General features: G+C 60.6%; 97 protein-coding genes and 3 pseudogenes (2 of these 100 cut by a window edge). 59 read left to right on the top strand and 41 right to left on the bottom strand.

What is annotated here, in order from left to right:
• The 9 genes from IPM54_17300 to hemE all read right to left on the bottom strand — a co-directional run.
• Nucleotides 1-270: the 5' end (the start) of a hypothetical protein gene (locus tag IPM54_17300; protein MBK9261548.1), read on the bottom strand. It extends 393 nt beyond the left edge of the window; 270 of the gene's 663 nt are visible here — the first part of the coding sequence; its start codon is at nucleotides 268-270; its stop codon lies beyond the left edge, outside the window.
• A 233-nt stretch (nucleotides 271-503) separates the two neighbouring features.
• Nucleotides 504-1,931 (bottom strand): GAF domain-containing protein, encoded by a 1,428-nt coding sequence (locus IPM54_17295; GenBank protein MBK9261547.1) that lies wholly within the window; start codon nucleotides 1,929-1,931, stop codon nucleotides 504-506.
• 196 nt (nucleotides 1,932-2,127) lie between these two features.
• The gene (locus tag IPM54_17290) at nucleotides 2,128-3,216 is read right to left on the bottom strand and encodes a proline dehydrogenase (GenBank protein ID MBK9261546.1); all 1,089 of its coding nucleotides are present in this window, start codon (nucleotides 3,214-3,216) and stop codon (nucleotides 2,128-2,130) included.
• Nucleotides 3,213-4,349, bottom strand: a complete 1,137-nt coding sequence (locus IPM54_17285) for an acyl-protein synthetase (GenBank protein ID MBK9261545.1) — start codon at nucleotides 4,347-4,349, stop codon at nucleotides 3,213-3,215. Before IPM54_17285 ends, IPM54_17290 begins: the two co-directional genes overlap by 4 nt.
• A gap of 37 nt (nucleotides 4,350-4,386) precedes the next feature.
• A complete protein-coding gene (locus IPM54_17280; protein ID MBK9261544.1) occupies nucleotides 4,387-5,736 on the bottom strand; it encodes an aspartate aminotransferase family protein in 1,350 nt (449 codons plus the stop codon).
• 91 nt (nucleotides 5,737-5,827) lie between these two features.
• Nucleotides 5,828-6,733 (bottom strand): GGDEF domain-containing protein, encoded by a 906-nt coding sequence (locus tag IPM54_17275; GenBank protein MBK9261543.1) that lies wholly within the window; start codon nucleotides 6,731-6,733, stop codon nucleotides 5,828-5,830.
• Between the two features lie 229 nt (nucleotides 6,734-6,962).
• On the bottom strand, nucleotides 6,963-7,754 hold the full coding sequence (locus IPM54_17270; protein MBK9261542.1) for a class II glutamine amidotransferase: 792 nt from the start codon (nucleotides 7,752-7,754) through the stop codon (nucleotides 6,963-6,965).
• 69 nt (nucleotides 7,755-7,823) lie between these two features.
• A complete protein-coding gene (hemG, locus tag IPM54_17265; protein MBK9261541.1) occupies nucleotides 7,824-9,254 on the bottom strand; it encodes a protoporphyrinogen oxidase in 1,431 nt (476 codons plus the stop codon).
• Nucleotides 9,251-10,285 carry a uroporphyrinogen decarboxylase gene (gene hemE, locus IPM54_17260; protein ID MBK9261540.1) on the bottom strand — a complete coding sequence of 345 codons (1,035 nt, stop codon included), beginning with the start codon at nucleotides 10,283-10,285 and terminating at the stop codon, nucleotides 9,251-9,253. Before hemE ends, hemG begins: the two co-directional genes overlap by 4 nt.
• 129 nt (nucleotides 10,286-10,414) lie before the next feature.
• Between hemE and IPM54_17255 the strand changes: the two genes are divergently transcribed.
• Together IPM54_17255 and IPM54_17250 are read left to right on the top strand one after the other, a co-directional pair.
• Nucleotides 10,415-11,728 carry an AAA family ATPase gene (locus IPM54_17255; protein ID MBK9261539.1) on the top strand — a complete coding sequence of 438 codons (1,314 nt, stop codon included), beginning with the start codon at nucleotides 10,415-10,417 and terminating at the stop codon, nucleotides 11,726-11,728.
• Entirely contained in the window at nucleotides 11,725-12,561 is an 837-nt protein-coding gene (locus tag IPM54_17250) for a DUF4435 domain-containing protein (GenBank protein ID MBK9261538.1), read from the top strand. The genes IPM54_17255 and IPM54_17250 overlap by 4 nt, the downstream gene beginning before the upstream one ends.
• A gap of 36 nt (nucleotides 12,562-12,597) precedes the next feature.
• On the opposite strand, the gene IPM54_17245 is transcribed toward IPM54_17250, so the two are convergent.
• The 3 genes from IPM54_17245 to IPM54_17235 all read right to left on the bottom strand — a co-directional run bounded on the left by IPM54_17245 (nucleotide 12,598) and on the right by IPM54_17235 (nucleotide 14,196).
• A complete protein-coding gene (locus IPM54_17245; GenBank protein MBK9261537.1) occupies nucleotides 12,598-13,254 on the bottom strand; it encodes a nucleotidyltransferase domain-containing protein in 657 nt (218 codons plus the stop codon).
• Entirely contained in the window at nucleotides 13,251-13,961 is a 711-nt protein-coding gene (gene deoD, locus IPM54_17240) for a purine-nucleoside phosphorylase (GenBank protein ID MBK9261536.1), read from the bottom strand. Before deoD ends, IPM54_17245 begins: the two co-directional genes overlap by 4 nt.
• A 67-nt stretch (nucleotides 13,962-14,028) precedes the next feature.
• Nucleotides 14,029-14,196, bottom strand: coding sequence for a hypothetical protein (locus tag IPM54_17235; GenBank protein MBK9261535.1), 168 nt, complete (start codon nucleotides 14,194-14,196; stop codon nucleotides 14,029-14,031).
• A gap of 123 nt (nucleotides 14,197-14,319) precedes the next feature.
• On the opposite strand from IPM54_17235, the gene IPM54_17230 reads away from it, so the two are divergent.
• The gene (locus tag IPM54_17230; protein ID MBK9261534.1) at nucleotides 14,320-15,882 is read left to right on the top strand and encodes an FG-GAP repeat protein; all 1,563 of its coding nucleotides are present in this window, start codon (nucleotides 14,320-14,322) and stop codon (nucleotides 15,880-15,882) included.
• Between the two features lie 43 nt (nucleotides 15,883-15,925).
• On the opposite strand, the gene IPM54_17225 is transcribed toward IPM54_17230, so the two are convergent.
• Entirely contained in the window at nucleotides 15,926-16,735 is an 810-nt protein-coding gene (locus IPM54_17225) for an EI24 domain-containing protein (protein ID MBK9261533.1), read from the bottom strand.
• 40 nt (nucleotides 16,736-16,775) lie between these two features.
• Nucleotides 16,776-17,708, bottom strand: coding sequence for a TIGR02757 family protein (locus IPM54_17220; protein MBK9261532.1), 933 nt, complete (start codon nucleotides 17,706-17,708; stop codon nucleotides 16,776-16,778).
• A 125-nt stretch (nucleotides 17,709-17,833) separates the two neighbouring features.
• On the opposite strand from IPM54_17220, the gene IPM54_17215 reads away from it, so the two are divergent.
• The 4 genes and pseudogenes from IPM54_17215 to IPM54_17200 all read left to right on the top strand — a co-directional run bounded on the left by IPM54_17215 (nucleotide 17,834) and on the right by IPM54_17200 (nucleotide 21,270).
• A complete protein-coding gene (locus IPM54_17215) occupies nucleotides 17,834-18,601 on the top strand; it encodes a thioesterase (protein ID MBK9261531.1) in 768 nt (255 codons plus the stop codon).
• Between the two features lie 9 nt (nucleotides 18,602-18,610).
• Nucleotides 18,611-18,925 (top strand): divalent-cation tolerance protein CutA, encoded by a 315-nt coding sequence (locus IPM54_17210; protein ID MBK9261530.1) that lies wholly within the window; start codon nucleotides 18,611-18,613, stop codon nucleotides 18,923-18,925.
• A gap of 127 nt (nucleotides 18,926-19,052) precedes the next feature.
• Nucleotides 19,053-20,002, top strand: a pseudogene (locus IPM54_17205) (diacylglycerol kinase family lipid kinase).
• 50 nt (nucleotides 20,003-20,052) lie between these two features.
• Nucleotides 20,053-21,270 (top strand): 2-dehydropantoate 2-reductase, encoded by a 1,218-nt coding sequence (locus IPM54_17200; GenBank protein MBK9261529.1) that lies wholly within the window; start codon nucleotides 20,053-20,055, stop codon nucleotides 21,268-21,270.
• Nucleotides 21,271-21,302: 32 nt separating this feature from the next.
• On the opposite strand, the gene IPM54_17195 is transcribed toward IPM54_17200, so the two are convergent.
• A complete protein-coding gene (locus IPM54_17195; protein MBK9261528.1) occupies nucleotides 21,303-21,461 on the bottom strand; it encodes a hypothetical protein in 159 nt (52 codons plus the stop codon).
• A gap of 151 nt (nucleotides 21,462-21,612) precedes the next feature.
• Here IPM54_17195 and IPM54_17190 point away from each other — a divergent pair, with 151 nt between their 5' ends.
• The 12 genes and pseudogenes from IPM54_17190 to IPM54_17135 all read left to right on the top strand — a co-directional run bounded on the left by IPM54_17190 (nucleotide 21,613) and on the right by IPM54_17135 (nucleotide 40,246).
• Entirely contained in the window at nucleotides 21,613-23,526 is a 1,914-nt protein-coding gene (locus tag IPM54_17190) for a hypothetical protein (GenBank protein MBK9261527.1), read from the top strand.
• Between the two features lie 51 nt (nucleotides 23,527-23,577).
• Nucleotides 23,578-25,314 (top strand): carbon starvation protein A, encoded by a 1,737-nt coding sequence (locus tag IPM54_17185; protein ID MBK9261526.1) that lies wholly within the window; start codon nucleotides 23,578-23,580, stop codon nucleotides 25,312-25,314.
• Between the two features lie 283 nt (nucleotides 25,315-25,597).
• The gene (locus IPM54_17180; protein MBK9261525.1) at nucleotides 25,598-27,199 is read left to right on the top strand and encodes an AgmX/PglI C-terminal domain-containing protein; all 1,602 of its coding nucleotides are present in this window, start codon (nucleotides 25,598-25,600) and stop codon (nucleotides 27,197-27,199) included.
• 1,094 nt (nucleotides 27,200-28,293) lie between these two features.
• Nucleotides 28,294-28,620: pseudogene (locus IPM54_17175) on the top strand (AgmX/PglI C-terminal domain-containing protein).
• A 37-nt stretch (nucleotides 28,621-28,657) separates the two neighbouring features.
• Nucleotides 28,658-29,659 (top strand): asparaginase, encoded by a 1,002-nt coding sequence (locus IPM54_17170; GenBank protein MBK9261524.1) that lies wholly within the window; start codon nucleotides 28,658-28,660, stop codon nucleotides 29,657-29,659.
• Nucleotides 29,659-30,549 (top strand): DMT family transporter, encoded by an 891-nt coding sequence (locus IPM54_17165; protein MBK9261523.1) that lies wholly within the window; start codon nucleotides 29,659-29,661, stop codon nucleotides 30,547-30,549. The genes IPM54_17170 and IPM54_17165 overlap by 1 nt, the downstream gene beginning before the upstream one ends.
• A gap of 1,483 nt (nucleotides 30,550-32,032) precedes the next feature.
• Nucleotides 32,033-33,205: a glycosyltransferase gene (locus IPM54_17160; protein MBK9261522.1), complete on the top strand. Its 1,173-nt coding sequence runs from the start codon at nucleotides 32,033-32,035 to the stop codon at nucleotides 33,203-33,205.
• Nucleotides 33,206-33,289: 84 nt separating this feature from the next.
• The gene (locus IPM54_17155; protein ID MBK9261521.1) at nucleotides 33,290-33,985 is read left to right on the top strand and encodes a hypothetical protein; all 696 of its coding nucleotides are present in this window, start codon (nucleotides 33,290-33,292) and stop codon (nucleotides 33,983-33,985) included.
• 105 nt (nucleotides 33,986-34,090) lie between these two features.
• Nucleotides 34,091-35,215, top strand: coding sequence for a branched-chain amino acid ABC transporter permease (locus IPM54_17150; protein ID MBK9261520.1), 1,125 nt, complete (start codon nucleotides 34,091-34,093; stop codon nucleotides 35,213-35,215).
• On the top strand, nucleotides 35,212-36,021 hold the full coding sequence (locus tag IPM54_17145) for an ABC transporter ATP-binding protein (protein MBK9261519.1): 810 nt from the start codon (nucleotides 35,212-35,214) through the stop codon (nucleotides 36,019-36,021). The genes IPM54_17150 and IPM54_17145 overlap by 4 nt, the downstream gene beginning before the upstream one ends.
• Complete coding sequence (locus IPM54_17140; GenBank protein MBK9261518.1) at nucleotides 36,018-36,776, top strand: ABC transporter ATP-binding protein; 759 nt, start codon at nucleotides 36,018-36,020, stop codon at nucleotides 36,774-36,776. Before IPM54_17145 ends, IPM54_17140 begins: the two co-directional genes overlap by 4 nt.
• A gap of 212 nt (nucleotides 36,777-36,988) precedes the next feature.
• Nucleotides 36,989-40,246: a hypothetical protein gene (locus IPM54_17135; protein MBK9261517.1), complete on the top strand. Its 3,258-nt coding sequence runs from the start codon at nucleotides 36,989-36,991 to the stop codon at nucleotides 40,244-40,246.
• Nucleotides 40,247-40,293: 47 nt separating this feature from the next.
• Here IPM54_17135 and IPM54_17130 read toward each other — a convergent pair whose 3' ends face one another.
• Nucleotides 40,294-41,364, bottom strand: a complete 1,071-nt coding sequence (locus IPM54_17130; protein ID MBK9261516.1) for a hypothetical protein — start codon at nucleotides 41,362-41,364, stop codon at nucleotides 40,294-40,296.
• Nucleotides 41,365-41,661: 297 nt separating this feature from the next.
• Here IPM54_17130 and IPM54_17125 point away from each other — a divergent pair, with 297 nt between their 5' ends.
• The 4 genes from IPM54_17125 (at nucleotide 41,662) to IPM54_17110 (ending at nucleotide 44,693) form a co-directional block, all read left to right on the top strand.
• Nucleotides 41,662-43,194 carry a glycosyltransferase gene (locus tag IPM54_17125; GenBank protein ID MBK9261515.1) on the top strand — a complete coding sequence of 511 codons (1,533 nt, stop codon included), beginning with the start codon at nucleotides 41,662-41,664 and terminating at the stop codon, nucleotides 43,192-43,194.
• A 108-nt stretch (nucleotides 43,195-43,302) separates the two neighbouring features.
• Nucleotides 43,303-43,617: an integration host factor subunit alpha gene (locus tag IPM54_17120; GenBank protein ID MBK9261514.1), complete on the top strand. Its 315-nt coding sequence runs from the start codon at nucleotides 43,303-43,305 to the stop codon at nucleotides 43,615-43,617.
• Between the two features lie 6 nt (nucleotides 43,618-43,623).
• Nucleotides 43,624-44,013, top strand: coding sequence for a MerR family transcriptional regulator (locus IPM54_17115; protein MBK9261513.1), 390 nt, complete (start codon nucleotides 43,624-43,626; stop codon nucleotides 44,011-44,013).
• Between the two features lie 11 nt (nucleotides 44,014-44,024).
• Nucleotides 44,025-44,693 (top strand): hypothetical protein, encoded by a 669-nt coding sequence (locus tag IPM54_17110; protein MBK9261512.1) that lies wholly within the window; start codon nucleotides 44,025-44,027, stop codon nucleotides 44,691-44,693.
• Between the two features lie 14 nt (nucleotides 44,694-44,707).
• On the opposite strand, the gene IPM54_17105 is transcribed toward IPM54_17110, so the two are convergent.
• Nucleotides 44,708-45,289 carry a single-stranded DNA-binding protein gene (locus IPM54_17105; GenBank protein MBK9261511.1) on the bottom strand — a complete coding sequence of 194 codons (582 nt, stop codon included), beginning with the start codon at nucleotides 45,287-45,289 and terminating at the stop codon, nucleotides 44,708-44,710.
• Between the two features lie 161 nt (nucleotides 45,290-45,450).
• Entirely contained in the window at nucleotides 45,451-46,839 is a 1,389-nt protein-coding gene (gene mgtE / locus IPM54_17100; GenBank protein ID MBK9261510.1) for a magnesium transporter, read from the bottom strand.
• A 591-nt stretch (nucleotides 46,840-47,430) separates the two neighbouring features.
• Between mgtE and IPM54_17095 the strand changes: the two genes are divergently transcribed.
• Nucleotides 47,431-49,794 carry a hypothetical protein gene (locus IPM54_17095; protein ID MBK9261509.1) on the top strand — a complete coding sequence of 788 codons (2,364 nt, stop codon included), beginning with the start codon at nucleotides 47,431-47,433 and terminating at the stop codon, nucleotides 49,792-49,794.
• A 102-nt stretch (nucleotides 49,795-49,896) separates the two neighbouring features.
• Nucleotides 49,897-50,589, top strand: a complete 693-nt coding sequence (locus tag IPM54_17090; GenBank protein MBK9261508.1) for a response regulator transcription factor — start codon at nucleotides 49,897-49,899, stop codon at nucleotides 50,587-50,589.
• On the opposite strand, the gene IPM54_17085 is transcribed toward IPM54_17090, so the two are convergent.
• On the bottom strand, nucleotides 50,571-51,584 hold the full coding sequence (locus IPM54_17085) for a hypothetical protein (protein ID MBK9261507.1): 1,014 nt from the start codon (nucleotides 51,582-51,584) through the stop codon (nucleotides 50,571-50,573). The genes IPM54_17090 and IPM54_17085 overlap by 19 nt on opposite strands.
• On the opposite strand from IPM54_17085, the gene IPM54_17080 reads away from it, so the two are divergent.
• Both IPM54_17080 and IPM54_17075 read left to right on the top strand, forming a co-directional pair.
• Nucleotides 51,510-52,208, top strand: a complete 699-nt coding sequence (locus IPM54_17080; GenBank protein MBK9261506.1) for a hypothetical protein — start codon at nucleotides 51,510-51,512, stop codon at nucleotides 52,206-52,208. The two genes, IPM54_17085 and IPM54_17080, sit on opposite strands and share 75 nt — an antisense overlap.
• Nucleotides 52,205-53,032, top strand: a complete 828-nt coding sequence (locus IPM54_17075) for a class I SAM-dependent methyltransferase (protein MBK9261505.1) — start codon at nucleotides 52,205-52,207, stop codon at nucleotides 53,030-53,032. Before IPM54_17080 ends, IPM54_17075 begins: the two co-directional genes overlap by 4 nt.
• Before the next feature lie 12 nt (nucleotides 53,033-53,044).
• Here the strand turns inward: IPM54_17075 and IPM54_17070 are convergent, their stop codons facing one another.
• From IPM54_17070 to IPM54_17060, 3 genes are read right to left on the bottom strand one after another with little or no spacing between them, the layout of a single operon-like run.
• Nucleotides 53,045-53,653 carry a DUF4276 family protein gene (locus IPM54_17070; protein ID MBK9261504.1) on the bottom strand — a complete coding sequence of 203 codons (609 nt, stop codon included), beginning with the start codon at nucleotides 53,651-53,653 and terminating at the stop codon, nucleotides 53,045-53,047.
• Nucleotides 53,650-54,792, bottom strand: coding sequence for an AAA family ATPase (locus IPM54_17065; protein MBK9261503.1), 1,143 nt, complete (start codon nucleotides 54,790-54,792; stop codon nucleotides 53,650-53,652). Before IPM54_17065 ends, IPM54_17070 begins: the two co-directional genes overlap by 4 nt.
• A gap of 42 nt (nucleotides 54,793-54,834) precedes the next feature.
• A complete protein-coding gene (locus IPM54_17060) occupies nucleotides 54,835-57,348 on the bottom strand; it encodes a leucine--tRNA ligase (protein ID MBK9261502.1) in 2,514 nt (837 codons plus the stop codon).
• A 513-nt stretch (nucleotides 57,349-57,861) separates the two neighbouring features.
• Between IPM54_17060 and IPM54_17055 the strand changes: the two genes are divergently transcribed.
• Together IPM54_17055 and IPM54_17050 are read left to right on the top strand one after the other, a co-directional pair.
• Complete coding sequence (locus tag IPM54_17055) at nucleotides 57,862-58,869, top strand: Uma2 family endonuclease (GenBank protein MBK9261501.1); 1,008 nt, start codon at nucleotides 57,862-57,864, stop codon at nucleotides 58,867-58,869.
• Nucleotides 58,870-58,959: 90 nt separating this feature from the next.
• Nucleotides 58,960-59,868, top strand: a complete 909-nt coding sequence (locus IPM54_17050) for a DMT family transporter (GenBank protein MBK9261500.1) — start codon at nucleotides 58,960-58,962, stop codon at nucleotides 59,866-59,868.
• Nucleotides 59,869-59,879: 11 nt separating this feature from the next.
• On the opposite strand, the gene IPM54_17045 is transcribed toward IPM54_17050, so the two are convergent.
• Both IPM54_17045 and IPM54_17040 read right to left on the bottom strand, forming a co-directional pair.
• Nucleotides 59,880-60,530: a hypothetical protein gene (locus IPM54_17045; GenBank protein MBK9261499.1), complete on the bottom strand. Its 651-nt coding sequence runs from the start codon at nucleotides 60,528-60,530 to the stop codon at nucleotides 59,880-59,882.
• A gap of 15 nt (nucleotides 60,531-60,545) precedes the next feature.
• A complete protein-coding gene (locus tag IPM54_17040; GenBank protein MBK9261498.1) occupies nucleotides 60,546-60,875 on the bottom strand; it encodes a hypothetical protein in 330 nt (109 codons plus the stop codon).
• 150 nt (nucleotides 60,876-61,025) lie between these two features.
• Between IPM54_17040 and IPM54_17035 the strand changes: the two genes are divergently transcribed.
• The 7 genes from IPM54_17035 (at nucleotide 61,026) to IPM54_17005 (ending at nucleotide 66,782) form a co-directional block, all read left to right on the top strand.
• Nucleotides 61,026-61,694, top strand: coding sequence for a hypothetical protein (locus IPM54_17035; protein ID MBK9261497.1), 669 nt, complete (start codon nucleotides 61,026-61,028; stop codon nucleotides 61,692-61,694).
• Nucleotides 61,684-62,799, top strand: coding sequence for a glutamate 5-kinase (gene proB / locus IPM54_17030; protein MBK9261496.1), 1,116 nt, complete (start codon nucleotides 61,684-61,686; stop codon nucleotides 62,797-62,799). The genes IPM54_17035 and proB overlap by 11 nt, the downstream gene beginning before the upstream one ends.
• Nucleotides 62,800-62,878: 79 nt before the next feature.
• Nucleotides 62,879-63,421: a hypothetical protein gene (locus IPM54_17025; protein MBK9261495.1), complete on the top strand. Its 543-nt coding sequence runs from the start codon at nucleotides 62,879-62,881 to the stop codon at nucleotides 63,419-63,421.
• 95 nt (nucleotides 63,422-63,516) lie between these two features.
• On the top strand, nucleotides 63,517-64,470 hold the full coding sequence (locus IPM54_17020; protein MBK9261494.1) for a S1 family peptidase: 954 nt from the start codon (nucleotides 63,517-63,519) through the stop codon (nucleotides 64,468-64,470).
• A 92-nt stretch (nucleotides 64,471-64,562) separates the two neighbouring features.
• A complete protein-coding gene (gene lepB, locus IPM54_17015; GenBank protein ID MBK9261493.1) occupies nucleotides 64,563-65,201 on the top strand; it encodes a signal peptidase I in 639 nt (212 codons plus the stop codon).
• A 405-nt stretch (nucleotides 65,202-65,606) separates the two neighbouring features.
• On the top strand, nucleotides 65,607-66,389 hold the full coding sequence (locus IPM54_17010; protein MBK9261492.1) for an FHA domain-containing protein: 783 nt from the start codon (nucleotides 65,607-65,609) through the stop codon (nucleotides 66,387-66,389).
• A 9-nt stretch (nucleotides 66,390-66,398) separates the two neighbouring features.
• Nucleotides 66,399-66,782 (top strand): hypothetical protein, encoded by a 384-nt coding sequence (locus IPM54_17005; GenBank protein ID MBK9261491.1) that lies wholly within the window; start codon nucleotides 66,399-66,401, stop codon nucleotides 66,780-66,782.
• A gap of 183 nt (nucleotides 66,783-66,965) precedes the next feature.
• Here IPM54_17005 and IPM54_17000 read toward each other — a convergent pair.
• The 5 genes and pseudogenes from IPM54_17000 to IPM54_16980 form a co-directional block, all read right to left on the bottom strand.
• A pseudogene (locus IPM54_17000) lies at nucleotides 66,966-67,586 on the bottom strand (hypothetical protein).
• A gap of 63 nt (nucleotides 67,587-67,649) precedes the next feature.
• The gene (locus tag IPM54_16995; protein ID MBK9261490.1) at nucleotides 67,650-68,321 is read right to left on the bottom strand and encodes a TlpA family protein disulfide reductase; all 672 of its coding nucleotides are present in this window, start codon (nucleotides 68,319-68,321) and stop codon (nucleotides 67,650-67,652) included.
• Nucleotides 68,322-68,359: 38 nt separating this feature from the next.
• Complete coding sequence (locus IPM54_16990; GenBank protein MBK9261489.1) at nucleotides 68,360-68,626, bottom strand: glutaredoxin family protein; 267 nt, start codon at nucleotides 68,624-68,626, stop codon at nucleotides 68,360-68,362.
• On the bottom strand, nucleotides 68,623-70,107 hold the full coding sequence (locus IPM54_16985) for a radical SAM protein (GenBank protein ID MBK9261488.1): 1,485 nt from the start codon (nucleotides 70,105-70,107) through the stop codon (nucleotides 68,623-68,625). The genes IPM54_16990 and IPM54_16985 overlap by 4 nt, the downstream gene beginning before the upstream one ends.
• Before the next feature lie 74 nt (nucleotides 70,108-70,181).
• A complete protein-coding gene (locus tag IPM54_16980) occupies nucleotides 70,182-72,653 on the bottom strand; it encodes a DNA internalization-related competence protein ComEC/Rec2 (GenBank protein MBK9261487.1) in 2,472 nt (823 codons plus the stop codon).
• Nucleotides 72,654-72,867: 214 nt separating this feature from the next.
• Between IPM54_16980 and IPM54_16975 the strand changes: the two genes are divergently transcribed.
• From IPM54_16975 to IPM54_16945, 7 genes are all read left to right on the top strand, one after another.
• The gene (locus tag IPM54_16975) at nucleotides 72,868-74,076 is read left to right on the top strand and encodes a S1 family peptidase (GenBank protein MBK9261486.1); all 1,209 of its coding nucleotides are present in this window, start codon (nucleotides 72,868-72,870) and stop codon (nucleotides 74,074-74,076) included.
• Between the two features lie 18 nt (nucleotides 74,077-74,094).
• Nucleotides 74,095-74,955: an ABC transporter substrate-binding protein gene (locus tag IPM54_16970; protein ID MBK9261485.1), complete on the top strand. Its 861-nt coding sequence runs from the start codon at nucleotides 74,095-74,097 to the stop codon at nucleotides 74,953-74,955.
• Nucleotides 74,952-75,755 carry a TlyA family RNA methyltransferase gene (locus IPM54_16965; GenBank protein MBK9261484.1) on the top strand — a complete coding sequence of 268 codons (804 nt, stop codon included), beginning with the start codon at nucleotides 74,952-74,954 and terminating at the stop codon, nucleotides 75,753-75,755. Before IPM54_16970 ends, IPM54_16965 begins: the two co-directional genes overlap by 4 nt.
• Before the next feature lie 59 nt (nucleotides 75,756-75,814).
• Nucleotides 75,815-77,026 (top strand): ABC transporter substrate-binding protein, encoded by a 1,212-nt coding sequence (locus IPM54_16960; protein MBK9261483.1) that lies wholly within the window; start codon nucleotides 75,815-75,817, stop codon nucleotides 77,024-77,026.
• A gap of 134 nt (nucleotides 77,027-77,160) precedes the next feature.
• On the top strand, nucleotides 77,161-78,045 hold the full coding sequence (locus IPM54_16955) for a branched-chain amino acid ABC transporter permease (GenBank protein ID MBK9261482.1): 885 nt from the start codon (nucleotides 77,161-77,163) through the stop codon (nucleotides 78,043-78,045).
• A gap of 56 nt (nucleotides 78,046-78,101) precedes the next feature.
• The gene (locus tag IPM54_16950; protein ID MBK9261481.1) at nucleotides 78,102-78,680 is read left to right on the top strand and encodes a hypothetical protein; all 579 of its coding nucleotides are present in this window, start codon (nucleotides 78,102-78,104) and stop codon (nucleotides 78,678-78,680) included.
• Between the two features lie 359 nt (nucleotides 78,681-79,039).
• The gene (locus IPM54_16945) at nucleotides 79,040-79,300 is read left to right on the top strand and encodes a hypothetical protein (protein MBK9261480.1); all 261 of its coding nucleotides are present in this window, start codon (nucleotides 79,040-79,042) and stop codon (nucleotides 79,298-79,300) included.
• A 313-nt stretch (nucleotides 79,301-79,613) separates the two neighbouring features.
• Here IPM54_16945 and IPM54_16940 read toward each other — a convergent pair whose 3' ends face one another.
• The 5 genes from IPM54_16940 to IPM54_16920 form a co-directional block, all read right to left on the bottom strand.
• A complete protein-coding gene (locus IPM54_16940) occupies nucleotides 79,614-79,979 on the bottom strand; it encodes a DUF5615 family PIN-like protein (GenBank protein MBK9261479.1) in 366 nt (121 codons plus the stop codon).
• 71 nt (nucleotides 79,980-80,050) lie between these two features.
• Entirely contained in the window at nucleotides 80,051-80,287 is a 237-nt protein-coding gene (locus IPM54_16935; GenBank protein ID MBK9261478.1) for a DUF433 domain-containing protein, read from the bottom strand.
• A gap of 38 nt (nucleotides 80,288-80,325) precedes the next feature.
• A complete protein-coding gene (sdhB, locus tag IPM54_16930) occupies nucleotides 80,326-81,120 on the bottom strand; it encodes a succinate dehydrogenase iron-sulfur subunit (protein MBK9261477.1) in 795 nt (264 codons plus the stop codon).
• 2 nt (nucleotides 81,121-81,122) lie between these two features.
• Entirely contained in the window at nucleotides 81,123-83,123 is a 2,001-nt protein-coding gene (sdhA, locus tag IPM54_16925) for a succinate dehydrogenase flavoprotein subunit (protein MBK9261476.1), read from the bottom strand.
• 44 nt (nucleotides 83,124-83,167) lie between these two features.
• Nucleotides 83,168-83,956, bottom strand: a complete 789-nt coding sequence (locus tag IPM54_16920; GenBank protein MBK9261475.1) for a succinate dehydrogenase — start codon at nucleotides 83,954-83,956, stop codon at nucleotides 83,168-83,170.
• On the opposite strand from IPM54_16920, the gene IPM54_16915 reads away from it, so the two are divergent.
• The 8 genes from IPM54_16915 to IPM54_16880 all read left to right on the top strand — a co-directional run bounded on the left by IPM54_16915 (nucleotide 83,944) and on the right by IPM54_16880 (nucleotide 92,583).
• On the top strand, nucleotides 83,944-85,863 hold the full coding sequence (locus IPM54_16915; GenBank protein MBK9261474.1) for a hypothetical protein: 1,920 nt from the start codon (nucleotides 83,944-83,946) through the stop codon (nucleotides 85,861-85,863). The two genes, IPM54_16920 and IPM54_16915, sit on opposite strands and share 13 nt — an antisense overlap.
• Before the next feature lie 49 nt (nucleotides 85,864-85,912).
• Nucleotides 85,913-86,401, top strand: coding sequence for a tRNA (adenosine(37)-N6)-threonylcarbamoyltransferase complex ATPase subunit type 1 TsaE (tsaE, locus tag IPM54_16910; protein ID MBK9261473.1), 489 nt, complete (start codon nucleotides 85,913-85,915; stop codon nucleotides 86,399-86,401).
• A gap of 14 nt (nucleotides 86,402-86,415) precedes the next feature.
• Complete coding sequence (locus tag IPM54_16905; GenBank protein MBK9261472.1) at nucleotides 86,416-87,210, top strand: ABC transporter permease; 795 nt, start codon at nucleotides 86,416-86,418, stop codon at nucleotides 87,208-87,210.
• A 218-nt stretch (nucleotides 87,211-87,428) separates the two neighbouring features.
• On the top strand, nucleotides 87,429-88,724 hold the full coding sequence (locus tag IPM54_16900; protein MBK9261471.1) for a PAS domain S-box protein: 1,296 nt from the start codon (nucleotides 87,429-87,431) through the stop codon (nucleotides 88,722-88,724).
• A gap of 35 nt (nucleotides 88,725-88,759) precedes the next feature.
• Nucleotides 88,760-89,176, top strand: coding sequence for a response regulator (locus IPM54_16895; GenBank protein MBK9261470.1), 417 nt, complete (start codon nucleotides 88,760-88,762; stop codon nucleotides 89,174-89,176).
• Between the two features lie 162 nt (nucleotides 89,177-89,338).
• Nucleotides 89,339-90,994: a VWA domain-containing protein gene (locus IPM54_16890; protein ID MBK9261469.1), complete on the top strand. Its 1,656-nt coding sequence runs from the start codon at nucleotides 89,339-89,341 to the stop codon at nucleotides 90,992-90,994.
• Between the two features lie 81 nt (nucleotides 90,995-91,075).
• Nucleotides 91,076-91,594 (top strand): flavin reductase family protein, encoded by a 519-nt coding sequence (locus IPM54_16885; GenBank protein MBK9261468.1) that lies wholly within the window; start codon nucleotides 91,076-91,078, stop codon nucleotides 91,592-91,594.
• An 80-nt stretch (nucleotides 91,595-91,674) separates the two neighbouring features.
• Nucleotides 91,675-92,583, top strand: coding sequence for a universal stress protein (locus IPM54_16880; GenBank protein MBK9261467.1), 909 nt, complete (start codon nucleotides 91,675-91,677; stop codon nucleotides 92,581-92,583).
• 313 nt (nucleotides 92,584-92,896) lie between these two features.
• Here the strand turns inward: IPM54_16880 and IPM54_16875 are convergent, their stop codons facing one another.
• Together IPM54_16875 and IPM54_16870 are read right to left on the bottom strand one after the other, a co-directional pair.
• Entirely contained in the window at nucleotides 92,897-93,772 is an 876-nt protein-coding gene (locus tag IPM54_16875; protein ID MBK9261466.1) for a hypothetical protein, read from the bottom strand.
• A gap of 66 nt (nucleotides 93,773-93,838) precedes the next feature.
• A complete protein-coding gene (locus tag IPM54_16870; protein MBK9261465.1) occupies nucleotides 93,839-95,056 on the bottom strand; it encodes a hypothetical protein in 1,218 nt (405 codons plus the stop codon).
• Between the two features lie 175 nt (nucleotides 95,057-95,231).
• Between IPM54_16870 and IPM54_16865 the strand changes: the two genes are divergently transcribed.
• Both IPM54_16865 and IPM54_16860 read left to right on the top strand, forming a co-directional pair.
• Nucleotides 95,232-96,560: an S-layer homology domain-containing protein gene (locus tag IPM54_16865; GenBank protein MBK9261464.1), complete on the top strand. Its 1,329-nt coding sequence runs from the start codon at nucleotides 95,232-95,234 to the stop codon at nucleotides 96,558-96,560.
• Nucleotides 96,561-96,878: 318 nt separating this feature from the next.
• On the top strand, nucleotides 96,879-97,589 hold the full coding sequence (locus tag IPM54_16860; GenBank protein MBK9261463.1) for a hypothetical protein: 711 nt from the start codon (nucleotides 96,879-96,881) through the stop codon (nucleotides 97,587-97,589).
• A 109-nt stretch (nucleotides 97,590-97,698) separates the two neighbouring features.
• Here IPM54_16860 and IPM54_16855 read toward each other — a convergent pair whose 3' ends face one another.
• Nucleotides 97,699-102,240: a protein kinase gene (locus IPM54_16855; GenBank protein ID MBK9261462.1), complete on the bottom strand. Its 4,542-nt coding sequence runs from the start codon at nucleotides 102,238-102,240 to the stop codon at nucleotides 97,699-97,701.
• A gap of 268 nt (nucleotides 102,241-102,508) precedes the next feature.
• The gene (locus IPM54_16850) at nucleotides 102,509-103,489 is read right to left on the bottom strand and encodes an ArsA family ATPase (protein ID MBK9261461.1); all 981 of its coding nucleotides are present in this window, start codon (nucleotides 103,487-103,489) and stop codon (nucleotides 102,509-102,511) included.
• A 114-nt stretch (nucleotides 103,490-103,603) separates the two neighbouring features.
• On the opposite strand from IPM54_16850, the gene IPM54_16845 reads away from it, so the two are divergent.
• The gene (locus IPM54_16845) at nucleotides 103,604-104,389 is read left to right on the top strand and encodes a phosphoadenosine phosphosulfate reductase family protein (protein MBK9261460.1); all 786 of its coding nucleotides are present in this window, start codon (nucleotides 103,604-103,606) and stop codon (nucleotides 104,387-104,389) included.
• A 33-nt stretch (nucleotides 104,390-104,422) separates the two neighbouring features.
• Here IPM54_16845 and IPM54_16840 read toward each other — a convergent pair whose 3' ends face one another.
• From IPM54_16840 to IPM54_16830, 3 genes are read right to left on the bottom strand one after another with little or no spacing between them, the layout of a single operon-like run.
• A complete protein-coding gene (locus tag IPM54_16840) occupies nucleotides 104,423-104,929 on the bottom strand; it encodes a nucleotidyltransferase (protein MBK9261459.1) in 507 nt (168 codons plus the stop codon).
• Nucleotides 104,916-105,170, bottom strand: coding sequence for a hypothetical protein (locus tag IPM54_16835; GenBank protein MBK9261458.1), 255 nt, complete (start codon nucleotides 105,168-105,170; stop codon nucleotides 104,916-104,918). Before IPM54_16835 ends, IPM54_16840 begins: the two co-directional genes overlap by 14 nt.
• Before the next feature lie 42 nt (nucleotides 105,171-105,212).
• On the bottom strand, nucleotides 105,213-107,552 hold the full coding sequence (locus IPM54_16830; GenBank protein ID MBK9261457.1) for a radical SAM protein: 2,340 nt from the start codon (nucleotides 107,550-107,552) through the stop codon (nucleotides 105,213-105,215).
• Nucleotides 107,553-107,803: 251 nt separating this feature from the next.
• Here IPM54_16830 and IPM54_16825 point away from each other — a divergent pair, with 251 nt between their 5' ends.
• From IPM54_16825 to IPM54_16805, 5 genes are all read left to right on the top strand, one after another.
• The gene (locus tag IPM54_16825; GenBank protein MBK9261456.1) at nucleotides 107,804-108,736 is read left to right on the top strand and encodes a transposase; all 933 of its coding nucleotides are present in this window, start codon (nucleotides 107,804-107,806) and stop codon (nucleotides 108,734-108,736) included.
• 517 nt (nucleotides 108,737-109,253) lie between these two features.
• Nucleotides 109,254-111,509: a hypothetical protein gene (locus IPM54_16820; GenBank protein MBK9261455.1), complete on the top strand. Its 2,256-nt coding sequence runs from the start codon at nucleotides 109,254-109,256 to the stop codon at nucleotides 111,507-111,509.
• A gap of 362 nt (nucleotides 111,510-111,871) precedes the next feature.
• Nucleotides 111,872-113,578, top strand: coding sequence for an FAD-dependent oxidoreductase (locus IPM54_16815; GenBank protein MBK9261454.1), 1,707 nt, complete (start codon nucleotides 111,872-111,874; stop codon nucleotides 113,576-113,578).
• Between the two features lie 164 nt (nucleotides 113,579-113,742).
• On the top strand, nucleotides 113,743-114,285 hold the full coding sequence (locus IPM54_16810; GenBank protein MBK9261453.1) for a hypothetical protein: 543 nt from the start codon (nucleotides 113,743-113,745) through the stop codon (nucleotides 114,283-114,285).
• Nucleotides 114,286-114,554: 269 nt separating this feature from the next.
• Nucleotides 114,555-115,343: the 5' portion of a hypothetical protein gene (locus tag IPM54_16805; protein ID MBK9261452.1), read on the top strand. It continues 537 nt past the right edge of the window; only the first 789 of its 1,326 coding nucleotides appear in the window; its start codon is at nucleotides 114,555-114,557; its stop codon lies off the right edge, out of view.

Here is a 115,343-nt window from a genome sequence, read left to right as displayed (position 1 = left end):
ATCGCGATCGTTTTGTTTGGCACGCTCGGATACCGTGCGCAAAACATCCGCCCCTTCGCGCCCCCGAAGGTCGCGGTCGTCCTGCGCGTCGTCCTCGGCCTCGTTGGCCTTTTCCTTGTCGGACATGGTGCCAACGAGACGCGTGTAATGCGGTTCGATGTTCGCAATGAGAAAGTCGGCTCCCTTGACGGCTTTGCAAAGCCTCATGTGCCGCCGTACCGTGCCTTTGTGTTTATCTGAAGAATCGGAATCGCGAGGCATCTGCGCCATGATGTCCCTCCGGCATGAAGTTCGAGACGAATGCTGGAAAACAACGCGATAAACCGAATGTGTACCGGCGTCAACATCATCGTACGTGCCGCATGGACGCATCCCAGGCACCGTACAAAGCCGTCTCGGTGCGGCAGCGCCCGTCACCATTTACCGCTTGCCAAGTGTGGATGATCGTGCAAGCGCCGGTGGCCTCGCGTGGACGAAGAAAACCAGCGAACAGCTACGCCCGACTAGGCACCGTTCTCGCCTTCTCCAACATCGTTCGCGAGCGAGCTGGAAGGTGAGGTGCTCTTCTTCCGCTCAGCCCGAACCGTCGCCATCTCGGCGCGCGATGGGTTTATCATGAGAAACCCATGGTCCGCGTCGAGCAGCGCGACGTCACCCGGCGACGCCCACTGAAACAAGCCCTCCACCTGCGTAATCGCGGGAATTCCAAGGAGCTGCATGAGCACCCGCGTGCGAGGACCCGGAACGCGTTCGCTGAGCGCGACGCCCACCGGGTTTGCCCTCGCCGACACGAGCAAGTCGAACACGGTGAGCTTTTCGCCGATGAGCACAGCCTTCGACGGAAGCTCGGCACGCGCATCGGGAGACGCGAGCATGATGAGCGCATCGCAAAGATCCTCGATGTCGCGCGCGCGATCCTGCAAAAACGGATCACCCACGATGCCATTGGCCGCTCGAACGGCTTCACGCGCGATCGTACCGAGCGCCTCGGCAACACCTTGACCCTTGGAGATCAGCTCGAACGCGCGCTCGCGCATGCGTTCGTCACCCGCCATGAGCACGTAGCTCGACAAGAAACCCGCTTCACGCAGTAGGCCGAGGCGCTGCGCGCGCGTGAAGAGCCCGGACAAACCTTTTTCAACGGTGCTCCAGGCAGCTCGCAAGTTCTTCGCATCGTCCTCCGATGACTTGCGATGAGGTGACGTGGCAGGGCGCCTCAGCGCAGCCACGGCGCCGAGCGATCGACCATGCACGACGGGCACGCCGGGCAGCGTGAGCTTGCGGGTGCCGCCCCCCGTGCGGCGAAGTTTTTTCTCGCGCAGCTCGCGAAGAACCTCGGCGTGACGAATGGCCGATGCAATGGGCGCGGTGAGCGCGACGAGCAAGCGGATGTCGCTCGGCTTGAACGCACGCGTGCCCGAACGTTGCGCGACGATGGCACCGAGGACGCGATCGTGTCCGAGAATGGGTACGGCAAGAAAAACAGGAAAGCGCCCCTCGTCGATGTCGGGAAAGGCGAGCCATCGTCTGTCGCCGGGCGCATGAACGGCCGCGACAGGGCGCCTCGACGCGACGGCTGCACCAGTGAGGCCCTCGCCGACGGACATGCGAACGGTGCCGCGAACATTGACGGGGTACCCGACGTTGCCGCGAAGAACGAGGGCATCGCCGCTGCCTTCGAGCAAGAAGAGTGACACGACATCGGCTTGAACGATGGTCGAAATTCGCTTGGGGGCTTCGTCGAGAAGAACCGAAAGCGGGATCGACTTGGCGACGAACGAAACGAATTCGAGCACATGGTCGAGACGCGATTCGGTGCGCGACGGCGGCACGATACTCGGTCGAGACGAGGGCGCGGGGGCGTCGGTCGAAGTGGAAACCGGCGTGGCGGCATCGGTCACTTCTGCTTCATCGGCAGAGCGCAGGGACATGATCGGGGCGTAAGATATCAGGAGAGGGGAGGTAATCCAGCAATCGGCGAAGTGAACTGAAGCGCCTTACCCAGCAACGTCCCACTCGGGTCCAGCCTTGATTTTCGTTTTGACCTTCATGACATCCTCTTTCTTCGTGTAGTGGGTGTATTTGCGGCGAGCTGCCGCATCACCAGCGTAGCTCGAATGCCACGCGTCATCGAGCAACGTGCAATGACGTGCGCCGATCCACCGGCCCATCGAGAAGCGGCCTCTGCATGCATCCCAAACGGCTCACGCGAGCGTTCGGTACGAGCTTCAAAATCGCCGACGCAAGCTCGCCTTCGTCGTCCATGCCCGCAGCCGTCACGTAGCGAATCCACGGGGAAAGCAGCGCTTCGATATTTTGAACATTGGCCGGCACGACGTGCACGAAACGCGCGGCCGGAGGCAATACGAGCGCTCGTGGAGCTGGATCCAATCCCACGGCATGCGAGGAATGCGACCAATACGAACCGATTGCCTGCATCGTGGCTCGATATTGCGCCATTTCCGCTTGCAAGCCTGAATCCATTACACCTCGCGGATACCGCTCGGCCAAGCGCCCGAGTGCCTCGTGCAATGCTAGGGCAAACACTTCCGCACGGACGGCGTCACCCTCGACGAAGGCAAAACGCGGCGACAAACACCCTCGCTGATCGAATACGACGACGTCTCGCGCCAAGGCATTTGCGGCGCTGCCGATATCGACACTTGCCCCGATTACCGCAATACCAATCCCCGTTCCGTGCGCTCGAACGACGACCCCCGGCGGCAATCCTGCCGTAATGGATGCAATGCTTTCGTCCGATCCATACAAATGCAATTCATGGAGCGGCTCGGGCCGAATTGATTCCACGATTTCGACATGGCCGCCATGCAAAGCAAATTCCGGATCGTCCGCCAGCGCTTTGACGAGCAATTCCGTGACGACGGGATCGCGGCGCGACGGCCGCACGTACACTCGCTCGGATGTCGCGACCGCGAGCGCCAATGCGCGAAGAGGCGCCGTGAACACGTTGGCCGAAAGGACGACATGACAAACAGGGGCTTCGGTCGTCGACGCCAAAAGGGCGTCCAGTTCGGCTTCGGTCGGACGCGTTTCAAGATGCTCGCGTAACGCCAATTCAATGGATTCGGAAGACAAACTCGTCACGGAAGGAAGTCGCGCCCGCGCCTCTTGGCCGAGTACATCCGACGAATCCTGAATTCGCCGAGCCGCGCGAATGACGCACCAAACACGCGCTCGGGCTCGAACCGGGGTCACGGCTGACCCTTGACAAAAAGGTCTTCGACGGCGAGCGAACAGCCGCGCAGCATCGCTCCAGGCGCTCGCCCGAATAGCTCGACGCCCGCTTCCGTCACGCGCCCGAGATCCATGGTTTGAATGGCAACGGCCGAATCGACATTGGCCAAATCCACGAATCGCAAGATGCCCGTTTCTCCCTGAGGCAATGCCTCGAGCGTCACCGGATCGGCCGCATCGACCAATAGCCAGGGCGGAGCGACATACACGCCATGTTTTCCTTCGGCCCGAGCACCCAATGCAGCCGAAAGTGTGCCTTCGTAAAGCTGGCTCGACAATTCCGTCATGCCGTATTCGCCCACGATGTGCGTTTCGGGCAATTCAAAAATCGTGGAGAGCATGCGCCGCAAATCATCCGGACGAACTTCACGCGAACGACCTTTGAATCCACCGGTTTGCATGACGCGACTGCCCGGCGGAAGCCGAAGATTACGTCCGCCGCCACGATCAATCACATGCACGAACGCGAACGACGTGCCCAATACGAGCACCGGATGGCCGAGAAAAGAAGCATCTCCAATGGCACCTTGCAAACTATCGAGGTCGAGCGTCCCGGCATTCACCACATGGGCCGCCCAATGGCCGGAATATGCTCCCCGCTCGCCTACGGCTTCGACAAACTTTTCGATCATGAACGAAAGCGACGAATCGGGAGCATCGGCTGCACTCGGCGCCAACACGAGAACGTAGAAACGTAAACCATCGGGCCAAAGCATTCGCTCGGCCCACCGCAATGCAGCAAGCTCGTACGTCGCCGTCGTGCGCATGGGATGCTCGCCACGCGCCTCCTTTCCTTGCGACGTGCCACTCGTGCGAAAAACCCGCCGATCCTCTTCGGGAGAATGCACCGCAATGCGCGCCAATCGGAAAACATCGACGGGCAACGCCGGAATGGAGCGCGCGTGCTCGACGCACGAAAGGTCCACGCCGCGCGCCTGGCAATATCGAGCAAACGTAGGCACGTGCGCCGCTTGAAAACGCGCAATCTCGAGCGCGAGATCATCGAACGTTTCGGTCGCCGAACCATCGAGCGATGCTTCGATGAATAGGCGCACGCGCTGGTGCAGCGAATCGCTTGTTTGCCGCGGTGTCACGCGCGAGTCGTAGCAGGACCAAAAGAATGCGCACGCATCAAGCGAGCGCGACCTTCATGGCGTCGGCAGCCGCCGTGAGCTGCTCTTCGGCAATCGTGAGCGCCGGCGTCCACACGATGACTTCACCCTGAGGCCCACCAGTCGTCACGATGTACCCAAGCTCGAGCATTCGGTGCATGACGCGAAGCGCGAGAGCACCATTTTCGAACGCGACGCCGAGCATGAGACCCTGGCCTCGCACGTCGACGACACCAGGCGCTCCAGCAAGCACGCCCTGAAGATACGCTTTCGTTCGAGCTCCAACTTCCGCCGCGTTCGGTACGAGCCGCCGGAAACGCAGCGAATCGAGCACCGCGATCGCCACGGCACACGGCAAAGGCGCACCGGCATGCGTGGACGTGTGCACGACTTGACCACCTCGCGCCCATGCCTGCATGACCGCGTCGGGCGCGATGCATGCCGAAATCGAAAGCCCACCTCCAAGACCTTTTCCAACGACCACGACGTCCGCGGATGCTCCAGCGGCGCTCGAACGAAGCATCGCTCCCGTACGACCAAGACCCGTCCAGATTTCATCGGCAATGACGAGCGCGCCGTGGCGATGAGCAAGCTCGGACAAACCCGTCAAGAAGGCATTCGGAGGAACGACGACACCACCGCGACCAAGAATGGGCTCGACGAGAACAGCGCCGACGTCACCTCGCGCAAGAGACTTTTCAACGGCCGAAAGCGACGCGTCGAGGTCCGTCTCGGCTTTGGGATATGGAGCGAACGTGACGTGTGGATTGAGCTGAGCGGCAAAGGGCGCGCGGTAACTTTCACGAAGACCACACGCAGCAAGAGGGCCGTAACCAAGGCCGTGATAGCTGCCTTCGAACGCCACGACGCCAGGTTTGCCCGTCGCGAGCACGCAGGTCTTGAGCGCCGCAGAGACGGCATCGCTTCCGCTTTGGCACAAGAGAACGCGCGGTGATTGCCCTGGATGGATCGATGCGAGGCGTTCGAGCAGCGCAACTTTAATGTCCGCCGAATAGAGGTCACCAAGGGCTTGAAGCATGCGATCCGCTTGGGCTTCGAGCGCACGCGCGACCGATGGAGCGCCATGACCGAGGAGCACGGAACCGAAGCCTGCTGCGAGGTCGACGTACCTGTTGCCATCGACATCGAAGAGGTTCGCGCCTTTGCCCGACGTGAAAAAGACGGGGGTCATGTTCACGCCGCTGGCTTCTTCACGAGCTTCGCGACGATGTCCAAACGCGGGACATTCGACGCGTTCGAGACGATCGAATGCGCTGCGCGATGCTGGGCCAGGAGGAGTGATGCGAATGTCGGGAAGGTCGATTCCCGACGCCTCTTCCGCAGGTTGCGGAAACTCGCTGAGCGGCATGCATTCGTTCGTAGCACGATTGCGTGCTGAATTGATCAGCGGCGAGCGTTCGATCCCTGCGTCGAACGACCGACGAGCGTGCCTCGCTTGCTCAGGAGCACACGCGGTTACGGCCCGTGCGCTTGGCTTGGTACAGCTTTTCGTCGGCGCGTTTGATGAGATCGGATGCGGCGCGATCGCCGTCTTCCATGAGCGCCGCGCCGAGACTGATGGTGACCTTGATGCTGTCGGCCTGAAAGACGAAGGCGTGATCGGCGACTTTTTGGCGCAAGGTTTCGGCGAGCGCGACGGCTCCGCTGATGGGCGTTTCGGGCAAGATGATGGCGAACTCTTCACCGCCGTAACGAGCGAACACTTCATCGCGTCGAATGCGTGCTTGCACGACGCGCGCGACTTCCTTGAGCACGTAGTCGCCCGCCAGATGACCATGCACGTCGTTGATGCGCTTGAAGTGGTCGATGTCGAACATGAGCACGGACAGTTCACGTTCGTGCCTTCTGCCGCGGATGAGCTCGCGTTCGAGCGCTTCGTAGAGGTAGCGCTTGTTGTAGATCTGCGTGAGACCATCGATGATGGTCATCCGATAGATTTCTTCGTGGTACTGGGCTTCGACGTCCGCCCCGGAGAAGTACTTGAAGATCGTGGGGCCGACCTTGATGCGGTCGCCGTTTTTCAGGACAACCTCACGCGTGATCTGCTCGTCGTTGCAGTACGTTCCGTTGGTGCTCCCATCGTCGACGAGCACCCACGCATCGCCCTTCTGTTTGAACTGCGCGTGTCTGCGCGATACGCTGTCGCCGTCCAAAACGATCTGGTTGTCGCCACCTCGGCCAACACGCGTCGGGCTGTTGTCGAGCGTAAAGCGTTTGCCCAAGAGCGTAGGCTCTTTCGTGTAAATGACGACGAGGCAATCAGTCGCGGTCTTTGCCCCGACGCCACCGGCTGGCTGGGGCTGCACGACCTGCGTAACGCGAGTCTTTTCGTCGAAGTCGTTCACGCGTGTTCAGCCCGGTATGCGTGCGCCATGGGTCGAATCATCGAGCCATCGCAACTCACCCCTGAGGGGCCGATTCGCGAGGTACTACGCGTCGCGAATCGTCGGCTCACGAGGCGTATCCCTGATTCCGGATCAACCTCCAGATCCAAGCGTATCCATGCCAGCACACAGACGTCAAGCTGCATTGCATACCCTCGTCTCGAGCGTGGTGGGGATGCGCGCCGATTGCTCATGTCGCGCTCGATGAAGGCAACGTCGCAAGAAGGCGGCCATGATCGAAGACCCACATTTCCCCCGACTTGCCGTGCGTCCAAGTCTCGTTCGTGGTGAGCGGTGCAGTGGCGACGACTGCAACGCGATCGCGCGGTGTCGTCACGGAAGAAAAGTCGACGGCCACGTCGTCGTCCGCAAGATGCGCCGTACCAAACGGAGCCTTGCGGATGATGTAGCAAAGGCGCGTGTGGCATCGAGCGTAGAGATGACGACCATCGCCGAGCAAGAAGTTGAACGTCCCGTCTTGCCCAATGCGTCCCGCCACTTCGGCGACCGCTCGCCAGAGCTCTTTCGGTGCGCGCGGATAGGCGGGAAACCTGGCCCGCAAGTCTTCGAGCAACACGCAAAATGCGTGCTCGCTGTCGGTGTTGCCAATGGGCGTGAAGCGGCCGAGTTTGTGGCGACGAACCCGAGGCAACGTTCCGTTGTGCGCGAAAACCCAGTGACGTCCCCATAACTCACGCACGAACGGATGCGTGTTCGCCAAACTCGTGCGACCGCGCGTGCGCTTGCGGACGTGACCGATGGCGAGCTTCGTCTTGATGGGGTTTTGCGCGATGAACCGTGCGAGCGGGCTTTCCGCCGCGGGTTCGGGGTCGAGAAAAATGCGCGCGGCAAGGCCGTCGTAGAAGGACAAACCCCAGCCGTCTTTGTGCGGCCCGGTCTTCCCGCCGCGTTGACGAAGACCCGAGAACGAAAAAATGATGTCGGTTGGGACGTTGCACTCCATCCCGAGTAGCTCGCACATGCCTCACCCCCCGACCCCCTCTCCCTACGAGGGAGAGGGGGAGGAAGAGCCTCGTTGCAGAATAGGTAGTCAGATCTTACTTCGCAGAACGAGCTCCGCCGCATCGTTCGCTTGCCGAACACAATCCGGAATCCCCACGCCATCGAAGGCTGCGCCGGCAAACCACAAGCCCGGGTGCCGCTCGGCTCGCTGCCGGATGCGCTGCACGTGGTCGGCATGGCCCACGATAGGCTGCGCGTTCGCTTGGTCGTAGCGAAAAACACGCGTGAAAAGCGGCTCCGCTTGCACACCCAGCAACCGGCCGAGCTCTTCACGCGCAAGAGATGCGAGCTCGTCGTCGGTCGACGCAAGACGTGACGGATCCCTATGACCTCCAACGAATACGCGCAAGAGCACCGATCCCTCGGGAGCTCGCGCCTTCCACTTGCTCGAGATGAACGTGGCCGCGAGAATACGACGACGCTCGTCCTTCGGAATGATGATGCCCACGGCGTCGAGCGGATGAGGCACGGCGGATCGTGGATACGCAAGTGCAACGGTGGCCGTCGACAAGTACGGAATGCCGCGAAGCATGTCGCCAAGCTCCGCATCGAAAGGCTCGCACACGGACGCCGCGACATGCGCAGGCGTGGTCATCACGACACCGTCGACGATCAGCGATTCTTCCGCACCATCCGATGAGCGAAAACGCAGGGTCCATCGTCCCGACGATCGTTCGGATGGAGGTGCCATCGAAATGATTGGAGCACCAACGATGATGTTGCCACCCGCTTTGCGAATGCTCGCTTCGAGCGCATCGACGAGCTCGCCCATGCCGCCTTCGAGCGAATGGAAGGGGCTTGGAGGTGGAGCACCACGAACGGCTTTGCGGCGCTGCGCCAACGCTCCGCGAATCAAGCTGCCATGTTTGTCTTCGAGCTCGGCAAGCTGCGGAAACGTGCTGCGAATGCCGAGCTTTTCGATGTCTCCGGCGTAGATGCCGCCGAGAAGCGGATCGGCGAGAACGTCGACCGCTTCTTGTCCAAGCCTGCGCCTGACGAAGCTGCCGACCGATTCGTCGCCTTGCGTGTTCGGGCGCCTCGGTAGGGCGAGGTCGAGGCCCATGCGAGCTTTCCCTCGCCACGAAAAAATGGGGCTCGTGGCGAACGGCAAAAATCTCGTGGGGATGGTGAGTACGAGGCCCTCGGGGAGCGAGTGTAGTTTGTCGTGGCGCAACAGGTACACGCGCCGGTTTTTCTCGGTGGTGGTGATGAGGCGACTGCCGAGGCCAAGCTCTTTGCAGAGCGCGGTTGCCTGCGGTTTTGCTGCGACGAACGAATCGGGGCCGCCGTCGACGACGAACCCATCGCGACGTTCGGTGATGATGTTGCCGCCGAGGCGCGGCTTGGCTTCGATGAGCGTGACGGACAAACCTTCACGCTTGTCCGATGAAAGCAGGCGATACGCGACCGTGAGGCCCGTGATGCCTCCACCGAGGACCGCGATGTGACGGCTCGTCATGATGCGCTCTTCGGGCGGTATTCGTGGACGACGTCGATGAGAGCTTTGACGTTGTCGACGGGCGTTTGAGGGATGATGCCGTGGCCGAGGTTGAAGATGTGGCCGGGTCGTCCTGCGGCTTCATCGAGGATCGCGCGCGCTCGTTTGGCGGCAACATCGCGCGGAGCGCAAAGCAGCAGCGGATCGAGGTTGCCTTGGATGGCGTGATCGTAGCCGATGCGCTTCCAACCTTCGGCGAGCGGAGTGCGCCAATCGACGCCGATCACGGTGCCACCGGCATCACGTTGCGCTTCGAGGAGCGTGGCGGTGTTCGTGCCGAAGTGAATGACGGGCACGCCCATGGTCTCGACGTCGCGAAGGATGTGGCTGACGTGAGGCGCGACGTGCTCGCGGTAGTCAGCGGGAGAAAGTGCGCCGGCCCAGGAATCGAAGAGCTGCACGGCTTGCGCGCCCGCTTGGATTTGCGCGCGCAGGAAGCGGCGAACGACTTCGGAGATTTTGCTCATCAGGAGCGAAAAAAGCGCAGGGTCGCCCCACATCATTTGTTTGGCGTGAAAGTAATCGGACGAGCGACCGCCCTCGATGAGGTAGCTGGCGATGGTAAAGGGCGCGCCGGCAAATCCAATGAGTGGGGTTTTTCCTTCGAGCTCGCGGCGAATGAGCCGGATGGCTTCGAGCACGTAACCGAGGCCTTCTTCGGGTTCGATGATGCGCAGTTTTTCGATGGCTTCGCGCGTGCGTACGGGCTCGTGGATGACGGGGCCTTCGCCTTTGGCGAACGTGAACGGGGCGCCCATCGGTTCGAGCGGCAAGAGGATGTCGGCGAAGAGGATGGCGGCGTCCATGCCGAGGCGCAGCGGTTGAAGGGTGACTTCGAGTGCGAGCTCGGGCGTGCGGCACAATTCGAGGAGCGTGTGTTTTTCGCGAAGTGCGCGGTATTCGGCCATGTAACGGCCGGCCTGACGCATGAACCACACGGGGGTGACATCTGTTTCTTCGCGGCGACAAGCGCGCAAAAACCGATCGAACATGGGGGCAACACTGACTGCGATGCGGGATGGGAGCAATGGGGAATGAGATGAACCCTCGAGGCTGAGTGAAACGCCTGAGTTGTCGAGTTTTGTCTTGCGGTTCGGATGGTCTGCTATAAGTGGCTCGTCATGGGAGAGCGGCTCCAGCGGACGGCGACAACGAACGCCCCGGTCCTTCGCGTAAAACGCGTAAAGGTCGAGGGTCTTTTCGGCTTGTACAACCACGACATTCCGTTGAATTTGGACGATCGGGTAACGATTGTTCATGGGCCGAATGGTGTTGGGAAAACGGTATTGTTGAAGCTGATAGCGGCGGTATTTAGCGGCGAATATGAACAACTGGCCAAAGTGCCATTTAAACAGTTGTCAATTGAATTCTCTGGCGATGGGTTGTTGTCGCTAATCCCAGACAAATTTGGCGATGAACGTGACAACGACAATCAACCCATATTGGTATCATTAAAATCGGGAACCAAAACCCGCGATGGCACGATAACAATCGAGAAAGCGAAACCAGCAATTACGTCATTTGCTTGGGACGCCATCTGGGAGCCATTTGGGAGACACGGACAGAGTCCCTTTCAGGGAAAACCATCCGGTGCTACCGATGCGGCACGGCGAATTATGGGACCAAAATGGCTCACGGACTTACGCACCCGTGTTCAAGTGCATCTAATCGAAACTCAGCGCTTGTTACGAATGAATTTCGTAGATGAGCGCGGCGCTTTCATTCCAACTGTGCGCGAATACGCGCGTGATCTGCATGCACGCATCACCGAAGCGCTCGCAAGGTATGCTACGGAATCCCAATCACTCGATCAATCTTTTCCGCAACGATTGCTCAAGACGAGGGGACAAACTGGGTTGGTGTCTTCGGACCTCAAATCGCGCATGAGTGCTCTGAACGACAAGCGGGCACAATTGCAAAAAATCGGCCTGCTTGACGCGGCAACGTCCAGCCCCTTTGAAATCGAGAGTCTTGACGTACTCGATCCCGTACAAAGCAATGTGATGTCGCTTTACGTCGAAGACACGCAACGGAAACTTGAGGTCCTCGGTGATCTGTCCCGACGCATCACGCTGCTTCTAGACAACGTGAATGGGAAATTCCGCAACAAATCGATCCAGATCAGCCGACAAGAAGGGTTTGTCGTTCTGGGACATGATGGCGCGCCGATCGAGCCTGATTCGCTTTCCTCGGGGGAGCAACACGAGCTCGTGCAGCTTTACGATCTGCTCTTCCGCGTCAAACCCGGGACACTCGTGTTAATCGACGAACCCGAGTTATCATTGCACGTCTTATGGCAGAAGAAATATCTGCCGGAGCTGCTCGAAATCGCAAAGACAGCAGAGTTCGATGCAATTGTGGCAACGCATTCGCCGTTCATCGTTGGGGATCGTTCGGATCTCATGGTGCCACTCACGGCGGACATCGACACATGAGCTTGTCAGCACTCAAAGGTCCGGGAGAAGTCGAAACCGAAATCTTGTTTTCGCGCATTGGCGGCTATTCAGGCGCGTTCCTCGTTGTTGAGGGTGACGATGACAGCCGGTTTTTTCGCGGTCGTATCACGCGAAACGCTTGTGAAATCGTCATTGCGGGCGGGAAACCTGCCGTCGAGGGAGGCATTCAGCGCCTCGACGCAAAACAATTCCGCGGTGCCCTCGGCGTCTGCGATGACGATTGTGCTTCGTTGAATGGGTGCCGACTTCCATCGACGAATCTCATTTATACAGAGTCACGGGATCTTGATGCATCGCTGGTTCGCTCATCTGCATTGGAACGACTTCTTGCAGAATATGGGGATAGCCACGCAATCAAACGTTTTGAAGAAAAACACGGTGCCGTGCGTGACAACCTTCTACGAATCGCCTTGCCGTTTGGGCAGTTGCGGTGGTTGTCAGCACGAGATGGGATTGGAATCGGCTTCTCCAACCTTCGCCCATTCAGGTTCATAAAACCAAACTGGTCGTTCAACCCGGACGAACTCTTCGACGCTGCGGCAAACCAGGTGGCCATGGACATGGCAAAGCTAAAGGCGCTGGTCGATACATTGCCTACCGTCGACCCCTGGCTCGTGTGTCAAGGGCACGATCTAATCGATATTCTTGCTATCGGCCTGCGCCGCGGAACTCTGGGTAGTCGCAATCCGGGAAGCGAGCAGATCGCGGCCATTCTACGCGCATCGCTCGACAATGCCGATTGGCTGGCGAGCCAGTTGGCCAAGAATATCCGTCAATGGGAAGCCAACAATGCCCCGTTTCGTGTACTCTGATGTCCAAACGAGGAAGAGGAAGAGCAAGCGCTGCTCTCAGCTCGGCATCTCTAGCACCAGCCCCACGAGCATATCGATGTCCTGGATATTCGCCTCCGGAGCCAGCGCCGCCGCAAATGCCCACCAAGCCGCTTCGTCGTTTTCGAACAGCCATCGAAAACTTTCCTTGGACCCCAAATAGTGACGACCGCGAAGGACGAAATACAATTCCAAGAGCTCGACGAGCAACCAATGGCGGCGATAATGCGCTTCGACGTCGTCCGGCGTAGCGCGACGGATTCGTCCGAGCATCTTCGTGCACCACGTTCGACGCGCGTCGATTTCGGCGCGCGGAATTTCCGGAGGCGGTGATTCGAGCGCCAAGGCTATCTCTGACAATAGCCGCGCGCCAATTCCGTGAGGATCCAGAAGCGGAACGCCTCCGCGCACGTGCAAGAAAGCATGCGCCCGAGCTTCGATGGACTTTTCCGAACGAATGAAAGCATCCAGAAAAACGCCGTCCACGAAACGAGCATCACGGGTGTCTTCGCCATTTTGACGAATACCCAGCAAATCGTAATCGCTGTCGGCCGAATGCAGCCCAAGCGCTCGCGAGCCGTAAAGAATGACCGTGTGGCATTCGTGTTCGTGAACGAGCAGATTGACGAATCGATCGAGAATGGGATCGTCGTTTACCAAGGTGACCGAATTCATGCGCGCACTGCCGTTTCGAGCGCAAGGCGAATCATCGAATCGAAAGAGGTTTGCCGCTGTTCCGTGGTCATGTGCTCATTTCGTCGAAGGTGATCGCTCACGGTGAGCATACCGAGCGCCTTTGCGCCGTACTCCCAAGCCACGCCATAGAGGCCGGCGACTTCCATTTCGAGCGCCAGGATGCCCATTTTTTCTGCCACATCGAGCAGATTCGTCTGCGGGTGATAAAAAAAGTCCGTGGACATCACGTTGCCCACGTGCACCGGAATTTGTCGCTCCTTCGCCACGAGCCCAGCAGTCACGAGCAATTCGTAGTCCGCAATCGCCGCAAAGTCGTGATCCAAAAACCTCATGCGATTGACCTTGGAATCGGTCGACCCGGCCATGGCAAGAATGACGTCACCAAGCTTGGCCGCAGGCGCGAGAGCTCCACAACTGCCGATACGAATGAGCGCGCGAACTCGATATTCCCGCACGAGCTCGGTGGCATAAATGGAGCACGACGGAATACCCATCCCGTGACCCATGATCGATATGGGTTTGCCTTGGTACGTTCCGGTATAGCCGTACATATTTCGCACAGATGTTACGAGGCGGGCATCTTGGAGGTACGTCTTGGCGATGTGTTCGGCACGCAATGGATCGCCGGGCATGAGCACGACGTCGGCAAAGTCTCCTGGTTTCGCACTGATATGGGGAGTCGACATGATGCTCCTGGAATCATTCGCTTTTTCGAATGTTATGCTCGCCCTTGGTGCAGCAACGGACTCGCGGTCAGGGTTTGTCGGTGAGGATTCGGATCGTCCAAGGCCCGGAGGTGAGCCGTACGGATTGCTGCGGATAGCATGAATATGTGCCAATCACCAGAGCGACCTTGCCGAGATGCGCGCGTCGAACGATGTCGTCGGGCAACTCGACGAACATGCGATGCAACCGGCGCATGGCCAGCATGCTGGGTGGGGACAACAGCGTGCCCACGCAAGATCGGACTGGCTATTGAATCGCACGCATCGGTAGAATCGTGTTATCCTGCGTTCGTTGGCAAGGCACAGAAGGAACGATGTCATGATGATGCGAGACATGCGGAGCTTCGGAGTACGTTGTGGAATCGTGGCAGCCATGGCCCTCGCGACGGGTTGCGGCGGAGAGCCGATGGACGTCGGAGAGTCCGATGTCGACACGGCCCTTCGAGAGGACGTGACGCAGAGCGGAGCGCGGCCACCTTCGAAAAAACGATCGGCTTTCAGCGGAGCACCTTCCCTCGAGCCGCAGTCGAACGGCCCCGAAGTAAATGCTCTGCCTCAGAAAAAACTGCTCCCGTCGGACGGTGGCATATACGATTCATTTGGAGTGTCGGTGGGCATCTCCGGAACGACGGCGGTCGTGGGAGCCGTGTTCGATGACGACATGGGCGGAGATTCGGGCTCTGCATACATATTCGTCGACGACGGTGGCGTGTGGGCGCAAGAAGCCAAGCTCATAGCCAAAGATGGCAAGCCGGGTGATTACTACGGCATTTCGGTGGCAGTCTCCGGCGACCGGGCGCTCGTCGGTGCGTCCGAAGCTGCAGGCAGCAACGGGAAAACGGGGGCCGTGTACGTCTACGAGCGTGCGAACAAAGTATGGTCGCTCAAGGCCAAGTTGGTTCCGAGCACCGGGGCTGCCGGCGATCAATTCGGTTATGCGGTCGCGCTCGAAGGAAACGTCGCTGTCATCGGCGCCCCCAGTTCGGATTCGATCGGAACCGACGGCGGCGCCGCGTACGTTTTCAAATTCAACGGCACGAGCTGGACCGAGACGTCAAAACTGTTGCCAAGCGCGGGCGGCCCATTCGGTTACTTCGGTGGCGCCGTGGCTCTTTATGGCACGACGGCACTCATCGGAGCATGGGACGACGGATCGGGCTTGGATGCAGGCGCCGTCTTTGCGTATGGAGAAAACAACGGCATTTGGATCCAGCAAGCACACTTGACGGCAAGCGACGCCAATACCGGTGATACCTTCGGATATTCGGTCGCATTGTACGGAAACAAGGCTTTCATAGGCGCACCCTACAAGGATTCCAACTGCATAGATTCGGGCGCGGTTTATGTTTTCGGCCGGTATAGCGGGCAATGGTGCGAAGAAGCGATCATCATGCCAAAAGACAAGAATGCCGCCCAGACATTCGGTTCGTCCGTGGCCGTCTGGGGCGACATGGCCGCCATTGGATCCTTTTGGGATGACGACAATGGCGACTATTCCGGGTCCGCGTACGCGTACCAATTGATCGACGACGTGTGGACGGAGAAGTTCAAATACCTTCCCAACGACGGCTTGCCGGGTCAGCTCTTCGGCGTTGCGGCAAGCATGGACGGCGACCGCGTCATCGTCGGCGCCTACGGCGACGATGACAACGGAGTCGATTCGGGTTCGGCATACATGTTTTCGGTGCTCGAAGACCCCGATTCTCCGCCGCCGCAAGCCGTCCACGTTGACCCCCCGGACGCGATTGACGAAAATGTTGCCGGCGCCCAATGCAGCACGCGCCACCTGTCGCCCACGAATCAATCCCCGTGGATCATCGGCATCGGCCTCGCCGCTCTCGGCATGCGTCGTTTGTCACGTAAAACGATCGCTCGTTCGTAGCCTGATCGACTCACCCGAGCATCGCGCCATCTCGCCGGCTTCCTCATTGCGCGCTTGCACTCGACAATCGCTGCCGCTCACCCGCCTCCCACCGTTCCAGCACGACCGCGAGATGCGCGGCGCCAATGACACCCGCGGGTAGCACCACGAGAAGCGAGCACGGCAAAAGCAACAAAAGCCCAAGCCCCATGCCAAAACCCATGACGGCTCGCTTGTTTCTGCGGACAAACTCGATTCGATCGCTCACCGGCGTGCCGCGAATCGATAGCGGATAATCGCAAAAGTCCCATGCTGCACCCATGGCCGTCACGATGAATTGCAGCGGCGTCGTAATCACCGCCGCCGGCGGAACGATGATGCCAATGGCCACGAGCGGCACGAGAATGGGCGCTGTAAAGACGAGCGCCACGACGCTCGATTGGAGCGAACGAAAAATGTCTTGTGCAAGCGTCGGAGCCGGCCAAGCCGGCGCACCGAGCTCGGTCGAAACGCGGCGAACGATACGTTCGAGCACTGGACCGGAAAGGGGTTTTCCGAGGGCAAAAGCGAGAAAAAGGGCGACGGCAAGGGCCACGAGAACGGCAAGAATTTTGACGATCACCAATGCAATGGTGAAGTAGACGCTCGGCTCGTCACTCGTCATATACTTGGCAACGAGCCAAAGCGCACCTTGCACGGAACCCACGCCAAATACGACGGCGAGTATCAATGCGACGATGATCGGAACGATCGCAAGGGGCCAAATGTCCGGCGTTCGGAAGAGATACCGATATCCATCGAAAAGAGCCCGAATTCCAGCGCGAAAACCAGGGCGCTCGGAAATGACGAGGGAAACGTTTTGGGGAGGGTTCATGGCAACTCACATGCGGTTGATTCTAGCTTTACATCATGGTTCATCGCGACGCCCGCGCTTGCCAATGCCTGCATACGGGCTTCACGCCGCAACCTTCACAACGAACCGCGTCTTTTCGCGAAGGACAGGATTGCAGCATCCCGAGGTGACACAAGGAAAAATCGTATTTGGTGGGATCGCTCGGGTCGAGACGCGAGAGCGCCTCCGTGATTTCTTCGGCCGCACGATAATCAGCAGCCGTGCGCGAGGTCAAACCGAGATTACGAGACAACTTGTGAATGTGCGTGTCGAGCGGAATGACGAGACGAGACGCAGGAACATCCCATAACCCGAGGTCCACGCCATCGGCTGGACGCACCATCCATCGCAAAAAAAGCATCAAGCGTTTGACGGCACTACCTTTTGCGGGATCGGGCAAGAGATGATCCGCTCCTAAATTGTCGTCGGCACCGAATGCTGGAAATCCTCCCCGCTGTCGCAATTCGGTGACCCATAGGCCCAAGGCCTCGCGAAACGTTCGGCCATTTTCCAATTTATGGACGAACGAAGCCCCAAGCGTTCCATGCGCTCGTTGCATGCGCCGAGCTCCGACGACGAGCAACGCCAAGTCCTCACCGCGGTACAATCGATGTCGAAATCCTGAAAGCCGAGCGTGCACATCGGCTGCGTCATCTGCGCAGCGGGCAACGTGCGGACCCAGGCGTGCCAGAGCGTCTTCGATTTTTGCGCAAAGCGCCTTTACATTGCCGAATGCGAGCGCCGAAGCAATCAATGCGACGATCTCTTGGTCCTCACGACGATCGTAACGATGCACGAAATGCACCGGATCGGCTGCGCGACGCGTCTCGACGTCGCATCTCGCACGAACGTCATCGAGCGCCCGTCGGAGAGCCTCGTCCGAAGCCACGCGCCCACGTCGCACGGACGTTTTTGCACGCAGCGTCCTCCCTCGCACGGTGTTCATCCGGGGCATATACCACGCCGCGCGCGCTCGCTCCACATGCCAGCGGTGTCGTGGCAAGCCGCTTTGCCCGTCGAAGGGAGCGCGACCAAGCTCTGCACTTGACCTTCGAGCTTCGTCGTGGTGCTTATCGATGCGTGGAAAGTCGCCCTTTGCCGCCTGCCCCTGCGTGGGTCCATGTTCCGTCTTCCGTGGCGGCGCGTCTGCGTTTGTTTGTCTTTCCGCACTCGGGAAGTGGCGCGTACCCATATCGCGTGATGAGCACGTCGCTGCCGCCGTGGGTCGAATTGTCGATTTTGCAATTGCCTGGCCGCGAGACGCTTTTCAATGCGCCGATGTATTACGCGATGAAGCCTCTCGTGGATGCCACGGCGCGAGTCATTCTTCCAAAACTCGAATTGCCCTATGCGTTTTTCGGACACAGCCTCGGCGCGCACGTCGCCTTCGAGCTCGCGCGCGAATTGCGCCACAGAAATGCGGCATTACCTCGCGGGCTGATTGCTTCGGGCACGCGAGCGCCCCATTTGCCCATGCGTAGAATGCCTCTTCACGACTTGCCAACGCCACGATTCATCGAAGAATTACGTCGTTATGGCGGAACCCCCGAGGCCGTCTTGCAGAATCAAGAGCTGATGGATATTTTTTTACCGCCCCTTCGCGCAGATCTCACGATATTCGAGACGTTTACTCATTCGCCCGACGAGCCTTTCGATTTCCCGATCGCAGTATTCGGTGGGCGAAGCGATCATCGCCTGGATCCGGACGAGCTCGAAGCCTGGCGCGAGCATACCCGGGGGCGTTTTTCCGCGACGTTTTTCGACGGAGGACACTTTTATTTGCTCGAACGATCGCGGGCGGCTTTTTTGACTTCCCTTCGAGAAACCCTGGAAACGTTTGGTTCATGAGGACAAACCATGCGCATCGTATTCGTCACGTGCCCACCCGATCAAGCGGCGCCGCTCCTTCGCCAATTGGTCGAAGAATCACTCGTTGCAGGAGGAAACATCATCGCACCCGTTCGGTCGATTTATCGGTGGAAAGGCCAAATTTGCGATGAAAGCGAAACCGTGTTGCTCATGGAGACATCCGACGAGGCCGCCCCGGCGATGATGAAGCGCGTGCGTGAGCTGCATCCTTACGAAGTTCCAAAAATTTTGACATTCGAGCCGAAAGAGGGCCTTGCCGATTATTTGCAATGGGTCGAGCAAGAAACGGCGAAGCGAATTTGACGCAGCGGGTCCAAATCTTTCGACGGAGCGTGCTGGGCGCGAAAAACACTTCGCGCCACTGCGAAAAACTCGCGTAACGACGGATGGACTTGTCGTGGCGGGTCGTGTCGTGGCAAGGAATGAGTGAATGAAACCGCTTCTCATTGTGAACCCTCGATCGGGGCGAGGAAAAACCGGCATCGTTTTCGAGAAGATGCGCGGCCCGATCGAGCGGCATCTTGGTTCGGTGGATGTGAGTTTCACGGAGCGGCCGCGGCATGCAGTGGACATCGCGCGTGACGCGGCGCTCGCGGGGCGCGGGATCGTGGTCGCGGTGGGTGGGGATGGTTCGATCCACGAAGTTGCATGTGGGCTCATGCAAGCGCGCGAAGAGGGAGTGAAGCTGCCGCGCATGGGGATCATCGGAGCGGGTACGGGCGGCGATTATCGACGCACGCTCGGCTTCGAAGACCGGCTCGATCGCTATTGTGGCGCGATCACGGACGGGCAAACGCGCACGGTGGACATCGGACGTTTCTCGTACGTGGCGCACGACGGAGAAAAAAAGTCTGGGTACTTCATCAACATTCTTTCGGCGGGCATCGGGGGGCTGGTCGATCAATACGTCGCGCAATCGTCGCGATCGCTCGGGGAACGATGGCGTATTTGACGTCGTCGCTGAAGGGCCTGGCGCGCAGCGCCATCGGGCGGCTCAAAATCACGACGCGACGCGAAGACATGTCGCGTGAGGAGACCATCGAGACGCGGCTCATCGCCATTTGTAATGGCAGATTCTTCGGCAGCGGAATGCAAGCAGCTCCGATGGCGAGCCCCGATGATGGGCTCTTCGACATCATCGACCTCGGCGCCGCACCGCGACTGCGTTTTCTTGCCGTCAATACGCGCATGTACACCGGCACGCACATTCATTCGCTCGACGTGAAGCATTACCGCTGCGATCACATCGAGATTGACTTGCTCAACAAAGACGTGGCCGATCGCTTCTTGCTCGACGTCGACGGCGAGCCGCTCGGTCGACTACCGATTACCGTCGACATGGTTCCAAGCGCCATCGAAATTTTCGTGCCGAAGCAATGATGCATTGCGGCATGAAATAATGTGTCGCATGAGTCAGCTTTTCTTGTAGAATGAGTCGCCTCATGAATGGTGGCATTTCGAAAAGCGGCGGGCCGCGTTTTTTGGTCGTCGGTTGTGGCGGAATCGGAGGGCTCGTTGCTGCGCATCTTTTTGCGCATGGCCACGATGTGACCGTCTTGACGACGAATACACAAATCGCTTCGGCCATCAACTCGAATGGAATTCGCATCGTCGGTGATGACCGCGTGAATTCCGTCCGCGGAAAAGCCGAAACGGACCTCGGGCCGAGTACCGAAGCGTTCGATTACATTCTGCTCGCAACCCAACCGCCCCAGGTGGAAGAGGCTGCTCGAGGTGTGCTGCCATTTCTCGCGCCTCACGGGGCGATGGTGACATTTCAAAATGGGCTTTGCGAAGAACGCATTGCCAGCATTGCGGGGAAAGACAGGACCCTGGGCGGCGTCGTGGCGTGGGGTGCGTCGATGCTCGAGCCGGGCGTGTATGAACGAACGTCTCCGGGCGGTTTCGTGCTTGGTCGCATGGATGGCGCGTCGGACGAGCGTCTCGAGCCGCTCGCTTTGGCGCTCGGATCGATTGGTGAAACGACGATTTCACACAATTTGGCGGGGGCACGTTGGTCGAAATTGGCCATCAACTGCGCGATCACCTCGCTCGGTGCGCTCGGCGGCGAACGTCTCGGCGTGCTCATGCGTCATCGTTTCATTCGCCGCTTGGCGCTCGAAGTGATGACCGAAGTGGTCTTGACGTCGCGAGCTCTGGGCGTACGCCTCGAAAAAGTATCCGGCACGCTCGACCTCGATTGGATTGCGCTGACCGACGACGAACGACGCGCGGTCGGTTCCACGGGACTTTTCGTCAAGCACGCCATTTTGATCGCCGTGGGCACGCGTTTCCGCAAAATGCGCTCGTCCATGCTCGCTGCCATCGAACGCGGCAGGCCCCCGGCCGTCGATTTCTTGAACGGAGAAATCACTCGCCGAGGCCAAGCGAGTGGCGTTGCCACACCCATCAATTCGGCAATTCAAACGGAAGTGCACGCGGTCGCCGCAAAACGCACAACGCCTTCCCTGGACCTCTGTCGGGCCCTCTACGAAAACACGCGACATCTCGCGGTTGCCCCGATCTCCGTCCCTCCGCCGCCTGCCGAAGCGGATCCAGCGGCGCTCGATCCAGAACCGTTCACGCCGCCGCCCGCGCGTCATTCGGCGCGGCAATCGACATCGTCATCCATCGAGCTTGGTGGTTGACCAAGACAAACCTCGACAAGGCGCTCGGCGAACTACCGTCCGGAGTACGGATACGACGCGGTGCTCGCGTTTGGATCCGGCTGGCGAGCTGCGCAGCCACACGCATTGGGATCCACGGGGCGAGCTGGCGCGCGCATGCATCCGGCAGTCATTGCAATCGTGGCGATGGCTACTGCAAGAAAACGTCGCATGTGGTGATCGAAGCCAATGTGAGGAGAAAGGTCAAGCAGATGTGCTGCCTCCTTTCCTGGCGTTGTCTCCGAGGATAGCGTGTGCCGTGATGAATCGCGCGCATCCGTATGAGCATTTCGATGCAGATACTCGGGAAGAGGAGCACGGGTCATGAGTGCTGGACCCGCCGTACGCCGGATCGTGCTTTATAAACAAGGTATCGCCCACATCGAGCGCCGGGGCAGCGTTCAAGGCGGTTTCGACTTGCTCGTCGACCGCGCCGAGCTGGGCGAAGTTCTTCGTTCATTGACCGTGTGGGTCGAACGCGGTGGCGGGCACATGACGGCGCTCGCGTTCGATGCGCCGGAAGATCCAGACGCGGCGTTGGCTGGGCGCAAATTGCGATTCGAGCCGGGCGCAACGCTTCGCGGGATGCTCCACGCGACGCGTGGGCGGCGCGTGCGCATCGAAAGCAGCGAAGGCAGCGCGGAAGGAGAGCTGCTCGGATTCGAAGAGTCCACCAGTCCTCAGGGCGCTCGCCGTTGGCTTCTCTTGCGCACGGGACTTGGTCAAATCGCCGTTTTCGATCTTGCTGCGATCCGGACGCTCGACTTCGTCGACGCCGCCGTTCGCGGCAGTCTCGACATGCTCGTCGACCGCAGTCGCGCGTCTGCACGCGGTGATGGACGCAGCGTACACGTGGTCCTCGACGGCGCCGCGGACGACGTTCGCGTCCTCTACGTCGTGCCTTCGACGCCGTTCGTCATTTCGTACCGCCTCGCGTGCGGGCCGTCCGATGCACGCTTTTTTGCCTTCGCGCTCATCCACAACCCGCTCGAAGAAGACCTCGAACGAGTGGAGTTCGTGCTCTCGTCGAAAGCGCCGACGCAGGTTGGTTCGGCTCAAGGTCCCGCGGGTACGCGCGCAAATGAGCTCGTCAAACACGAGCGCACGCGGCGTCGTGCGTCCGGACAACCCAACACCGTTCGCGCGCCGGTGCCTCAACCCACCGTGAACGTCATCACGCCCGGAAAAACCCTTCCCCCGAAAACATCCGAGCGAACGAGCGAAAGCAACGAGTCGAATGCAAGCTCCATCGATCTGGAAACATCGTCCACGACGCAGCCCGAGGCGACCGAGTGGCGTGCAAGCGATCCGGTATCGCTTCGGCGCCGCAGTGCCGCGATGGTTCCGGTCTTCACCACCACCGTGTCGATCCGCAAAGAGCGCGTCTTTCGCGATGCAGCGGGTGTCCATCCAGATTTGCTGGTTTGTTTTGACAACCTCACGAGCTCGGTGCTCGAAGAAGGTCGTTGCGCCGTCTACGACCTTGGCCGTTATCTCGGAGAAGCGACCCTGCCGCAGACCGCGCCAGGCGCCTCCGCGAAGCTCTCCTTCGCCAAGGATCAGTCCGTTCGCCGCAGCCGCACCTCGCACAAGACATCCTTCGTGGCGAGCCTCGATTTCAAGCCCGAAGGCGTCGACGAACAAGAATCCTTCGAGGAGCGGCACTTCGTGACGATTCGCAGCGATCATCAAGTCGACATCGACGTCGTCGTCGACATCGCGCGTGTCGAAGGTCGAACCATCGTTGCCGAGGGGCACACGCCGATCGCGGAGACGGCAGCATCGCAGAGTTTTCGGCTTCAAGTGCCCGCTCTCGGTGAAGCGACGCTCAGCGTGTGCGAGTCATGGAAGCAGGCGCGACGCGTTCCGTACGACGGGCTCGAGTTGACGCAGGTCGAAGGATGGCGTCGCTCCGGACTACTCGACGAGGAGCAGCATGAAACGCTCATCGGCATGCTCCGCGCATGGGAGGACGCTCGAAGTGCCGATACGCAGTGGGCGCGTCTCGAGCGCGAAATGCTCGACCTATTCAGCCGCCAGTCGAAGATCACCGATCAGCTCGGAGTGCTTCATGAAGGGGGCCCCGAGGGCATGCTGCGTATGCGTTTCGTCAGCGAGCTCGACAGCGCGCAGCATCGGATATTGGCGATCGACGAGGAGATGCAGAAGCTTCGCGCTCGAGCTTCCACGCACCGACAATCGGCGCAGCAGGCGCTCACGAGTCTGTCTCGACCGTAGGGTCGTTCGTGCAGAAACGATCCTTTGGCGAGTACGGCGTATACTCGCCCCGTGCTTCCCCTGCTCGCACTCACGATCATTGCGGTTCTCACCCTCGGTTACTTCTCGTACGGGCGAGTCATCGCGAGGAACTACGCGCTCGACGATTCGGTCGACACGCCTGCGGTGCGTCGCGCAGACGGCAATGACTTCGTTCCAACGAAGCCTTTTTACCTGCTTGGGCAACACTTCAGCGCGATCGCGGCGGCCGGTCCCATCGCTGGGCCGATCCTTGCAGCTCAAATGTTCGGCTGGATGCCCTGCGTCCTTTGGATCGGCCTCGGCGTCGTTTTCATCGGCGCGGTGCACGACTTTTCTGCGCTCGTCGCGAGCGTTCGTCACGATGGAGAGAGCATTGCGGAAGTGGTCAGGCGGCAGCTTGGAAGGCGCGCGTGGCTGCTCATCCTGTCGTTCATTTGGCTCGCGCTCATCTACGTGATCGTGGCGTTTGCCGACATCACGGCGAGCACGTTCGTGGGCAAGACGGAAGAGTTCGAGGGCGGGACGTTTACGTTCAACCCGGGTGGTGCCGTGGCTGCAGCGAGCGTCATGTACCTGGGTTTGTCCGTGCTGATGGGCATCATCGACAAGCGATGGCAGCCGCCTCTTTGGCTCACGACGATCATTTTTGTCCCTGCAACGCTGGGCGTCGTGTGGCTTGGGACGAAGGTGTCGACATCGTTCGTGCTTGGCGTGGACAATCCGCAGAGAGCGTGGGGTCTCGGGATCCTTGTGTACTGCTTCATCGCGTCGCTTCTGCCGATGTGGCTCTTGCTCCAACCTCGAGGGTACCTGGGCGGGTTTGTCTTGTACCTAGCGCTCGGTGTCGGGACGATTGGTCTATTTTTTGGTGGGCTTCGTTATCCGGGTGAATTCGACATACGGATGCCGGCGTTCAAAACATTCGATGCAGGCGGTCCATTTGGAGCGCTCTTTCCGTTTCTCTTCGTGACCATTGCATGTGGCGCGTGTTCGGGTTTTCACGGGCTCGTTTGTTCGGGCACGACATCCAAACAAATATCCAAAGAATCGCACACGCATGCGGTGGGATATGGCGCCATGCTCCTCGAGGCATTCGTTGCGATCATTGCACTAACGACGGTCATTACGCTGGCACCGAGCGGTCCATTGCCGGGACCGGGCAAGATATATGGTGACGGCGTGGGGCGGTACATGACGGTCATCGTAGGCAAAGAGCATTATTTGTTTGCGGCGACTTTTGGAGCAATGGCGTTTTCGACGTTCGTTTTCGATACGCTGGACGTATCGACGCGGCTTGGTCGTTACGTGCTCCAGGAATTGTTCAATGCGCGGAAAGCTCCGTGGGTGGGTCCCGCGGCGACGGCATTGACGCTCGTGCCGCCGGCGTATTTCATTGCGACGGCGACGCCACCGGGGCCGGGCGTTCGTCCGGCATACATGAATTTTTGGACATTGTTTGGTACGAGCAATCAACTGCTCGCGTCGCTGACGCTCTTGGCGATTACGGTGTGGCTCTATCGAGAAAAGCGGCGCATTTGGTACACGGCGATTCCGACGGTATTCGTCATGGTCGTCACGGTGTGGGCCTTGGTTGCGCAGATTCGACATGCGTTCGGTTCGCTGAAGGACGGCGGATTCGTTCTGAACACGGCGACGATGAATGGCGTGGTTGGCATAGCGCTCGTGGGGCTGGCCGTGGCGCTGCTCGTGGAGGCGGCGCGGGTGATTTTGAAGCGAGGCGCTGCGGTCGCGGGGCAACCAAGCTGATCATCCGCGCGCGAGACGCGAGATCCGCCGGCACGCGATCGTAGCTCGGACGACATCGTCGTGGGCGGCATTGGAGCCGCTCGTGCCTGCTTTTCAGGCAATTTCCGCCCTCCCCGCCCGCCCCAAAAATTTCCGGAACCCTTTGCCCATCCCGCTGTCGGTTGCGGGGCGGAACGAAATGAGCAGCAGACGAGACGCCTAGAACGCGTCACCCCGTGCCTCATTCGCGCTGCCTTACCGATCAATTCCCCGCCACGCGCGGAGGACGAAGGAGTCGTTTGTCATGGAACGCAAGAACAATTCCGAGAACCAACCGTTCGCCAATGCCTCTGCCGTTCTTTTCGGACAAACCACGCCGTCTTTCGATCTGCGTAGCGCATTCGGAAAGCCCGAGACCGCATCGAATGAAGTTCCCGCCAATGCTCCGGAAGGCTCGTACACCTACGCGCTCGTGCAAAGCGGCCCGGCCGTCCCGGCGGACGAAATCGAGCAATCACAAGAGGCGATCGAAATCATGATTCTGTGGGGCACGTCCATTCTGCACGTCGCCCACTTGTCGCCTCCGCGGTCGTTTCATGTCGGCGAGGAAAATGCGGACTTCGTGCTGCCCGAAAATGCAATCGGCGCAAAACGGTTGCCCGTCGTGCTCGTGGGTGAAGACAAGGTCGCGCGCGTCGTCGTTTCGGCTTCGGCTCATGGCTCGATCGAAAACGACGGGAAATCGTCGGACATCGATGCCACGAACGCGGAGCCTTGCGCCGCGCTTGCCGGAGCTGCGCAAATTGCCGTCGGCCTGGGCGCAAAAGTGAAACTCGACCTCGGTGGCGTGACCATTCACGTCTCGCGGGTAAAAGCAGGCAAGAAGGTCAAGGGCGGAATCGTTTTGGACAAAAAGGGTTTGCCCTGGCATGGTTTGTCGTTCGCCCTGCACGCCGGTTTGCTCGCGGCAGCAGCGTTTTTCCTCCCGCCCATGGGCGCGGACGAAGAAAATTCAATTGAAGGCGACAAGCTTGCATTCATGCAGCAAGCGCTGAACGTGACGGCCGAACGTGAGCAAGACAAAAAGGAATCGCCCGAGGTCATCGAAAACCAAGACAAGAATGCGGGCGGAACCGAAGGTACGCGGTCGATTGGAAGCGAAGGCAAAATGGGGAGCACCACGAGCCGAAATAGCTCGGGCAAGTTCGCAATCTTCGGGCCGAAGGACAATACCGATCCGCAGGTTGCCCGGGCCGCCGCGCTCTCTGATGCGCAAACGTTCGGCATGATTGGCCTCGTCGCCACGCTATCCGGCGGTGATCCCAATGCCGTCACCGCACCGTGGGGCGGCGACATTTCAATGGGCAGCGACGCGCGCAGCGCCCTTGGAAACATGTGGGGCGCGTCGCTCGACGAGGCTGCTGGCGCCGGCGGACTTGGTTTGTCCGGGCTCGAACAAGGTGGCGGAGGCAAAGGCGAAGGCATTGGACTGAACCGCATCGGAACGATTGGCACGGACCTCAGCAATCAAGGAGGCTTCAGCCGAGGAATCACGCGGAACAGCCACCAAACGAAACCTCCGCGCGTGCGGCCCGAAGGCGCCACGACGGTCGGTCGATTGCCTGCCGAAGTCGTTCAGCGCATCGTGCGGCAGAATTTCGGTCGATATCGATTCTGCTACGAGCAGGGTTTGCGGCAGAATCCGAATTTGCAAGGCCGCGTGGCCGTGCGGTTCGTCATCGGCCGGGACGGCGGCGTATCGCAAGTTCAAAATGGCGGATCGGACATGCCCGACGCGAACGTGGTCTCGTGCGTCGTGCGGTCGTTCTACGGCCTCAGCTTCCCGGCGCCCGAACATGGCATCGTGACGGTCAATTACCCGATCATGTTCCAACCCGGTGGTTGATCTAGACAAACCCTCTCCCCTCGCCGGGAGCCTGCCTTTCGAGGCACGCTCCCGGTTCTTTTTTGATATCGTCTCGCATTGGTTCGGCTCGAAGGTGCTCATCGCACACGAGGCGGTCTTGCATGGCTCTTGCTGGGGAAGTTACCGCTACCGAAGGCGTCGCACCGGCTGAGTCGTTCGGTCGTTCCGCAGCACGCGTAGCGTCACGACCCGCCATCGACATCATCGTTCGTTGGGGTGACTGCGTCATCTACGCGCACGAGCTATCCCCGCCGCGATCGTTTGTCGTGGGTGAACATGACTGCGACGTGACACTTCCTGCCGAAGTCCTTGGAGCACCTCGCGTGCCCGCGCTTTTGGCGCGTTGGGACGGCGATGTGCGGCTCGTCGTGCCCAAAGGAGCGCGCTGCTTGCTTGGTGGTCAAAAGAAACGCATGTCGGCTGCTCGATGTATCGAACGTGGCATCGGACAAGCATCGTCCACCATGCGTGATGCCGCCGAAGTACCGCTTCTTCCCGGACAAACCGCCACGCTGTTCTTCCAATCGGTCGCGATCGACTTGTGCTTCAGCTCGGCAGCCCCTCGAATGGCCCGCCGGCCGCTCTTCGAGAAACGCGTTGCCCTGACGCAGCTCGCATCGTTTTTCGCGCATGCGGCAGTGATCGGAGTCTTGTTCTTCTTGGTTGGTCCGGCCGAACTCCACGAGGACTACGGCCTTTCCGCCGAACAGCTTTACGAGCTGCAAGAGCGCCTGTGGCGTCTCGAAGAAAAAGAGCGTGAGCTTCAACGAGAGCTCGATGGGTACGAGTGGCGAGCGCGGCGGAATCAGCGGCGTAACCAAGCTTCCATCGCGGCAAGCCAAGACGCATGGATGAGAGCGCTCGAAGAAGGCAGCAATCGTTGGAGCGCTCAGCTTGCAGCCGAAGCGCGTGATGAAGGTCCGAGCGACGAGGACCGCAGCCTCATCGGCGTGCTGTACGACTGGCCCGAGCCCCCTGCACCGCCGAAGCCCGCACCAGTTGCTCCTGTGCGTGAGGCGCGTCCGACGACCGTCACGATGCCTGCCGACACGCGACCGATTCGCGGCCGCGGACCGCAAGTGCGCATGGGCGCCGTATCGGTGAGCGGCCGTTTGCCGCCCGAGGTCATTCAGCGGATTGTCCGGCAAAACTTCGGCCGCTTTCGGCTGTGTTACGAAAACGGACTGCGCAACAACCCCAACTTGCAAGGACGCGTCGCCGTTCGGTTCGTCATCGGCCGCGATGGCGCCGTGTCGAACGTGAGCAACGGCGGATCCGACATGCCCGACGTTGGTGTCGTGCTGTGCGTCGTTCGTTCGTTTCACAGCTTGAGTTTTCCGCAGCCCGAGGGCGGAATCGTGTCGGTGGTCTACCCGGTCATGATGTCCCCGGGCGATTGAGTTTCCCAAGGCGCTCGTTTTGCTACGCTCGCGCCTGGTGCGGCTGCTCCTCATTCACACCGGCGGAACGCTCATGATGCGCGGCGAGCATCCAACGCCGCTCGCGCCCGACGTGTACACGCGAGATCTCGTCGCCGAGCTTCCCGTCTTGCGCAAGCTCGCAGAGATCGAAACGCGCATCCTGTACAACTTGGATTCGGCTGATTTTCAGCCTCATCACTGGATCGAGCTTGCACGCGTGATCCATGGATCGCTCGAGCGTTACGACGGGTTCGTCATCGTGCACGGCACCGACACGATGGCGTACACGGCCAGCGCGCTCGCGTTTTTGCTTCCGGGGCTCGATCGTCCCGTGATCCTCACAGGCGCGCAAAAGCCGCTCGTGGACGTGCGTACGGATGCTCGGACAAACCTCGTCGATGCATGTCATCTCGCCACGATGAAGGTCCCCGAAGTGGGCATCGCGTTTCACTCGGAGCTCTTGCGCGGATGTCGAGCGACGAAGCTCGATGCATGGGGCATGAAGGCATTTGGCTCGCCGGCGTGTGCGCCGCTTGCGGTGCTCGGGCTTGGAGCGAACATCGCGGCGCACGTGCTTGCTCCGCGCGCGGCGTCGGCGCTCGATGAACGCATCGAAACGAACGTGCTGGTGATTCGAGCGTTTCCGGGGCTCGATCCGCGCCTTTTGGATGCGACGTTGTCCGTAGGGTTGCGGGGGCTCGTGATCGAAGCGTTTGGCGCGGGAAACGTTCCGCGCCTCGAGAACTCGCTCATTCCGGTCATCGAAAAAGCGCACGCGCTCGACGTACCGGTCGTGATCGTGAGCCAGTCGCCGCGAGGAGCGGTGGACTTGAGTCGATATCAGGGCGGCGTTGCTGCAGCACGCGCGGGGGCCATTGGAGCGGGCGACATGACGTCGGAAGCGGCCTTGACGAAACTCATGATTGCTTTGGGCCGGTGTGCCGAGACAAACGGCGACCGAGCAGCGTCCGTGCGCGATGCATTTGCCGTTTCGTGGGCGGGTGAGATGAGCGTTTGATGGAGTTTGCCTCGGGACGTGGTCGAGCGATAATGTTCGTGGCTTTGGCGAGTACGGCATTTGCCGTGAGCTCGCCGATTGCACGATATGCGCGTCCGGCGCATCCGCTCTTCGTTGCATTTGGTCGCGTGGCGCTCGCATCGATCGTCTTGTTTGCGCTGGACGCCGCCGGCGTCATTCGTCATGCGCGAGCCATCCCTCTGGCGACGCGTTTGCGCATCGTCGTATGTGGCGCGCTTCTCGGAGCGCATTTCGCATTGTTTCAGGCGGGTCTCGATGCGACGTCGCTTCCGGCGGCCGTTTCGCTGGTATCGCTGGAACCGGTCGGCGTGGTCATTGCGGCTTTCATTTTTTTTCGTGAAGTGCCGACGAAGCGCGAGCAAATGGGCGTCGTGCTTGCCACGATGGGCGCGGCGGTCATTGCATTTGCGGCGGGCACGGGTGAACACAAGCTCGTGGGTGATTTGCTCGTGCTCGGGTCGGTCGCATTGTTCGGGTTTTACGTGGCCGCAGCTCGAGCCATTCGTCATGCATTGCCACCGCAGCATGCCGGGGCGATGATTTACGCCATCGCGGCGCTCGTCATTTTATTGGTTTTGCCGTATGCCGGTGCATTTACGAACGTGCCGGAATTACCATGGCGATCATTCGTCGCCATTGCCGCCATTGCGTTCATTCCGACGCTCATAGGGCACACGTCGGTGCAAGCGGCAGCGCGTACGCTTCCGCCGGCTATCGTATCGCTTGTTTCACCGGGAGAAACGCTCGGCGGTTTGTTGATAGCGGGCGCATTCATGCACGAAGTCCCGAAGCCTCAGGAATTGATTGGCGCTGGCATGATTCTGAGCGGCGTGCTCGTGGCGATATTCGGGCCTGCGCCGAAGTCATGAACCCTCGTACGTTCCAGCCGAAACGCTAACGCCCCATCCAAATTCATTCGCCTTGGACAAACCATTGCCGACGTAATTCGTGCCTTTCCTTGACTCGCGCGCTCCACGCGGAACGCTTTCTGCAATGTACGCGAGTCTCTTTCGGAACGTGCTCTATCCGGTTTACGAGTCGGGCCTTCGCGGCCGCGCCACGCTGCAAGCTTTGGGAGAGCTCGAACAATCCCAATGGCGCACGCCAGAAGCTCTGGCCGAACTGTCTTTCCGGCGAATGCTCGACGCCCTCCGCCACGCCGAGCGGCACGTTCCTTTTTACCGCAAACGATTCGCCGAATACGGCGTGCGCGTGAGTCAGGTGAAAGCGCCCGAAGATCTCGCGGCGCTGCCTATCGTGACCAAGAACGACATCCGCACGCATTGCCACGAGCTCGTCGCGGAAAACTTTCACGGAAAACTTCATCGAAGCGCCACGGGAGGTTCTACCGGCGCGTCCATGTACTTTTTCTACGATCACGCGACCTACGAGCGTCGCATTGCCGCCACGATCCGCGCAAACCGTTGGGCAGGCGCCGAAATTGGCGATCGGGAATTGCACGTGTGGGGACGACCTCCGGGCGAGCCCCAAGGCCTGCGCGCCATGAAGCGGTCGCTCGAGCAATTCTTGTGGCGGCAAAAGTACGTTTCGAGCTTTCACCTGCACGAGGACAAACTCGTGGACATGCTGCGCGAGATCGCGTCGTACGAGCCGCGCGTGATCATCGGCTACACGATGCCGCTCTATGTGCTGGCCCGAGCTGCCGTCGAAAAACGTTTCGTGTTGCCGCCGCTTCGAGGGGTCATCACAGCGGCCGAGCGTCTCTTCGAGCATCAACGAAACGTCATCGAACAGGGCTTCGGCGCTCCCGTCTTCGATCGTTACGGATGCCGTGAAGTCATGTTGATCGGCGCCGAATGCGAGCGGCATTCCGGCCTCCACATGACCGCGGAGAACGTGTTTGTCGAACTGTACCGCAACGGTCGTCCCGCGCCTGTCGGTACGCCCGGCGATGTGCTCATCAGCGACCTGCACAACCGCTCGATGCCGCTGCTCCGGTACCGAAACGAAGACATCGCGACGGCGAAAGCGGGCGCTTGTCCATGCGGTCGAGGACTCCCGCTGCTTGCATCGGTCGAAGGCCGAACGCTCGACATGATCGTCGGGACAAACGGTCGCATCGTCGCGGGCGAAGCGTTCCCGCACTTGCTCAAGGACTACCCCATCGATCGTTTTCAAGTGCACCAACGGGCAGATCGCACGACGACGTTGCTCATCATGCCCGGCCGCGGATTCCGCAAAGAATCCGCGACGGAGATCGACCAGCGTCTCCGTACGGTGCTGGGGCCCGATGCAGCCTTGCGCATCGAGCTCGTGAACGACATTCCGCTGACGACCAGCGGCAAGCATCGCGTCACGAAGTCCGACGTGCCCATCGACATTGGTGCGAGCGTGCCGCCGGACGTGCTGGTGCGTCCTCGCGTTGCTCCCAAGAGATCGTCCGGAAAAACGCGCGTGGCGCACATCGTGTTGTCGCTCCAGCCAGGAGGCCTCGAACGCGTGGTGCTTCAGCTCGTCGAGCGGATGGATCGATCGCGCTTCGATCCGATCGTCGTGGCACTGGAAGAACGGGGCGCGCTCGCGAACGAGCTCGATCGCCTGGGCGTGCCGATGCATGTGTTTGCTCGCAAGCGTGGCTTCGACGTGCAGGTCTTGTCGGATCTCGTCAACTTGTTCGAGGAGCAACGAATTGCGCTCGTACACACGCACAATCCGAGCCCGCACGTGTACGGATCGTTTGCCGCATCGATCGTCCGTAACCGCGGACTGCTACGTCCGAGCGTCATCCACACGAAGCACGGGCGCAACCATCCGGACGATGGCCGTCGCGTGATGGTGAATCGCGTTGCGGCTGCGTTTTCCGATCGCGTCGTCGCCGTGAGTGAGGACGCGCGAACGGTGGCGATCGAAGTCGAACGGATCGAACCTCATCGGTTGGTCGTGATTCGCAATGGTGTCGACACGACGAAGGTTTGTCCGGGCGATGGAGCTTTGGCGCGTCGAACGCTCGGCGTCGCGGACGATGCGTTTCACGTTGGATGCGTGGCCCGACTGTCTTTCGAAAAGGATCACGCGACGCTTCTGGAAGCGTTCTCGATCCTGCGGTCGCGTGTTCCACGCGCGCACTTGACGCTGGTGGGTGACGGAGCGTTGCGGCGCGAGCTCGAAGAATCGGCCGAGCGGCTTGGAGCACGTGATGCCGTGACGTTCGTGGGCTTCACGGACGATGTGGTGTCGCTCTTGCCGTCATTCGATGTTTTCGCGTTGGCATCGCGGACGGAGGGTACGAGCTTGACGCTGCTCGAGGCTGCGTCTGCTGGGTTGCCCATCGTGGCGACACGGGTTGGGGGCAACGCGGAGATCGTCGTGGATGGCGAAAGTGGGCTTTTGGTGCCGGTAGGAGAGCCACGAGCGTTTGCGGAAGCGCTGGAAGCGCTGGCGATGCGCGCTGATCGTCGGCAGATGGGCGCGCGGGGTCGCGCCGACGTCGTGGCGCGTTACGAGCTTGGCAAGATGGTGGCCGCATACGATACGCTCTACACCGAAGTTTTGCGGTCCGCGTGAGCGACCAGCGACCGACCGCCCTCGGGCGGTTGGTTCATTCCATGCTTGGCGCACTGCACGTTTGCGGGTTATCGGAGAAGCAAGATGTCCGACGGTCACCACAAGCTCCCGCCGAAAAAGGAGGTTGCGCTCGCGCTGCTGGAGGGACCCAGCATGTTCGTGCACCTCGATCCTCGGCGCCCCGGCGTGCTCATTCCGCCGCGGTTCCGCGACAAACCTCAGCTCGTCCTGCAGATCGGGCTCAACATGTTCGTCCCGATCCCCGACTTGAAGGTCGATGACGAGGGCATCACGTGCACCTTGTCGTTCGATCGTGCTCCGTTTTGGTGTCGGATGCCTTGGAGCGCGGTCTACGCGCTCGTGGGTGAAGACGGGCGCGGGATGATGTGGCCGAACGACATTCCGCCGGAAGTCGTGGCGCAGATGCAGAACCCTCCGCCGAAGGACACGCAGAGAGCAGCTCCGAGGCGCCCGCGACCGAAGTTGTCTGCGGTTGGCGCAGCGCCGCGCGATCGCGAGTCACGAGTCGAGGAGACGGAGGAGGCACCGCCGATATCCGCGCAAACGGACGTGCCTGGCAAGGCGGCGCGGGGGCCGGCAGAGAGCGCCCCGCGTTCGTCCGATGGCAACGCTGCGCGCGTGTCGGACGGCAATGCAGCCCGTTCGTCGGACGGCGACGATACGCCGCCCCCGCCCGAACCGGCACGCCGGTCTTCGGGATCGACGAGCGGACGCAAGCCCAAGCGCGAGCTTCCGCCCTATCTACGCGTGATCAAGTAGTCACGCTTGACCGTAAAGGCAGGACACGCGAGCTTTCCCCCGCCCATGCTCCCCTCGAAGATCGAGGGCTCCGCTCGGATGAACCGAGTTGTCCCTTCAAATGCTCTGCGCCGGATCCTCGTTCCATTGGCGCTCGTTGGCGCCGTGGTTGGACTCGAGTTTTCGTTCGAGTGGCTCATTGCCGACGCTGCATGGCGGCAGCTCGCGCTCTTCGCGATGGTCAACGTGATCGTCGCGTTGTCGCTCAACGTCATCAACGGCATGGCGGGACAGTTCTCGATCGGGCACGCCGGGTTTGTCGGCATCGGTGCGTACACCGCGGCGATCGTCGCAGGACACGTCCACAAAGCCCTTGGCACCGAAGACATCCTGTTCTCGAACTCGTTCATCGTGATGCCGCTCGCGCTGCTCGCGGCCGGTTGCGTCGCTGCTGTGTTCGGGTTTGTCGTGGGACTACCCAGCTTGCGGCTCCGGGGCGACTACCTTGCGATCGTCACGCTCGGGTTTGCCGAAATCTTCAGGCTCGTCATCGCCACGGCGCAAACTGGAGGCACGGTCGAAGGTCCCATCGCTCGATTTCTTGCCTATCTCGGCGGGCAAAACGGCTACGCAGGTCCAGACAAGAACGGAATTCCGCAATACGCAGGTCCGTTTTGGATCTTCGGCGCAGTCGTGCTGTGCGTGATCGTCGCGTGGCGTTTGAAGTTTTCAGGCTGGGGAAGAGCGCTTCGAGCGCTCCGCGAAGACGAGATCGCAACGGCGAGCGTCGGTGTCGACCCGACGCGTTACAAGGTGACGTCGTTCGTCATCGCAGCGACGGGTGCCGGAATTGCGGGAGGGCTTCTCGCATCGATGCGCGACGGCAATCCCACCGTGCAGCCGGATCAGTTCACGTTCGCGTATTCGTTCGATGCGATCACGATGGTGATCCTCGGTGGGTCGGGAAGTGTCTCCGGAGCGATCTTCGGTGGGGTCTTCGTCACGTTCACCGTGAAGATGATCGAGCAGCTTCAGGGCATGGATAGCGTGCAAGCGCTTCGTGCGACGTACCCGTCGCTGGATCTCAATGCGCTGCGCATGGTCATTTATGCATCGGTCCTGATCGGCCTCATGATCCTGCGCCCCGAAGGCTTGTTCGGCGAACGCGAGCTCGTGCGGCGCAAGCAGGCAGTGCGCCCTTCACCCATGCCGCCCGAACTGAAAAAGTCCGCGGAAGAGGCAGAGAAGTGAAGGCTCTCGATCTCCAGGGCGTAACGAAGAAGTTTGGGGGACTCCGCGCTGTCGGTGGCGTTTCGTTTTCGGTTCCGGACCGTTCGATCTTCGGCCTCATTGGTCCCAATGGAGCGGGGAAAACGACGGTCTTCAACCTCGTCACGGGTGTCTACAAACCGGATGTGGGTTCCATTCGTTTTCATGGCGAAGAGCTATCGACACTCGGTCCCGCAGAGATTGCTCGGCGCGGCGTTGCGCGCACGTTTCAAAACATCCGTCTCTTTGGACAACTCACGGTGCTCGAAAACGTGCTCGTAGCGTGTGAGAACCAGCGCAAGTCGGGGCTCTTGTCAGCGCTGCTCAGATCACCTGCGTTTTACCGCGACGAAGAAGAAATGACTCGGCGCGCGATCGAGCTGTTGTCGATCTTCGAGCTCGACAAGTTGGTGGACGAAACGTCCACGTCGCTCTCGTACGGCAACCAGCGTCGTCTCGAAATTGCGCGAGCGATGATGCTCGAACCCAAGATCCTGCTGCTCGACGAACCTGCTGCGGGCATGAACTACGGCGAGGCCGAAGGGCTGAAGAAACAGATCAGGTGGCTGCGCGACAAGTTCGATCTGACGGTGATTTTGGTCGAGCACAACATGCAGGTCGTGATGGGCGTGTGCGAAGAGATCCACGTGCTCGATCACGGTGAAACGATTGCGCATGGGACGCCGGAAGAGGTCCGGAAAAACCCCAAGGTGCTCGCTGCGTACCTTGGCGAGGTCGTCGACGAGGAAGCGCGCAGCAGCGCTTCTCGCAGGGAGGGCGCGTCGTGAGAACTGCGCATCCGACGCGTGCACTTCCGACGACGGCGAGCGGATCGCCGCTGCTCGTCGTGAAGGATCTGGCCGTTTCGTATGGTGGCATCAAAGCGCTGAAGGGGATCAGCCTCGAGGTTCGTCGCGGTGAAATCGTGGCGATGATCGGCGCCAATGGAGCTGGCAAGACGACGACGCTGAAGACGATCGTGAGGCTCTTGCCCATCGCTAAAGGCAAAGTCAGTTACGACGGCAAGGACCTCGGGTCCGTACCTGCGGAAGAAGTCGTTGGTCGCGGCATCTCGCTCGTGCCGGAAGGGCGAGCGATTTTTCCGAACTTGACGGTCAAGGAAAACCTCGAGCTTGGCGCATGGAATCACAAGAAGCGCGAAGCGATGGACGAGACGATCGAGGACGTGGTGAAGCTGTTTCCGCGTCTGGGCGAGCGCATGCAGCAAGAGGGCGGGACGTTGTCCGGCGGCGAGCAGCAGATGTTGGCCATTGGTCGAGCGCTCATGGCGCGGCCGGCGATGTTGCTTCTCGACGAACCATCGCTCGGCATCGCTCCGCGTCTCGTTGCCGACATTTTCGCGGCAATTGCGCGAATTGCCCAAGCAGGTACGACCATCTTGCTGGTCGAACAAAACACGCGTCTTGCGCTCGAGTACACAACGAGGGCGTACGTGCTGCGAACGGGCGAGATCGCGATGAGTGGTGCATCGAAAGATCTCGCGGCCAACGAAGAGGTTCGTGCCGCGTATCTTGGCGGCTGACCCACGAGCGTCGGTTCGATGCCTCCATCCGGTTTGCCGCACGCGCGGGTGCTCAAGGCACGCTTGCATCGCGCACGTGGAAGGGCAACCATCGGGCCTAATCCATGCAAGGGTCGGCTCGTCCGATCCTCGCGCGACGGATCGCGCTCGAACGTTGGCCGATCCGTCGCTCGAAAGGCTCTCCCACCTCCTCTTCGTCCTTTGGAGGACCGATGTCGAAGTTCAAGGCCTTCCTTGCGTTTCTTGCTGCCGTGTTCGTGGTCGTTTTCACGTCACGCGCCGAGGCGACGCATTTTCGTTACGGCAACATCAGGTACACGATTCCCGATCCGGTTTCGGCTCCGCTGACCGCGCGCTTCGAAGTCGTCACGGCATGGCGTGCTGCGTTCGTCGGCACCACGGTGCTCCAATTCGGCGACGGAGGGAGCAACGGCTCCGTGCAAGGCGTGATCATTGGAGCTGGCTTCGACACGGCTGGCGAGGAGTACAAGGTCGTTCGTTACACGGCGACGCACACCTATCCCGCGCCGGGAATTTACACGGCGAAATTCAACGATTGTTGCCGCATCTCGACGCTCGAAAACGGCTCGGATCAATCGTTCGAGGTCACGGCAAAAGTCGACATGACGCCGGGTAATACGGGCAATCCCGTGTCCGTCGTCCCGGCGATCGTGCAGATGCAAACGGGCGGCGTCCGCACGATTCAGATCCCGGCCGTCGATCCTGACGGCACGCCGATTAGCTGTCGTTTTGCGACGCCTGCCGAGACAGGCAGCACCAGCACCGCGATGCCTCCGGGGATCGTGGGCAGCAATGTCGTCCCAACGCTTGCCGTCAGCGCCAATCCTCCCGGTTGCACGCTCACGTGGAACACGACCACGGCCCTTTCGAACCAAAAATACACGATTCAGGTGTGGCTCGAGTCGACCAATGCATCGAACGGAAACGTCAGCGCTTCGGTGCTCGACTTCATCGTCGAGATGGTGCAATCGCCGCCGCCAACGTGCACGGGCAGCGCGTCGTTCACCGTCGACATGGGCCAGACGCTGAACACGAGTTTTGTCGGGACAAACGTCGGCGGCGGCAACCTCAAAATGACCTCGATCGGCTCGATCGGTCTTTTGAATCCGCCCTCTGGCGCGACGCAGGCAAGCCCGTTCATGACGAACTTCACGTGGACGCCGAGCCTCGGTGAAGACGGCACCGGTATCCTCGCGGTGCTCTACACCAACTCGCTCAACATCAGCGGTTTCTGCACGTTGACCGTGACGGTGCCGGACTGTCCGCAGTTCAATCAACCGTGTAGTGCAGGCATCGGCGCGTGCGAGAAACCAGGCAAGCTGCAGTGCGTCGGGCCAAACATCGAATGCACGGCTGTGGCAGGAATGCCGATGCCCGAAGTGTGCAACGGCATCGATGACGACTGCAACGGCACACTCGACGACAACAACCCCGAATCCGGAATGACTTGCTCGACGGGTCTACCTTCGATTTGCGGCACGGGTTTGACCACGTGCAACGCGGGGGTGCTCGACTGCGTTCCGGATATCGCGCCCGGAAGCGTGACGGAGACCTGCAACAGCGTCGACGACGACTGCAACGGCACGACCGATGATGGCTACAACATCGGCGGTCAATGCTTCGTAGGCATCGGCGGATGTTCGGAAGAGGGCACGTACGTTTGCGATGGCATGGGCGGCGCGACGTGCAGTGCCGTGCCCGACGGCCCCGAGCAGGAGAAGTGCGACGGCGCCGACAACGATTGCGACGGCGTCATCGACAACGGCCTGGGCCTCGGCATCATTTGTACGTCGGGCCTCGGCGAATGCGTCGCAAGTGGCATGACCGCGTGTGATGGCATGGGCGGTGTCGCCTGCAGCGCCGTTCCTGGCACACCGGTGTTCGAGATCTGCGGCGATAGCAAGGACAACGACTGCGACGGCACCGTCGATAACGGCTGTGGCGACTCTGACGGGGACGGCCTCTGGGACGGCCTCGAAGAGCAGATCGGATCGAATCCCAACGATGCCGACAGCGATGACGACGGGGCGCTCGACGGCGAAGAAGTCGCGTACGACACCGATTCCGATGGCGATGGCGTGATCAACGTCCTCGACACGGACAGCGACAACGACGGCTTGTTCGACGGTACGGAGATGGGCAAGAGCTGCGGGCACCCGGCAACGCAAGCGCAACTTGGCCACTGCCGACCCGACGCCGATGCAGGACAAACCACGACCGATCCGACGGATCGGGACACCGATGTCGATGGTGTGGGTGATGGTTCGGAAGACCCCAACCTGAACGGCAAAGTCGACGCAGACGAAGCGAATCCGAACGAACCCGGAGACGCGAATGCAACGAAGGACTTCGATGGCGACGGCCTCAGCGACGGGCTCGAAGCGTTCTTGAAATCGAACGAAAAGGACGCCGACAGCGATGACGACGGCCATCTCGACGGTGAAGAGCACAATCCGAGTGACGACACCGATGGCGACGGAACGCTCAACGTGCTCGACATCGACAGCGACGGCGACGCGCTCTTCGACGGCACGGAGGCGGGCAAAGCTTGCCAGCATCCGTCGACGAACCCCGCGGCTGGCCGCTGCAAGAAGGACGACGACTTGGGTGCGACGAAGACCTCGACGCTCCTTTGGGACACCGATCGTGGTGGCGTGAGCGACGGCTCGGAAGACGCGAACCTCGACGGCACCGTCGATGCCAACGAGCTCGATCCGAACGATGGCAGCGACGACTCGAACGTCGTCGACGAGGACGCGGATGGATTGAGCAACGACGTCGAAACGACGCTCGGCACGAGCCCCACGGATTCCGATTCGGACGACGATGGGCTTCTCGATGGCGAAGAACCCGATCCCAGCGCCGACTACGACGGCGATGGCGGCAAGAACGCTCTCGATGCCGACAGCGACAACGACGGTCTGTACGACGGCACCGAAGCCGGAAGCGCTTGCAACGATCCGGGCACCGATACGGCTGCCATGAAGTGCATCCCCGACGCGGACAACGGGCAAACCAAAACGCTCGTGCTGAACGCAGACACCGACGGAGGATCGAAGCTCGACGGCGATGAAGACACGAACAGGAATGGCATCGTCGATGGAAGCGAGACCGATCCGCTCTTCGCTGGTGACGACATCGCGATGCCCGAATGCACGAGCGACGAGGCATGCGGCAATGCCACGAGCGGGCGCGTGTGCGTGAACGAGAAGTGCGTCGATGGTTGTCGCGGAGCTGGTGGCAATGGTTGCCCGACGGGCCAGGAATGCACGCTCACCACGGACACGGTGGGCGTATGTGAAGCCATTCCGCCGCCTCCACCGCCGCCTCCCGTGGAGCCCGAGAGCTGCGCGTGCCGCACGGTGAGCTCGGGCAGCAGCTCGCCTCTTGGCTTCGGTTTGGGCCTCGCAGCAGCAGCGCTGCTTGCGGCTCGCCGCCGTCGCCGCTGAGGTCGTCTCACATGGGGGGCACTCCAAGCCCCCCCCAATCCCCCCGACTACTCCTTCATCTCCGCTTCATCCGAAGCCACGAGGCTGTCGTAAAACTCAGCCACGAGCCCCTCGAGCCACTGCTTCCCTGCTTGCGTGCCGAGCGCCGAAGCGAACGCGGGAAATGTCGCAGTAGCGACTGCTTCCACGAGCTCCTGCGGGGGTTTGTCCGGTAAGCCAAACGCCGCGAGCACACTGCGCACCTTGGTCTGCGCATGTGCATCGACAAACCCCTTCACGACTTGGCGGCGACGTTCGGCGAGCTTTTCGTCCGTGCACACGTGCACGACGACGTCCACCGCCGCCCGCGTGACCATGTCCGTATCGGCCTCGTCGAGAAGCACGTCGGCGAATCGTCGTTCGAGCAGAAAGGCCACGATCCGTTGGCGAAGCTCGATGAACGCCGGCGCATTCGATTGTGAAATGATCGAGGCGGCACTCTTGCGCAGCGCTTCTCGGGAGAACCCAGTCAGAAATTTCCGGATTTCCGGTTCGAGTCTTCGCTCGAATTCGGCGCGCATTCCATCGATGCTCTTGCTGACACCACCGAGCCCAAATGGCGCGAATCGTTTGAGCAGCGACGGCAATCCCCAATCGGCGACGAAGGGGTTGACTCGATCAGAAAACTGGGTGAGCGCGTCGTGAAGCACGTCGGTCATCACGATGCGCGCGGCTTCGTGTTGCGAGATCTCACGCACGAGCGGCTCCATGAGAGGGCTCGACCGCGATGCAAGATCGCGCAGGGCCTCGCGAGCGTTTGGCGGAACGAACGTCTCGATGCGCGCGCGCTCTGCCACGAGCATCGACCGCATCTCGCGCACGATGCTCGAGAGCACTGGCTGAAACGACGTATCGAGCACCGCTCGGGCTAGCAACGCATCGAGCACGCTCGTCAAGGCACTCGCTTCGACCACCTGCCCGAGCGGCAAATCGAGCAGCTCGTCGAAGATGCTCGCGATGTTCGCGCGCCATTCGGTACGCGCGGCTGGCGAAACGAGGCGTGCGTGGAGAAACGCCAATTGCTTTGACTTCAAATCTTCGAGCGCGGCGCGAGGGATGGACACGGGTTGTTGGTTCACGAGCTGCCTCCGAGCGGCATGACTTGCGATGGGTTCGACGTCGGTTCTAGCCCGCATGAGCGTGACTGCTGGGCCGGTTGATCGCGAGGGTGTGGTCGCCTGGCGCACCACGCTCGATGTCGCAAGACGTCGAGATTGTCATGACCCAGGGCCCATCCGAGCGCACGAAATGACGAGTCCGGACAAGGCCCGACAAACGGATGCAACGTTTTACAAGTCCATGACAACTGTGCGCAGCACCCTCTGCTACTTCCTCGACGTTCACTGTTCAACATGCGCCCGAGGGAGGCGCACACGATGCTCCACACGCTGCTCTGCATCCTGTACTTCGCCGTTCTGCTCGCACTCAGTGCCTATGGCGTTCACCGGCTGCATCTGGTGCTTCTGTGTATGAAGCATCGACGCAAAATCGAGCAAGCCAAGCTCGTTCCGCACGTGGCTGACGAAGAGCTGCCGAGGGTGACGATTCAGCTCCCGCTCTTCAACGAATCGACGGTCGCAGCGCGACTTCTCGAAGCGACGGCGCGGATGGACTACCCGGCCGACAAGCTCGAAATCCAGGTGCTCGACGACTCGACGGATGAAACGCAGGCCCTCGTACGAGCGCACGTCGATCGTTTGCGTGAACGCGGCGTCGACGCCGTGTATCTGCACCGGACAAACCGCGTAGGTTACAAGGCCGGCGCGCTCGAAGAAGGCCTCGAAGTTGCCAAGGGCGAGCTCGTCGCCGTCTTCGATGCCGACTTCATCCCCGAGCCGCAGTTCGTCCGCGAGATCGTCGGACATTTCCGCGACCCCAAAGTCGGCATGGTCCAGACGCGTTGGGGCCACTTGAATCGTGATGCGACGGTGCTGACGAAGGTTCAGGCCCTCATGCTCGACGGCCATCACCTGGTCGAAAATCGCGCTCGTTACGGCGCGGGCCTGCTCTTCAACTTCTCGGGCACCGGCGGAATGTGGCGTCGTGAAGCCATTCGGGAAGCCGGTGGCTGGCAACACGACACGCTCACCGAAGACCTCGATCTGTCCTACCGCGCGCAGCTCAAGGGCTGGAAGTTCGTCTATCGCGGCGACGTCGTTTCGCCTTCCGAGCTTCCAGAGAACGTCTCCGCCCTTCGCGCGCAGCAATTCCGTTGGGCCAAGGGCACCGTGCAAACCGCTCGCAAGCTCCTGAAGACCGTGCTCACGGCGGACATCAGCCTCTCCCAACGCATCGAAGCCTTCTTCCACCTCACGCCGCACTTTGCCTACCCGCTCTTGGTCACGTTGAGCGTGCTTTTGCTCCCCGCGCTCGTGCTCATGCCCGCGACCGATACGCTCACGATGATCATCGTGGACCTGCCGCTGTGTGTCGCGACAACCGGCTCACTCGCAGCGTTTTACATGCACGCCGAAGCCGCGCAGGGACGCAAGCGAACGAGCGCCATCGCGCGTTTGCCCATGCTCATCGCGCTCGGCACCGGGCTCGCTCCGCACTTGTCCAAGGCCGTGTTCGACGGTTTGCGTCACATGGCCGGTGAATTCGTTCGAACACCAAAGGATGGCGTGAACAAGGGCCGATATCGCGCTCGCACGGACTTGCCCTTCATCGAGACGGCGCTGTGCCTCATGTCGTTTGCCTCGACGATCGCGTCGATTCAGACGGGCCACTACTTCGCCACACCTTTCGCCATCCTCTTCACGATCGGATACGGCTACGTGTCGATGCTCGTGGCCCACGAGCAAGCCGCGCGTCGTCAAGCCACGACGCCGGTGCTTGCTGCATCGAGCGATCCTGCAAGTGATCGGGTTGGCACGACCGAAGCGCCCGTTGGCAAGCTCGCCGCCTGACTTCCTCCCTCTCTGAATTTCCTGCCACAGCCGCCCTTCTCGCGTTCGTCGCGCTGGACCTTCCAGCGCCAGGCACCTATCCTCGCGATACCTGCGGAAACGGTGCCCATGACCAAGTCCGAAATCGCGCAAGCCGTCTACGAACGGCTGGGGGGATTCTCGAAAAAGGAATCGGCGGACCTCGTCGATCTCATCTTCGAGACCATGAAAGAGACCCTTGGCCGAGGTGAGAAAATCAAGATCTCCGGCTTCGGGAACTTCGTTTTGCGTGACAAACGCGAAAGGCAGGGGCGCAACCCGCAGACGGGCGATCCCATCGTGATCGATGCGCGTCGCGTCTTGAGCTTCAAGCCGAGCCAGATCCTCAAGCAATCGCTCAACGCGCGCCCGAACAGCGGCAGCAGCGCAGCAGCCGAGGAGTGACGAGCCTTGTCCGGGCGCAGAGAGCTTCCCGCAAAGCTCTACTACCGCATCGGTGAAGTGGCTGGGATCGTCGGCGTCGAGACGCACGTCTTGCGGTATTGGGAGAGCGAATTTCGCTCCATCCGCCCGCAGAAGTCCGCCAAGGGGCAACGTGTCTATTCTCGGCGCGACGTCGAAACGCTTCTCAAAGTGAAGGATCTGCTCTACGCGCATCGCTTCACGATCGCGGGCGCTCGCAGAAAGCTGCGCGAAGGGGGCATCGAACCGCCCGGAGACGACGATCCCAGCGTCGAGGAGGCGCGAAAGATGCGCGCTGCACTGCTCGACATCCGCGAAGAAATCGACTCCATCCTGCGCTCGTTCGACGAGCCTCATGCCCCAACCGCCAAGACCTGACGCGTTCGACCATGAGCGCGCAGGCGACGAATGCACACGAAGTGGTGCTTGCCGGAGGCGCGACGCTTCGGTTCGTAACGCCCAACAGCGCCGCCGAAGCACACCCGGACAAACTTCCGCGATTCGAAGTCGCGGGGCTTCCGGGCGCACGCATCACCGTACGACGAGGGTTTCTGGATGACGCGGGGGTCACCCTGCACGTGGCATGCGTCGAAGCTCCTTCGGATAGGTGGGCCCCCGGAATCGAAGACGTCGTGCTCGGCGTGGCGAGCGGAGTTGCTCACCGCGCAATGAGCGAACGGATGGCGCTCGAGCCGTTGGAAGTAGGATCGATCGTTTCACTCGACCAACACTTTGAGCAGAAACTATCGAGTCGAGGAGCTCGGGAAGGTTCACCCGTGAAGCTTTTGGGCAAACACGTGCTCGGCTTCGAAGGGCCGCGGAGCGATGTCGTGCTTTGCACGGTGATGTGTGACGAACCGCGCGAGCATGCGGGATGCGCGGACGTCGTCGCTCGAGCGAACCTCGCGGGGCTCGTACCAGCACCGCCGCCGAGTCTGCTCGTGCGGACGGTCTTGTTTGCAGCCGAAAAACCGTGGGATGCCGGCGCGCTGGCCGGCGTGCTCGGTCTACTGCTCGTAGGGCTCGTCCTTGCAAAAAGGCCGCGCCCGAAGCCGTGAGGCGTGTAGGTTTGTCAGAACGGAATGTCGTCGCCGCCGCCGTCGTAGCCAAAGTCGTCAGCAGGCGGGCCGGGATCCTGTTGAGGTGCAGGGCGCTGCTGTCCGCCACCACGAGGGGCATATCCACCGCCACCGCGCGGAGCACCACCGCCATAATCTCCGCCGCCTCGTGCCGCTCCGTAGTCTCGGCTGCCTCCTCCGCCTCCTTGCGGCGGTGAGAAATCAGCGGGCGGGCCCGAATCTTCCGCTCCTGGCCCTCCGCGAGAGCGACCGGAGAGGATCACGTTGCTCGCGATGATCTCCGTCTTATAGCGCTTGTTGCCGTCACGATCGTCGTAACTCGAAGTCCGGAGCGACCCTTCGATGAACAGCGACGAACCTTTGCCGATGATTTTGGCGAGCGCTTCGCCGCGTTTGCCCCAGACGACGACGTTGTGCCAGTCGGTCCGCTCGCGACGAACTTTGTCTTTGTCGAGATACGATTCGGTCGTGGCTAGACGGAGGTTCAGCACGGCTTGGCCTCCTTGGGTGAAGCGAAGCTCGGGATCGGAACCGAGGTTCCCGAGCAACATCACGCGATTGAACCCTTCCGCCATGCGCTTCATCCTTCCTTGAAATTCGGCCGTGGGTGTCCCCCGAACCGACCGATGCGTCAAGCGTACGGAGGATCGGGCCACGCGGTAGCGGAATTTTCAGCGACCGGGCCCGAGAGCAGCGGGGCGAGTTTGTCCCAGCGACGAACCTTTCGAGGCTGTGCTCAATGTGCTCGACCAGCCGCTTCGGCGATCACTTCGGCGAGCAGGATCTTGGCCACGTTGAGGTAGATGAGGATCCCGAGCACGTCGATGAGCGTGGCGATGAAGGGCGTGGAGCTCGTGGCGGGATCGAGGCCGATGCGTCGGAGCAGGAGGGGCAACATGGAGCCCACGGTGCACCCGAGGATGACGATGCCCATGAGTGTGAAGCCCACGGTGAGCATGATGGCCACGCCGTCACCCCAGAACCAAATGCGCACCATGGCGATGATGGCGAGCATCACACCGAGCACGACGCCTTGACCGATTTCGCGAGTGAAGACGCGGACCCAATCCGTGGGCTTCACGTCGCCCACGGCAAGACCTCGGATGATCAGCGACGACGACTGCGAGCCGGTGTTGCCACCGGTCGAGATGAGCATGGGGACGTAGTAGGCGAGCTTGGAGACCGCCTCGATGAGGTGGTCGTAGTGCCTGAGAACGGTGCCGGTGAAGAACTCGCTGATGAGGAGTGCCGCGAGCCACGGGGCGCGCTTTTGGATGAAGGTCCAAAAGCTCGTCTGAAAGTAGCCTTCTTCGATGGGCTCGACGGCGGCCAAGCGCTGCACGTCTTCGGTTTGTTCTTGCGTGAGGACGTCCATGACGTCGTCGTACGTGATCACGCCGAGCAGGCGTTTTTCCGGGTCGATGACGGGCAAGGCCGCGAAGTCGTACTTGGCCATCGTCCGAGCGACCTCTTCTTGGTCGGTTTCGGGGCCGACGGCGAAGATGTTTTCGGTCATGACGTCGACGAGTTTGTCCGTGGGGCCTGCGAGCAAAAGATCGCGCAACGAGACGATGCCGAGCAGCCGCTGTTTGTCATCCAGAACGTAGACGTAATAAATCGTTTCGGCTTCGGACGACGAGTCGCGGATGAGCTGGATGGTTTCGGAGACGGTGAGTGTTGGCGGGGCGGAGACGTAGTCGGTGGTCATGAGACCGCCGGCGCTGTCCTCGGGCCACTTGGCGAGCTCTTCGACTTCCGCGGCGGCTTCCGGGTCGACCTTTTCGAGCGATTCGAAGAGGTCGTCGCCGACTTTTTCAGGCAGCGCCTCGATGAGATCGGTCCGCTCGTCGGCGGACATTTCCGACACGATCGCGGCGGCGCCTTCGATGCCTAGCTCTTCGACGAGGGCTTCCTGCCGGTCCTCGTCGAGCCGTTCGAAGATGGGGGCTGCATCTTCGGGTTTGAGCGTTTTGAGGATGAGGGCCGCCTCGTGCTCTTCGAGCAAGCCAAGGAGGTCGGCGAGGTCTTCGTCGTGAATCTCCTCGAGCAGGGCGCTGATTTGAGAAGGATCTTCGGCGAGGAGCTCGCGCACCTCGGGAAGCATCGCGACGGCAACCCGCATCATGATTGGGCACTGAGCACGAAGCTGCGGACGCTCGCAAGCGAGATGTCGCTGGACCGACGGGTGGTGGTGGACGGACGTGGGCCAAGGCGACGTGGTGTGCGGAAGAAAGTTGGCGAGTAGGGGCCCCTTCTGCCAACTAAGTTGACATATCCCAATAGTCTTCCTGCCGAGATCAGGGGACTGGATGCGGCATCGGGTTTGCTTGTGCAGCCGCTGATGATGGGGAGCTTGCCGCTCAACGACTCGATCCTACCGCCATCCGGAATTGACAGCCTTCGGGGGACATCCCTAGCATCGAGTGATCCTTTAGGAATGGGCCGTCGTACGGACCCGTTCGGCGCGGCAGCTCGGGTGGGTGGGACGAACCCATCGCGGCTGCATGCTCTTTCGAGTTCGAAACATTCTTGCGTGCGCGAGGCGCTCGTCACGCCCTGCGCCTCGTCGATGCAGTACAAAACCCACGGCCCACGGACTTCGCAGTGCACGTCACCCACGTGCACTTGCGGCGCCAAAAGCCACTTGCCGCGTGATGTCGGCTAAGGAGTCAGCATGAAAGACTTACAGCGTCCCAAACGCTTCTTCGCGAAGCACATGGCCCGCGCGACCCTCTCCGTGGTCGCGACCGCGGCGACGGTTGGAGCCGTGGGTTGTCTCGACAGACCCATCGACACCATCGAACCGCGCCTGACGGTCACGATCGTCGAAAAACTTCAGCAGAGCTCCGTCGACAAAATCGACCTCGTGCTCGGCATCGACAACTCGCGTTCGATGGCGGACAAGCAGCAAATCCTCGCGCTCGCCATCCCCGACCTCGTCAAGGGTCTCGTCAACCCGCGATGCCTCGACGACAACGGCGTTCCGGCGCAGATGCAGCCGGCCTATCCCACCGAGGCATGTCCTGCTGGCACCAAGCGCGAATTCGAACCCGTGCTCGACATTCACATCGGCGTGACGAGCTCCAGCATCGGCGGCCACGGCGCCGATTCGTGTCCCAACATCGACAACGGGGCGAAGGAATGCCAGCCAAACCCCAACACGACGAACAATGACAAGGGGCAGTTGCTCGCGCGCTTGGATCAGTGCGGCGGCCAAGAAGCACCCACCTACCAAAACAAGAAGTTCCTCGCTTGGGATCCGGGCTGCACGCTGAATCCGCCGGCATGCAAGCACAACCCCGGTGGTGAAACGGTCATCGACGACGGCATGGGCGGCGGCATCGTCCCCACGCTGCGCGACATGGTCGTCGGCACGGGCCAGATCGGCTGCGGTTACGAGTCTCAGCTCGAGTCCATCTACCGCTTCCTCGCCGACCCCGAGCCGTACGAGACGATCACGGCCGAGAACTTCAAGGCCGTTCCGCAGGGCACCGACATGGTTCTCTTGCAGCAGCGTGCCGAGTTCATGCGGCCCGATTCGTTGCTCGCCATCATCATGCTGACCGACGAGAACGACTGCTCCATCAAGGAGTTTGGCCAGTTCTATTACGTCGGACAGCTCCGCAACGGTGCAACCCCCGTGCGTCTGCCCCGCGCGCGTCAGGAATGCGCGAAGGATCCCAACGATCCGTGCTGCAAGTCCTGCGGTCAGCCTGCGGGAAGCTGCCCCGAAGATCCGACCTGCATCGATCCGAACACCGGCAAACCCCCCACGCTTTTGTCCGATGTCGAAGACAACATCAACCTGCGCTGCTGGGATCAGAAGCGTCGCTTCGGCATCGACTTCCTCTATCCCACCGACCGTTACGTGCAGGCGTTTTCCAGCGCGAAGATCCCCAATCGCGCAGGCGAGCTCGTCGACAATCCCATCTTCTCGGACCTCAATCCGCAAGACAACAACTCCAACATTCGCGATTCGGGCCTGGTCTTCTTCGCCGGCATCATCGGCGTGCCCTGGCAAGACATCGCGCGTGACAAGACGGATCTGAAGAAGGGCTTCAAAGACGCCAACGAGCTCAACGAACAGATCGACGCCAGCGGCATCACGACCTGGGACGTCATCCTCGGCAACCCCACCAAGAACGTGCAGCCGCTCGATCCGCTCATGGTCGAGGCGGTCCAGAAGCGTACCGGGACCAACCCCATCACGGGCGATGTGCTCGTCGACGCGAGCATGCCGAATGCGAACCCGATCAACGGCCACGAGTGGACGATTCCGAACGACGACTTGCAGTACGCATGCATCTTCCCGCTCTTGCCCGGCACCGACCGCGATTGCACGAACACGAACCTCACGGCGTGTGACTGCACGTTGAAGGACAACGACAACCCGCTGTGCCAAGCGGATCCGAACAACATGGGCCAGCCCACCCTGCAGGTGCGCGCGAAGGCTTATCCGGGCTTGCGTCCGCTCTCCGTTCTCCGCGACCTCGGTTCGCAAGGCATCGTCGCATCGGTTTGTCCGGCGCAACTCAGCAACCAGGACGAAAACGCGACCGACTTCGGTTACCGTCCCGCCATCGGCGCCATCATCGATCGTCTGAAGACCGCGCTCGGTGGCCAGTGCTTGCCCCGTACGCTCGTTCCCGATTCCGACGGCAACGTGCCGTGCCTGATCATCGAAGCCCGCAACTCGCAAGGTCAATGCGCGTGCGATCCCGGCAAGGCTCGCCTGGACATCCCCTCCGATTCCGAGAAGTACAAGGCCGTCGAAGTGGCCAAGCAAGACGCGCTCGCGGCCAAGGCCGGCTGGGATTGCTTCTGCGAAATCGCGCAAACCGAAGGCGGGCAACGCGACGCTTGCCAGAACACGAACACCAATCCTCTCACGGACGCGCAGGGCCAGCCGGTCAATGGTTGGTGCTACGTCGACGCCACGACCGAGCCGCCCACGGGTAACGCCGAAATCGTTGCCAAGTGCCCGGACAACGAGCGTCGCATCATCCGGTTCGTCGGCGAAGGCGAAGCGCAAACGGGCGCCACGCTCTTCATCACCTGCTCCGGTGACTCCGGCGGCTGATCCTTCACACACCTGACGGCATCACGAGCGATGCCGTCCACGCACAACGACGGGGCCCTCTTCGGGCCCCGTTCGTTTTTGTGGTAAGACCGCCCCGCTCAGGTGTCGTCGAAAAAGAAAATCCTCATCATCGAAGACGAACCACACATCGTCCTCGGCCTCACGGATGCACTCGAATTCGAGGGTTTTGCCGTCGTTTCCGCAGGAACCGGCAACGCAGGCGTTCAGCTCGCCAAGCAGGAAAAACCCGAAGCCGTCCTGCTCGACCTCATGCTTCCCGACACGAACGGCTTCAAAGTCTGCGAAGAGCTCCGGCGCCTCGATGCGTTCGTTCCCATCATCATCCTCACGGCGCGTGGCCAAGAGGTCGACAAGATCCGCGGCCTCGATGCAGGCGCCGATGACTACGTGACCAAGCCTTTCAGCGTCGGCGAGCTCATCGCGCGCATTCGCGCCATCTTCCGCCGTGCAACGCGCGTGTCCGAAACGACGCCCGAGGTCTTCGCCGTGGGCCAAGCAAAGGTCAACATGACCACGCACACGGTCTCGCGCGGGTCGAAGAGCCATCCGCTCTCTTTCTACGAAGTCGAACTACTCAGGCTCCTCTACGAACGCGTCGGGCAACCGGTTTCTCGCGACGAAATCCTGCAAAAAGTGTGGGGACTCGATGGGTCACCCACCAATCGCACCGTCGACAACTTCATCGTCAAGTTGCGCAAGAAAATCGAAAAGTCCCCGGACAAACCTCAGCACATCCTCACCGTCTACGGGCACGGCTACAAGCTCGCGCCGTGACGAAGGACGTTCCGCAAGTCGCACGCGACGCTCGTGCTGTCGTCGCGTAGCTTCGACGAATCGACGACGCCCAAATTCGTCCCTTCGCGCACCTGCCTCGCTTCGACGTACAGCGCATCTCGACCCCCGGACAAACTGCCCACCCAACCGATCACGTCCCCGTCCTCCACGGTCACGCCTTCGACAGCCCGTTCACTCGAGCTTGCCAACAGGCCATGCACGACGAGGATCTGCCTCAACCTGCCGCCTTCACGCACCATGTGCGCCGTGACGACCGTCGTTCCAACCAGTTCCCCGACAAACGCGACTTCTGCCGGGCCCTCCTGTCCCTCGAGTGTAACGGCGATCACCTCGTCACCGCTCGTCGCTTCGAGGAGTACTGCGGACGGCCCGATTTCGGCGTCAGGGACCGTACCTGGGGGCAGATCGAGCCCGCCGAGCACGATGGGCTTTGCGTCACCAGCAAGAGGATAGCGATACGCCGATGCATCGGCAGGGCGCTCGGGACGCCTCGGAATGACCTCGCCCCGTTGCCGAAGGGCCGCTTTCGGGGCGTCGGACCCATCGACGCGTGTGGTTTGACCCGTTCGAGGAAGGGGAATGCAGGCGTCACCTTCGGGCAACTGGAAAGGCCCGCATGAGGCTGCCATGGCGGGAGCAGGCACGCGTGCGGGCTCCGCGGGCGCTTCGGGCGCCTGGGGCGTTTTTTTCCGCGAAAAGCCGAACGCACCGACGGCTGCAACGAGGGCAGCGAAGACGGCGGCGCGAACGAGCGGCTGCATGAAAGGGCTATAGCCCATCGAAGCGCGTCGTTCGATGCGCCGGGGGTCTTTCCCGACAGCCGTCGGGTCGCACCCGTCCGACGATCTACCGGCGGCGCGGCTTGCGAAATCCGAGGCGTATTGATAGCTCCTGTCTTCGTGCAAGACCGCAGCTCGATCGACCAAACCCTGAACGCCCTCTTCGATGCCGAGCGCACCGTGCGCCGCCTTCACGACGACCTTGCTCGGCAGCCAGAAGCGACGCTGCTCGCGGCGCTCACCGATGCCATCGCCGCAGCGCTTCGCGAAAGCGACGACGATGAAGCAGGACTACGCCTCGTGCGCATCTCGTCGCTGCTCGGCGAGCTCGAGGGGCCAGGGGTCGTCGATGCGCTGATCGACGTGCTCACGTCGGAAAATCCCGAAGCACGAAGTCATGCAGGCGAAGTGCTCGAAGGGCTTGCGTTCGATCGCTTCAAAGAGGTTGCTCGTGGCGTCGAGCGAGCGCTGAAGCGCTTGCCTTCAGGCTCGCCCGCGCTGCCGGAGCTGCCCTACATCCTCGTCGAAATCCCCGAGCCTGGCGTGGTGAAGCTGCTTGCGCAGTTCTTGCGCCACGGCGATGCCGATGCCGTTGCAGCCGCGATCGAGGCGCTCGTGCAAGTGGGTGATCCATCGGCGGCACGCATGATCGAGCCGCTCGTCGATGACATGCGCACGGTGGAGCTCGACGAGGACGGCTCGGATGGCAGCACGGAGCTCACGCTTGGCGAGCTTGCCGAAGAGGCGCTCGAGATCCTCGAGGGTGGCGACGACGGTGGCGATGAAGAGCCGTCGAATGGTCAGGGCCGCGCGTCATGAACATCGGCGCACCGCTCACGGCGGCGGACGCGGCCGTATTCGACACGTCCGTGATCCCGCGATACCTCGCCAACTTCGGGGTTCCTGCGGTGGAAATGGCCATACCGTATGCACCGGCCACCATCGTCGACATCGGTTGCAGGACGGGGTTTGTCGAAGCGCTCCTGGCCGAGAAGTTCGGGGGGTCGAACATTTACGGATACGACCCTTCGCCCGCTGCGATCACGCTCGCGCGTGAAAAAGCGGCGGCACTTTCGAGCGTGAACATCGCGCTCGATGTGGTCACGCAGCTCCCTTTGCCGCTGAACGATTCGAGTTTCACGCACGGGCTCTTGATTCACCCCGACGTGAGCGCCGAGGTGCGGTACACGCTGCTTGCGGAATTGCGTCGGGTGCTCGTTCCGGGTGGTCAAGCGCTCGTGGCATTGCCCGTGCGCGGGTCATTTCCGGAAATTTACGACATGCTGCGCGAATATGCGCTTCGCCAGGACTTGGCGGATTTTGGCAAAGCGGTGGAGCTGTCGGCGGCGAGTCGACCGACGATTGAATCATTATCGGAAGAGCTCGAAAAGGTGGGTTTGGGCGAGGTCGACGTCGACGTGCAATTGATTGGCGTGTCGTTTCCGAGCGGGCGGGAATTCCTCGAGGATCCCATTGCGCAGCTCGTAGTTTTTCCGGACATGCGGGCATTGCTCGAAGCCGATGGACCGGCCATCGACGCGGCATTTCGTTACGTGCAGGATGCCATAACGAAATATTGGTCGGAGGGCGCATTCGAGCTGACGGTGAACGTCGGATGCGCGAGCGGCCGAAGGTGGGAGTGAGCGAGGTGTCCTTTAGGGAAGCTTTACGCCGCCCGAAAGGGTGATGATCGTATTCACGAGCGCTTTCAGCTCGGGACATGCCTCGACGGCAATGGACAAGTCGTTCTCTTTGAGAATACGCGATGCATCTCGTGGTTTGACGTAGCTATCTCGACACCCCCCGCGCTCGAAGATTTCCTTGATTCGCACGGCGGGTGGGCGATTGTGATTCACTTGCTCCGGCGCCCCGGATGGCGCTGCCATGTTGTGTCTTGCCAGCTTTTGGATGGTGTTCCAATAGGGCAGAAGCCACGCTTCGAAATCATGCATGGCCACGTGCGGAAAGAACTTTTCGTTCGGTCCCACCCACGCGCTCATTTTCGCTTTGGCGTCGCTGGCGTCCAGGAAGTCGGCCGTCCCGGTATAAACATCCGTTAATGCAATGACAGCGTCGGCAACGGGTCGCTTCGTCAACGCGTCGTTCACGACACGACGAAGTTTTTCCCCTTTGGGAATACGACCATCATATGGGCGTACCGTGAGTTGTGGCATACGCCCCGCCAATCGATTTTCCAAAAAATTCCGGAGTACGGGAAGGAACGCACGCTCAGTGTCGCCTTCCACGAGCATCACAATCTTCACGATGTTTCCCCGAGACGCCTCATTCGCCAAAGTTCGTCAAGGCTATAATCCGTCAACCATTCGTCAATTTCCATCTTGTTCGCCCAGGTAAACCTGGCCGCACCAGCGTCGCTTTCCACAACGAGCAACTCCTCGGGGCGCAAAAACCGCACGAGCCGATCAGAATGCGTGGCCACAATGATTTGGCTACGTTTTGACGCTTCACGCATGAGCTGAACCAATAGGCTCTGCAACGCCGGATGCAAACTGACTTCGGGTTCATCAAGCAAAACGATGCGTGGCAAGTCGCGACTGCCGAGAAGCGTTGCCAACCACAAAAAGCGCAGCGTACCTTCGGACAGTTGATGCATATACATAGGCTTCGAATAATTGCGGTCTTTCCACGTCATGGACAACATGCCAGCGGCAGCCGGCGGAAATGCGAGTCGCTCGAAATCCGCAAATGCGGCCACCAGCGTGTCCTCCAGGATCTCGAATCGATCCGGATCGCTTTCTCGCAGATAGTAAAGACAACTGACTAGGTCCTCACCTTGCGCGCCAGGCAGCGTTGCGGGGCGCATTTGCTGCGGCATTCGCACCGGTGATTTGGGCGCTACATTGAGCGACGCGTAAAACGTCGTGGCCGCAAGCATTCGCCGCAGTTCCTCGGGCTCGCGAAACATCTTCGGCACCTGCGCAAGTGCTGTTTCGAGCATATCCATGGGCCAATCGGGTCGCGTGAGCCGATACGCAATGGTGTCGAAGTACCTCACGTTCCCATGAATCGATTCGATGTGCTTGAACGGAATGGATTGTCCTCGATCCTGCGTCAAAAGCTCCGTCTGAATCCAGTACCCTTGCCCTTTCGGCTCGACGCGCAACTTGTACTCCAGAGGGGCATGCCCTTCCACGGGCATCGAAAGATCAAGCTCCAACGCGGTGGATCGATCTCGCGTCAGAACATCGGCAATGCCTCCCAGATCGGACAATCGATTGGCCAATTGTCCATTGCACGAAGCCGCCAGCAGCGACAAGACTTCGAGCAGGGACGTCTTTCCTGCACCATTGGCGCCAATGATGACGCTGAACGGCTTCATTTCAAGATCAACGTCCAGAAGCTTCCGGTAACCGCGAATTCGGAAATGCGCAATCGTGGTCATGAACGATCCTTTCGTGAAAGGATGACAGCGATACCGATCCTCTCAGCCCACCACCAAATTCACGATCTTCCCCGGCACGTAAATGAACTTCTTGATCGTCTTGCCGGTCGTGAACGGTGCCACGCCGTCCGCTGCAAGCGCTGCCTCGCGCGCTTCGTTCTCCGATGCTTTCACCGCAAGCGTCACGCGCCCGCGCACCTTGCCATTCACCTGAACCGCCATTTCAATCACGTCGTCCACGCATAACGCCGGATCGAATGTGGGCCACGCCTCGAGCGATATGCTCTTTTGATTGCCCCACAGATGCCAAATCTCTTCCGCCACGTGCGGCGCAAATGGCGACACGATGAGCGCGAGTCCGCGCGCAGCCTCCCGAGGCACTTCTTTGAACGACCCCAAGTGATTGAGCAGCACCATCATTGCCGAGATGGCCGTATTGAACGACAAACTCGCGATGTCGTCGCCCACTTTCTTGATCGTCCGGTGAAGCAATCTGCGCGTCGCGTCGTCGATCGAATCCGATAGTGGTCGCGTCAAAATCGAATAGAGCCTGTCGCGGAAACGCACCACGCCCTGAATTTGCGACGATTGCCAGGGTTTTACCGCTTCGAGCGGCCCCATGAACATTTCGTACAGACGCAAACTATCGGCACCGTAGGCTTTCACGATGTCGTCGGGATTCACTACGTTCCCCAGCGATTTCGACATTTTTTCGCCATTTTCGCCCAAAATGAGCCCCTGATGCACCAGCTTCTTGAACGGCTCGGGATCCGTCACGACGCCCATGTCGAAAAGCACCTTGTGCCAAAATCGCGCATACAAGAGGTGCAGCACCGCGTGCTCGGCCCCGCCCACGTACAAATCGACCGGCATCCAATCCGCATGAGCTTTTTTGCTGAATGCCTCGTCGTCGTTTCTCGGATCCAGAAACCGCAAGTAATACCAACACGACCCCGCCCATTGCGGCATCGTATTCGTTTCCCGCGCATACCACTTGCCGTCTTTTTGGAAATACCGCCAGTCAGCCGCTCGTGCGAGTGGCCCGGCAGGATCGTCACCCGGACGAAAATCCGGCAAATCCGGTAGCCGGAGCGGCAATTCGTTTTCGGGCACCGCAATGGGCTCGCCAAATCGAATCGTATGCTCGTCCCCTTTGCGAGGATCACCGTTCGGATCCTTCATGTCCACGGGGAAATATATGGGGATTGGTTCGCCCCAGTATCGCTGGCGCGAAAACACCCAATCTCGCAATTTGTAGGTGATCTTGGACGAACCCTTGCCGGCTGCTTCGAGCGCCGCCACGATCGCTCGCTTGGCATCCGGCGACTTCAATCCATCGAATTTCCCACTGCGAACGAGCACGCCTTCATCGACATACGCCGCGGCGAGATCATCGTGCAGCGCCCCATCGGGGCTGATCACTTCCACGATTGGCAAGCCAAACGTCTTGGCAAACGCAAAGTCGCGTTCGTCGTGCCCCGGTACCGCCATCACGGCGCCCGTTCCATACGTGCCGATGACATAGTCACCCACCCAAATCGGCACTGCTTGGCCCGTGATCGGATGAAGCGCCATCGCTCCCGTCGGCTCACCCGTCTTCGTCTTCTGCGCCGTCGTTCGATCGAGGTCGCTCTTGCGCGACGCTGCATCCACATACGCCCGCACACGCTCGGCATGTTCGGCCGTCGTCACCTTTGCCACGAGCGGATGTTCCGGCGCGAGCACCACGTACGTGCAGCCCATCAGCGTGTCGGGACGCGTCGTGAACACGTCGATCTTCGCACCCGCATGTCCTTGGACCTCAAACGAAATCAGCGCGCCTTCCGATCGCCCAATCCAGTTGCGCTGTGCCGTGAGCGTTCCTTCGGGCCAGTCGACGAGCTCCAGGTCTTTCGCCAACCGATCCGCGTACGCCGTGATGCGCAGCATCCACTGCCGCAGCGGCGTGCGCACGACCGGATGCCCGCCAATGTCGCTCTTGCCATCGACGACTTCTTCGTTCGCGAGCACCGTACCCAGCGCCGGACACCAGTTGACGAAGACGTTGTCCTGAAACGCCAAACCGCGTTCGAACAGCTTCAAGAAAATCCACTGCGTCCATCGCACGTAGTTCGGATCGGTCGTGTCGACTTCGCGCGACCAGTCGTAGCTGAAGCCGAGCATCTTCAGTTGGCGGCGGAAGTTGTCGATGTTCTGCGACGTCGTCGTGGCCGGATGCGTGCCCGTGCGAATCGCGTGTTGTTCCGCGGGCAAACCAAACGCGTCCCAGCCCATCGGATGCAGCACGTCGTAGCCATTCATGCGGCTAAAGCGGCAGTAAATGTCGGTCGCCGTGTACCCCTCGGGATGCCCTACGTGCAATCCAGCGCCCGACGGATACGGGAACATGTCGAGCACGTAGCGCTTGGGCCGGCCTTCTCGGCGCACGGCGCGAAATACGTCGTGCTCTTCCCAGTAGCGTTGCCATCGAGGTTCGACCTCGGCGTGAACGTAACGAGTGGGCTCGGCATTCGCAGCGGATGCTTCGGAAGACGTGGTTGCGGAAGAGGTCGTCATGGCGGTCGTACGATTAGCACTTGCAAGGGCCACGTGTCAGCGATTGGCAGCATCGAAACGACGAGCTCTGCGACGAATCGGCCGAGACGCACGTCGGGATTGGTCAGCGCGAACGATCAACTCGCCTCGCCGAGCAGCCGATCGGCCAGCGCCAGCGTGCGCGCGTCGTGTCGAGTCCATTTCTTTGGGAGCGCCGCAGTTGCGCCGTAATACAAATCACTTTACCGTGTATGACATCTCACGCATCGATGTTTTAAAATTGCCGACCATAGCTGGATTTCTAAAGAACTAAAAACACTTCCCAACAAAAATTTGGTTTTTCTTGTCATTCTAAGGTTCGTCTCGTATGATTGGCACATTCGCTTGGACGAACCTGGGGTTTGGGGCGCCGAGGGCGACCCGAAGCTCCAAATGTTCAACCAGGGGTTCGGCGAAATAGAACGACTCGCACTGCTTCGAAGCGGTGCGCGAACGCTTTTGTTGATTGGACAAATTGGAATGGAGGGTCAAAGCATGGCATCCCGAGCACTCGACCTGAACGACGCGTCTTTACGAAACGATGCATTTCGCAACTCGCCCTCCTGTGGTAGGGTCGAGAGCATGGTATTGAAGCCGCCGCCCAGGTCCGAGCCTTTGCCTGCGCCTCGTCCGGTGCCGGTTACGCCGTCCGAGGAGCGATGGCAAAAGATGACGCGGGCGGAGCGCGACCAGTTCATGATCGACGTGAACGAAGCGCTTTCGGATCCGGTCATTACGATGTCGGAAGGCCGTCCGCACAAGAAGGCGAAGACGCGGGCGATCGACATGTTGGGGCTGCATTTTCGCGCGATGGGGCGGCACATTTACTTGGCGGAAGAAATGTCCGTTCTTTACCCGGGGGAACCTGGCTTTTCTCCAGATGTGCTCGCAGTCCTCGACGTGGAGGAACCCGAGGACGACAAGCGAATGTCCTGGTGCGTGATGGACGAGGGCAAGGGCCTCGATTGGGTGCTCGAAGTGCTCTGGGCAGGGGATCGCGACAAGGATCTCGTGAACAACGTCGAGCGTTATGCGCGTCTCGGCATTCCCGAATATTTTGTTTACGACAAGGCCACGGAACGACTTTTGGGATACCGATTGCCTCCAGAGTCGAAAAAATACCAACCCATCGTGCCGCAGGCAGGGCTTTATCGATCGAACGTGTTGGGGCTCGATTTGGCAATCGTCGGGGGCAACCTGCGATTTTACCATGGAGCTGCCGAGCTGTACAATACGACGCACCTGATTCGCAGACTCGAAACGATGATTGAAAACCTGGAAGCGCGCGCCGATGAAGCCGCCCGAGCGGCAGAAGCTGCAAATCGAAATGCCGAAGCTGCACGGATCGGTTTACGCATCACGGCGACCCTCGCTTCGCGCGGCATTGCATTGTCCGAAACAGGCATAACGCGCATCGAAACATGCACGGATCCCGAAGTGCTCGGTTTATGGCTACGCCGCGCAACGACGGCGACGACTGAAAACGAAGTTTTCGGCGGCTGATATCCGGCATCGGCTCCTTGCCAAACGCCCGCCTACCGTTCATACCTCGGCCCGCTTCGCCCCATTGCCCCCCGAACGCTTCCTACCACCATGCCAATTCCCCTCGGAGAGCTCGCCGCACTCGGCACAGCAGGATGCTGGACAGTAAGCTCAATTGCATTTTCGGCCGCCGGCAAACGCATCGGTTCGTTATCGCTGAACCTCGTCCGGCTCGTCATCGCATTTGTGCTCGTCACGCTTTATTGCTGTGTTCGTCGAGGCATGCTTTTGCCATTCGATGCACCGCCACGAACCTGGGGATGGCTGCTCGCCAGCGGCTTCGTCGGATACGTATTTGGGGATTTGTGTCTCTTTCGCGCGTTCGTGCTCGTCGGACCCCGTTTGTCGATGCTCGTCATGGCCCTGGTGCCACCCATGGCCGCGGTGCTCGGGTTTTTCCTGCTGAATGAACGTATCTCGCCCCTTGGAATCGCCGGCATGATCGTCACGATTTCCGGTGTCGCTTGGGTCGTGCGCGAACGCCCTGATACAGCATCGACGAGCGATACGGCATCCGCGGGGCGAAATCTCCAGAATGGTATTTTGCTCGCGTTCGGTGGCGCCGTCGGCCAGGCCCTTGGAATGGTGCTCGGAAAAATCGGCATGGGAACGTATGATCCCGTCGCTTCCGGGCAAATTCGCATCATGGCCGGCATGGCAGGCTTCGCCGCCCTTTTTACGGCTGTCGGTTGGTGGAAAAAAACCTTTGAAGGAATTCGCGACAAGCATGCAATAGGTTATGCCACCATCGGCGCATTCGCCGGGCCATTCGTTGGCGTATCCTTGTCACTCGTATCCGTTCAACTCACGGAAACGGGCATTGCCGCGACCATCATGTCGACCACGCCCGTCCTCATCATTCCGGTCGTGATTCTCACGGGCCAGGAACGAGTCAGCGCACGCGCCGCGATTGGTGCAATCGTCGCCGTCGCCGGCGTGGCCATGCTTTGGGTACGCTGATTCGGCCGCGATTATTTGGATGCGACTCGCACTAAAAATCGCGACATTTCTTCGACGAGCGCCATGGATTCGGGGTCGTGCATCTTCGCAAGCGTGCGCGCCGCATCGAGCGCCCGCTTGGCCGATTCGTTATCCCCCACGACTGCCCCAAGCTGGCTCGTCGCAAGCAAGACCGGCAAAAGCGCCATGGGATCGTCCGCTTCTTGCGCGCTCGCCCGAGCCCGCGGCAGCAGCGCCTCCGCACCCGCCACGTCCCCCGTTCCCAGGAGCGCCACGATCTTGTTCGATAACAACACCGCGCGTTCACCAGGATCCATCTGACGATGCGACAATTCATCGATGGGCGCCGCAGCCATTCGCCGCATTTCGACCACCCGCACGAGCTGTTCGCGCAAACCTCGCAATCCCACGACGTGCTTGTCGAGCCCCGCTTGCTGCGCTTCGCCAATGGCTTTTTCGAGCACCGAGAGCGCTTCTTGCTCGCGCCCCAATCCCATGAGCGCCCGCGCCTCGAGTGCCCGTGCCGGCGCCAAAAATCCCGGATCGTTCGCAAGCGCCGGGAGCGCAGGACGAAGTCGCTCGAGCGCGTCCGCAAATGCACCCGCTCCCACGTCGAGCGCCGCCAACTGCAATACTTGCCGCGGATCTTCAGCTTCCGACACGACGTTTCTCCTCGATCACTTGTCCGCGGGTCTTTTTTCGCGCGGCAAATAATATCCGACGAACTTTTTCTTTTCGAGCCACGCCGTCAGCACTTCGCTCCGCCGCGGTTCTTCGAGACCCGTTTGATCGAGCCCCAAATCGACCGCCGAGCTTGCAATCGAGGAACAACCATCCTCCCCAGGTTGCTTTTTCAATGCTTCCGTTGTCTCTTTGCACGCCCGAAATACCGTTTCATATGTTTCGAGCGCTCGATTCGCTTTGGCTTCCGGCGAGCACCCGAAGGCGACTGCCGCAAGCAATGCTCCGAGCATTACGGGAAAGGAATGACCGAACACGCCACGCATCAGCGATTCTCCTGACGAACCCGAACACGCGGCAACGTACACCAGCCGAAGCTCGTGCGAAAGTCGAGGTAGCCCAAGTGGCTGGCACCTTTCGCCTGTCGGCTTTCGCCGTTCTTGCTCCCTTGGGCCCGGCTGACTACCGTCGAATCCATGACCACCGCTTCGCCCGCCGCGCGTCCCCAAAGCTCCGTCGCAGTACCCATGACGGCCAACGCGCCGACCGGCCGCCTCATGATGCTCTCCGCAGCATCCATGGGGGCGCTCGCTTTGCCGCTCCCCATCGTGCCGGAACGCATGGTCGGACGCCTCCGTGGAGCGCTCGCGCACGACATCGCCGCTCGCTACGGCCTCAGCATGACCGCCGATGCTCGCAAAATCCTCGCCGACGCATCCAGGCACGCGGGCCCTCAGAATGTCGCTCGCACCACCCTCGAGATGATCGGACGAACCCTCCTCAGCCGCGGCCCGCTCGGCGCCCTCACGTCCCTCGCCGGGGGCCTCGAAGTGTACGCTTTCGGTCACCTCTTCGAGCGATATCTCGCGCGCGTCCGCACGACGCAAGCCGTCCGCATCGGTATCGACGAAGCCAAGCTCATCCGGCAGCTCATCGATCGCTCCGTTTTGCGCCTCATGTCGCCCTACTTGAAACCCGCATCCATCACCATGCAGGACGTCATCGAAGACCTTCGGGACGAGTATACACGTTGGGTCGATACGGCCATCCTCACGAGCGCTTCGCTCCCGAGCTACCTCGAACGCCGCATCGAAGCCGCATTCGACGAAGTCGCCGCCGAACACCAGGACGAACGTGGTCGCTGAACACGCTGCCGAGCCAAACCCCATAAGCCGCACCGCCCTCGCCAAAGTCCGCCGAGCCATCGTCAAGATCGGATCGAAGAGCCTCACCGGCGACGCATGGGACAGACTTGCCCAAGACGTTGCTGCGTTTCGCGAAAGCGGCCATCGCGCCGCGCGTAGCGTCGTCATCGTATCGAGCGGCGCCATTGCGAGCGGCATGCAGAAGCTCGGGCTCAAGAGCCGCCCCAAGGACATCGCTCGACTGCAAGCCGCCGCTGCCGCCGGTCAAAGCATTCTCATGCGACGTTACGAGGTTGCTTTTGACAAACTCGGCATTCCCGTCGCTCAGATTTTGCTCACGCACGCCGACCTTGCCGATCGCAGCCGGACAAACAACGCCCGCAATGCGTTCGCCGCGTTGCTCGAAGCCGGATGCGTTCCCATCGTGAACGAGAATGACGCCGTCGCCGTCGAGGAGATCAAATTCGGCGACAACGATCAGCTCGCGTCCATGGTCACGCCGCTCGTCGAAGCCGATCTGTTGCTCTTGCTCTCCGACGTCGAAGGTTTGCTCGACGAAACGGGCAAACGCGTTCCCGTCGTCCACAACATCGCAAGCGAAGCGCGGCATCTCGCGGGCGGATCGACCTCCGGCGTCGGCACGGGCGGCATGTCGAGCAAAGTCGAAGCGGCCAGGCGTGCGACGCTTGCCGGCGCTCACGTCGTCATCGCACATGCGCGAGAATCCGGCATTCTCGGCCGAGTCATCGCGGGAGAAGACGTCGGCACGTTTTTCCCGGCCGTACATCAACGCCTCAACGCGCGAAAACACTGGATTGCGTTCACGCTGCGTCCTCGCGGCGTCATTTTGCTCGACCGTGGAGCTGCCGAGGCGATCTGCGCGAAAAACCGCAGCATTCTGGCCGTCGGTGTCCTCGGCGTACGCGGAAGCTTCGGCGCCGGTGATGCCGTCTCCATCGTCGATTGCGACGGACAAGAGATCGCTCGCGGTTTGTCTCGTTTGTCCCAGACCGACGTAGCTCGCCTCGCTGGCCACAAGCGCGAGGACAATGGCGAGGACATCGTCGTTCATCGCGATGACCTCGTGGTGCTCCCCCGCGACTGATTACTTACATTTACCTACCTATTTTCGTGCTCTTCACGAGGCGCCGGAACATTTCTTTCGAGCGTTGTCTGTGGCCGTCATGCGCTCGGCACTCCTCGTTGCGAATGCTTTCGTCCTGACCGCGATCGCTTGGCTCGCCCTCGTTGGGCCGTCCACTCCTTCCAAGAGCCTTTTGCCAACCACTTCCAAGGCGCAATCAGCGTCCGGCGTGGATCTTGCGGCACTCGAAGCTCGCGCTGCGCTTTCGCCGACGGTCGAATCCGTAACGGGTCTTGCGTCGGCATACGTCGATCATGGTCAACCGGGGTTGGCGTGCGCCGTGATCGAGCGGTCGGATCGAGCTATTCGAACGGATTTGGCGGTTGCGGACGTTCACGCCCGAGCGCTTTTTCACCGGGGTCGTCCGCGCCAGGCGCTTGCGGTGGTTCAGGATGCCCTGACTGCGTGTGAGAATGACGAAGCTGCGTGCCGCCCGTGGCAGGAGTCCAAGGCGCGGGGGCAGATCGCTTTCCTGCACGAAGTTGTGGTGGCCGGCATCGAAGATCCCATGGCGGACCCGTCGGCTCTGCGGGCTGCATACGAACGAAGCACGAAAACGGTGGGCCTCGTCGCTATGCGTTGATCAAAAACAGAAATTTTGAATATAACAAAAAGAAAGCAGTTTAGCCACCCAAGGAGTTTTTGTCAGCGTTGTCGGATGCTCCCAACGACGCCGCCATGCTCCTTGCCCTTCGGTTCGTCCTCGTGAGCGTTTGCTCACGCCCTACTTGGGAGGCTACAGCGAACGTGCTGACGAGTCGCCCCACAATTCGCTCGACCCCATCCGCTGCTGCTTGCGGCATCGGTGGATTGTCTTGGGTTCCGCTGCTCGTCTCCACGTCCCTGCTCGTCGGGTGTGGTCACACATCCAAGCGTTTGCCCGTTGCGACACCCGCGTCGCATGCCGAGGCGGACGAACGACCGTTCACGATACAGCCGCCCGTCGACCTCGACGTCGAGCATCCGAACAACGCCGTGGTTCGGGTCGTCAGTGACGTCACGTGTTCGGGCACGCTCATCGCCGAGGATCTCGTATTGACGGCGCATCACTGCGTCGCGGAACGAGATGCCGATGGGCAGGTATTGAACCGGGACAAACCGCCCGAGAAATTCATGGTCGAGCTTGGCGGGGACGACCTTCCATGGGGCGAGGTTCAGGTGCGCGCGGTCGTCAGTCCCGACTGTGGTTACGTCTCGGGCAACGGCGACATCGCGATCCTCGTGCTCAGCCGCAAACTCGTTGGAATTCCAACGATGCTTCCACGCATCGAAGCTCCTCCGATTGCGAGCGAGCCTGTCGTGCCCATCGGGTTTGGCCGGTGTGCCCTGACGAGGAGCGCGATTCACCGTGTGGAGCGTCTTGGCGGCAGAGTTGCTCGGATCGAAGAGGGAAGGTTCATCGCCGTAGCATCGGTTTGTCCTGGCGATTCCGGTGGCCCGGTCGTGAGTCCTGGAAGAAACGACGTGGTGGGCGTCGTATCGGCATCCGTGATGGATGGTGACGACAGCACTGCGGGTCCTTCGGTTTTCGTTCGGCTCGACGTTTGGCCCGAGCTTTTCAGTGCGGCTCGTGAGATCGCCGAAGGCGCCAGTCCCAACGAGCTCCCGCCGTTTCGAAGCTGCACGCGCTAATCCCGCGCGTTCGCACAACCACCCAGCCACGAGATTCGATCGCGCTGCGATCTCGCCACGAGTGCGCTCCATGCGATACGCTCCGAGGTTCGATGCAGAAGTACATGAAGGGTATCGTGTGGACGGTGATCATCCTCGCCGCGGTCGGTGGTCTACTCCGCGTGTTGCTCTTTAAAACGTGGACACTCCCGGATGATCTCCAACTCGCGGCATCCATCGAACCCACGCTGCACAACAAGGACACTGTCGTGCTCTTGACGCGCGGCAAACGTGGGTTTGGCGAACTGGTACGCTGCAAGGATCCCGACGACCCCACGCGATACGCCATCGGCCGGATCGTCGGCGTCGAAGGCGATCTCATCGAGATCAAGGGCCGACATCTCTACGTCAACGGCAAGGCGTACGATCCTTCGCAAGCATGTCCCGAGGGCAAGTACGGCTTCCTGCATCCAAACACGGAAGCGGAAATCGAATTGCAGTGCGGCATCGTCGAGATGGGTGGGGGTTGGCACTACCGAGGAAACGAAAAAAAGAACATCCCTCCTGCGGTGTTCAAAGCTGAAGTCGGTGTCGGGATGGTGTTCTTGCTCAGCGACAACATCGACTTTCACGACGATTCGCGCGACTACGGCACGCTCGAGGCTTCAGCGTGTACCGAAAAGATCATTTTTCGTCTTTGGGGCGAGGGTGGGCTGAAGGACGAGGCGACGCGTCTTTCGTACATCCACTGACGGGATGTTCCCCCAAGCTCGCGATCCGTGTACGAACCCGCTTTGCATGTTGCTTGACCCTTCTCGTCAAGCGCGTCTAAAACCGATTGTCTTTTGGGAATGACGTTGCGCGACGAGCAGCACGAAATAGGCATCGTTTGCGGACAGTGCGACACGTGGAGCCCGATGAGCACCACGAGTTGTCCTGCCTGCAGCAACGATCTTGCACTGTTCACGGCCAGTTCGCCGTCGTCGGCGCCACCGGCGCGTTCGGCTGCGCGTGGGCAACCACTGCCGGGCAATCGTCGAGCAACGCCACTCCCTCAGAGCGCTGTCCCAACACGCCGCACGAGCGGTGCCAGTAACCATTCGACCGCGGTATCATCCGCCCGAAACGATTTCTCGGAGTTGACGCAGGAGGAGCTCATGGAGCAAGCCCGCAATTACATCTGCCGTTCATGTTCGAGCGGCGTGCCCTCGGGTCACAAGTTCTGCGGGAGATGCGGAACCGGCGTTCCGCTCGAGGTCCTCAATGCGCAAACGCTGTTTTTCGGGGACATGCAAAACCCCGCAAAAGCCAAGCTCATTCTCATCCGTGGCGAAGGCATGGATGGCCTCAGCTTCCACCTGAAGGCGGAGCAGCACATCGTTGGACGTCAAGGCCAGTTGGTTTTTCCTGACGATCCGTTTGTCTCTCCAAGGCATGCCAACTTCTTCTATCGCGACGGCAAACTCGTCGTGCGCGACGAAGGATCACTCAACGGCGTCTACATCCGCGTCCGAGGCACGGTCGACATCGCTCCAGCCGATACGTTCCTCGCCGGCGAGCAGGTCTTCCGCCTCGATTTGACGCCCAAACCGTCGGATGGACAAGACCCGGATGGCACCTACTTCTATTCGTCCCCCAAGCATCCGAGCCCCTTCCGCCTCACGCAGCTCCTGCAAAGCGGCGCTGTCGGCATGACGGTGTGCGCACGAGGAGCGTCGCTTCAGATCGGACGCGAAGGCGGCGATTTGAACTTCCCCGGTGACCTCTACATGTCGAGCTCGCACTGCCGCATCGAAGAGAACAACGGCAAGTTCACGCTCACCGATCTCAACAGCCGCAACGGCACCTACGTCCGCATCAAGACCGAACGCGAGCTCGGACACGGCGACTACTTGTTCATCGGCCGCAAGCTGCTCCGCGTCGAGCTCAACACGAACTAGGTTGGCACCTTGACCGGTAAAACCTCCCTGCCCTTGTGCTTCATCGATGCTCAGGGCGGCTCGCTCGCGCGATTCGGCGCCGCAGTCGCTCACGCCCTTGGCCATGCAGATGCCATCGCTCTCGTGTGGGGTGATGAAAAGCCGCTCGCCGAAGACGTCGCCACGGTGCTCGAAGAAGTCAGCATGACTGCTCCTGCCGTCATGCCGTTCGACAATGCTTTGACGTCCAAGCATTCGTGCATCTGGCTCGGCGATGGCCCAGGCGTTGCCGCCGTACCGAACGCTCAAGTTTGGGCTTTCTCACTGCCCTCGCCCGACGAGCCTGTGTTCGATCGGCTCGTCACCGCGCGCCTCGTCCGCGATCGAATCGCCCAGCAAATCCGGTCTGCTTGAAGCCAGGCCATGATTTGCTCGCTCGCTTCGCGGGCGTGAGACGCCCGCTGCGCGAGGCTAGTTTACGATGGGGGGGCCGAGGCTCGCCTCCCGGTGCTTTGGACTGCGTCCAAAGCACGGCGAGGCTCGGCCCCCCCATACCCCCCGATTTGGCCGTTTCCAAACTGATCGGTGCTCAGGGCCTCACTGCTTACGCTGCTCTTCTTCGGGTGCGACGCGCGTGGCGATTCCTTCCGCTTCCGCAAGGGACCACGCAGTTCGCGCAGCCATCACCAGCGAAAGCAGCACGCCTTCGGGCACCATGGCGATGAGCCGCTCGAGATCCACCGGACCATCCACGTTCGGCACGCAGCGATCCATGATTTCGGCGAATAGGTCGTACTTGCGCGAAAGATCGTCCAGTCGTTTGCGCAGCGCCGCAGCTTCGTCGCCTTCGGCGTCACCCAAAAGCACGAGCGCTCGCCTGGACAAACCCCGTTTGTCCTGAACTACTCGGCGCAAGCGCGACAGGTACGCGCCGATGATCACATCCGGGTATTTTCCTCGAAGCGCGTACGTATCGTGCCGAGCGCCAGGCTCGCGCAATCGCTCGATGATTCCGGCAGCTTCGAGGCCTCGGAGGTTGGCGAAGATGTTGCTCTTCGACCGACACAGCTCGGCAGAAAGCTCGTCCATCGAACGAGGACCTTCCGCCAAATAAAGCGCCGCAACGACTTGTCCACCGAGACGCGTGATGCCCGGAAACGACGCCGCAATCTCAGCTCCCACGCCTTCGAGCAGCGCTTGTCGAGCCGCCTGCACGCGTGGGTCGCGCGCGTCACTTTGCTCGGGTTTGTCCTTCGTCGTCATCGCATGTCCGAGATTACGCTACGAATCGTCGGCACATAACGTCGCATGTTTTCCGCGCGGTAGGCCCATCGCAAAGTCGACCGGGCAGCCGAAATCCAAAAGCGCTCCCGTCGGCCGCTTGACCATCTCACCAATCTCGATCGCAAGGGGTTCGGACCAATCGCGAGCACCATCGAACCGGGCGCGGATGATTCCCTCGGGGTCGATCACCCACGTTTCCGGATAGAGCTTCGTGCCGTACTTGCCGCCAACGACCTTCGCGTCCTGATCGAAGAGCACCGGGAACGGCGGATCTCCGTTGAGAAGCACGCCGAGCAAGTCTCGCACCTTCTGGCGATCCTCATCGATGGTCACTGTCAGTACCACCATGTCTTTGCGCGTTTGGGCCACACGCGCGAGCATCGCGACCGACGGCATCTCCTCTTTGCACGGGCCGCATGTCTCGGTCCAAAAGTTGAGGAACACGACCTTGCCGCGAAACGACGAAAGCCTCACGGGTTTGCCATCGAGGTCGGGCAGTTCGAAGTCGGGTGCGAGGCGATCGCGACCGGCGTATGCGGGGCGAAGGGCACAAAACGCGGTGCAGCTCGCACGGGCCTGATCGCTCTTCGCGGCCGTGACAAACCCGAAGACGACGATGGCTGCGACGACGATGAAGGCGAGCTGAATGAGCGTGGAGGTCTTCAACATTGCTCCTCGAACTTGGCCACTTACCCCTTAGCGCAGAGCTACCCGTTCGGCGATGTGCTGGTTGGCTCTCCGAGTAGCCGAAGCAGACGAGCTTCGTCGACCCGATGTTTCATCATCTTTCGCCCATCGATCTCGATGACCGGAATGTCCCAATCGTAGGCGGATTTCTTGTCTTCCGAGGCTTCTCGATCGAGGTCCACCACGACGAGCTCGAAAGGTAATGCAGACTGAATACGCAGAACCACCTCGAGAGCTTCGTCGCAAAGATGGCAGTTTTCTCGCGTGTAGAACGTCACGGTTTTCATGCCGGCGCCACGACCTGCAGGCGACGCCGCTTTCCAGCGCCCGGCGTGAGCGCCTCGAAAGCCCGCTTGTACGCCGCAAACGTGCCTCCCGCATGACACGCCTCGAGCACCGCGAGGCCTTCAGCTTCGCCGCCCTTCGCGAGCACCGCTTCGGCCCACGCCCACTTCGCGCTCGTCGATCGCACGTCGGCACGCCCCGCGAGACCTCGACGCAGCCTTTCGAGACGCGCTTGCACCACATGGATGCCGGCAAACGTCGCATCGGCGAGCGGCGTGTTTCGCTTGGGGCAAAAGGGCGCAATTCCCAGCGCAATCGGGGCTTGTTTGGCGAGCTCCGAAACGAACGCCACGCATTCGTCGACGTCTTCGTCGGTTTCTCCGGGAACACCGATCATCAAATACAGCTTCAAACGAGCCATCCCGTGCTTGCGTGCAAGCTCGGCAGCTCGTGTGAGGTGCCGAGGCCGCGCACGCCGGTCGAGCACTTCACGCACGCGTTCGCTCGTGCCGTCCATCGCCGTCGTGAGCGTGCGATAACCCGCGGCCCTCAGCGCTCCGACGAAGTCGTCCGTGAGTTTGTCCGGACGCAAGCTGGACAAACCTACTCCTGCCCCGCGTTCGACGAGCGTCCGGACAATCTCGACGATTTTCGGGTGATCACTGACGGCAGCGCCGACGAGGCCCACGCGACGCGCATCTTCCGGGATCAAGCCCAAGATGCGATCTTTGGGCACGATGCGCATGCCTCCGTTGGTCGATCGCCGCATGACGCAGTAGGTGCAACCGCGCGAGCATCCGCGTTCGGTTTCGATGAGGAACATGTTCGACAGTTCAGCATCGGGTGCGCGAATCGGGCCCCATGCAGGTAGGAGATCGTCGTCGCACTGCGCGATGCGCGGCATGTCCGATCCGTGCCGAGACGGCACGAAGACATGCGGCATGCTCGCGAGCGTATCGAGCGCATGTTCGCGCGAGGGTGCGTCCCGAAGAACCCGCAAGACTTCGATCCCAAGCGTGTCTGCTTCGCCCATGACGATCGCGTCGACGAACGGGGACAGCGGCAGCGGGTTCGAGTTCGTCAGTGGGCCGCCTGCGAGGATGAACGGAAACGATGCGGATCGCTGTTCGCGAAGGGCCGGAATACCGGCCGATTCGAGCAGCCGAATGACACCGGCAACCTCGAGCTCGTACGCGACGCTGAGCGCAATGACGGGGTAGTCGCTGATGGGACGAAGGTGTTCGTAGGTGAGAGGAACGATGCGCGCGCCGTCGTCGTCATCGGGCAAAAAGGCGCGATCGGCCGCCATGTCGGGTTCCGCTTGGACAAGCCGGTAGATTTGCTGGAACCCGAGTGAGCTCATGCCGACGCGATAAGGCGACGGATACGACAGAGCCACGCGGAACGATGCGTGCTTGTCGATGCGCCCGACCTCATCGGCGAGGCGGCGGCGGATGGTCGCCAGGTAGGCATCGCGAGACATTTCGAGGTCGGAGGGTTCACGAGCGGCGGCAGCGATGCAAGCGTTCGGCGCGAAAAAGCGCGCGTTCGGATGCGTCAACGTGCAGACGGGCGAAGCATTCGAACACGCTCGCCGTCGGTTTCCCACACGATGTCACCGCCGCGATCGGTGCGAAGAGCGGCGACTCCACGCGCCTCGAGCCGCTGCAAGACGCCTGGATCGGGGTGACCGTAACGGTTGCGTACGCCTGAACAGACGAGCGCAGCGCTGGGAGAAACGGCTTCCAGAAAAGCGGGCGTCGTGGACGTCCGGCTGCCGTGGTGACCAATTTTGAGCAGGTCGGCGCGAAGCACGGCAGGGTTTCGCGCGAGCAGTGTGCGTTCCGCTTCGGCCTCGGCGTCGCCTACGAGGAGCACGGCACGGCGGCCGTACGTGATGCGCAAGACGAACGAATTGTCGTTGGCGCTCTCGTCGGGGACAAACCCTGGACAAGGCGAGAGCACTTCGATCGTTGCACCTCCAAGCACATGTTTTCCGCAGAGCTCGTCGGGCTTGCGGATGCGCACGTTTCGCGTTCGCAAATCGGCCATCATCCGCTTGTACACGGGCCCCGCACCGTGTTCTTCGCCTTGACCCGTGTCCCAGAACTCGCCCACTTCGATGGAGGGAAGCGTCGATGCGAGCCCACCGAAATGATCCGGATGCGGATGCGACAGGACGACGATGTCCACGCGATCGCGCCGCATCGCACGCAGCACGGGCAAGACCACGCGTGTGCCCGTGTCGACGGGACTGCCCATGAAGCCGCCTCCATCCACGAGCATCGTCATCCCATTTGGCAAGTCGACGAGCAGCGAATCGCCCTGCCCCACGTCGAGCGCGCGCACGCGAAGTTTGCCCGGTACGGCGCTTGCTCGCATCGCCAGCACCTCCACCAGCAAGAGCATCGCCAACCCCGTTGCCAGCGCTGCAGCGCGGCGCAGCTTGCCGCTCGCGAGACCCATGGCAAGCGCCGTGACGGCGATCGTTGCGAGGTGCGCGGGCGTCGGCGGTGGAAACGTGACGACTCCGCCAAGGTCGCTCGTGACGCGAGCCACGGCCCGGACAAACAGGAGCGCTCCGCCTCCAATGACCGCTGCACCTTGTTCGACGGGCGGCAACCATGCGAGCACCGTGTGGGCAAGACAAACGGGGAGCGCGGCGAGCTCTCCGATGGGCCCCGCGACGAGGTTCGCAAGGATGCCGAGCACCGAGATGTTCGGCGTGATCATCGCGAGAAACGGCGTGCATCCAATCATCGCGGCCAGCGTCGTCGCGATGGGTCGCAAGACGAGCTGAAGCGGCGCGGGACCTCGCACGATGAACCGCGCAATCGGCCGATCGAGACCCAGCAACCCAGCCGTGGCCGCTGCGGACAGGACAAACGATGGGTCGCTCCCGACGAGCGGATCGATGACGACTGCGACAAACAGCGACACGCCAAACGCGCGCACTCCATTCGGGCGCAGCGCGAGCGTGCGAATGAGCATCGCAGCAGAAAGCATGCCTGCAGCTCGAAGCGCCGAACCGCTACCGCCTGCAAAGTCCGCGTAGAGCCACGACGTCGGGATGGCGAACGCCGCGGAAAAACGCCCCACATCGTAGCGAGCCGCGAGCACTTCGATACGCACGAGCAGCGCACGCAGCGCGGCCGCAACTCCGGCTACGGCCAGCACGAGATGCGTGCCGGATACCGCGAGCAGATGGGACAAACCACTGCGCCGAAACGCTTCGTCGTCCGCATCGCGCAAGTCGGTTTCGCCAAGAACGAGCGCACGTGCGAGAGGGTTTGCCTCGGGGTGAAACGTCGCTTCGATGCGCCGGCGCACGTGCACACGCGCGCGATCGATCCACGCAGTGATTCCGGTGCCGCGTTCGACACGCACCAAGTCCACGACGGCACCCGATGCGGCCACACCACTGCGCGCAATGAACGGCCTTGGATCCGGTAGCGATTCGTTCAAGAACAGATGCACCGGAGCCACGTCGACGAGCACGGTCACGCGATCGCCGCGCGCTAGATCATCAGGCGCACCGTGAAGCCGCACGCGTAGCGGCTCGACGAGCGGCCCGCGCTCGCATGCGCCACGTACGATCTCCAGCTCGATCCGAGCATCCCCCGCGGCACTTCCGTCGCGTTTGTCCTCGCCGTGTTGCACCACGGGCGAGCGGATCACGACGGCTTCACCTTCGCATCGACCCGGTGCACCAAGGGTTTCGACGACGCGCGCGTGCAGCGCAGTCGCCGCATCGATCGCCAATCGCGAACGCAGCGCACCAATTCCCAGCGCGATCGCCAGCATGACGAGTGCCCAGCGCTCGACATGACGACGCAAGAGAAAGAGCGAGACGATCGCAGCGATCGAAGCCGGTACCGGCGCGCGTGCCAGTGCCGATCCCGCAGTGAGGGCGAGCGCAATGAGTAGAACTTTGTCCGTCATGCGGTAGTGCCATGGCAAACCTCGGGCCAACGCGATCACCTCGGGTTTGCCCGTAGCTTTTGCGTCGCGTTCCCTGGCGGCCGCCATGGCGGAGGGTGGCGGCCGCCATCTTCGACACGCTGCATCCTCGCGATCCGGCCCACGTCATTCCATGACGCGTACGGTCCCGTCGAAGCTTTCCGCGCGACGTACAACTCCGTGCGCGTGCAGAGGTGCGTTCGTACAATGCGCGCTTCGTACCAGCCTGGCTTCTGCGCATCGCCCGGCGGTTCGTCCTTTCGTAACAGTCGGAGGTTTGTCGATGTCGCCGTTTGCCCCCCGTTCTTGCTTGCCCCTTGTGTTCGGCGCCCTCTCGCTTGCTGTCGTGGGATGCGGTCCCGAACCCTCCGACGAATCGGAGCGCTCACTGGCCGCTGCGGAACAAGAGATCACCGGCGGATACACCGATGAAAACGACAAGAACGTCGTCGGGATCTACGCCAACAACCTCGGCGGCATCTGCACGGGCTCGCTGCTCACGCCGAACATGGTGCTCACCGCGCGCCACTGCGTATCGGAAATCAACAACAACCAGGGTGCGGTCGAATGCGGCGTGACCACGTTCTACCCGCCTGTCGCGGCCAGCCAGTACTACGTCACGTTCGAGACGCAGATGCCGCAATCACAGGTCGGATACGTGGCCGTGCAAGAGGTCGTGACGCTTCCCGCCGACAACAAGTTCTGCGGCAACGACCAGGCGATCCTCATCCTCAAGGACAACGTCGATCCCAACATCGCCAAACCGCTCGTGCCCCGCATCGACGAGCCGCTCGTGAAGGGCGAGAAGTATTCGGCCATCGGGTACGGCGCGACAAACGGTTCGGGCTCGGGCGCCGGCACGCGGCGCAGGCGTGACGACTTGCAGATCAACTGCGTCGCCGACCAGTGTCCTTCGTTCTACGTCAAGGCAACCGAATGGATGGGCAACGCCGGGGTTTGTCAGGGCGACTCGGGCGGCCCTGCTATCGATGAGAAAAACCGCGTCATCGGCGTGACGTCACGTGGCGGCTTCAACTGCTCCGATCCCATCTACGGGTACGTTCATTCGTGGAGCGATTGGATCAAAGAAACCGCAACGCACGCCGCCGAGCTCGGTGGTTACGATGCACCTTCCTGGGTGAACGGTTGGCCGACGGATCCCGAATATTCCATGCCTCTTGGCGATGCTTGCACGGACCCGTCGGGCTGCGTATCGGGACGCTGCATCAACGACGGCTACGCGCAGTACTGCACACGCTTGTGCAGCGATCTCGCCCCGTGCCCCGATGGCTGGTCTTGCCAGCCGGACAGCGCCGGGCAGAACGTGTGTTTCCAGGATCCTCCGCCTCCCGAAGAAGTCGACCCCAACAAGGACACGACGAACGATACGTCGTGCAGCATGTCGGCTAGCCATTCCAAACCCGCGCCTTGGTCTGGCCTCGCGCTCGCTCTTGGCCTCGCAGCGCTTGGTTTGCGGCGCCGTAGCCGCTAAATCGACGCTTGCTCAGACATGCCCATCATCACCCGCAGACAAAACCTTCTCGCGCTGATGGCAGCGGCCGTCTCGGCATGCTCGCGAGCACCCGCCAAGGAAAAACCCTTGCGGGTCGTATCGATCTCGCCGAACACGACCGAGACCATGTTCGCCATCGGCGCGGGTGACGCGCTCGTCGGGCGCTCGCGTTATTGCGACGTCCCCGCAGAAGCCAAGAAGCTTCCGGCTGTCGGCGGCTTTTCCGATCCGAACGTCGAAGCGATCGTCGCCCTGTCACCGTCACTCGTCATCGGCGGGCGAGGTCCCGCGGGTCCGACGCTCGAGCAAAACCTTCGAGCGCACGGGATCGAGACGTTTTTCCCGGAAACGGAAACGATCGCCGCCATCAATACGATGATCACGGACCTGGGAAAACGCGTCGATCGCATGGCTGGTGCACAGCGCGTCGTGCGTGACATCGAGGACAAACACAAAGCTTTGAGGACCAAGCTCGAGGGCAAACCTCGCGTCCGTGTTTTGTTCGCGTTCGACATCGCTCCGGTCATCGCAGCGGGTCCCGGAAGCTTCACCGATGAAGTGCTTCGCGAAGCTGGCGCGGAGAACGTCGTCACCAAAGGCGGCCCGTACCCAACGATCGGCCTCGAGCATCTCTTGACGCTCGACCCCGACCTCCTTCTCGACGGGGCATCCGACATGCAAGCCACGAAGTCCATGCGCGAACGCGTGACGGATGCCCCGGGTTGGAAGGAACTTCGCGCAGTGAAGCAAGGTCGCATCCGTGCCGTGGGATCCGATGCGCTGCGGCCGGGACCGCGCATTGGCGATGGCCTCTGGGCCGTCGCTCGTGCCATTCATGGCGACGACTTCGCGCCATGACTCGTTCGACTGCTCGCGTGCGCGCCGATGCGCTTCTGGTCAGCCGCGGCCTCGCGGATACTCGAGCCAAAGCGCAGGCGCTCATCATGGCCGGCAAGGTCACGAGTGGCCCGGTGCGGATAGACAAACCGGGGATGCTCGTAGCTCCCGATGCGCCGCTCGACATCGCGGCATCGCCCAAGTTTGTCTCGCGTGGCGGGGACAAACTCGATCATGCCCTCACGGAGTTCGCAGCGTTGGGGCTCGATGTTGCGAACAAGCACTGCCTCGATGTCGGTGCTTCCACGGGAGGCTTCACGGATTGCTTGCTTCAACGTGGAGCGGCGCATGTGCTCGCGGTCGACGTTGGACACGGACAGCTCGCGGACAAACTCCGCGCGGACGTACGCGTGACCGTTCGCGAACGTACGAATGCACGCGATCTCAGGCGCGAGGACCTCGTGCACGGACTCGATCTCGTCGTGGTCGATGCTTCGTTCATTGGTATTGGAAAACTCATCGGCCCCATCGCATCGCTCTTGGATCCAGGCAAAGATCTGGTCGCGCTGGTCAAGCCGCAATTCGAGGCGGGACGCGAAGCTGCATCACGCGGACGCGGTGTCATCCGGGATTCCGCAACGCGAAATGAAGCGATCGATGCGGCGCGCCACGCCATCCAAGCCGCCGGCTTCGACATCGTGAGCGAGGTCGATAGCGCCGTGGCGGGCCCCAAAGGCAACGTCGAGCGGTTCGTCTGGGCGCGTCGGCGACGTGTTCTGCTCTCGCCCGACACGCAGAATGCTGACGTTTCGCCGCGATGATGGTACTCATCCTCGGCGCGGCTTTGCGCCGCCGCGGCAAGGACGACGAGGAGCAGTCGATGGTCGGACGACTGGGTTGGGAACGAAGGCGGATCTTGGCGCTCGCCGTGGTCAGTGCGAGCGCGCTCTGTTTCGCCGCGTGCGACAAAAAATCCGATCCCACACCTGATCCCGCCGGCGGAGCAAACCCTTCGGGCACGCACGAACCTTGGAAGGTGGGCGCTTACCTGAGTTTGTCCGGTGCCGAGACGCAATTCGGCATCGAGACGAAAGAAGGCATCGAGCTCGCGGTCGACGAAGCCAATTCGGGCGGCGGCATCAAGGGCCGACAGGTCAAGGTCCTTTACGAGGACAACAAGTCGACGCCGCAAGAGACCAACAACAAGGTCTTGCAACTCATCACGCGCGACAAGGTCGTGGCGCTCTTGGGCGAAGTGACGTCGTCGCGTTCGATGGTCGGCGGGCTGGTCGCCAACAAGCACAAGATCCCGATGATCACGCCTTCCGCCACGGCGCCGGAAGTCACGCAAATTGGTCCGTTCATCTTCCGCGTCTGCTTCACCGACGACATTCAAGGCAAGATGGGCGCCGAGTTTGTCGTCAAGACGCTGGGAAAAAAGAAGGTCGCCATTCTTTTCGCGTCCGACGACGTGTACTCGTCCGGCCTCGCATCGCAGTTTCGCGATGAAGCCAAGAAGCTCGGCGCCGAGATCGTCATCGAAAAAAGTTTTCTCAAGACCGAGACGAACTTCACGACGTTCATCAACGAGATCCGCGACGCCAAGGCCGAGATCGTCTACGCGCCGATTTACTACAACGCGATGGTGCCGATCGCGCGGCAAGCGAAGGCCGCCGGCGTGTCTGGAAGCTTTTTTGTCGGGGGCGATGGCTGGGATGCCGATACGCTCCTCACGGATGCTGGCGACGAAATGGAGGGCGCGTACTTCACGAATCACTACGCGCCCGATGTCCCTTGGCCGAATGCGCAAGCTTTCCTCAAGTCGTACAAGACTCGTTTCAAGCGGGATCCAACCAGCCTCTCCGCCATGGGTTACGATTCGGCGAAGCTGCTTTTCGATGCGATGGGTCGTGCGAAAGCGGACACGCCCGAAGGCATTCGCGATGCCATCGCCGACACGAAAGGGTTTGCCGGAGCCACGGGAACGATCACCATCGATCCTGCTCGAAATGCCGACAAGTCCATCGTCGTCGTGCAGATCAAGAACAAGAAATTCACCTACTACGCGACGGTGAACGACAAGAAACGCTGACGACGCGTCCTGTCGAATCCTTGGTGCACGATGGCGAAGTGGGTGGGATGCTCGGCCTGCCCTAGCCGCAGTAGGCTCGTTTCAGTTACCCTCTGCCCCCGCTTTTCGGCGCTCGAGGTTTTGGTGGCTCCATGATCATGAAGATCGTCAATGCCCTCGTCACAGGGCTCGCCCAAGGGTCGATGATTGCCCTCGTCGCGCTTGGCTACACGATGGTCTACGGCATCTTGAAGCTCATCAACTTCGCGCACAGCGAGGTCTTCATGATGGCCGCGTTCGTCGGACTGTTTGCCATCACGGGCCTCGGAGGCAAAGACGCACCGCTCGTCGCAGGCATCGGCGGAACGCTCGTCGCGATGGCATTTGCCGGCATGCTCGGCATGCTCGTCGAACGCGTCGCGTACGAACCGCTTCGCACGCGCGGCAAGGGCAAAGCCAACACGCGCATCACGCCGCTCGTGACGGCGCTCGGCATGAGCGTGCTCTTGCAGAACCTCGCGCAGCTCCTCTTCACCGCTCAGTACCGAGGCTATCCGCAACTTTTGCCCATCGAGCACACGCGCAAGGTCATTTTCATCACGGCCTTTTCCACGATGATTGCGCTGCAGTTCATCGTGCATCGCACGTGGATGGGCAAAGCGATGCGCGCGCTCAGCGTGAACATCGAAGCCGCGCGCCTCATGGGCATTCGCACTTCGCGCATCATCGCCATCACGTTCATCACCGGATCGGTTCTCGCGGCCATCGGAGCCGTCCTGTATTGCCTCGACCAATCACAGGTCTATCCGACGATGGGTGTCGTCATCGGCACGCGCGCCTTCGTGGCAGCGGTCATCGGAGGCATCGGCAGCATCCCCGGCGCGATGCTCGGCGGCCTGCTCATTGGCATCATCGGCGAATTGACCAAGCTCACGCAGTATTCGGGTCTGCAAGACGTCCTGGTCTTCACGGTTTTGATCGCGGTGTTGCTCGTCAAGCCGACAGGGCTCTTGGGCAAACAGTCGATCGAGAAGGTCTGACGGATCGGCCAGCGCATCGCGGCCCTTGAGCTCCTCTTGCGCTATCCTGAGGATCGATGCTTCGCCGATTCGTCCTTGCGTCGGTTTGTCTCTCCGGACTTTTGGGGTGTACTCGAACGGCGCCCGCGAATTGGGCGCGTGGAGGCGCGCCGCTCGAGATTCCCCGCGCGCGATGGATCGTGGCGACGTCGGTCGTCGATCTTTTTCCCGATGGTCGCGTGCTGTTGAACGACAACCAGCAGCTTACGGTCGATCGAGGCGGGCGCATGTGGGACTCGAACAACGATCCCGTCGCGCTGCTCGAACCAACGGGTCATGTGATGGGTCCTGGGGACAAACTTTTGGGCACCGTGGGCGTGCTGCATGCGTCGAAGGACAACGAGCAAAATGCGTGGCTGAGCGTGCTGCCGACGGGTGAGGTCGTGCAGTATGCGGACGACGGGACGCGCACACCGCTTGGAGCGTGGGTTGGATGCAATCAGACGTATCGATCGCATCAGACGTGCACGTATTTGAGCCACATCTTGGCGCCGCGAATCTTGACTTCGCTGCAAGGCGGCCGGACTTGGTATCCGCGTGGTCCAGGTTGGGGTCCGGGCTTGATGCCTGGGATGGGCATTGGTCCTTGGCGTTGATCGAATCCCAAGGCCTTTTTCCAAAACCCCTGGAAACGTACGGTCGCGTGCCCTATCGCGGAAGGTAAAATGGGGGTTGCGCGTTTCCATCTGGAAGCGCGTGGGCCTGTTGAAAAGGGGGCTTTATTCCGCACAAAATCGCTGATCATAGATAGGACATATCCTGTCCGACCATTCATTTATTGGGGTGGAAATTGTTTTTGCGCGCGTTATGATAGGCGCCGCTCGTTGGACGATTGAAAATCGGACGTCGTCCCGAGCTTGCGTAATCCATCGGACGGGTCACGAAATGCCTGGGGGTCAGGCAATGCGTGCTCATTTGCACTTTTTTGATCCGTCCACAAATCGAGGAGGCATTCGTGACGCTTGCGATGATGCATGTCAATGGCGCTCGTACGCGCATGCCCATGGCGTGCTCGGCGATTTCAATGCTCGTCCTGGCTTTGGTCGGGGCGCTGGGTTTCATTTCGTGGATGTTGGAAACCAACCATTCGAGCCCTGACGTTCAGGAAGCACGATCGGTGAAGGCCGTGCAATCGAGCGCTCCGACGGCAAACGCGCCCGACGCATCGGATTCGCCTGAAACAGAACCATGGATCAGATATTCGCGGGAATTCTGATCCCGCACACTTTTCCCGCGGGTGCAGTGAGCCTGAAAAGGCATCCTGCCCCGCGGTTTTTATTTTTGTGCCATTTGCTTGGATAGTTGATGGGCAACGGAAATTCTGAAAGCTGTCGTTGCATTATACAGTCCAAGGTGGTAACCACGAACCATGCGTAATCGCCCGGCCACATCGAGCGCCAATGCAAATAGCGAATCTTCGCGCAAGATATTGGAAGGTATCGCCGTCGGTGAGCGTGCGTTCGCTGACGGTCGTGTCGTTACGCACGACGACGCCCAAATGCGATTGAAGAGGTGGCTAAAGGAACCGATCACCGAACCGGCAATTGATGAATGCGAACGCCGCGATCATCGACGGTAACGATTGCGCCCGTCGCTAGTTCCTGCCCCGCCGCGCGAACCACATCAAGAAGCACGTGCACGAGCCGATCAACGTCAACGTACGACATACGAATATTGATGAGCGATGGTGTCGAAGCGCCCGTCGTTGCCAATATTGCAGCAAAATCTTGGTCATGGCTGACGACGACAGCATTGCGACGCCGACCCTCTTCCAAAATCTGTTTGTCTTTTGCTCGACAGTCCATCAGTGCTGAAACGTGCACCGCATCGTGACCGGCATCGCAAAGTCGTTCAACGACTCGACGCGAAACGTTGATATCTACAATGAATTTCATGCGAATGACAGCTTAGTCGGCCCTTAGCGATGTGGAAGCAGTTTTAAATTGGGCCTCGATGATAGTGTCACTCATGCGGCCGACGGTATCACCACGGTGCGGCCTGATGCCAACCAAGCTGCATACTGAAGACATGCCGGAATGTCTTCTGTTTCAAGTTCTGGAAATTCATCCACAATCTGCGCTGCCGTCCTGCCCGCCGCCAGGTGCTTGAGGACAAGGGACACTGGGATCCGAATGCCGCGAACACAGGGTTGCCCACCGCAGACTTCTGGATCCGACGTGATGCGGGACAGGAGCGTTTCCATGCGCCCATGCTACCGCGTCTACTGGCTGCTGCAAGCGGCTACTTCAACAGCCACCCAAACAAGAGCCGCTTCGTCGCATCCCGCGACACGGACGCAATGCTGTCGACGAGCGGTATCTCCTTCGGACAAACCTCGACGCAATTCTGCGACTTGCCGCAATCTTGCACCCCGCCCTCGTCCATGACCGACTCGAGCCGCGCATTCTTGTGCAGCGCTCCCGACGGATGCATGTTGTAAAGACGCACCAAGTTCACCGCAAATGCACCCACGAATTTCGTCTGCGGACCATATTGCGGACACGCCTCGAGACAACACCCGCACGTCATGCAGCGCGACAGCGGATATCGCTCCTCTTGCTGCTCCTGCGATTCTCGCGGCCCAGGCCCCAAGTCGTGCGTGCCATCGATGTCGATCCACGCATGCACCCGCTTCATGTCCTCGAACATGCGACCGCGATCCACCACGAGGTCCCGGACGAGCGGAAACTTCGTCATGGGCGCGAGCGTAATGGGCTCACCATTCGGCGCGAGCTTGTCCACGAGCGCCGAACACGCCTGCCCAACGCGACCATTGATGAGCATCGTGCATGCGCCGCAAACTTCTTCGAGGCACGACGATTCCCACACAATGGGCGCCACGCTTTTGCCATCGGCCGTGCGAGGGTCTTTTTGAATTTGTTGCAAAGCGCTGATGACGTTCATCTGCGGCAAATACGGAACCTTGAATTCCTCGAGCCGCCTCGTTTCGGGCAACTCCTGCCCGTCCTGACGCCAAATGCGGAGATGAACGCGGCGGCCCGTTCCGTTGTCCTCGACGCTCGTTTGCTTGGCCATGATTACTTCTTTCCCGTCGCAGCCGCGCTCGCAGCGCCCGCCTGCTCGTATTTGCGCTCGCGAGGCGCCACGAGACTCGTGTCTACCGCATCGGTCACGTGCACCGGTTGACCCGCGCACGAATAATCGAATTCCCGAATGAACCGGACTTTGCCCGGCCCTTCGTGCTTGGCCAAGGTCGTCCGCAGCCATTCGGAATCATTTCGCCGCGGAAAAGCTGGCTTGTAATGCGCGCCACGCGATTCGTCACGGCGCCTGGCCCCTTCCGCAATGACCCGCGAGAGCGCGAGCATGTTTTCCAGGTGTCGTATGAATTGCGCCGGTTGATTGACCCTTTGCGACCGATCCGAACACGACACCTTCTTCACTCGCTCGTCGAATTCCGAAATCTTCTCGAGCACCTTGTCGAGCGTCGCATTGTCGCGCTCGATCGTGCAATCGCGAAGCATGACGTCGCCAAGCTCTTCGTGCAGCTTGTACGGGTTTTCAGCGTCCGCCACGTCGCGGTTTTGTGCCAGAATGCGCTCGTAATCTTCTCGACAAGCTTTTTCGGCTTTCTCGAAGATCGATTTCGGCAAATCGAATGCGCTTTTCGCGAGGCTCTTTTGGTAACTCGCGACCGATGGACCCGTGACGATTCCGCCGTAAATGCACGACAAGAGCGAATTCGCGCCGAGACGATTCGCGCCGTGGTACTGATAATCCACTTCGCCGACGGCATACAGGCCTGGAATGCTCGTCGCATGATTACGAGGCGACCCCACGCGAAGCGATCCGCGGCTGTCGCGTTCGAAGTCGACCCACAATCCGCCCATCGAATAGTGTACGGCCGGAAAAACCTTCATCGGGTTCTTGTACGGATCGACGCCGGCGAACTTTTCGTAAATCTCCAGAATGCCGCTGAGCCGCGTGCGCAAAAACTTTTCGTCTTTGTGCGTCAGGTCGAGGTACACTTCGTTTTCATTGCGGCCGGTTTTCCCATTGAACACGCCGCGTTTTTCATGAAAACACGTCTTGAAAATGGCGCGCGATGCAATGTCCCGCGGAACGAGATTTCCATAACCGGGATACATTCGCTCGAGGAAATAATCGCGTTCTTTTTCCGGAATGTCTTTGGGCTCGCGTTTGTCCGTCGAATCTTTCGGGACCCACACGCGACCGCCTTCACCACGAGCGCTCTCCGAAATCAATCGAAGTTTGTCCGCGCCAGGAATGGCCGTCGGATGGACTTGAATGAATTCACCATTCGCGTACACCGCACCTTGCCGATAAACGCTCGCCGCCGCCGTGCCCGTACAAATGACGCTCAGCGTGGAGCGGCCGAATACGACGCCGTTTCCGCCCGTCGCCAAGACGACGGCATCGCCTTGGAAATGCCGAATCTCCATCGTCTTGAGATCCTGGGCAATGCAACCGACGCACGTGCCGCTATCGTCGAGAATGGCTTGCAAAAAGTCCCAAAACTCGAACTTCCGGACCATCTTTTCGCCGGGAATGGTCAAGCCATGGTCATCGACGACGTCCTGCAATTCGTAACGCCGAACTTGTTCGTCGAGCGCGTAAAGAAGCTGCTGGCCGGTCGTCGCGCCGGCATACGCCGTGCGATGAAAAAGCGTGCCGCCGAAACGTCGAAAATCGAGCAATCCCTCGGGCGTGCGATTGAACGGTACGCCCATGCGGTCGAGCATGAACACGATGCTCGGAGCGGCTTCGGCCATTCCCTTGACGGGCGGCTGATTGGCGAGAAAGTCGCCGCCGTACGCGGTTTCCTCGAGGTGAATTTGGGGGCTGTCCCCTTCACCCTTGGTGTTCACCGACGCATTGATGCCACCTTGGGCGCATACCGAATGAGAACGTTTGACCGGTACGAGCGATATCAAGTCGACGGGAACTCGCGCTTCGCAAAGTTTGATCACCGTCATGAGGCCCGCCAGGCCTCCGCCGACGACGATCACCCGCCGAACTTTCCCTCCTTCACTCCGGTACGTGCTTTTGCCAGCCATATCGATCGAATGCTCCGTGGGCGTTTACGCCATGACCGGTCGCTTCAGGGTGTTGCCAAGGGTGGTGCTGCTGCCTGGGATTTCGCGGACTGCTCGCGGATGTCGAGGCACGAACGCGTGCCCGTGGGTTTTTCGAACCACGGCAGCCTTTCTTGGATGCTCGAACCCGTCGCGAAGTAAATGACCGTATTGGCGCCCAAGACGAAGACGGCCAGGCCCACGATGCCGAAGGCCCAGGCCGCCATTTGTTGAGCTCGGCGGGAAATGGTAATGCCCCACGAGAAGCAGAATCCCCACAGGCCATTGGCAAAATGAAATACGCTCGCCGCGATGCCGAGCACGTAAATCAAGGCAATGACCGGAATCCCTTTCACCGACGATGACATGTCCGCGCAAAGCGCCGGGTAAAACTGCTCGGGAGCCATCCTCCCAATGAGTTTCTTCCACCAGTATTGGTACATGTGAAAGCCGATGAAGAGAAATGCGAGCAGGCCCGTGATTCGTTGGAGCGTATACGCCCAATTGCGGCTCGTGCTGTATTTCGTGACGTTGTGCCGCGCCTCGAATGCGAGCTTCACGCCGTAGAGCGCGTGAAACGCGAGAGGCGCCAGGATCAGGCCAACCTCGAACACCGGGAGATACGGCATGTGGTTGATCTCCCGCACCGCAGCGTCGAACGGCTCCTGACCTCCGAGCGCCTTGGCGTTCGTCCACAGGTGATACACCATGAAGCCGCCTACGGGCACGATGCCCGTCAGCGAGTGCAGCTTGCGCAAGAGAAACGCGCGGCGGTGCTTGGCGATGAGAGATTGATCTTTCGATGTTGAGGACACGCGACCTCGTCGGCTTGCAGGCAGTGGGCGATGTATGGGACTCTCGCCAAGACGTCAAGGTGACGCAACCTTTTGGCACCCGACTTCGTCCAGCGAAAGCCCGCGATCGCATCGGCTCCGCTGCACTGCTCCTCGCGATCGGCGTGGCCATTTCAGCGGGTTGCGCCGGCTCGCGCCCCGAAAATGCGCCCACCGTGCCGCTGTCTTCATCGGTGCGCGCGCAGATCGAGCTGCGTGCGATTTCCGCATCGTTCGCTCAGGCAAACCGCGCGGACCGACTCGAGCTCGAAGGGCGCCTCGTCGCCTTCGAAGAGCGCTTTGCCAGCGATCCGCTCGTCCCCGTCGCCGACGTCATGCTCGCATGGATCGCGCTCGATCGCGGCAACATCGAACGCGCCCGCGAGCTCAGCTCGCGCGCCTTCGCTCGCACGAAAGGTCGAGGCACGACGGCGGATCACGCCACGATGATCGAAGGCGCAGCGCTCAGGCGCACGGGCAAACCCGACGCGGCCCTGGACAAACTCCTTCCGCTCCGAGGCAAACTCATCGATCCGCACGCGCGTGCGCTGCTCAATGAAGAGCTCACGACGAGCGCCATCGGAGCCAAGCGTTACAGCCGAGCGATCGACTTGATGCTCGATTGGCTGAACGAATCGAGCGTGGAACACCGCGCCGAAATCCGCGCCAAGCTCGCGGATCTCGTGGCGAGCATCCCCTCGGACAAACTCTTGCCGATCCTCGAAAAGCGCCGCGTAGCGCACGTCGAGCCGGCCAACGAAGAGCTTGCAGTTCAAACGACGCTCGTCGCAAGGCTTGCCGAGTCGGCGCTGTCGACACGCAATCAAAGCTTGGCAACGCGGCTGCTCGACACGTCGAGCGCTCTGCTTGGGCCAAGGGCCGATGCGATCGCGACCCTGGCGGGAGGAGGCGGCGGCGAAGCTCGCGTCGAAGCGCCGACCGTGGGCTTCGTGCTTTCCGTGCGCAGTTCGGAAACACGAAAACGTGGTGCCGAAGTGGCGCGAGGCATCACGCACGGGCTAGGCCTGCCGGGATCGGATGCAAGGCTTGCGACGCGCGACGATCTTGGACGCGTCGAAGGCATCGAAGATGCGCTCGAAGGCCTCGTGGCCGATGGTGCCGCGATCATCATCACGGGCATCGATCGCGAAGAAGCAACGCTCGCTGCGACCTTCGCAGCGCGCGAATCGGTGCCCATCATCTTGCTGCACCCACCAGCTCGTTCGGCGCCTACGTCTTCGTCCGTGTTCGTCATGGGTGAAGAGCCCGAGCGACTTCGCACGACACTCGTCGCTGCGTTGGCCGCACACATGCCGACTTCGACCAAACGTCGACCGGCTGCTTCGCACGTCAAGCCAGGGCAAATCGTGTGGGTGGGCGACAAGGGCAGCGTCGACATGGGCCACGCTGAATCGTTTGAGTGTCAACGATTGCCTCCATCGTGGCGCGGCATCGGAGGAGTCGTTGCGTACGGTTCGTGTGTGGCCGACGTGCTCCTTGCCGTTTCGGGTACGTCCGTACAAACCGCCGTCGGTCTGGATCTCGACGGTGTTTCGCTCCCGAAGGGAACGCTCGCTGCGACCGCGGGCGTATATCCCATCGACCCCCGGGCGATCGCGACCCCAGCGCTTGCTCGGTGGATGCGACAGCACGCGGAACCGCCGACCATTTGGGCGGGGCTTGGCCGGGACGCGGCCGTGCTTGCTTGGTCGGCGGTTCAAGTCTTGCCCTCACGAGGAACGAAGGATCCGCAGGAGGTCAAGGCGCGGCATCGCAAAGCGACCGAAACGCTCGCAGCCGCCGAGGCGGAGCTATGGACCACGGAAGCGCGAGGTTTCGGGGGCGAGCGCAAGCTTCCGCGACAGGTGGGTGTGCGTCAGGTGCGCTAGGTTTGCGGCGCGCTTGGTGCTACGGCAGGCGTGACCTACCGGTTCTGACGTGACGACGACCCTTCCACTTCCCACGCGCCGTGCGACGATTCGGCTAGCTCGTGCGCTTGCGTCCCTGCTCGCTCCAGGTGACTTGGTGATCCTTTCGGGTGATCTTGGTGCAGGTAAGACGTTCTTCACTCGAGCTCTTTCGCGAGCGCTCGGGGTTTCTCACGACGAACCCATCACGAGCCCGACGTTCACGTTGATTCACGAATACGCCGCGCGTCTTTCCATCGCGCACGCGGATCTCTACCGAGTTGCGGATGAAGACGAGCTTGCGCAGTTGGGTCTTCGCGAGCGTCGAGGTGAAGGTTCGGTGCTCGTCGTCGAATGGGGAGCGCCTTTCGAGTCTGCGCTTGGAGGCGACGCCTTGCGCATCACGTTCGACCTTTCGTCGGATGGTTCCCGGTCGGCGCGAATCGATGCGACAGGTCGGCGCTCACGCGAGCTTCACGGAGCTTTGCGCGCGGCGGTCGGCCTTTCGCCCGATGCGTGATAGAAGAGGCGCCCGTGGGCGAGCCCGAAGCAAGCACTTGGCAGCGGATCCTCGGAGGGGTCCTTTCTGTCTTCGAGAGCATCGGGACGACCGTCAGTTTGACGATCCAAACGTTGCTCTGGCTCTTTCGGCGTCCATTTCGCGTCAATCAGATGCTCGCCGCGATGGACTACATCGGCGTGCAGTCCATCTTCATCGTCGGTCTGACGGGCACGTTCAGCGGCATGGTGCTCGCTTTGCAGACCACGTATGCCCTCAAAGCATTTAGCGCCGAGGGTCGCGTGGGTGGAATCGTGGCCGTGAGTTTGGCGCGCGAGGTCGCGCCGGTGTTTTCCGCGATCATGATTACGGCTCGAGCGGGCAGCGCGATGGCGGCCGAGCTTGGCAACATGCGTGTGACGGAACAGATCGACGCCATCACGACGATGGGCGTCAGTCCCGTTCAATATTTGCTTTCGCCGCGGCTGCTTGCGGGTGTCGTGATGGGGCCACTTCTATGCATTCTGTATACGACGGTGGGAATGCTGGGGGCGTACGTGGTGGCCATTGTGTGGCTCGGGGGTGATTTTGGTATTTTCATGCAGAGTATTCGCGACACGGCGGTGCCCAAGGATCTTTTCATGGGCATCATCAAAAGCTCGGTATTTGGATTTCTCATCTCATCGATTGCGTGTCGACACGGTTTTTTTGCATCTGGTGGGGCACGTGGCGTCGGACTAGCGACAACGAATGCAGTCGTGGAAAGCTGCGTGTCGATCTTGGTGACGAATTACATTCTCACACAGGTCATGCTGCAAGGGGACCTGTAGGTATTTGCCGACACCCATTGAATCAGGTTTGTCACTCGCAAAGTAACCTTACGTTGGGTGACGATTTGTTTCAAACTTCATTGCTTCGCACGCAAAATACCTTAAGTAATAGTCTCCTAAGACAAAAAATGTCTACCCGTCAATTTTTTGCCGGTGTAGTTTGGACGTTCGAGATGCAAGACGCGTTATTCCTGCTTTCTTTACTCATTGGGTGAGACATGTGTGAGCCGGGACAGGCAGACAAGGCCACACGAGATGGCGTTGATCGGCGCTTACGGGCGCTCGTTGCGATGGCGCCCATCGCGATGCTCGAGACGACGATCGACGGCAGTGTGTCTTGGGCGAACAATCGGTGGGCATATCTCACTGGCGCCACTTCGAGCGACGCATTGGAAGGGCGATGGTTCGACGCGGTGCATCCGGATGATCTCGCACGCGTCGTCGAAGCTTGGCGACGTGCGACGTCCGAGCACGTGAGCATCACCATTGAATGCAGGTTTGTTGTCACGAGCACCGTCATTCGATGGATCCAATTCAATGGTGCACCGCTCTTCGATCCGTCAACGAGTACGACGACGTATGCCATGACGGCGACCGACGTCACCGACAAGCACGAATTGAATGAAATGGCTCGAACCACGACGGGCCTCGAATCTTGGGCGGAACAAAGTGCCGCGGCGCTTGCAGAGCAAGGCAAGGAGCTTGGTATTTTCGCCGCCCTCGTGGCTTCGAGCGCCGATGCTATCGTGATTGTCGATCCGCGCGGAAAAGCTCGGTACGCAAATGGTGCGTTCCGCAAACTTTTCGACATCGGCCTCGACGCGTCCCTGGACGAGCTTTTCATTGCGCTTGGCGTCGACGACTCCACCAAAGACACTTTGCGTGCGGCAAGCGCGGCGGGCGAATCTTGGCGCTCCACGGTGGTGCTCGAGCGCCCGCGGCTCGGGACGCTTCACGTCGACCTCAGCAGTTTTTCCATCATCGACACGACATCGCGGACCATTGGTATGGCCATCATGATTCGTGATTTGTCGATCCACAAAGAGGCTGAAGTCGAACGTTCGCGCCTTCATGCAGAAATCATCGTCGCGCAAGAAGCCGCTATTCGCGAATTATCTACACCGCTATTGCCCATCGGACCCCGTGTCATTGCAATGCCTCTCATTGGCTCCATCGACGCGACGCGTGGACAACGAATCCTGGATACGCTCTTGGCAGGTATCAATCGTCATCATGCGGATTTCGCCATTCTCGACGTCACCGGGGTTCGCCGCATGGACGCCGACATTGCCGATATTTTATTACGCAGTGCCAATGCCGCAAAGCTGCTTGGCGCGAATGTGATTCTCACGGGCGTGAGCCCCTTCGTCGCAAAAACATTGATCGAGCTCGGAGCGGACATGAGCGGCATTCGTACGCTCGCTACGCTCGAGCAAGGAATTGATGCCGCCTTTTCACGCACCCGTTTCCACACGAAACCACTTCGACGAGATGTCAATCCATCGCCGAAATAGCTGAATGCGACGTCCCTCGGAAAGGAGCCGAAACCATGAAGGCCGCACCAATCATTCTTTTCATCGACGACGACGACAATGACGGGATGTCCACGTACCACCGGCTAGCGAAGCTTGGCTTCACGCCACGATTTCACCGTGGACCTTTCGGAACGCTCGCAGCCATTCGCGACTCGCAATGCGATGTCGTGCTGCTCGACGTGAACATGCCAGGCCTCGATGGTCCCGCGCTCGTTCGCGTCATTCGTCACACGTACAATCACCTGCCCGTGCTGCTCTACAGCAACATGGAGCCGTCGGTCCTCGATCGCATCGGGCGGCACATCGGCGCCGATGGCGCCATTGCGAAAGACGCAAACGACGACGAATTCGCGCATGAGCTCCGGCGCGCATTGACAGACCTCGATGCACGCATGGTCGCGCGCCGGCTGGACCAGCGATCGTCGGTATAACGATCTCGCACGCACACGCTCGCTTCGGGCGGTCGAACTTTTCCGGGAACTTTTTCGTCACTTGCCCGCTCGGATCGTGCCACCGAGTCGGAACCGTGGACGTTCGCGTTGCATTCGTCCCTCCCGACTCATGGAAACCTTTCCGTCGCGAGGCAGCTCATCATGAAACGTCGTTCGTCTTGGTTCGTTCTGGGCGCATCATCGCTGCTGCTCCTGTCTTGCTCAACGCCGCAGCCGGCTCCCAATACCGCATCGACGCACAAAAGCGTGACGCTCGCTGCTGAAAAGCCCGCGAAGCCGCTCGACGAACCGCTCGAGCCGCCGGTCGTCACGACCGATGTGGCGAAAGCTCCGGATGCGCCGGAAGCGCTGGTCGCTGGCCCGGACGAACCCCTCACGGCGCCCGTGGAAACGCATTGGGGAAGTGCACCGAAGGCCCTCGATGCGGCCGGATCGGCCTGGGGAAGCGGTGGACTGGGTTTGTCGGGCGTTGGCGAAGGTGGCGGCGGACGAGGCGAAGGCATTGGGCTTGGCAGCGTCGGCACGGTCGGGCGCGGCGCTGGAACGGGTACGGGCTCGGGATTTGGTTCCGGTCACGGGCGGCTCGGAGGATCGCATGCGGCCGCCGGGCCCGTGCGTGTGGGCGGAGTCGTCGGGGCGGTGCGCGTCGGCGGAAGCAGTGCTGGCGCTGCGTCGCAATTGCCTTCGGGCGTGCGAACGGGCGAATGGGACGACAACGCGAATTTTCGTGAATATGGTCGGTGGCTCGCGACGGAAAAAGGCCGTGGAGCGTCGAGCATCGACGTGTCCGTGCGGCGGTTCCTCGTGGTGCGTGACGCCGCGGGCAAGCCCGTACCGAGCTGCAATGTCGAGGTTCGCGATGCGTCTGGAAAAACGACGACGTTCACGACGACGAGCACGGGACGCGCGCTGCTCTTCCCTCGCGCGGAAGGATTTCGCAGTCAGGATTTGACGGCAACGGCGAATTGCCAAGGCGCCAAGGTCGCGCAATCGTTCCGGGCTGCGGCGGGTGACGGAATCGTGGACCTTTCATTGCCGTCGAATCGAGTTTTACCGGACGCACAAACCATCGACGTCGCCTTCGTCCTCGATACGACCGGATCGATGTCGGAAGAAATCAATGCTCTGCGCGATACGCTCGAAAAAGTGGCAAGCTCGCTCGGTACGGTCGGCATTCGTCCGCGCGTGGGCCTGGTCGAATATCGGGATCGCGGCGATGCATTCGTGACGCGCATGCATCAAATGACGACGGACGTCGCCGGGTTGCAGGCTCGAATCGCTGCCCTGCAAGCCAATGGTGGTGGAGACACGCCCGAACACGTCAACGAAGCCGTGCGGGTCGCGGTGCGCACGCTGAAATTCAAGCCGGAATCGATAGCGCGTCTCGTGTTTCTCGTTGGCGATGCGCCCCCGCATCTCGATTACGCCAATGACGAGGGATACGTGGGTGCCATGCAGGAAGCGAATCACGCGGGCATTCAAATCTACAGCATTGCAGCTTCGGGCATGGACGCGCTCGGTCAAGTCGTCTTTCGGCAGCTCGCGCAATACACGGGCGGCACGCACATGTTCGTATTGCGCGGCGGCGCGGGTCCGCAATCGACCGGAGGCGGGGATCCTCGTTCGAGCTGCGGGGGAACGCATACCGATTACACGAGCGGCAACCTCGACGCGCTCATTCTGTCGAAGGTTCGCTCGGCGATTGCATCGAAGGACGTGAGCCCTTTGCGCATTGCGGGACTGCACCAGGATGAAAAGGACCGGCCGTGTGATCAACGCGTGGGAATGGTGCAGTAAAGACCGATCGACCTCGCGTCCGAGTTTCTCCTCCCGCCAACCACCTCGCCAGCCGACCCGTTCCACCCTAAAGTAGCCGCAATGGCCATCGATGCGGCGGAGTTTCGCAAAGTCCTCGGGCAGTTCGCGTCCGGCGTGACCGTCGTCACGACCGCGCAGGACGGCGCGTTTTTCGGCATGACCGCCAGCTCGTTCACGTCGGTGTCGCTCGACCCGCCTCTCGTCTTGTTCTGCGCAGACAAACGAGCTCGCTCGGGCATCGCCGTGGGGCCCGCCGGCATGTTCGCCGTAAACATCCTCGCGGAAGATCAACGCGAGCTGTCGGAGTTTTTCGCCGGCAAAGGCACCGACGAGGAGCGCTCGGACAAACTCGCAGCGATCGGCCGAACTGCCATCACGGGCGCTCCCGTCCTCGACAGCGCTCTCGCCTGGCTCGACTGCCGCGTCGATCGCGCCATCGATGCAGGCGATCACATCATCTACGTCGGTCTCGTGGTCGCATCCGCCGTACGCGACGGACGCGATGCACCGCTCGTCTACTGGCACGGCAACTACCAGCACCTCGACGACGAAACGATCGAGCGCACGCGACGAAGTTAGCCTGAGCTGTCGGCTCGGCGTTCCCGAGCGCGTTGAACGATGCGCCAAGACCTTCTAAGGTGGCGCGTCGAGGAGACCGTATGGCCCTGAATGATGTAGTGCTGGTAGCGACCGATTTGAGCGACTCTGCCGATGAAGCGATCCGCGCAGCGCACGAGCTTGCGCATGGCAAGGGCAGCAAGCTCGTCGTGTGCCACGTCGTGCACGAGATTCTGCGCGCATCACCGCTCTTTCCGCAGCGGGTACAAGCCGACATGGAAGCTTTGATCCACGCGGAGAGCCGAGCTGCTGCAGCCGTCGAAGATCGCGTCGAAGCACTCACGGGTCGAGCTGCAGAGGAGTTTGAAATCCGCATCGAAAGTGGCGCTGCCGATAGCGCGATCTTGCGCGTCGCCGAAGACGTCAAGGCCACCCTCATCGTCACCGCGAGTCGAGGTCTTTCGGGCATCGCAAGGCTGCTTTTGGGGAGCGTCGCCGAACGCATCGCCCGCTACGCGCACTGCTCGGTGTTCATCGCCAGAGCGCACAAAAAAACGAACAAGATCCTCGTCGCCACCGACCTTTCGGATCTCTCGATGCCCGCCATCTCGCTCGCCGCCGAAGCTGCAAAACGCGCCTCCGCCGAGCTCGTGGTGCTCTACGCCCTGGACGTGTTGCCGTCGCCCGCTATGGGTTTGACCGTGCCTTTTGGGGGCGTACCGATCGTTCCGCCGCCGGAGCTTCTCACGCAGATGCGTGAAGGGGCGCAAACGGCGCTCGCGGCCATCGTCGAGCGACTCGACGTCAAAGCTGAGGCGCGGGTTGCCGAGGGTGATGCGGCGGCGGCGATCATTCGCACGGCAGAACAAATGGAAGCCGATCTCGTCGTCGTCGCGACGCATGGGCGCACGGGGCTTTCGCGCGTGGCCCTTGGAAGCGTCGCGGAGAAGGTCGTTCGAGGTGCTCGGTCTTCGGTGCTCGTGGCGCGTTCCATGCCGCACACCGAATAGCCCACGTCTGGCGGGTTGACGTCCCGGCCGTTCGATGGCACGAATGCGTCGTTCGGCGGCCCTACGGGCAAGCCTTCTCTGGAGACACCATGGCGAACGATTCGACGCAACACGTACCGACCGACGACTGGACCGTACCCAAGCTCATTGGCATCGCCGTCGTGGTGCTCGGCACGTTTTTCGTGTTCATCTACAACATCTCGCCTTGAGGATCGCGCGCAGTTCGCGCCTCACCCCCTAACCCCCTCTCCAACTCCGCGTCACTGCGTGACGCTGCGTGGAGAGGGGGAATTTCACGCGAGAAATCTCCACCTCACTTCACGGAAAACCCTAGCGCGACTTCTGCATTCCATCGCAAATCGCCAATCAAGCCGACTTCGCCGGAAGCGGTCGCGAAAAACCATTTTCTGACGTACGCGCGCACGCCTGCTCGACCAGAAAATGCAAAACTCGTCGCCCCGTAATCGGCCTTGTATCCGTCAATGGCGAGCTCCGTATCGACCCAATGCACGCCTCCAATCAAGTCCGCGAAAATCGCAACTTTTTTGAATGGATATTCTCCGCCGATGCCAAATCGCAGCTCCTTGGCCGATAACGATTGCACCGTCACCTGCCGCATCGTGCCATTCACGTCGTACGCGGCCGTGGAATCGCTCACTTTGTACGTCGTAAAAGGCAGGTCGAAGCCGACGGTCATGCGAATGAAACTCATGACCAAACGCACGTCGTAACGCAATCCGAGCACCGTCGCACTGTCGAATGGAGGTTTGACGAATGGCGCGACGAGCCCACCTCCACCAATTCCCCCGGCCGTTCCTTCTTCGAACGTGAACGACGTCTTCGAATACGATCGTTGACCTGCCAAAAATCCCATCGTGAACTCGAAATGGTCGCCCTGGGCCCATCCTTCGGGTTCGTCGTCGGGCTCCTCTTCCACTTTTCGCAGAGGTGGCGGTGGGGGCGGTGGCGGTGGCTGCGCAGGCACCTCGAGCACGCGATTCGGCGGTTGCACAGGCGGCTGTTGCAAAGGCGGCGGCGGGGGCGGTACGGGAGCTGCAACCTCGACCGGATCCGGCTGTTTGTCAGCCGCTGGAAGAGGTGGTGGGTCGGGCGGAGCCGCGAAGAGCGACGATGTAACGAGGCACGTGGCGAGCGTGAAAAGCGATGAAACGAGGTGCGATGAACGCATGCGAGCGGCTCCTTCGGTTCGGCATCGTAACCGAAGTCGAGCCGGCGCGTTAGTCATGCGCGCGGGTCACGAGATGAGCGACGCCAAACGCTCTTTGGCGCGGGCTGCGCCTTCTCGTTGAGCAACGACACCCGCCGACTCCTCGACACGATACGCGGCAGGAGCTCGCAAGTACGTCACCCTGTCGGGAAGCGACGCACGCGTTGCAATCGACCGTTCGCGACCCACGTTTGCCGCTTCGGGAGCTTCGAGCGGCCGGCCTTCACGCAAGCGCGGCTGGGCCAGCGGCGTGAGCGTCACAGCGCCGAATTCCTTGGGCGATCGCATGCGCTCGGCCATCAAGTGCACGATGTCCGCGACGAGCCGCCCATCGCCATCGGAATACCGAGCGACCAGCTTTCGCCCAGGCCTCGGCTTCTCCTCGTCACCCATGCCCACCGGCGGCGGAGCCCACGATCCGCCTTGCTCGAGCGCCACGAGCTCACAACGCATGGGCAACGCGCGTGCTTCGGCGTCACCGAGTCCCCGAGCAAGCCAACCCGCAGCTCGCCGACCTCGACGCTTCAATTCGAGCAGCACCGCTTCTTCGTCGTCACCCGTTCCAATGTCGAGCAATTCTTCTTCCTCGGCAGGGCGCCAAGTATCCGCAGGCAACTCCGAAACGGCAGGCGCTCCGAACGAAATTCCGGCGGTTGCTCGAAATGGAATGCCAAACGTCATCGCCGCGAGCACGTTTGTCGTGGCACTTGCCCCACCGATGACGGCCGCCCGAGCAATGAACAATGACGCCTCGGGGTTCGCAATCTGAGCACTCGATCCATCAATGATGGGATCGCCCTCGGCAGCCATGTGCAGTCGACACGTGCGCGTCGCAATCGCAGTGGCGCGTCCAAGCGTCGCGCGCACGAGAGACGCCGTGAGCAATGCCTCGAAAAACGGCCCTTCGACCATGGCCACGGGTGCGCCCGGAAATACGATCGTCCCATCCGAAACCGTGTCCAGATCGACTTTTGGAGCGAACGAACGTAGCCGATTTGCAAGGTCGTCGGAGAAACCAACGAGGTCCTGGGCTGCGGTGACTTTCTCCTTTTCGATGAGCGGTCCGGCCAGCATTTCGATGGCGCTCTCGATACCGGCCACCACGAGAAACGCCGTATGCGGAGGTGCTGCTCGAAATGCCACCTCGAAACTTGCACGACGATCCCCCATCCGCATTTGGAGGAGCCGATCTGCATCGAGCAAAGCACGACCATCGAGGAGCAGGTGATTGACAGAGGACATCATCTCATGAGGCCCCTTTCGGGACTCGTTGTCAAGACCAAGGCCGGTCACGATGGGACCAACTGGATCATGCATGTATCACCCCAGTCGACCCACCAGGGCAATCATGGACCATTCGATCGACGGCAAAACACGGCTTCGAGCATTGGCAAGAAGATTGCTTGGAGACCATGATACCATGGACCAAACAATGTACGAGCTCGCGACGCGCTACTTGACTCCCTTCATTTCCGTCTTCGCTCTCGTCGGCTGTATGGCCGATGGCACGGGGACCGAAGATGTCGAGCAGTTGGGCGATTCCGAAGGCCATGACGAGGGGATTGGCCAATTCGCCGAAGGTTTTTCTGGTGGTACCGTTGCCAATGCCGCGGCGACTTCTTGTGGCACCGTGAGCGTCAAAGGGCTTTCGTATCAAATCATCGCGGAAAGCAATTGCATCACACCCGGCGCATTTGCGCCCCTCACGCTGGGCGCAAATGGCTCTGCCGGTTCGGCGGTTTTTCTGAACATTCAAAAGCCCGCCCGAGACAAACTCGAAGCGGTCATGAAGGCGAATCCGAGCCGAGCGATCACGATCAATTCAATGCTTCGCACCGCGGCGCAACAATATTTGCTCTACAATTGGTACCAAACGGGTCGGTGCGGCATTTCGCTCGCCGCCAAACCTGGTTTGTCGAACCATGAAACCGGGATGGCCATCGACATCCAAGAATATTCGGCATGGCGCGGGGCGCTCGAAGCCAATGGCTTTCGATGGCTTGGTTCCAGCGATCCATGGCATTTCGATTACATTGGATCGGGCGCGGTGGATCATCGAGGTCTCGACGTGCTCGCGTTTCAAAAACTGTGGAACCGCAACAATCCGAACGACAAGATTGCGGAAGATGGCATTTGGGGACCGGGCACGGAATCGCGCATGCGCAAGTCGCCAGCCAATGGGTTTCCCATCGGTGCAACGTGCAACATGCCATTGAATGAACCGGCTTGCACGGCATCGTTTGCAGACATCTGCAGCTCACCATTCCAGGCCGACATCGATTGGCTCGCCAAACAGGGATTCGTGAATGGTTGCGGCAATGGCAACTATTGTCCAAACGATTCCGTGACGCGCGGACAAATGGCCGCATTTCTCACGAACGCGCTGAAACTACCCGCCGGTCCCGAGCGGTTTTCGGACGACAATGGTTCGCCCTACGAAGCGGCCATCAATTCCATTGCTGCGGCGGGCATCACGGGCGGCTGCAATGTTGCCGGCACCGAATTTTGCCCGACCAAAGAAGTCACTCGAGCCGAAATGGCCACGTTCCTCACCAAAGCCTTCAAATTACCAGCGTCTCAAACGGATCTCTTCGTCGATGATGGCGAATCGATTCACCAAGCCAACATCAATGCGCTCGGCGCGGCAAGCATCACGAGCGGCTGCGATGCAGTCAAAAAACTCTACTGCCCTGCCAATTTCGTGACGCGCGGACAAATGGCTACGTTCCTCCGACGCGCCATGGACTGAATTGGGCGAAGTCATCCTCGTGACTTCCCCGTACAGACATGAAAGTCCACGTCGCCCTTCCCTTGCACAAATGCAATGCTCCCAGGTGGAGGGCCGTTCCAACATATCGAAATGACGTGAGCTCGACGTTGGCCCACGGGTTGCTCTAGAGAATGGTCGAGCGCCTGCTCCGGTTCCCCCCCCCGCCGTTGAGTAGGCGTTCTTTTTTTGTCTTCGCGCAAAATGCTGCGGGCCCCGTATCGGCTCCTGCGGTCGTGCGGTATCGTCTGACGACTGAATACGGAGGACGATATGTTGTGCGAGCGCGGAACGAGGGTCGTGATCCTGTCCATCGGCATGATGGGCTTGGCCCTGGCTGCTGGCTGCTTGACGTTGACCACCACGCCACAAGGCGGCGGCGGAAGCGGGGGCGAAAGCAATGGAACGCCCAGTTCCAGCTCGGGCGATGGCGCGCACATGCCAGGCCTCTGTTCGAGCGTCGCGGATTGCCCGGATGTCAAGCTTTGCGAAACGATGGCATGCATGAACGGCGCTTGCATTTCGGGTTTCGTGCAGGCGGGTTTGCAATGCAACAACGATCAAGTGTGCGATGGCTTGGGTTCATGCGTCGATTGCGTCAAAAACAGCGACTGCTCTGGTAGCAACGCTTCTTGTGTGGACAATAAATGCGCTTCGTGCAGCGATGGCATCCAGAACGGCAACGAAACGGGGGTCGATTGTGGTGGATCGAAATGTGCGCCGTGCGCTGGAATACCTTGTGCCGTTGGAAGCGATTGCCCGACGAATAATTGCGTCGACGGCGTATGTTGTGATACGTCTTGCAATACCGCTTGCAAGGCCTGCAATTTGACGGGCAAGGAAGGCTTGTGTTCGAATCTACCCTCGGGCCAAGAGGACCCGGGCGTTTGCGATGTGACCAAAGCTTGCGGATTCAATGGTTCTTGCAAGCTCAAGCTAGGTCAACCGTGTGCCGAGGATTCGGAATGTCTGAGCAGTGACTGCTCGCCTGACAACATTTGCGAGCCTTGATATTCGTTGGGCTGAATTCGCTACAGCAATGATGCGAGCAGAATACGTCGTCTTTCCCACGCCGCCTTTGCCCGCGTACGGATTCAGCAAAGCAGCTCGAGCGTTGTGGTCAGCGTGCCTCTCCCTGCCAAACCTTGCCGACTCGAGCTCGACACGCGTCTCGACTTGCCTCCGCGACGTCGCTCGGCAGGCCGAGGATCTTGATTCGACGATCGATGGGCATGCAATAGGTCGTCGCCTTCCATAACCTCGCATCCAAAATACCGTGGACAGGCTCGAGATCGGACCATATCGAAATGGTCTTGTCGTCCGAGCTGGCGACGATGCTATTGCCGTCAGGGGTCCAGGACGCATGATTGAAGGCGGCATTGCCGCGAAGCACCAGGAGCATGCCTGTACCGTCCGCATTCCAGACCCTCACGGTCTTGTCCTGCGATGCGGTGACGATGCGCTTTCCATCGGGGCTCCAGGCGACGGACAAGACCCAATGCTCATGACCACGCAGCACGATGGGCGCGCTGGACCCATCGGCGCTCCAGATACGCGTCGTTTTGTCGTGAGATCCGGTGGCGACACGTTTTCCGTCGGGGCTCCATGCTGCAGACCAGATCGGGCCTTCGTGACCTCGAAACACGACGGACTCGCCCGTACCGTCGACGCGCGATAACCTTGCGGTCCCGTCCATCGATGTCGTGATCAAACGTTCTTTGCTTGGATCGACGGCGACGGCGACGACCTGATCCGTATGACCGCGGAGCACGAGTGGATTGCCGGTCCCATCAGCGTTCCATACCCGCGCCGTTCCATCGTGCGAGGCCGTGACGATTCGTTGCTCATCGACGAATGCGGCGGATCGGACCGCATTGGTGTGCCCTTCGAGGACGATGGGTTTGTCTTGCCCATTCACGTTCCATACGCGCGCGCTGGAATCATACGAGGCGGTGACCATACGCTCGCCGCTCGGGCTGAATGCAACCGACGCGAGCGGTCCTTCGTGACCGCGAAATACCAAGGGTTCGCCCGCGCCGCTTTCATCCCACAGTCGCGCGGTTTTGTCGTACGAAGCAGACGCGATGCGTTTGCCGCTAGGATGAATTGCCACCGCGACGACGGCTTCGTCGTGACCGCGCAGGATTTTTGGGTCGCCGGTACCGTCGACTTCATAGACACGCGCCGTGGTATCCGTCGACGCCGTGACGATACGCTTGCCGTCGTTCGTAAATTCCGCGGACCAGACGAAGTCGTCATGACCTCGAAGAATCAATGGTTCACGGGCGCCATGGGCATTCCAAAGTCTTACGGTTTTGTCCTGCGACGCCGTGAGGATGCGTCGCCCGTCGGGGCTGAAAAAAGCCGAATGGATCCGGTCGTCGTGAGCATGGATGATCAATGGTTTGCCCGTGCCCTCGGCGTCCCACACGCGAATCGTCCTATCCCAAGATGCCGTGACGATGCGCTTGCCATCGGGGCTCCATGACGCCCAGGATACGACGTCCGCGTGACCAAGAAGAATCACGGGTTGTTTGGTGCCATCGACAGTCCACACGCGCGCGGTTTTGTCGAATGATGCGGTCACGATGTGCTTGCCATCGGGGCTGAAAGCCGCCGAGCGAATGCCTCCCGCATGACCCCGCAGAATCACTGGTTCGCCCGAGCCATTGGTTTTCCAAATACGCGCAGTGCGATCCAAGGATGCCGTGAGGACATGCTGGCCGCCTGGATCGAACATGGCCGTCCAAACGACGTCCGTATGACCTCGAAGAATCACGGGCTCGCCCGTGCCATCGGCCCTCTGCACGAGGGCGGTTTTGTCGGATGATGCGCTCGCGACAAACTTGCCATCGGGGCTGAATGCCGCGGACCAGACGTGATTCTCGTGACCTCGAAGCATCGTGGGTTCGGCCATTCCATTGGCATTCCACGAGCGCACTTTGTTGTCTCGCGAGGCGGTTACGATGGTTTGGCCATCGGGGCTCCATGCTGCATACGCCACTCCATCGGGGTGGCTGAGGACGCTCCGTGCGACTCCTGCATAAAGGGCCCATCGAGTCAATTCGGACCATCCCCGCGGTACGTCCGGCTCTTCGGCTTCGCGCAGGACCGCGAGGACGCTCGTGGGATCGTGTTGCATTTCGCGCGCAGCGGCCATACGCGTGGCATTACGAGCTTGCCGAGCTTCTTGCTGCGCATGTTTGGCTTGGTCATCCGCGCGCCGAGCCTGCTCGTTGGCGCGCAATGCCTGTCCGTGTGCATGAAATGCCAGCACCGACACGGCGACGGCAATGACTGCGAGCGCTCCGATGACGACAGCCGCGACGAGCATTCTCCATCGGCGCATTCGTTCCGCCAATGTAATGACCGCTTGGAGATACCGCAGCTCGCCTTTGCCAAGCCCACTCGTGGCCTCTGCGCCCCGCTCTGCACGGCGTCGCGCGAGCCAATGCCCCGCCTCCAGCGCAGCTCGATCACGCCACAAAAGCCCATCCGGTTCGCCGTTTTTTTGCCATTGCTGGGCGGCCGTGCGCAATTGTGTCAAAAATTGCGCGTCGTGCTCGTCTTCGTCGAGCCATTGCCGGAACCGCACCCATCGCTCGATCAGCGACTCGTGCGCCAATTCGACGGTCTTGCCCATTTGATCGTCGCCCGCCTCGATCAACAAAAGGCGCGCACCTGCAAGGCGGTGGACCACCTGCTCCACGAGACTGCCTTCGTCATCGAGCGTGACGAGCTCGTCCATTCGCACGATGGCACGTGTGCGCTCGGGAGTAACCAGCCTTATGAACACCGAACGCGCAAGCCGCTGCTCGGGCAACGTCAGGCCTGAAAGTACGGCGTCGGCATGCGTCGAAAGTGCACCAGCGACGCCGCCCACGGATCGATACGCGTCACGCGTCAAGAGCCGCCTTTGCCGATCACGTGCCTCCCAAAGCTTGGTGGCGGTGAATTGCAAAAGCGGTAATGGACAACGTGTCCCGTCGAGGCTGTCGACCATTTCGTCCACGAGCGATTCGTCTTCGAATTGATATTTCAATGCGACGAGCGGTCTCGTCAATGCATCTCGCAAACCATCCCGCCCCATGGGCGGCAAAAAGACCAACCCCTGCGTGACTTCGGCCATGAAACGACGGTCACCCGCGAGCCGATCGAGAAAATCTGCGCGGATCGTGACGATGACTCGAAGGGGGGACGCTGCATCGTCCGCGACGCCTTCGATGCAAGCATAGAATGCCGCTCGCTCCTCGGAATCGATGCCGAGTGTATACAATTCTTCGAGCTGATCCACGACGATGAGAATGCGATGTTCGCCCGCCCGCCTTCGACAACGCGCACGAAGCCGCGCGCCGAAATACCCAGGCTGTGTGCGCAACATGGAAGCGACTGTTTCGGGATCGATTTCGGCATTCGTATCCGTTTTTGCAGCCGTGTCCGCAAGGAATGCAAGGACATCCGCAAGCGCCGCGAGCGGGCGTCGCCCAGGACGAACGACGAACGTCTCCACACGTTGCGCCGATCGTTTCAGCGCCGGAATGACACCCGCTCGAATGAACGAAGACTTGCCAGCCCCCGATGGCCCAGCGATGGCAACGAGCGGTTGATTGCGAAGTTTACCAATGACCGCCGCGACGTCATTTTCACGCCCAAAGAACCGTGACGCATCCGATTCTTGAAAAGCCGCGAGACCGGCAAATGGGCTCTCGTCTTTGGCGATGCTCGCCGCAGGACCGTCATGACCGAGCGCTTGAAGCTCGTCGAGCAGCGCGCGTGCCGTAGCAATTCGTTCTGCTTTACGTTTCTTCAAGCAATGGTCGATGACGTCGCCCAGAAGTCCCGCGTCCGGACGCGCTGCACGTGCACTTGGCATCGGCACGTCGAGATCCACCACGGTCAGGAGCTGTGGTAATGACGCTGGCGCGAGCGGATGCTCGCCTACGAGCATTTCGAAAAGAATGACGCCGACCGCCCAAATGTCGGTGCGCGCATCGATTTCGTCTCCCTGCCATTGCTCGGGAGACATGTACGGCATGGTGCCGACCAGCAATCCGTCCTGCGTCTGATTCCCACCTTCGATGTGCCCAGCCCGAGCAGCTTGTATCGTCGAAGCGAGCGCACTGGAGACTCTTTTGGCGATGCCAAAATCAAGGACCTTGACGAATCCAGTATTGGTCAAAAGAATGTTTTCGGGTTTCAGGTCGCGGTGAACGATGCCCATTTCGTGGGCACACGCAAGCGCTTTCACGACGGGGAGAACGAGCTCGACCGCCCAGCTCGCAATGAGCTCTGCACCGACCGAGCGTTCGTGCTCGGTCATGACGGCGCGAAGCGTGCGACCGTCGATGTATTCGAGGACCATGTAGGGATAACCATGCACCTCGTCCACATCATAAATGACGACGATGTTTTCATGTCGGCATTCGGCGGTCGTCCGGGCCTCGGTGAGAAAACGTTGCACCGCGGGACCGCTGACATCGAGGAGAAACTTGACGGCGACCAGGCGCCCGAGACGCGTGTCGCGGGCGAGGAATACGATGCCCATTCCACCCGCACCGAGCTGCCGGATGATTTCGTAATGTTTGAGGACGGTGCCAGGTTCGATGCCCGGAATGCCCCAAGACTCGTTCGATGTCGTCGCGGCTAGAGACGCCGCGGCCATGTCGACAGCTCGGTTCTCAGCAGGATTCATCGTGCACGCTCATGAGGGGAAACCGCAATGATACCGGGTTGGCGGCGAGAGCGGGGAGATTCTTTACGCAACGCCGAGGAGAGGAGGCTTTCGATTGCAAGCGACGCAGTGGACATCGATTGTGGTGAATCGAAATGCCCGGCATGCCTTGGAGCGTCGTGCACCAATGCCAATCCATCAGTAATGACTGCTCGCCTGACAACATTTGCGAGCCTTGATATCCGATGGGCTGAATTCGCTACAGCAAGGATGCGAGCATTCGCGTGCCTTGTGCGGTCGACGCTTCATCGAAGAGATACGGCAGCTTCATTTGCGGCAAGGTCGATTCTTTGGCGAGCCTCTCCAAACTTTCCGCCTGGACTCGTTCGCGCACCGCGCGCCGCGCTCCTGCCACGAGCGCACATTCGGGCGCATTTTGCGTACGATCGGGCGCATCGATGGACAAAAGGTCCGACAAGGCCGCCAATCGCTCGCGCTCCTCAGGCGAAAACAGTGGCGGCAATACACCATTGATCACCAGGCGCAATACGGGCAGCGAAAGCTCGCGGTCGATGGTCGTCACGAGATCGAGCGTTTCTTGCGTGGGCATTTCTTCCGGTAGGGTCACGACCACGACGCCACTTTGTTGCGGGTCGCGAAACATCGCCCAAGCAGCTTCGGCATCACGCCGCAAAACGCCTGGAGGCACGACATCGAGAATGACTTTGGGCACGCGCAGCATGTCGATGCCGTGCCCTGTCGCGGGCGCATCGAGCAGCACGATGTCGAAACGCGGTTTGCCATCGTCGCGCGTTTCCGTCGTATGAAACCAGGCTTTGCCGAGCATCGCCCATTCATAAAGGCCCGGAACTGCTCGAAAAAAAGCGCTCGTGTATTTGTTCTCGAAGACCGCGTGCGCCACGGCGCGCACCTTGAGCACCATCGCGCCATATTCGAACAGCGCCTTTTCCGGCGAAATGTTCACGCCCCACACATTTTCCGCGACCGGAACGATATCGTCCCCAATGGGCTTCGTTCCCATGACCGCGGAAAGTCGTTCTTTCGTATTGCACAAGGCCACGAGCACCCGCTTGCCCTCGCGGGCGAGCGCCACCGCAAGAGCTGCAGAAAACGTCGTTTTTCCGACGCCGCCTTTGCCCGTCACGAAGAGAAATCGCCGCCGTCCCAGGTCATGGACGAGCCGGCCCGAAGCTTGGCTTACCGAGGGAGAAGTGGGCATGGGTGCGGCGATTCCTTAGGCGCAAAACCACGTGAATGCAAGCGACTTGATCCACACCATCGCACAAGGCGCACATCTGCCGACGGGCACGCAAGATGTGCTAGCACGTCTGCCATGCGCATCTCCATCGAGAGTCTCGATGCCTTGAACGAGCGGTTCGCGAACGCCGAACCCATCGACATCCTTCGCTTCGTTCACCGCGTCTTCGGGTCGCGCAGCGCCATCCTCTCGGGCATGCAGCGCGCCGGATCTTTGCTCTGCCGCCTTGCCGACCGCGAAGCGCTCGACTTCGACGTCCTCTTCGTCGACTCGGGCGTCATGCATCGAGAAACCCTGGCCACGCGCGACGAGCTCGCTCGCACGCACACGCACTTGCGCATCATTACGCGTTTCCCATATCGTTCGTTCGCTCAGCAAACGGCCGAAGAGGGCCTGCTCTACATGACCCGCGAAGGCCAAGAGCGCTGCTGCTCGCTGCGTAAACGCCAACCGCTGCTCGCGCAAAAAGGGCGCTACGACGCGCTCGTCAGCGCACTTCGTCGCGAAGAAGGCGGCGCTCGTAGCAAAACACGCGTGTTCGACATCGATACCGAAATGAATGCCTTGCGCGTCCATCCGCTCGCGGACGTGACGCGCGAAAAGCTCGATGCAATGATCGCCGCCGACCCGCACATCGTCGTCAATCCGCTGCATGCCATGGGATATCCGACGATCGGGTGTTTTACTTGCACGACGCCTGTTCTTCCGGACGAACCCGAACGAGCCGGTCGGTGGAGGCACCTGGCCAGCGTCGCTTATTGCGGAATCAATCCCATCGACCGCGATGCGCAGAGCGATGCCATCGACATGGACGATCGGTACGCATCGGCGCTTTTCGGCGAGCTCGTCGTGTCGCCGTGAGCAGAGGCAGGCTCGGCAAGAGCGGCGCTGGATTCATCCAGATGAGCCACGCCGCTTCTGCTCGTCGAGCGTTGCCATGAGGACTGGTAAGACAGCTCGGTCCTTGGGCCGGCCTGCGTGTGCCTTTGCGGCAATTAGCCTCGACAAACTCAAGACGCGAACGAGCTTGCCGTCGCCGATATCCACGAGGACCGTATCGGCGAGCAATTCTTCATAACCTTGCCCAGTTTCGAGCTCGCAAAGGATATCCAGCATCCCCAAGTCGATTTGAAGATTGACGTGCCCGTGACCCATGAGCACATCGCGTGTGGGCGGCAAGCGTCGATTTGCCAGATCGAGACGATGATAAGCTCCGTGTGCGAGCAACCATTCATGAAGCCGTTGAGCGTTCTCCAGAGTTCTTCGGGGTACGATATCGACGTCTTGCGTCAGGATGGGAGTGCCGACCATGACCGCCGCCGTCGCGCCAACTATGATGAATTCGACACCCGCAGCATGAAGCTCGTGCACAATGGCGTCGATGGATTCACGGACCGACAAGACGCCACCTCGACAATCCGCGCCAATGAGCGGCTGCCGTAGCAAGACGTTCGGCAGGCGTCCGATCGAGACATTGCCTTATCTGCGACCGATCAACGTCAGCCACCGCTGCAAGCAGGTCTGGATCGGTTTCCGCTAGACTTTCCAAAACCGGACGGACGAGCGGATCTTCCCAGACGATAGCGTCGAGCGGCTGAAAATATGCCGCCAGCGTCCGTTCGTCATAACTCGGCTTGCCCATCAGGGTCCCTTATAGCACAGAGCGCGGGAGGTCGAGCCTGATTTAGTATGCCCGCGGCACTTCCGGCGCTATCGGGCGGACCAGATCCTCCGGACGCACGAGCCACGTCGGCTCCGGGACGTCGTCCAATTCATAAAAACCGCCGCAGAAAATCGCGTGCGGGCACGATTCGCATACGGGCTTTTTCACCCGTCGCTCACGCAAATATTCGAACAAATTCACTTCTTCGTTGTTCACGAAGAGCATGTGCCGCTCGAGCTTGAGCATGTCGCCCATGAGATATTCTTCGTATCCCGGCATGAAGCAAAACGGCAAATTGATGACCTGAAACTTGATGCGATCTTTCCACTTGTCGATGACGCGCATCGTTTCTTGCGCAGCCACGGTTGTATCAGGACAAACCGAATTCGTCGCGCGACCGAATGGCGTCAAGAATTGAATGTTGAACCAACGCAAACCAAGGTCGTAAATCATAGCCGTCGTGGCTTCGAGTTTTTTGTGATTCGATTTCGTAATCGTAATGTTCGCCCCGAGCTCCACGCCGGGCACCGCAAGACGCACGAAATTACGCACCCCCGCGCACGTTTGATCGAATGCTTCGGCCACGCCCACATTTTGCGCGTGCGTCTGCGCATCCGGCCCGTGAATGCTCGTCAGAAGCGACGTTACCCCGGAATGTACGAGTTTTTCCGCAAAGTCCGCGTAACTCGCCATCCGCGCATTCGTGGTCACGTTGATCCGCTCGTACCCAATCCGCTTGGCAAACTCGACGAGTCGCAAAAGATTGGGGTTGAGCGTTGGTTCGCCGCCGTCGAAATCGAGCAACGTAACGCCCAGCTTGCGATATTTCACGAGCAATTCGCGTTGCCGTTCGTAATTACCGTCGAATTGAGTGCGCGTGCCCGTAGCGCAAAACGTGCACCGATTGTTGCACTTGTAGGTGACGTTCATGATCACCTTTTTCGGCCCCGCCGATGCCTCGATGCGCCGATCGAACGTCCACTTGAACTTGCGCAGCTCGTCCAATGAAAATGCATCCGTCTCGATCGTCGGCTCTTGCTGAAATCGCGGCCCCCAATCCGATACGACGGGCAGCGCTCGCTTCGCTCGCATGGCCATCGCCCCGAGCCTCGTGCCCGGCAGCGGAGTTGCAAATTGCACGCTCGGAATCACGTCCGCTTGCTCGTGAAGTTCCAGGGCAAACTCGAGCGTCCCGTTGATCTCCTTCCGAGTTTCTCCGGGCAAACCGATCATGAAATGCACGAGCAGCGGCAGGCCCGCTTCTTTCGCCAAGCCCGCCACCGTGCGGATCGCGCCGAGGTCGAGCTGCTTGTCGACGACTTCGTCCACCACGCGCTGCACACCGCTCTCGGCGCTCACGCTCAGCGTCGTCATCCGACCCTTCATCGCGGCGATGTGCCGATCGAGCACGTAATCCGCGCGCACGCCGTTCGGAATCTCGAACGACAAGTCGTGTTTCTCGAGCAGCTCCACCACGGCATCGAAGTGCCGTTCGTTCACGTTCACGAGCTCGTCGAGCAGGTGCACACGCCGCACACCTCGTTCACGCAACATCCCGAAGAGTTTGTCGAGATACGCTGCTGAATAACGTCGTTGCGTCTTCGGTTTGTCCAGGTCTCCATCGGTACGCGACGTCGGGTTCGACGAGCAGTGCACGCATCGATACGGGCAACCGCGACTCGTCAAGACCGGTGCACTCGCTCCACCGATCGGAAACGCCCATGCAGGCCGCCCGAGACCTTGCACGACGGCTTCGTGAAACGCGAAGTACGCGGGCATGTCGACCAAGTCCCACGCGGGCAGCGGCAGCTCATCGAGATGCTTGGGGTCCAAACCATTCACGACGAAGGGCGCTTGCGGTGCACCTTCGCGCACGAGCCGTTCGAAGAGCGCAGCGAGCTCGCCTTCGGCCTCGTAGCGCACGAGCGCCGTGACTTCGGGGTACGCGGCGAGGACTTCGGACGAGGGCGCGTCGACGACGTGTTGACCACTTTGGTAGAGGTCAGCCAGGACAATCGGACGGTCAGAACGAACCTTACGAAGTCGTACGAATAGGTCGGCGAGGAGCGGATCACGCGACGGAGGCCGATGGAACGGCGTGTAGGCGACGAGCACCGCGTCGGTGTCTGCATCGATGCGAGCGATCACGTCATCGAGCGGAGCGCCGAGACAAACCTGCGATGCGTCGTCGGGCGTGAGTGTTGCGCCCGGCATGGCGAGCGCATCGACGAGGTGCACTTGGTGACCGGCGGCGCGAAGGACCGCTGCGGCTTGCACGGCGCCGACGTCTGCGAAGTACGGGTAGTCGATGAAGTCGCGCGAGACGCGAATCGGAGGGAAGACGACCGCGATGCGGGACATGCGGCGTAGCGTAGGGGAAACGCTTCGAGCTGGGAAGGATGGCCGCAGGGGATCGCGGTTTGGAATACGTCTGCTCGCCCGGGGGGTTGGCCCAGTGCTCGACAGCGAGCCGACGGTTCGTGAGCCAATCGTCTGGCGGCCGCCACCCTCCGCCATGGCGGCCGCCAGGCATTCGCCGAGGACTGACGGGTAAAACCTTCGAGAAAAGGTGAGAAAAACGGTTTGGCATGGTGCACGCATGACGCGCGCGCATGCTTGCGATCCAGCGTCATGCGAATCACGAGGGTTATCGTTACGAGCGGCATCGGCCGGAGGAGAGCGTTCTGTATCGGGTGGTGAGCGAGCATTGGTCATCGTTTCGCGCGCGTATCGAGGCGAAACGGGTGCTGGGGATATTGGAGAAGAAGGGCAGGACAATCGAAGGCTTATTGAATGGTGACGAGGGTAGCGTTATCGATTCGGCCCTTGGAGCGTGTTACGAAGTGGCGGCTCGGACTCCGAAGACACGCCGCGTGGATCCACCTCGAATGGGCAAGGGTGAATGTGCTGTCGTGGTGCAGGGCTTCAACGTTTATGCGGGGGACGCGATCGATGGTCGCGACCGCAAGCGAGTGGAACGCATGTGCCGTTATTTGGCGAGGCCTCCGATAGCGACGGAGCGATTGACCGAAGACGGTGACGTCTTGCGGTACGAAATGAAAAAGGTTTGGCGTGATGGGACGCGCTTCGTGACGCTGGATCCGCACGAATTGATTGCACGAATCTGTGCAATGGTGCCGCCACCGCGGTTGCACATGATCCGCTTTCACGGAGAATTGGCGCCGAACAGTGCATTGCGCGAGCGAGTCGTGGCGTCGGCGAGGCCGTATGTCTTGCCAAACGTATCCAAGCCGGCCCCCGTGCAATTGCCGCTCTTTGAGGATTTTTTCCGCAAAGACGAAGCAGAGCCGACCCATGCACGCCGCAAACCTTGGGCGTGGCTCTTGCGACATGTGTTTGCAGTGGATGTCAATGTTTGCCCCGCGTGTGCTGGGCGCATGAAATGGCGACAGGTTGCGCTGACGGCGGACGCGATACGGGAAGGTTTGGCGCGTGCGGGGCTATTGGCGCGCGGGCCTCCGACACGTAAACGGGTGCCCATGGGGCAGCTCGTGCTGCCATTTCCGAAGTCGCGTCGGGCGTGATTTCTCCCCTCTCCAACGTAGTTGGAGAGGGGCTGGGGGTGAGGCGCGTGATCCTGCGCTCGTATTGGCTGGCGCCAAGGTATACGTGTGTCCGCAGGTCGAGGAAAATCGAATGCGACAACGTCGACGACCACGAAGCAACGAAGAGCGTGTTCTGGATGCTAGCGAGAGTACAAGGCGCGGTCGATGGGGCAAGGCGGCGTAAACGCGTCAAGAGCGAAATGGACGGGTTGTTTTCCCTATGCGCTCGAGCGCATCCTTGGCAAAGCTCGTTTCACGCGGCATTCCCGACGCCAGCGCATTGAACGTTGGTCGCAGGGAAATGTTCGTGGAGATGTTGAGTCGCGTGTACAAATCATCGAGCAAAAGTGGCGCGACACCGCGTGTGTGCAAGATAACGTGCGGCTGTTGGACATGACCGGGAATTGTGTCCTCATGTCAGCGAAAATTTGGCCGCCCTTCGACTCCACGCGTACAAGGCCGCATTGTACCTATACGCTGATCCGAGGGGACTGACGTGGGCAAAATCAAAGCAACAGAAGCCGAGCTCCAAATCGCCGCCGAAATGGCCACACTCCTCACCGAGACGATTGGGGAGTGCACGAAGAACGCGGATGAGCTGGCCCGCACCTTGAAGGAGGCCATGAAGGTCGACAAGCTCAAAGCGGATCGCATAAACGCTTTCTGGAGCACGATGTTCAATGTCATGGTTGCCGCAGCGTATTGCGTTCCCGGCGGGCCGATGGTGAAGGCCATTTTGGACAGCTTCCGCGGCAATGCGCTTTCTTCTGCTTCGTGGCTATTTCGTAGTGGAGACTCCGAGATTGCTCAAAAGCTCGAATCGTGGACGGGCCTTAAAACCAACAAGGTCAACACGTTGTCCGACTTCAACGACGCCGAGGGGAAATACTCGGGCTTTTCTACGTCGGCCAGTAGCTATACCAACAAGACGATCCTGCTCAAGTCCGATTTGTTTAAAAAAAATGGAATTCAATCGGGGATGCGCGACAGCTTCTACGAAAACACGCAAGCAAACATGTTTTCGAGCCATGTGGAAAATGAGGCCACGAATATCCTCATCAAGGCGAGTGACAATCGTCCTTTTGCGGGGTCGGAAGCTGCATTGACGAGTGTCATTCTGGACGAGGACGCCGTAAACAAGATCGTCAACGGTCAAGCTGCGCAGAAGGCAATGACTGAGGCCTACACCAAAGTGCTCACGCAATTGAAGCACGTGTCGTTAAGCGGTCCGAATGCATTGACCAGTTACATTCTCTCGAGCTTGGCGGCGAATGTGGAGCTTGACCTCATCGGTGCGCACATTGCCCGCAATGGCGGATTCAGAACTCGCCACGAAGGGGAAGTGCGACTGGCGCTTGGCGCAAAGGAGGTCGACAGGAAAGCAAGCGACGATGACCACAAGAACATCAACATGCTGGCGATTGCTTGGGACAAACGAGCATGGATTTACAAAAGTAACTTCGAGGAGTGTCAAAAAATGCTATCGCCCGGCGCTCGAAAGGCTTATCCCGGTTGGGACTCTGCGCGGGTCGATGAAATCTTGCGTTTCAAGATCCTGGTCAGCGCATATCGAGGTGAATTCGAGACGAAAATCAATGGCATGCGCATCGGCAACACAGCAAAATCCATCATCCAAGATGCCTACATCGATATGGATCGATTGCTCAAGAATCTTGCGTTTCGCAAGAATAGCTTGGACACGCTATTGAGTGAACTGAACGAGCGAGAGCTAGGTGCGATTGGTGACCATTTTTACACCACAAAGCCAAGCGCATTGACTGACGCGACCGTGGAGAATGTCGGCAAAATGGTCATGGATTGCCACATCTTTCACAAGATATTGCTCTTTCACTTGGGTACCCCATGGATCTCGTCGCTACCACAGAACAAAGAGATGCAAGAAAAAGTCACATTCGCATTGATGGATGCACTCGTGACGATTGCGCTGAGCAGGCATTCTGCACGGTCCGCGAACGACGAGCTTTGCAAGAAAATGAGCGGCACGTACCCGCTGTTCTATGGAACGCCCACCCTCTTTACGTTCTTTTTCGACGTCACCACGAACAAAACTGCAGAACTTGACTTCGCGAGCGTAATCAGCCGGCTCGAGGGGCTCGTCGACACCATGCCGGTCAATAGAGATACAAAATTTAATCTTTGGCGAGACCGACTCGACAAATTGAAACGCGGACTCAAGGAGTTCCAGGCCTTGGTCAACGGGGCTGTTCGGATGCATGCAGATCGAATTCGGGAAGACCCCATCATGACGGTCACGGACCATTGGCGCAACGAGTTGGGCAACGTATGCAAAGCGTCGTTGGATCGCGCTGGGAAAGCGGAGCCTCTTGGCGACTACATTCGGTGGACAACGACACGCAAAGACGGGTTCGGTAGTTTCAAGTCCAATGCCACGATAGTCAATACGCTCATCGAGGAATACACGGAGCGAGCAGACGCCTTGGACTTTAACTTTGGCGCACCCGTTGTCAGCGCATTCTACGCTCAAGAAATGAGCGTGCGTTTGTTGAATGATGGCGTCGTGCAACCCAAAGAAGTCATCCTCTTGATGCATGAAACGTTGAAAAGGCTCATCCAAGATGGATACGACATGAATACAGGAAAAAGGCGCGACGGTGGTTCGCCCCCGCCTGCGCAAGGGCCAAAACTTACAATTCCGATCGACCTTGACAAAGCTCCAAAACCATTACGTGTAGCGACCAGACTCTTCAATAAAAACTATACCAAAGGCTGACCCGGGCAACAAGCCCTAAAGGAGTGTTCTTCGTATCGAACATAGGCGGCGCGGTCTTACGTCGCTCGGCCTCCAAAGGCCCTTGCGTGTCGATTGGAGGAGGGCGCCGATCCATTGGCCGGGGAATCCTCGAGTGAGGGCATGCCTTCGTTCACCGGGGTGTGTCATCCGAGCAGCAGGTTGCTCTGCGCCAATGCAAAAATTGCGTGTCGAGCATGCGGGCGTGGGGCATTTGCTGCCGCATCGCGCGCAGGTTTTGCATTGGTCGGTCGCCGCTCTTGCGGCATCACGAGCATTGGTATGCCTATTGCAGTGCCGTTGCGACCTCTTTCGCCCCATGAGCCGCACTCACAGGAGCCTGCATGCGTATCGAAACCGATGAATCCACAATTCCGTCGCGCGACGCTTCCCGTCGTCGTGTCCTCATCGTTGGCGGTGTGGCCGGGGGCGCTTCGTGTGCCGCGCGATTGCGACGCCTCGACGAATCCAGCGAAATCGTCGTATTCGAGCGGGGACCCTACGCGTCCTTCGCCAATTGCGGTTTGCCCTATCATGTGGGCAATGTCATTGCCGACGAACGGGCGCTCCTGGTCGCATCCCGCGAGATGTTCAAAGCGCGATTCGACATCGATGTCCAAACGGAAACGGAGGTGACGAAAATCCATCGTGACACGCATACGGTCATCGTGCGCGACGTGCGTTCGGGCGAGCTTCGATCGGAGCGTTACGATGCATTGGTGCTCGCGCCCGGGGCTGCCCCCATTCGTCCGCCGGTGCCGGGTATCGAATTGCCGGGCGTGTTTGCGGTGCGGACCATCCCGGATACGCGGCGCATTCGTTCGTGGCTCGAAGAGCGGCAGGCGAAGACGGCCGTCGTGGTGGGCGGTGGATTCATCGGGCTCGAGATGGCCGAGAATCTATCGTATCGGAAATTGGCCGTCACGCTCTTGGAAAAGCTGCCGCAGGTGATGCCGCCGCTCGATCCCGAAATGGCGGCGCCGCTCATGATGGAGCTCGAGGAGCACGGCATCAAGCTCCATATGAATGACGGTTTGGCAGGGATCGAGTCATCCGCGGGAGGTGCTTTGGTCGTCGTCACCGAAAGCGGCGCGCGCTTGCAGGCCGATATCGTCATTCTCGCCATTGGCGTGCGTCCGGAGACGACATTGGCCAAAGACGCCGGGTTGCCGATCGGGGCACGTGGAGGCATTGTGGTGGACGAGCAGATGCGCACGGCGGATCCGAGCATCTGGGCCGTGGGAGATGCGATTGAAGTGCGCGATGTGCTGACGGGGCAAGAGGTCGTGCTACCGCTCGCGGGGCCGGCGAATCGTCAGGGGCGCGTGGCTGCCGAATCCATTGCGGGCCGTTCCACGCAATTCCGAGGCGTTCAGGCAACCGCTGTCGTCGGCGTCATGGGGATGACGGCGGCATCCACGGGGGCCAGCGAAAAAGGCCTTCGGCGTGCGGGGGTGACCAAGTACCAAAAAGTGTATCTGCACCCCGGTCACCATGCGGGTTATTATCCGGGCTCGAGCCCCATTCACCTGAAACTTCTTTTTTCGGTGCCCGACGGACGCATTCTCGGCGCGCAAGCGGTGGGGCGCGAGGGCGTCGAAAAACGCATCGACGTCATTGCGACGGCAATTCAATTCGGCGCCACGGTGCATGACTTGGCCGAAGCCGAATTGTGTTATGCTCCGCAATACGGTGCCGCAAAGGACCCCGTGAACATGGCCGGCATCCTTGCGCAAAACGTGCTCAATGGCGACATGCCGCTGGCCAATTGGCACGATTTTGCTGCAAGCGATGCCTTCGTGCTGGATGTCCGCGAACCGCACGAGTTTTCCGCCGGGCATGTTCCGCGCGCAATCAATGTGCCTCTTGGCGACCTGCGCACGCGGCACACCGAATTGCCAAAGGACCGCGATATCTGGATTTGTTGTGGCGTCGGGCAACGCGCGTATTACGCGACTCGGTTTCTGTTGCAGCATGGGTTCCGAGCGAAAACGTTGTCCGGGGGACTTGCGACCTACAACATGCTCGAAGCGGCTGGCATGATCGATTGATGGGGTGCAAACGCGCCCGCACGCACGTACGCCAAAAACAAGGTAACCGTCGAAGTCGTCGCGGCGCATCCGGATTGGATCGGGCACCGAGCAGTTCGTAGAGACCGTTCTGGGGTGTCACAAGGCCCTTGCATTCCCTTCGCAACTCCGCGAAACACGCGCCCATGTGTCGCGTCCTTGCCTATCTCGGCGAACGTATCCCGCTCGAAGACTTGCTCTACAAGCCCGACGTCTCCTTCGTCAATCAAACCCACCAAGCGGCGCTCCTAAATCGCTTGAATCTTGCTGGCTCGGGGTTTCTCGCCTGGGATGCGCAAAGTGAACGGCCCGAGCTGCCTTTCGTCTATCGCAGCACGAAGCTCCCCATTTACGATCGTAATCTGCGCGCACTTGCCGCCAAAGTGAGTGCCACGTGTTTGCTGGGCCATCTGCGGGGCGTTCCTTATCACCTGAGCTCCATCATCAGCGAGCAGAACCTGCATCCGTTCTTGTTCGACGATACGCGGCTGGCGCTGGCTCATAGAGCCGACCCATGCACGCCGCAAACCTTGGGCGTGGCTCTTGCGACATGTGTTTGCAGTGGATGTCAATGTTTGCCCCGCGTGTGCTGGGCGCATGAAATGGCGACAGGTTGCGCTGACGGCGGACGCGATACGGGAAGGTTTGGCGCGTGCGGGGCTATTGGCGCGCGGGCCTCCGAAGCGTAAACGGGTGCCCATGGGGCAGCTCGTGCTGCCATTTCCGAAGTCGCGTCGGGCGTGATTTCTCCCCTCTCCAACGTAGTTGGAGAGGGGCTGGGGGTGAGGCGCGTGATGCTGCGCTCGTATTGGCTGGCGCCAAGGTATACGTGTGTCCGCAGATCCACGTCTTCGCAGTCGATGCAGCAAGCAAGCTGCCCATACTTGCCGCGGGGGATCGCTCGTGCGTTTGCTGCTCGACATCGGTGCTGCGCATCGAGTAGACTCGTCCCGCCGCCATGCGCCTATTTGTCGCCGTCCTCGTGTTTACGGGTTGCCAATCGACTGCCGCGCCACCGAACCAAGCCAATGACGTTTCCACGGCGCCGCCGACCGGCTCCACGGCGCTCGCGAGCACGAACATCGATTTGCCTCCCGATGTGATCGCTCCACGGACATCGAGCACCGGCACGTTCTCTTGTGATCGATTGCAGACGGTTTCTTTTGATTCCCCCGAAGCCGATGTTCAAATGCAGCGTCATCTGTTGCGCGACAAGTTCGTCCTGGCCGGCTATCGTCCGGACGGAGTCGCATCGGGAAATGTGCTCGACTTGCGGACGATGAAATGGCGAGCGCTGCGCGAAGATGGCGCTCCCCGATTCATTGATGGCAACAAGATTTGGTCCCCTCAGGTCATCGCGCTCGATACCCGGCTGGTTCTTTTTGGTGGCGCAACGTACGTGCTCGACACCGAGACCAACCAATGGCACGCGGTAGCGCAACCCCCGGACCTTGGACAAACCATTCTGAGCACCGTGGGCGATGTGCTCGTGACGAGCACCCATCGGCTCGACGCTCGCGCTCTCGTGTATCGACCCAACAGCAAGGGGATGCAGGCTGGGCAGCGAAGGGCGGCCTGGGGGGGATTTTTTTATCAATGGAGCGACGGAGCGCCCACGGGGGAAAAGCTCGATATTCGGACCGGGACGGTTTCGACCATTTCTCTCGACGGTCTCAAGGGATTTTCGACCACGGCGCCTCCGTATCCTCTCGGAATCGGGACGTTTTTCGTTTGGGGTCAAACTTCT

It is taken from the genome of Polyangiaceae bacterium, from assembly GCA_016715885.1.
Lineage (GTDB): Bacteria > Myxococcota_A > Polyangia > Polyangiales > Polyangiaceae > Polyangium.
Note: the sequence above shows the minus strand (reverse complement) of the source record. Positions and strands in the feature narration are given on the sequence as shown.

Bases quoted from the DNA above. Each gene is read 5' to 3' on its own strand.
- IPM54_17295 (MBK9261547.1), bottom strand. From the start codon at position 1,931: ATGTCCCTGCGCTCTGCCGATGAAGCAGAAGTGACCGATGCCGCCACG.
- IPM54_17280 (MBK9261544.1), bottom strand. From the start codon at position 5,736: ATGCCGCTCAGCGAGTTTCCGCAACCTGCGGAAGAGGCGTCGGGAATC.
- IPM54_17270 (MBK9261542.1), bottom strand. From the start codon at position 7,754: ATGTGCGAGCTACTCGGGATGGAGTGCAACGTCCCAACCGACATCATT.
- hemG (MBK9261541.1), bottom strand. From the start codon at position 9,254: ATGACGAGCCGTCACATCGCGGTCCTCGGTGGAGGCATCACGGGCCTC.
- hemE (MBK9261540.1), bottom strand. From the start codon at position 10,285: ATGTTCGATCGGTTTTTGCGCGCTTGTCGCCGCGAAGAAACAGATGTC.
- IPM54_17255 (MBK9261539.1), top strand. From the start codon at position 10,415: ATGGGAGAGCGGCTCCAGCGGACGGCGACAACGAACGCCCCGGTCCTT.
- IPM54_17250 (MBK9261538.1), top strand. From the start codon at position 11,725: ATGAGCTTGTCAGCACTCAAAGGTCCGGGAGAAGTCGAAACCGAAATC.
- IPM54_17245 (MBK9261537.1), bottom strand. From the start codon at position 13,254: ATGAATTCGGTCACCTTGGTAAACGACGATCCCATTCTCGATCGATTC.
- deoD (MBK9261536.1), bottom strand. From the start codon at position 13,961: ATGTCGACTCCCCATATCAGTGCGAAACCAGGAGACTTTGCCGACGTC.
- IPM54_17235 (MBK9261535.1), bottom strand. From the start codon at position 14,196: ATGCGCCGGTTGCATCGCATGTTCGTCGAGTTGCCCGACGACATCGTT.
- IPM54_17230 (MBK9261534.1), top strand. From the start codon at position 14,320: ATGATGATGCGAGACATGCGGAGCTTCGGAGTACGTTGTGGAATCGTG.
- IPM54_17225 (MBK9261533.1), bottom strand. From the start codon at position 16,735: ATGAACCCTCCCCAAAACGTTTCCCTCGTCATTTCCGAGCGCCCTGGT.
- IPM54_17220 (MBK9261532.1), bottom strand. From the start codon at position 17,708: ATGCCCCGGATGAACACCGTGCGAGGGAGGACGCTGCGTGCAAAAACG.
- IPM54_17210 (MBK9261530.1), top strand. From the start codon at position 18,611: ATGCGCATCGTATTCGTCACGTGCCCACCCGATCAAGCGGCGCCGCTC.
- IPM54_17200 (MBK9261529.1), top strand. From the start codon at position 20,053: ATGAGTCGCCTCATGAATGGTGGCATTTCGAAAAGCGGCGGGCCGCGT.
- IPM54_17195 (MBK9261528.1), bottom strand. From the start codon at position 21,461: ATGCGACGTTTTCTTGCAGTAGCCATCGCCACGATTGCAATGACTGCC.
- IPM54_17190 (MBK9261527.1), top strand. From the start codon at position 21,613: ATGAGTGCTGGACCCGCCGTACGCCGGATCGTGCTTTATAAACAAGGT.
- IPM54_17180 (MBK9261525.1), top strand. From the start codon at position 25,598: ATGGAACGCAAGAACAATTCCGAGAACCAACCGTTCGCCAATGCCTCT.
- IPM54_17165 (MBK9261523.1), top strand. From the start codon at position 29,659: ATGGAGTTTGCCTCGGGACGTGGTCGAGCGATAATGTTCGTGGCTTTG.
- IPM54_17155 (MBK9261521.1), top strand. From the start codon at position 33,290: ATGTCCGACGGTCACCACAAGCTCCCGCCGAAAAAGGAGGTTGCGCTC.
- IPM54_17135 (MBK9261517.1), top strand. From the start codon at position 36,989: ATGTCGAAGTTCAAGGCCTTCCTTGCGTTTCTTGCTGCCGTGTTCGTG.
- IPM54_17125 (MBK9261515.1), top strand. From the start codon at position 41,662: ATGCTCCACACGCTGCTCTGCATCCTGTACTTCGCCGTTCTGCTCGCA.
- IPM54_17120 (MBK9261514.1), top strand. From the start codon at position 43,303: ATGACCAAGTCCGAAATCGCGCAAGCCGTCTACGAACGGCTGGGGGGA.
- IPM54_17110 (MBK9261512.1), top strand. From the start codon at position 44,025: ATGAGCGCGCAGGCGACGAATGCACACGAAGTGGTGCTTGCCGGAGGC.
- IPM54_17105 (MBK9261511.1), bottom strand. From the start codon at position 45,289: ATGGCGGAAGGGTTCAATCGCGTGATGTTGCTCGGGAACCTCGGTTCC.
- mgtE (MBK9261510.1), bottom strand. From the start codon at position 46,839: ATGATGCGGGTTGCCGTCGCGATGCTTCCCGAGGTGCGCGAGCTCCTC.
- IPM54_17095 (MBK9261509.1), top strand. From the start codon at position 47,431: ATGGCCCGCGCGACCCTCTCCGTGGTCGCGACCGCGGCGACGGTTGGA.
- IPM54_17075 (MBK9261505.1), top strand. From the start codon at position 52,205: ATGAACATCGGCGCACCGCTCACGGCGGCGGACGCGGCCGTATTCGAC.
- IPM54_17065 (MBK9261503.1), bottom strand. From the start codon at position 54,792: ATGACCACGATTGCGCATTTCCGAATTCGCGGTTACCGGAAGCTTCTG.
- IPM54_17060 (MBK9261502.1), bottom strand. From the start codon at position 57,348: ATGACGACCTCTTCCGCAACCACGTCTTCCGAAGCATCCGCTGCGAAT.
- IPM54_17055 (MBK9261501.1), top strand. From the start codon at position 57,862: ATGGCATCCCGAGCACTCGACCTGAACGACGCGTCTTTACGAAACGAT.
- IPM54_17050 (MBK9261500.1), top strand. From the start codon at position 58,960: ATGCCAATTCCCCTCGGAGAGCTCGCCGCACTCGGCACAGCAGGATGC.
- IPM54_17040 (MBK9261498.1), bottom strand. From the start codon at position 60,875: ATGCGTGGCGTGTTCGGTCATTCCTTTCCCGTAATGCTCGGAGCATTG.
- IPM54_17035 (MBK9261497.1), top strand. From the start codon at position 61,026: ATGACCACCGCTTCGCCCGCCGCGCGTCCCCAAAGCTCCGTCGCAGTA.
- IPM54_17025 (MBK9261495.1), top strand. From the start codon at position 62,879: ATGCGCTCGGCACTCCTCGTTGCGAATGCTTTCGTCCTGACCGCGATC.
- IPM54_17020 (MBK9261494.1), top strand. From the start codon at position 63,517: ATGCTCCTTGCCCTTCGGTTCGTCCTCGTGAGCGTTTGCTCACGCCCT.
- lepB (MBK9261493.1), top strand. From the start codon at position 64,563: ATGCAGAAGTACATGAAGGGTATCGTGTGGACGGTGATCATCCTCGCC.
- IPM54_17010 (MBK9261492.1), top strand. From the start codon at position 65,607: ATGGAGCAAGCCCGCAATTACATCTGCCGTTCATGTTCGAGCGGCGTG.
- IPM54_16995 (MBK9261490.1), bottom strand. From the start codon at position 68,321: ATGTTGAAGACCTCCACGCTCATTCAGCTCGCCTTCATCGTCGTCGCA.
- IPM54_16990 (MBK9261489.1), bottom strand. From the start codon at position 68,626: ATGAAAACCGTGACGTTCTACACGCGAGAAAACTGCCATCTTTGCGAC.
- IPM54_16985 (MBK9261488.1), bottom strand. From the start codon at position 70,107: ATGTCTCGCGATGCCTACCTGGCGACCATCCGCCGCCGCCTCGCCGAT.
- IPM54_16980 (MBK9261487.1), bottom strand. From the start codon at position 72,653: ATGGCGGCCGCCAGGGAACGCGACGCAAAAGCTACGGGCAAACCCGAG.
- IPM54_16975 (MBK9261486.1), top strand. From the start codon at position 72,868: ATGTCGCCGTTTGCCCCCCGTTCTTGCTTGCCCCTTGTGTTCGGCGCC.
- IPM54_16970 (MBK9261485.1), top strand. From the start codon at position 74,095: ATGCCCATCATCACCCGCAGACAAAACCTTCTCGCGCTGATGGCAGCG.
- IPM54_16965 (MBK9261484.1), top strand. From the start codon at position 74,952: ATGACTCGTTCGACTGCTCGCGTGCGCGCCGATGCGCTTCTGGTCAGC.
- IPM54_16960 (MBK9261483.1), top strand. From the start codon at position 75,815: ATGGTCGGACGACTGGGTTGGGAACGAAGGCGGATCTTGGCGCTCGCC.
- IPM54_16950 (MBK9261481.1), top strand. From the start codon at position 78,102: ATGCTTCGCCGATTCGTCCTTGCGTCGGTTTGTCTCTCCGGACTTTTG.
- IPM54_16940 (MBK9261479.1), bottom strand. From the start codon at position 79,979: ATGAAATTCATTGTAGATATCAACGTTTCGCGTCGAGTCGTTGAACGA.
- IPM54_16935 (MBK9261478.1), bottom strand. From the start codon at position 80,287: ATGGAAACGCTCCTGTCCCGCATCACGTCGGATCCAGAAGTCTGCGGT.
- sdhB (MBK9261477.1), bottom strand. From the start codon at position 81,120: ATGGCCAAGCAAACGAGCGTCGAGGACAACGGAACGGGCCGCCGCGTT.
- sdhA (MBK9261476.1), bottom strand. From the start codon at position 83,123: ATGGCTGGCAAAAGCACGTACCGGAGTGAAGGAGGGAAAGTTCGGCGG.
- IPM54_16915 (MBK9261474.1), top strand. From the start codon at position 83,944: ATGTTGAGGACACGCGACCTCGTCGGCTTGCAGGCAGTGGGCGATGTA.
- IPM54_16900 (MBK9261471.1), top strand. From the start codon at position 87,429: ATGTGTGAGCCGGGACAGGCAGACAAGGCCACACGAGATGGCGTTGAT.
- IPM54_16895 (MBK9261470.1), top strand. From the start codon at position 88,760: ATGAAGGCCGCACCAATCATTCTTTTCATCGACGACGACGACAATGAC.
- IPM54_16890 (MBK9261469.1), top strand. From the start codon at position 89,339: ATGAAACGTCGTTCGTCTTGGTTCGTTCTGGGCGCATCATCGCTGCTG.
- IPM54_16885 (MBK9261468.1), top strand. From the start codon at position 91,076: ATGGCCATCGATGCGGCGGAGTTTCGCAAAGTCCTCGGGCAGTTCGCG.
- IPM54_16880 (MBK9261467.1), top strand. From the start codon at position 91,675: ATGGCCCTGAATGATGTAGTGCTGGTAGCGACCGATTTGAGCGACTCT.
- IPM54_16875 (MBK9261466.1), bottom strand. From the start codon at position 93,772: ATGCGTTCATCGCACCTCGTTTCATCGCTTTTCACGCTCGCCACGTGC.
- IPM54_16870 (MBK9261465.1), bottom strand. From the start codon at position 95,056: ATGATGTCCTCTGTCAATCACCTGCTCCTCGATGGTCGTGCTTTGCTC.
- IPM54_16865 (MBK9261464.1), top strand. From the start codon at position 95,232: ATGGACCAAACAATGTACGAGCTCGCGACGCGCTACTTGACTCCCTTC.
- IPM54_16855 (MBK9261462.1), bottom strand. From the start codon at position 102,240: ATGGCCGCGGCGTCTCTAGCCGCGACGACATCGAACGAGTCTTGGGGC.
- IPM54_16850 (MBK9261461.1), bottom strand. From the start codon at position 103,489: ATGCCCACTTCTCCCTCGGTAAGCCAAGCTTCGGGCCGGCTCGTCCAT.
- IPM54_16845 (MBK9261460.1), top strand. From the start codon at position 103,604: ATGCGCATCTCCATCGAGAGTCTCGATGCCTTGAACGAGCGGTTCGCG.
- IPM54_16835 (MBK9261458.1), bottom strand. From the start codon at position 105,170: ATGGGCAAGCCGAGTTATGACGAACGGACGCTGGCGGCATATTTTCAG.
- IPM54_16830 (MBK9261457.1), bottom strand. From the start codon at position 107,552: ATGTCCCGCATCGCGGTCGTCTTCCCTCCGATTCGCGTCTCGCGCGAC.
- IPM54_16825 (MBK9261456.1), top strand. From the start codon at position 107,804: ATGCTTGCGATCCAGCGTCATGCGAATCACGAGGGTTATCGTTACGAG.
- IPM54_16815 (MBK9261454.1), top strand. From the start codon at position 111,872: ATGCGTATCGAAACCGATGAATCCACAATTCCGTCGCGCGACGCTTCC.
- IPM54_16810 (MBK9261453.1), top strand. From the start codon at position 113,743: ATGTGTCGCGTCCTTGCCTATCTCGGCGAACGTATCCCGCTCGAAGAC.